Annotated in this window: 105 protein-coding genes, 1 tRNA gene and 1 pseudogene (2 of these 107 running past the window's edge); 55 read left to right on the forward strand and 52 right to left on the reverse strand. The window is 70.9% G+C overall.

The genetic code is table 11. The features are described 5' to 3' along the window. The 4 genes from IPK81_14285 to IPK81_14300 all read left to right on the forward strand — a co-directional run. A protein-coding gene (locus IPK81_14285; protein ID QQS10798.1) for a PspA/IM30 family protein crosses the window boundary here: on the forward strand, positions 1-272 show its end. 886 nt of this gene lie to the left of the window's left edge; the window shows 272 of its 1158 coding nt (coding positions 887-1158); its start codon lies off the left edge, out of view; its stop codon occupies positions 270-272. A gap of 19 nt (positions 273-291) precedes the next feature. After that, positions 292-1002 carry a DUF1449 family protein gene (locus tag IPK81_14290; protein ID QQS10799.1) on the forward strand — a complete coding sequence of 237 codons (711 nt, stop codon included), beginning with the start codon at positions 292-294 and terminating at the stop codon, positions 1000-1002. 37 nt (positions 1003-1039) lie between these two features. Further along, complete coding sequence (locus tag IPK81_14295) at positions 1040-2794, forward strand: flotillin family protein (protein QQS10800.1); 1755 nt, start codon at positions 1040-1042, stop codon at positions 2792-2794. A 168-nt stretch (positions 2795-2962) separates the two neighbouring features. Beyond that, a complete protein-coding gene (locus tag IPK81_14300) occupies positions 2963-3802 on the forward strand; it encodes an enoyl-CoA hydratase (protein ID QQS10801.1) in 840 nt (279 codons plus the stop codon). Positions 3803-4124: 322 nt separating this feature from the next. Here IPK81_14300 and IPK81_14305 read toward each other — a convergent pair whose 3' ends face one another. The 3 genes from IPK81_14305 to IPK81_14315 all read right to left on the reverse strand — a co-directional run bounded on the left by IPK81_14305 (position 4125) and on the right by IPK81_14315 (position 6487). Continuing rightward, a complete protein-coding gene (locus IPK81_14305) occupies positions 4125-4481 on the reverse strand; it encodes a DMT family protein (GenBank protein QQS10802.1) in 357 nt (118 codons plus the stop codon). A 226-nt stretch (positions 4482-4707) separates the two neighbouring features. After that, positions 4708-5850, reverse strand: a complete 1143-nt coding sequence (locus tag IPK81_14310; GenBank protein QQS15117.1) for an MFS transporter — start codon at positions 5848-5850, stop codon at positions 4708-4710. 211 nt (positions 5851-6061) lie between these two features. Then, positions 6062-6487, reverse strand: a complete 426-nt coding sequence (locus IPK81_14315; protein QQS10803.1) for a hypothetical protein — start codon at positions 6485-6487, stop codon at positions 6062-6064. A 145-nt stretch (positions 6488-6632) separates the two neighbouring features. Between IPK81_14315 and IPK81_14320 the strand changes: the two genes are divergently transcribed. Continuing rightward, the gene (locus IPK81_14320; GenBank protein ID QQS10804.1) at positions 6633-7475 is read left to right on the forward strand and encodes an LLM class F420-dependent oxidoreductase; all 843 of its coding nucleotides are present in this window, start codon (positions 6633-6635) and stop codon (positions 7473-7475) included. Positions 7476-7486: 11 nt separating this feature from the next. On the opposite strand, the gene IPK81_14325 is transcribed toward IPK81_14320, so the two are convergent. Further along, complete coding sequence (locus IPK81_14325) at positions 7487-8017, reverse strand: hypothetical protein (protein QQS10805.1); 531 nt, start codon at positions 8015-8017, stop codon at positions 7487-7489. 170 nt (positions 8018-8187) lie between these two features. Here IPK81_14325 and IPK81_14330 point away from each other — a divergent pair, with 170 nt between their 5' ends. Next, positions 8188-8670: a hypothetical protein gene (locus IPK81_14330; protein QQS10806.1), complete on the forward strand. Its 483-nt coding sequence runs from the start codon at positions 8188-8190 to the stop codon at positions 8668-8670. A gap of 70 nt (positions 8671-8740) precedes the next feature. Continuing rightward, complete coding sequence (locus IPK81_14335) at positions 8741-9853, forward strand: hypothetical protein (protein QQS10807.1); 1113 nt, start codon at positions 8741-8743, stop codon at positions 9851-9853. 97 nt (positions 9854-9950) lie between these two features. On the opposite strand, the gene IPK81_14340 is transcribed toward IPK81_14335, so the two are convergent. Further along, positions 9951-11051 carry a mandelate racemase gene (locus tag IPK81_14340; protein ID QQS10808.1) on the reverse strand — a complete coding sequence of 367 codons (1101 nt, stop codon included), beginning with the start codon at positions 11049-11051 and terminating at the stop codon, positions 9951-9953. A 98-nt stretch (positions 11052-11149) separates the two neighbouring features. On the opposite strand from IPK81_14340, the gene IPK81_14345 reads away from it, so the two are divergent. Further along, on the forward strand, positions 11150-11821 hold the full coding sequence (locus IPK81_14345) for a TetR/AcrR family transcriptional regulator (GenBank protein QQS10809.1): 672 nt from the start codon (positions 11150-11152) through the stop codon (positions 11819-11821). 207 nt (positions 11822-12028) lie between these two features. Beyond that, positions 12029-13303 carry an MFS transporter gene (locus IPK81_14350; protein QQS10810.1) on the forward strand — a complete coding sequence of 425 codons (1275 nt, stop codon included), beginning with the start codon at positions 12029-12031 and terminating at the stop codon, positions 13301-13303. Here the strand turns inward: IPK81_14350 and IPK81_14355 are convergent. After that, positions 13300-13527, reverse strand: coding sequence for a hypothetical protein (locus tag IPK81_14355; GenBank protein QQS10811.1), 228 nt, complete (start codon positions 13525-13527; stop codon positions 13300-13302). The genes IPK81_14350 and IPK81_14355 overlap by 4 nt on opposite strands. 197 nt (positions 13528-13724) lie before the next feature. Here IPK81_14355 and IPK81_14360 point away from each other — a divergent pair, with 197 nt between their 5' ends. Further along, entirely contained in the window at positions 13725-14594 is an 870-nt protein-coding gene (locus IPK81_14360) for a formate/nitrite transporter family protein (protein ID QQS10812.1), read from the forward strand. 116 nt (positions 14595-14710) lie between these two features. Here IPK81_14360 and IPK81_14365 read toward each other — a convergent pair whose 3' ends face one another. Continuing rightward, positions 14711-15598 carry an acetylxylan esterase gene (locus tag IPK81_14365; GenBank protein QQS10813.1) on the reverse strand — a complete coding sequence of 296 codons (888 nt, stop codon included), beginning with the start codon at positions 15596-15598 and terminating at the stop codon, positions 14711-14713. Positions 15599-16244: 646 nt separating this feature from the next. Here IPK81_14365 and IPK81_14370 point away from each other — a divergent pair. The 3 genes from IPK81_14370 to IPK81_14380 all read left to right on the forward strand — a co-directional run bounded on the left by IPK81_14370 (position 16245) and on the right by IPK81_14380 (position 22387). Continuing rightward, positions 16245-19043: an NAD(P)-binding protein gene (locus IPK81_14370; GenBank protein ID QQS10814.1), complete on the forward strand. Its 2799-nt coding sequence runs from the start codon at positions 16245-16247 to the stop codon at positions 19041-19043. A gap of 158 nt (positions 19044-19201) precedes the next feature. Further along, a complete protein-coding gene (locus IPK81_14375) occupies positions 19202-19765 on the forward strand; it encodes an NUDIX domain-containing protein (GenBank protein ID QQS15118.1) in 564 nt (187 codons plus the stop codon). Positions 19766-19843: 78 nt separating this feature from the next. After that, a complete protein-coding gene (locus tag IPK81_14380) occupies positions 19844-22387 on the forward strand; it encodes a penicillin acylase family protein (protein ID QQS10815.1) in 2544 nt (847 codons plus the stop codon). Positions 22388-23148: 761 nt separating this feature from the next. Here IPK81_14380 and IPK81_14385 read toward each other — a convergent pair. From IPK81_14385 to IPK81_14395, 3 genes are all read right to left on the reverse strand, one after another. Beyond that, complete coding sequence (locus IPK81_14385; GenBank protein QQS10816.1) at positions 23149-24117, reverse strand: 2-hydroxyacid dehydrogenase; 969 nt, start codon at positions 24115-24117, stop codon at positions 23149-23151. 8 nt (positions 24118-24125) lie between these two features. Beyond that, complete coding sequence (locus tag IPK81_14390) at positions 24126-25268, reverse strand: amidohydrolase (GenBank protein ID QQS10817.1); 1143 nt, start codon at positions 25266-25268, stop codon at positions 24126-24128. A 137-nt stretch (positions 25269-25405) separates the two neighbouring features. Then, a complete protein-coding gene (locus IPK81_14395) occupies positions 25406-26095 on the reverse strand; it encodes an alpha/beta hydrolase (GenBank protein ID QQS10818.1) in 690 nt (229 codons plus the stop codon). 170 nt (positions 26096-26265) lie between these two features. Between IPK81_14395 and IPK81_14400 the strand changes: the two are divergent. After that, a pseudogene (locus IPK81_14400) lies at positions 26266-27868 on the forward strand (gamma-glutamyltransferase). Positions 27869-28084: 216 nt separating this feature from the next. Here IPK81_14400 and IPK81_14405 read toward each other — a convergent pair. The 13 genes from IPK81_14405 to IPK81_14465 form a co-directional block, all read right to left on the reverse strand. Then, on the reverse strand, positions 28085-29086 hold the full coding sequence (locus IPK81_14405; GenBank protein QQS15119.1) for an alpha/beta hydrolase: 1002 nt from the start codon (positions 29084-29086) through the stop codon (positions 28085-28087). Between the two features lie 23 nt (positions 29087-29109). Then, entirely contained in the window at positions 29110-30243 is a 1134-nt protein-coding gene (locus IPK81_14410; protein QQS10819.1) for a CoA transferase, read from the reverse strand. 49 nt (positions 30244-30292) lie between these two features. Further along, positions 30293-30637, reverse strand: coding sequence for a Lin0512 family protein (locus IPK81_14415; GenBank protein QQS10820.1), 345 nt, complete (start codon positions 30635-30637; stop codon positions 30293-30295). Positions 30638-30648: 11 nt separating this feature from the next. Beyond that, positions 30649-30990: a Lin0512 family protein gene (locus IPK81_14420; GenBank protein ID QQS10821.1), complete on the reverse strand. Its 342-nt coding sequence runs from the start codon at positions 30988-30990 to the stop codon at positions 30649-30651. 38 nt (positions 30991-31028) lie between these two features. Further along, a complete protein-coding gene (locus tag IPK81_14425) occupies positions 31029-32645 on the reverse strand; it encodes an NAD(P)/FAD-dependent oxidoreductase (GenBank protein ID QQS10822.1) in 1617 nt (538 codons plus the stop codon). A gap of 149 nt (positions 32646-32794) precedes the next feature. Next, positions 32795-34042: an MFS transporter gene (locus tag IPK81_14430; GenBank protein QQS10823.1), complete on the reverse strand. Its 1248-nt coding sequence runs from the start codon at positions 34040-34042 to the stop codon at positions 32795-32797. A 92-nt stretch (positions 34043-34134) separates the two neighbouring features. Next, positions 34135-34992 carry an ABC transporter ATP-binding protein gene (locus IPK81_14435; protein ID QQS10824.1) on the reverse strand — a complete coding sequence of 286 codons (858 nt, stop codon included), beginning with the start codon at positions 34990-34992 and terminating at the stop codon, positions 34135-34137. 70 nt (positions 34993-35062) lie between these two features. Continuing rightward, positions 35063-36355: an ABC transporter substrate-binding protein gene (locus IPK81_14440; protein ID QQS10825.1), complete on the reverse strand. Its 1293-nt coding sequence runs from the start codon at positions 36353-36355 to the stop codon at positions 35063-35065. 29 nt (positions 36356-36384) lie between these two features. Continuing rightward, positions 36385-37473 carry a branched-chain amino acid ABC transporter permease gene (locus IPK81_14445; protein ID QQS10826.1) on the reverse strand — a complete coding sequence of 363 codons (1089 nt, stop codon included), beginning with the start codon at positions 37471-37473 and terminating at the stop codon, positions 36385-36387. 1 nt (position 37474) lies between these two features. Beyond that, positions 37475-38368 carry a branched-chain amino acid ABC transporter permease gene (locus IPK81_14450; GenBank protein ID QQS10827.1) on the reverse strand — a complete coding sequence of 298 codons (894 nt, stop codon included), beginning with the start codon at positions 38366-38368 and terminating at the stop codon, positions 37475-37477. A 46-nt stretch (positions 38369-38414) separates the two neighbouring features. Next, positions 38415-40343, reverse strand: a complete 1929-nt coding sequence (locus IPK81_14455; protein QQS15120.1) for an AMP-binding protein — start codon at positions 40341-40343, stop codon at positions 38415-38417. Then, a complete protein-coding gene (locus tag IPK81_14460; protein ID QQS10828.1) occupies positions 40343-41158 on the reverse strand; it encodes an ABC transporter ATP-binding protein in 816 nt (271 codons plus the stop codon). Before IPK81_14460 ends, IPK81_14455 begins: the two co-directional genes overlap by 1 nt. A 127-nt stretch (positions 41159-41285) precedes the next feature. Continuing rightward, positions 41286-42815 (reverse strand): YdiU family protein, encoded by a 1530-nt coding sequence (locus tag IPK81_14465; protein QQS10829.1) that lies wholly within the window; start codon positions 42813-42815, stop codon positions 41286-41288. Positions 42816-43076: 261 nt separating this feature from the next. Between IPK81_14465 and IPK81_14470 the strand changes: the two genes are divergently transcribed. Further along, positions 43077-43883, forward strand: a complete 807-nt coding sequence (locus IPK81_14470) for a TIGR04255 family protein (protein ID QQS10830.1) — start codon at positions 43077-43079, stop codon at positions 43881-43883. Positions 43884-44549: 666 nt separating this feature from the next. Beyond that, entirely contained in the window at positions 44550-45428 is an 879-nt protein-coding gene (locus IPK81_14475) for a hypothetical protein (protein QQS10831.1), read from the forward strand. 74 nt (positions 45429-45502) lie between these two features. Here IPK81_14475 and IPK81_14480 read toward each other — a convergent pair whose 3' ends face one another. Then, positions 45503-46663 carry a phytanoyl-CoA dioxygenase family protein gene (locus tag IPK81_14480; GenBank protein QQS10832.1) on the reverse strand — a complete coding sequence of 387 codons (1161 nt, stop codon included), beginning with the start codon at positions 46661-46663 and terminating at the stop codon, positions 45503-45505. 152 nt (positions 46664-46815) lie between these two features. On the opposite strand from IPK81_14480, the gene IPK81_14485 reads away from it, so the two are divergent. Beyond that, the gene (locus IPK81_14485; GenBank protein ID QQS10833.1) at positions 46816-48453 is read left to right on the forward strand and encodes a GMC family oxidoreductase N-terminal domain-containing protein; all 1638 of its coding nucleotides are present in this window, start codon (positions 46816-46818) and stop codon (positions 48451-48453) included. A gap of 207 nt (positions 48454-48660) precedes the next feature. On the opposite strand, the gene IPK81_14490 is transcribed toward IPK81_14485, so the two are convergent. From IPK81_14490 to IPK81_14500, 3 genes are all read right to left on the reverse strand, one after another. Continuing rightward, positions 48661-49731 carry an LLM class flavin-dependent oxidoreductase gene (locus tag IPK81_14490; protein QQS10834.1) on the reverse strand — a complete coding sequence of 357 codons (1071 nt, stop codon included), beginning with the start codon at positions 49729-49731 and terminating at the stop codon, positions 48661-48663. Between the two features lie 79 nt (positions 49732-49810). After that, entirely contained in the window at positions 49811-50665 is an 855-nt protein-coding gene (locus IPK81_14495; protein ID QQS10835.1) for a GNAT family N-acetyltransferase, read from the reverse strand. Positions 50666-50788: 123 nt separating this feature from the next. After that, on the reverse strand, positions 50789-52006 hold the full coding sequence (locus IPK81_14500) for a polyhydroxyalkanoate depolymerase (GenBank protein ID QQS10836.1): 1218 nt from the start codon (positions 52004-52006) through the stop codon (positions 50789-50791). 81 nt (positions 52007-52087) lie between these two features. Between IPK81_14500 and IPK81_14505 the strand changes: the two genes are divergently transcribed. Further along, complete coding sequence (locus tag IPK81_14505) at positions 52088-52744, forward strand: glutathione S-transferase family protein (GenBank protein QQS10837.1); 657 nt, start codon at positions 52088-52090, stop codon at positions 52742-52744. Between the two features lie 287 nt (positions 52745-53031). Then, positions 53032-53169 carry a hypothetical protein gene (locus tag IPK81_14510; protein ID QQS10838.1) on the forward strand — a complete coding sequence of 46 codons (138 nt, stop codon included), beginning with the start codon at positions 53032-53034 and terminating at the stop codon, positions 53167-53169. 76 nt (positions 53170-53245) lie between these two features. Here the strand turns inward: IPK81_14510 and IPK81_14515 are convergent, their stop codons facing one another. Continuing rightward, positions 53246-54166 (reverse strand): hypothetical protein, encoded by a 921-nt coding sequence (locus tag IPK81_14515; GenBank protein ID QQS10839.1) that lies wholly within the window; start codon positions 54164-54166, stop codon positions 53246-53248. A 332-nt stretch (positions 54167-54498) separates the two neighbouring features. Between IPK81_14515 and IPK81_14520 the strand changes: the two genes are divergently transcribed. Further along, the gene (locus IPK81_14520) at positions 54499-57885 is read left to right on the forward strand and encodes a TIR domain-containing protein (GenBank protein QQS10840.1); all 3387 of its coding nucleotides are present in this window, start codon (positions 54499-54501) and stop codon (positions 57883-57885) included. Positions 57886-57889: 4 nt separating this feature from the next. On the opposite strand, the gene IPK81_14525 is transcribed toward IPK81_14520, so the two are convergent. Next, positions 57890-58606, reverse strand: a complete 717-nt coding sequence (locus IPK81_14525; GenBank protein ID QQS10841.1) for a class I SAM-dependent methyltransferase — start codon at positions 58604-58606, stop codon at positions 57890-57892. A gap of 186 nt (positions 58607-58792) precedes the next feature. Here IPK81_14525 and IPK81_14530 point away from each other — a divergent pair, with 186 nt between their 5' ends. From IPK81_14530 to IPK81_14545, 4 genes are all read left to right on the forward strand, one after another. After that, on the forward strand, positions 58793-59344 hold the full coding sequence (locus tag IPK81_14530) for a hypothetical protein (protein ID QQS10842.1): 552 nt from the start codon (positions 58793-58795) through the stop codon (positions 59342-59344). A gap of 150 nt (positions 59345-59494) precedes the next feature. Beyond that, complete coding sequence (locus IPK81_14535; protein ID QQS10843.1) at positions 59495-60640, forward strand: hypothetical protein; 1146 nt, start codon at positions 59495-59497, stop codon at positions 60638-60640. Beyond that, positions 60637-61302 carry a hypothetical protein gene (locus IPK81_14540; GenBank protein QQS10844.1) on the forward strand — a complete coding sequence of 222 codons (666 nt, stop codon included), beginning with the start codon at positions 60637-60639 and terminating at the stop codon, positions 61300-61302. The genes IPK81_14535 and IPK81_14540 overlap by 4 nt, the downstream gene beginning before the upstream one ends. Further along, complete coding sequence (locus IPK81_14545) at positions 61299-62030, forward strand: Crp/Fnr family transcriptional regulator (GenBank protein QQS10845.1); 732 nt, start codon at positions 61299-61301, stop codon at positions 62028-62030. The genes IPK81_14540 and IPK81_14545 overlap by 4 nt, the downstream gene beginning before the upstream one ends. A 7-nt stretch (positions 62031-62037) precedes the next feature. Here IPK81_14545 and IPK81_14550 read toward each other — a convergent pair whose 3' ends face one another. The 4 genes from IPK81_14550 to IPK81_14565 form a co-directional block, all read right to left on the reverse strand. After that, positions 62038-62946 (reverse strand): LLM class flavin-dependent oxidoreductase, encoded by a 909-nt coding sequence (locus IPK81_14550; GenBank protein QQS10846.1) that lies wholly within the window; start codon positions 62944-62946, stop codon positions 62038-62040. Between the two features lie 58 nt (positions 62947-63004). Beyond that, positions 63005-63754: an SDR family oxidoreductase gene (locus tag IPK81_14555; GenBank protein ID QQS10847.1), complete on the reverse strand. Its 750-nt coding sequence runs from the start codon at positions 63752-63754 to the stop codon at positions 63005-63007. Positions 63755-63858: 104 nt separating this feature from the next. Next, positions 63859-65478, reverse strand: a complete 1620-nt coding sequence (locus IPK81_14560; protein QQS10848.1) for a hypothetical protein — start codon at positions 65476-65478, stop codon at positions 63859-63861. A gap of 132 nt (positions 65479-65610) precedes the next feature. Further along, a tRNA-Arg gene (locus tag IPK81_14565) sits at positions 65611-65687 on the reverse strand. Between the two features lie 124 nt (positions 65688-65811). Between IPK81_14565 and IPK81_14570 the strand changes: the two genes are divergently transcribed. Together IPK81_14570 and IPK81_14575 are read left to right on the forward strand one after the other, a co-directional pair. Then, a complete protein-coding gene (locus tag IPK81_14570; protein ID QQS10849.1) occupies positions 65812-66462 on the forward strand; it encodes an NAAT family transporter in 651 nt (216 codons plus the stop codon). A 94-nt stretch (positions 66463-66556) separates the two neighbouring features. Further along, positions 66557-67339: an NUDIX domain-containing protein gene (locus tag IPK81_14575; protein QQS10850.1), complete on the forward strand. Its 783-nt coding sequence runs from the start codon at positions 66557-66559 to the stop codon at positions 67337-67339. A 31-nt stretch (positions 67340-67370) separates the two neighbouring features. On the opposite strand, the gene IPK81_14580 is transcribed toward IPK81_14575, so the two are convergent. Further along, entirely contained in the window at positions 67371-69278 is a 1908-nt protein-coding gene (locus tag IPK81_14580; GenBank protein ID QQS15121.1) for a potassium transporter Kup, read from the reverse strand. Between the two features lie 374 nt (positions 69279-69652). On the opposite strand from IPK81_14580, the gene IPK81_14585 reads away from it, so the two are divergent. Then, a complete protein-coding gene (locus tag IPK81_14585; protein ID QQS10851.1) occupies positions 69653-69958 on the forward strand; it encodes a cupin domain-containing protein in 306 nt (101 codons plus the stop codon). 14 nt (positions 69959-69972) lie between these two features. Here IPK81_14585 and IPK81_14590 read toward each other — a convergent pair whose 3' ends face one another. Then, the gene (locus IPK81_14590) at positions 69973-70758 is read right to left on the reverse strand and encodes a hpch/hpai aldolase (GenBank protein ID QQS10852.1); all 786 of its coding nucleotides are present in this window, start codon (positions 70756-70758) and stop codon (positions 69973-69975) included. 71 nt (positions 70759-70829) lie between these two features. Between IPK81_14590 and IPK81_14595 the strand changes: the two genes are divergently transcribed. Together IPK81_14595 and IPK81_14600 are read left to right on the forward strand one after the other, a co-directional pair. Beyond that, entirely contained in the window at positions 70830-71810 is a 981-nt protein-coding gene (locus tag IPK81_14595) for a nitronate monooxygenase (protein ID QQS10853.1), read from the forward strand. A gap of 24 nt (positions 71811-71834) precedes the next feature. Next, positions 71835-72338, forward strand: coding sequence for a tryptophan-rich sensory protein (locus tag IPK81_14600; GenBank protein ID QQS10854.1), 504 nt, complete (start codon positions 71835-71837; stop codon positions 72336-72338). Between the two features lie 15 nt (positions 72339-72353). Here the strand turns inward: IPK81_14600 and IPK81_14605 are convergent, their stop codons facing one another. Continuing rightward, positions 72354-72620 (reverse strand): usg protein, encoded by a 267-nt coding sequence (locus IPK81_14605; protein QQS10855.1) that lies wholly within the window; start codon positions 72618-72620, stop codon positions 72354-72356. 358 nt (positions 72621-72978) lie between these two features. Here IPK81_14605 and IPK81_14610 point away from each other — a divergent pair, with 358 nt between their 5' ends. The 5 genes from IPK81_14610 to IPK81_14630 all read left to right on the forward strand — a co-directional run bounded on the left by IPK81_14610 (position 72979) and on the right by IPK81_14630 (position 79362). Further along, on the forward strand, positions 72979-73293 hold the full coding sequence (locus tag IPK81_14610) for a co-chaperone GroES (protein ID QQS10856.1): 315 nt from the start codon (positions 72979-72981) through the stop codon (positions 73291-73293). A 64-nt stretch (positions 73294-73357) separates the two neighbouring features. Next, on the forward strand, positions 73358-75001 hold the full coding sequence (gene groL, locus IPK81_14615; GenBank protein ID QQS10857.1) for a chaperonin GroEL: 1644 nt from the start codon (positions 73358-73360) through the stop codon (positions 74999-75001). Between the two features lie 163 nt (positions 75002-75164). Continuing rightward, entirely contained in the window at positions 75165-76193 is a 1029-nt protein-coding gene (locus IPK81_14620) for an aspartate-semialdehyde dehydrogenase (GenBank protein QQS10858.1), read from the forward strand. Between the two features lie 170 nt (positions 76194-76363). Further along, positions 76364-77920, forward strand: a complete 1557-nt coding sequence (locus tag IPK81_14625; GenBank protein ID QQS10859.1) for a tetratricopeptide repeat protein — start codon at positions 76364-76366, stop codon at positions 77918-77920. A 5-nt stretch (positions 77921-77925) separates the two neighbouring features. After that, the gene (locus IPK81_14630; GenBank protein ID QQS10860.1) at positions 77926-79362 is read left to right on the forward strand and encodes a glycosyltransferase family protein; all 1437 of its coding nucleotides are present in this window, start codon (positions 77926-77928) and stop codon (positions 79360-79362) included. A 13-nt stretch (positions 79363-79375) separates the two neighbouring features. Here the strand turns inward: IPK81_14630 and IPK81_14635 are convergent, their stop codons facing one another. From IPK81_14635 to IPK81_14670, 8 genes are all read right to left on the reverse strand, one after another. Next, a complete protein-coding gene (locus tag IPK81_14635; protein QQS10861.1) occupies positions 79376-80155 on the reverse strand; it encodes a class I SAM-dependent methyltransferase in 780 nt (259 codons plus the stop codon). A 9-nt stretch (positions 80156-80164) separates the two neighbouring features. Beyond that, positions 80165-81433 carry a glycosyltransferase gene (locus tag IPK81_14640; GenBank protein ID QQS10862.1) on the reverse strand — a complete coding sequence of 423 codons (1269 nt, stop codon included), beginning with the start codon at positions 81431-81433 and terminating at the stop codon, positions 80165-80167. A 67-nt stretch (positions 81434-81500) separates the two neighbouring features. Next, positions 81501-82283: a succinate dehydrogenase iron-sulfur subunit gene (locus tag IPK81_14645; protein ID QQS10863.1), complete on the reverse strand. Its 783-nt coding sequence runs from the start codon at positions 82281-82283 to the stop codon at positions 81501-81503. 28 nt (positions 82284-82311) lie between these two features. Continuing rightward, positions 82312-84162: a succinate dehydrogenase flavoprotein subunit gene (locus IPK81_14650; GenBank protein ID QQS10864.1), complete on the reverse strand. Its 1851-nt coding sequence runs from the start codon at positions 84160-84162 to the stop codon at positions 82312-82314. 4 nt (positions 84163-84166) lie between these two features. Then, a complete protein-coding gene (sdhD, locus tag IPK81_14655) occupies positions 84167-84550 on the reverse strand; it encodes a succinate dehydrogenase, hydrophobic membrane anchor protein (protein QQS10865.1) in 384 nt (127 codons plus the stop codon). 4 nt (positions 84551-84554) lie between these two features. Continuing rightward, positions 84555-84953 (reverse strand): succinate dehydrogenase, cytochrome b556 subunit, encoded by a 399-nt coding sequence (gene sdhC / locus IPK81_14660; GenBank protein QQS10866.1) that lies wholly within the window; start codon positions 84951-84953, stop codon positions 84555-84557. Positions 84954-85125: 172 nt separating this feature from the next. Then, on the reverse strand, positions 85126-85785 hold the full coding sequence (locus tag IPK81_14665) for a glutathione S-transferase family protein (GenBank protein ID QQS10867.1): 660 nt from the start codon (positions 85783-85785) through the stop codon (positions 85126-85128). 105 nt (positions 85786-85890) lie between these two features. Then, positions 85891-86505, reverse strand: coding sequence for a glutathione S-transferase family protein (locus tag IPK81_14670; protein ID QQS10868.1), 615 nt, complete (start codon positions 86503-86505; stop codon positions 85891-85893). A 106-nt stretch (positions 86506-86611) separates the two neighbouring features. Here IPK81_14670 and gcvA point away from each other — a divergent pair, with 106 nt between their 5' ends. Beyond that, positions 86612-87526 (forward strand): transcriptional regulator GcvA, encoded by a 915-nt coding sequence (gcvA, locus tag IPK81_14675; protein ID QQS10869.1) that lies wholly within the window; start codon positions 86612-86614, stop codon positions 87524-87526. Positions 87527-87533: 7 nt separating this feature from the next. Here gcvA and IPK81_14680 read toward each other — a convergent pair whose 3' ends face one another. Continuing rightward, positions 87534-88583 (reverse strand): MaoC family dehydratase, encoded by a 1050-nt coding sequence (locus tag IPK81_14680; protein QQS10870.1) that lies wholly within the window; start codon positions 88581-88583, stop codon positions 87534-87536. 23 nt (positions 88584-88606) lie between these two features. Next, positions 88607-89485 (reverse strand): CoA ester lyase, encoded by an 879-nt coding sequence (locus IPK81_14685; protein QQS10871.1) that lies wholly within the window; start codon positions 89483-89485, stop codon positions 88607-88609. A gap of 90 nt (positions 89486-89575) precedes the next feature. On the opposite strand from IPK81_14685, the gene pdxY reads away from it, so the two are divergent. The 7 genes from pdxY (at position 89576) to IPK81_14720 (ending at position 96053) form a co-directional block, all read left to right on the forward strand. Next, the gene (gene pdxY, locus IPK81_14690; protein ID QQS10872.1) at positions 89576-90445 is read left to right on the forward strand and encodes a pyridoxal kinase PdxY; all 870 of its coding nucleotides are present in this window, start codon (positions 89576-89578) and stop codon (positions 90443-90445) included. Between the two features lie 10 nt (positions 90446-90455). Then, the gene (locus tag IPK81_14695) at positions 90456-91145 is read left to right on the forward strand and encodes a LysE family transporter (GenBank protein QQS10873.1); all 690 of its coding nucleotides are present in this window, start codon (positions 90456-90458) and stop codon (positions 91143-91145) included. 62 nt (positions 91146-91207) lie between these two features. Further along, positions 91208-91597 carry a hypothetical protein gene (locus IPK81_14700; GenBank protein QQS10874.1) on the forward strand — a complete coding sequence of 130 codons (390 nt, stop codon included), beginning with the start codon at positions 91208-91210 and terminating at the stop codon, positions 91595-91597. A 21-nt stretch (positions 91598-91618) separates the two neighbouring features. Next, positions 91619-92269, forward strand: coding sequence for a hypothetical protein (locus IPK81_14705; protein ID QQS10875.1), 651 nt, complete (start codon positions 91619-91621; stop codon positions 92267-92269). A gap of 92 nt (positions 92270-92361) precedes the next feature. Further along, a complete protein-coding gene (locus IPK81_14710; protein ID QQS10876.1) occupies positions 92362-93573 on the forward strand; it encodes a CoA transferase in 1212 nt (403 codons plus the stop codon). A gap of 36 nt (positions 93574-93609) precedes the next feature. Further along, on the forward strand, positions 93610-94836 hold the full coding sequence (locus IPK81_14715) for a CoA transferase (protein QQS10877.1): 1227 nt from the start codon (positions 93610-93612) through the stop codon (positions 94834-94836). A gap of 26 nt (positions 94837-94862) precedes the next feature. Continuing rightward, positions 94863-96053 carry a CoA transferase gene (locus tag IPK81_14720; GenBank protein ID QQS15122.1) on the forward strand — a complete coding sequence of 397 codons (1191 nt, stop codon included), beginning with the start codon at positions 94863-94865 and terminating at the stop codon, positions 96051-96053. 33 nt (positions 96054-96086) lie between these two features. Here IPK81_14720 and IPK81_14725 read toward each other — a convergent pair whose 3' ends face one another. Beyond that, entirely contained in the window at positions 96087-96788 is a 702-nt protein-coding gene (locus IPK81_14725) for a glutathione S-transferase N-terminal domain-containing protein (protein QQS10878.1), read from the reverse strand. Between the two features lie 150 nt (positions 96789-96938). Between IPK81_14725 and IPK81_14730 the strand changes: the two genes are divergently transcribed. The 3 genes from IPK81_14730 to IPK81_14740 all read left to right on the forward strand — a co-directional run bounded on the left by IPK81_14730 (position 96939) and on the right by IPK81_14740 (position 100015). Beyond that, positions 96939-97286 carry a helix-turn-helix transcriptional regulator gene (locus IPK81_14730; GenBank protein QQS10879.1) on the forward strand — a complete coding sequence of 116 codons (348 nt, stop codon included), beginning with the start codon at positions 96939-96941 and terminating at the stop codon, positions 97284-97286. A gap of 53 nt (positions 97287-97339) precedes the next feature. Further along, on the forward strand, positions 97340-98800 hold the full coding sequence (locus IPK81_14735) for an NAD(P)-binding domain-containing protein (protein QQS15123.1): 1461 nt from the start codon (positions 97340-97342) through the stop codon (positions 98798-98800). An 87-nt stretch (positions 98801-98887) separates the two neighbouring features. Beyond that, positions 98888-100015 (forward strand): MFS transporter, encoded by a 1128-nt coding sequence (locus tag IPK81_14740; GenBank protein QQS10880.1) that lies wholly within the window; start codon positions 98888-98890, stop codon positions 100013-100015. Between the two features lie 15 nt (positions 100016-100030). Here IPK81_14740 and IPK81_14745 read toward each other — a convergent pair whose 3' ends face one another. Next, positions 100031-100420 carry a RidA family protein gene (locus IPK81_14745; protein ID QQS10881.1) on the reverse strand — a complete coding sequence of 130 codons (390 nt, stop codon included), beginning with the start codon at positions 100418-100420 and terminating at the stop codon, positions 100031-100033. 14 nt (positions 100421-100434) lie between these two features. After that, positions 100435-101502 (reverse strand): tryptophan--tRNA ligase, encoded by a 1068-nt coding sequence (gene trpS / locus IPK81_14750; protein QQS10882.1) that lies wholly within the window; start codon positions 101500-101502, stop codon positions 100435-100437. Between the two features lie 146 nt (positions 101503-101648). Between trpS and IPK81_14755 the strand changes: the two genes are divergently transcribed. From IPK81_14755 to IPK81_14770, 4 genes are all read left to right on the forward strand, one after another. Next, positions 101649-102665 carry an SPFH domain-containing protein gene (locus IPK81_14755; GenBank protein ID QQS10883.1) on the forward strand — a complete coding sequence of 339 codons (1017 nt, stop codon included), beginning with the start codon at positions 101649-101651 and terminating at the stop codon, positions 102663-102665. Between the two features lie 5 nt (positions 102666-102670). After that, positions 102671-103609 (forward strand): sugar kinase, encoded by a 939-nt coding sequence (locus tag IPK81_14760; protein QQS10884.1) that lies wholly within the window; start codon positions 102671-102673, stop codon positions 103607-103609. Between the two features lie 133 nt (positions 103610-103742). Beyond that, positions 103743-104240 (forward strand): cupin domain-containing protein, encoded by a 498-nt coding sequence (locus IPK81_14765; GenBank protein ID QQS10885.1) that lies wholly within the window; start codon positions 103743-103745, stop codon positions 104238-104240. Between the two features lie 82 nt (positions 104241-104322). Continuing rightward, positions 104323-105507: an MFS transporter gene (locus IPK81_14770; GenBank protein ID QQS10886.1), complete on the forward strand. Its 1185-nt coding sequence runs from the start codon at positions 104323-104325 to the stop codon at positions 105505-105507. Here the strand turns inward: IPK81_14770 and IPK81_14775 are convergent. After that, on the reverse strand, positions 105454-106107 hold the full coding sequence (locus IPK81_14775) for a hypothetical protein (GenBank protein QQS10887.1): 654 nt from the start codon (positions 106105-106107) through the stop codon (positions 105454-105456). The genes IPK81_14770 and IPK81_14775 overlap by 54 nt on opposite strands. Positions 106108-106304: 197 nt before the next feature. On the opposite strand from IPK81_14775, the gene vsr reads away from it, so the two are divergent. From vsr to IPK81_14790, 3 genes are read left to right on the forward strand one after another with little or no spacing between them, the layout of a single operon-like run. Continuing rightward, on the forward strand, positions 106305-106715 hold the full coding sequence (gene vsr, locus IPK81_14780; protein ID QQS10888.1) for a DNA mismatch endonuclease Vsr: 411 nt from the start codon (positions 106305-106307) through the stop codon (positions 106713-106715). A gap of 2 nt (positions 106716-106717) precedes the next feature. Next, positions 106718-107896 carry a DNA cytosine methyltransferase gene (locus IPK81_14785; protein ID QQS15124.1) on the forward strand — a complete coding sequence of 393 codons (1179 nt, stop codon included), beginning with the start codon at positions 106718-106720 and terminating at the stop codon, positions 107894-107896. A gap of 57 nt (positions 107897-107953) precedes the next feature. After that, complete coding sequence (locus tag IPK81_14790; protein QQS10889.1) at positions 107954-108898, forward strand: succinylglutamate desuccinylase/aspartoacylase family protein; 945 nt, start codon at positions 107954-107956, stop codon at positions 108896-108898. Positions 108899-108914: 16 nt separating this feature from the next. Here the strand turns inward: IPK81_14790 and IPK81_14795 are convergent, their stop codons facing one another. Further along, the gene (locus tag IPK81_14795; GenBank protein QQS10890.1) at positions 108915-110510 is read right to left on the reverse strand and encodes a serine hydrolase; all 1596 of its coding nucleotides are present in this window, start codon (positions 110508-110510) and stop codon (positions 108915-108917) included. A 99-nt stretch (positions 110511-110609) separates the two neighbouring features. After that, positions 110610-110936 carry a hypothetical protein gene (locus tag IPK81_14800; GenBank protein ID QQS10891.1) on the reverse strand — a complete coding sequence of 109 codons (327 nt, stop codon included), beginning with the start codon at positions 110934-110936 and terminating at the stop codon, positions 110610-110612. Between the two features lie 235 nt (positions 110937-111171). Here IPK81_14800 and IPK81_14805 point away from each other — a divergent pair, with 235 nt between their 5' ends. The 3 genes from IPK81_14805 to IPK81_14815 all read left to right on the forward strand — a co-directional run. Further along, a complete protein-coding gene (locus IPK81_14805) occupies positions 111172-111729 on the forward strand; it encodes a LemA family protein (GenBank protein QQS10892.1) in 558 nt (185 codons plus the stop codon). A 190-nt stretch (positions 111730-111919) separates the two neighbouring features. Next, complete coding sequence (locus IPK81_14810; GenBank protein ID QQS10893.1) at positions 111920-113095, forward strand: M48 family metallopeptidase; 1176 nt, start codon at positions 111920-111922, stop codon at positions 113093-113095. A gap of 101 nt (positions 113096-113196) precedes the next feature. After that, positions 113197-113392: the start of a GntR family transcriptional regulator gene (locus tag IPK81_14815; GenBank protein QQS10894.1), read on the forward strand. 512 nt of this gene lie beyond the right edge of the window; only the first 196 of its 708 coding nucleotides appear in the window; its start codon is at positions 113197-113199; its stop codon lies off the right edge, out of view.

Consider the following 113392-nt stretch of genomic DNA (forward strand, 5'->3'; position numbering starts at 1 on the left):
GCGCCAGCCGGCGCGAGGCGGAATCGCGGCTGGCCGACATGGCGCGCACCTCCGGCGAGGGCGCGGCGGATCCGGGCGCCGGCGCCGGTGAAACGCGGGTCGGCCGCGCGCTGGACAAGGTCGAGCGCGCCCAGTCGGTGATCGGCCGCATGTCGGGCGTGCCCGCCGATTCCGGCGCCACCGACCACAAGGCGATCGACGAGCTCAACGACCTGGCGCGCCGCGAGGCCGTCGCGGCGCGGCTGGCGCGCTTGAAAGGCGGCGCGTCCTGATGCCAAGGTGGCGGGAGCGATGCTTGATTTCCTCACCCGGCCGGACGTCGAGCCGTTCACGATCGCCGGCATCGCGCTGCTGGCGCTGCTGGCGCTCGAACTGTTCACGCTCCTGATCGGCAAGCCGCTCTCGGCCTTGATCGACCACGCCGTCGGCTACGACGGCCACCATCTCGACGTCGGACACGTCGAGCTCGACCACGCCATCGACCACGCCCATGTCGAGAAGCCGCCGACGATGTTCGGCACCGCGCTCGACTGGATCAACGCCGGACGCGTGCCGATCCTCGTGCTGATCGTGCTGCTGCTGGCGGCCTTCGCGGCCATCGGCTTCACGCTCCAGACCCTGGTCGGCGTCACCGGCCACCTGGTCCCGAAATGGATCGCCGTCGCGCTGGTCGTAGCGCCGGCCGTGGTGTCGACGCGCTGGCTGTCGAAGGGGGTCTCCAAGGTCGTGCCGCGCGACGAGACCTACGCGCTGGGCGGCGGCGATCTCGTGGGCTCGGTCGGCACCGTCACGGTCGGCCCGGTGCGCAAGGGCGTCGTGGCCCGCGCCCGCATCGCCGACCGCCACGGCAACGTGCATTTCCCCCGCGTCGAGCCGGCCGATCCCGAGCACGTGATCCCGGCCGGCGCCTCCGTCCTCGTTGTCGAGGTCCGCGGCGGCGCGCTGGCGGTGGCGCCGGCCGATCCGCGGCTGATCGACGACAAACCCCAGAACGGCGGCTGACGCCGCCGCGTCCGCGGCTCCATCGGAGGTCCGAGAGATGATCGAGACGTTGTTCCAGCTGGCCGTCCCGGCGGTGATCGCCGTCGCCGCCCTGATCACCATCGGTCTGGTGATCGCGCGCCTCTACACCCGCGCCGAGAAGGACCGCGCCTACGTGCGCACCGGCCTTGGCGGCCAGAAGGTCGTGCTCGACGGCGGCTCGATCGTGCTGCCGGTGTTCCAGAGCATCGCCTGGGTGAACCTGCAGACGCTGCGGCTCGAGGTGCGGCGCGACAACGCCGACGCCATGATCACCCGCGACCGCATGCGCGCCGACATCGGCGTCGAGTTCTACGTCCGCGTCAAACCCGACGCCACGTCGATCGCGCTGGCGGCGCAGACCCTGGGCGACCGCACCAACGACGCCGAGCTGCTGCGCGCGCTGATCGAGGCGAAGTTCGTCGACGCGCTGCGCAGCGTCGCCGCCACCATGGCGCTGGCCGAGCTGCAGGAGCAGCGCGCCGTCTTCGTGCAGTCGGTGCAGACCGCCGTGGCCCGCGACCTCGAGCTCAACGGCCTCGAGCTGGAGAGCGCCTCGCTCACCAAGCTCGACCAGACCGACACCAAGTTCTTCAACCCCAACAACGCGTTCGACGCCGAGGGCCTGACGGCGCTGACCAAGATCACCGAGACGCGGCGGCAGGAGCGGAACCTGACGGTCCGCAGCACCGAGGTGACCATCGCGCAGCAGGATCTCGAGGCGCGCCAGCGCACGCTGGAGATCGAGCGGCAGAAGAAGGAGGCCGAGCTCACCCAGCAGCGCGACATCGTCAACAAGACGGCCGAGACCCGCGCCGCCGCCGCGCTGAAGGAGGCCGAGGCGCGCCAGGCCGAGGAGAAGGCGCGCATCGACACCGAGCAGGCGATCGCCCAGCGCACCGCCACCGCCAAGCAGGCGCAGGAGACGACGCGCATCGAGGCCGACCTCGCCATCCGCCAGCGCGAGATCGAGAGCGAGCGCAACGCCGAGACGCTGGCGATCGGCAAGAAGCGCGACATCGAGATCGCCGACCAGGAGCGCGCCATCGCCGTGGCCGACAAGAGCCGGGCCGAGAGCGAGGCCCGCGCCAAGGCCGAGGAGGCGCGCGCGCTGGCGGCGTCGGCCACCGAGAGCGTCGAGACCGCCCGCCAGATCGCCATCGCCGAGCGCCAGCGGCAGGCCGCCGTCATCGACGCCAAGCAGCAGGCCGAGCGCGACGCCGCCAAGGTGACGATCGCCGCCCAGGCCGACCGCGAGGCGGCCGAGAACCGCGCCATCGCCGTGCGCACCGAGGCGCAGGCCGAGGCCGACGCCGCCAAGATCAAGGCCGAGGCCCAGGCGAAGACCTACGACGTCGAGGCCGAGGGCCAGCGCAAGATCAACGAGGCGCGCAACGCTCTGTCGCAGGCCATGGTCGATCTCGAGATCGTCAAGGAGCGGCTGCGCGTGGTGCCGCTGGCGCTGGCCGAGGCCGTCCGCCCGCTGGAGAAGATCGGCGACGTGCGCATCATCGACATGGGCGGCGGCCTGCCCGGACGCGCCGCGGCCGGTGGCGGGACGGGCGGCGGCTCGCCCAGCGACGGCTTGCTCAACGCGCTGCTGGCCTACCGCGCCAACTCGCCGGTGATCGACAAGCTGCTGGTCGAGGCGGGCTTCACCGCCGGCGGCAACCCGGTCGAGGCGCTGGTCGCCGGCGTCACCGATTCCGGCAAGCCCGCCGCGCCGGCCGCCGAGGCCTCGCCGCGCTGGTCGGCGCCCGGCTCGACGCCGTAGCCGCGGCCCGCACCGATCCATCGCGAGAGGCGCCCTATCGGGCGCCTCTTTCGCGTCTCGCGACCCGCGCGCCCGCCGGATGGAAGCCATCGCGTTTCGCCATGGGCGCCCGCGCGGCGCCGCGCTACGGTTCCGCGACGGCCCGGCACGAGGTCGCGGAGGGACGCCATGGACTACAAGACGCTGCTGTGGGAGCGCTTCGATTCGGTGCTGCGCATCACCACGAACCGCCCGCACGCGCTCAACGCGCAGAGCCGGGTGATGCTCGAGGAGCTCGACGCCGCCTTCAAGCGCGCCGCCGACGACGACCAGGTGAAGGTCATCGTCATCGCCGGCGCCGGCAAGCATTTCTCCGCCGGCCACGACCTCGGCAGTCCGGAGGAGATGGAGGACGCGAAGCTCAACCCCGTCGGCCCCGGCTTCGCCGGCGAGTACGAGCGGCTGTCGCACCTCTTCCTCGACATCACCATGCGCTGGCGCGACGTGCCCAAGCCGACCATCGCGCAGGTCCAGGGCTACTGCATCATGGGCGGGCTGATGCTGGCCTCGTCCTGCGATTTGATCATCGCCAGCGAGGACGCGCTGTTCGCCGATCGCGCCATCCGCTGGGGCGGCGCCCACGTGCAGTACTTCTCGATGCCGTGGGATCTGGGCCCGCGCAAGACCAAGGAGTACATCTTCACCGGCGAGTTCTTCACGGCGGCGCAGGCCGAGCGAATGGGCCTGGTCAACCGCGTCGTGCCGCGCGCCTCGCTGGAGAGCGAGACCATGGAGCTGGCGCGGCGCATCGCCGTGCACGACGCGTTCTCGCTGCGCATCGCCAAGAGCTCGGTCAACGACACGCTCGACATCCAGGGCCAGCGCCAGGCGATCGACACCGCCTTCAAGAACTACATGCTGACGATCCCCGGCCGCATCGAGCGCGGCACCTACGGACCGGCGGCGCGCGCCAAGGACCCCAAGGACCGCTTCGCCATCCTCAACAAGAAGCCCGACGCGGCGGAGTAGGGGGCGGCCGCTACTGTCATCCCGAGCGCAGCGAGGGATCCAGGCGCCGCCCCTGGATCCCTCGCTGCGCTCGGGATGACAGAGGGGACGTGCCGAGAGGCATCTCCGCGCTGCGGAGTAGGGCGCGGCACCGACGGACCGGCGGTACGCACCGCGCACCACGCTCCCATCGTCATCCCGAGCGGAGGCGCGAAGCGCCGCAGTCGACGGATCCTCCTGCGACGCTGGATCACGAAAGATCCTTCGACGGCGCGCCTTCGGCGCTTGCTCAGGATGACGACAGGCCGGCGGGAGGAGGGCCTTGGCGCACCGAACGCCGCGCTCACCCCAGCGGGCCCTTGAACACGAAGAACGCGCCCAGCGCGATGAAGCCGAAGCCGACCGCGTGGTTCCACGTCAGCGCCTCCTTGAGGTACAGCACCGAGAACGCCGCGAACACCAGCAGGGTGACGACCTCCTGAATGGTCTTGAGCTCGGCCGCCGAGTAGTGGCCGTGGCCGATGCGGTTGGCCGGCACCGCCAGGCAGTACTCGACGAAGGCGATGCCCCAGCTCGCCAGGACCACGATCCACAGCGGCCGGTCGGTGAACTTCAGGTGCCCGTACCACGCCAGGGTCATGAACACGTTCGACGCCAGCAGCATCACGATCGGCAGGTAGGCGGCGGGGGCGATCTGCATGGGGGGTCCGTCGGGTGGGTGTCTATGTCATCCCGGGCACCGGCGGCCGGCGCGGCGGTCGAAGGATCTTGCCGCCACCGGCGGCGGCGCGGCGACACCCCGATGGCGCGCCAGCCGCGCGCCGACGCTGGCGGGGAGATCGTCGCGGCGCGCGGCGCCGGTCCGCGCGCACCGCCCCGCGGCGCCACGGGATGCCGCGGCGCGAGGGTCGACGCCGACGAAGCGGCTACGCCGCCACCGCCGGCGTCCGGCGGAAGGCGCCGGTGCGCATCAGCAGCCAGGCGACGATGGCGGCGTTGACGAGGTTCCACGCCATGCCGTTGAGGAAGGCCGCCTTGTAGCTGCCGGTCATGTCGAAGATCGCGCCCGAGATCCAGCCGCCGAACGCCATGCCGATCATGGTCGCCATCAGCACGGCGCCGACCCGCGCGCCGGCCTCGCCGGGCGCGAAGTACTCGCGCACGATGATGGCGTAGCTCGGCACGATGCCGCCCTGGAACAGGCCGAACAGCGCCGAGATGATGTACAGCGACCACATGCCGTCGAAGCCGAGATACATCAGCAGGGCGGCGCCCTGCAGCAGCGAGCCGAGGAACAGCGTCGCCAGACCGCCGATGCGGTCGGCCACGAATCCCGAGGCGATACGGCTGATGATGCCGCATGCCAGCATCAGCGACAGCATCTCGGCGCCGCGCGCCACGCCGTAGCCGAGGTCGCCGCAATAGGCGACGATGTGGACCTGCGGCATCGACATGGCCACGCAGCACGCCACGCCCGCGACGCACAGCAGCGCCTGCAGCGCGCCGGGCGAGAGGCCGGGTCCGGTGCGGCCGGCGGCCGGCGCCGGCACCGTGGTCGCCAGCGACAGCGCCGGCCGCGGCCGGCGTAGCGCCAGCATCAGCGGCGGCATCGAGACGAGGCAGAAGATCCCGATGCCGATATGGGTGGCGCGCCAGCCGGCCGTCTCGATGAAGTGCTGCACGATGCTGGGCCAGGTCGCGCCGGCGATGTAGTTGCCCGACGCGCACAGCGCCACGGCGATGCCGCGCCGCTTGTCGAACCAGTACGTGATGTCGGCCAGCAGCGGTCCGAACGTCGCCGAGGCGCCCAGCATGCCGATCAGCACGCCATGCGCCAGCGCGTACATCCACAGGCTGGTCGAGAACCCGGCGGCGATGTAGCCGAGGCCGAGCGCCACGGTGCCCAGCAGCAGCGGCGGCATGATCCCGCGCTTGTCGGCGAAGCGGCCGATCAGCAGCCCGCCGCAGGCGAAGCCGATCATGGTCAGCGTGTAGGGCAGCGACGCGCCGGCGCGCGCGGCGCCGAACTCGGCCTGCACCGTCGGCAGCGCCACCACCACCGACCACATGCCGACGCCGCCGATCGCGCTCAGCGTCACCGCCGCCGCCAGCCGGACCCATGAATAGCCGGTCTCGACCTCGCCCTTGTGCTCCGTCACCGCGTTTCCCCGCCAGCGTTCGTTGCCGCCGAGCCTATCCGAACGGGACTCGCGCCGACAGCGCGGGCTTGTCGCGATTGCGTATCCCAGCCATGCCGCGCGCGGCGCGGGCCGCGCCGGCCTATTTCGGCGCGTGGGACGCGAGCGGTATCGACCACGCGTTGCTCATGCCGTTGAGACCGCGGCGGATCTTGTCGGCGTCGTTCTCGTCGAGACCCTTGCGCGCCTCAGCCAGCGCCTCGCCGCCCCGCTGCACGAGGCCGCGCTGGATGCGGCCGACCAGCGCCCGGTCGGCCGCGCCGATCGCCTCGGCCGCCTTCGCGCCGAGCGCCAGCAACGCCTCGTATGCCGCCAGCAGCTCGACGGTGGGCTTCTCCTGGCGCGACGCGAAGGCGTCGACGGCTCGGTTCACGTCGGGGTGCAGCCTGGTGCCGGCCTCGTGCAGCGCGCGGTACTCGGGATTGGCGAGGCCGGCGTCCTGCGCGCGGGCGGCGCCGGCGGCGAGGATCGGCAGGATCACGGTCAGCGACAGGACGAGGGCGCGCATCGACGGTCTCCATTCTGGCGGCCGCATCGTAGCCGGACCGGCGCCGCCGGCAATCGCCGCGATCCACCACGCGGCGCGGACGGGCGGGACGCCGCGGCCGCCGCGCGCTATCGTCGGCCGCGGAACCATCCGGAGATCAAAAGCGATGCGCGTCGGCGTCTTTTACTTCCCCGTCGAGTACGGGATCGAACCGGGCGAGCTCGGCGCGGCGCTCGAGGCGCGCGGCTTCGAGTCGCTGTTCGTGTGCGAGCACACCCACATCCCGCTCAGCCGGCGCACGCCGTTCCCCGGCGGCGGCGAGCTGCCCAAGCGCTACGCCCACACCCACGATCCGTTCGTGGCGCTGTCCTTCGCGGCGGCGGCGACGAAGCGCCTCACGCTCGGCACCGGCGTCTGCCTGCTGCCGCAGCGCGATCCCATCGTCACCGCCAAGAGCGTCGCCAGCCTCGACCTGCTGTCGGGCGGACGCTTCGAGTTCGGCATCGGCGGCGGCTGGAACGTCGACGAGATGGAGAACCACGGCGCCCGCCATGCCACGCGCTTCAAGCTGATGCGCGAGCGCGTGCTGGCGATGAAGGCGCTGTGGACGCAGGAGGCGGCCGAGTTCCACGGCGAGATGGTGAGTTTCGATCCGGTGTGGTGCTACCCCAAGCCGGCGCGCAAGCCGCATCCGCCGATCCTGCTGGGCGGCGAGACCGACCACACGCTCAAGCGCGTCGTGGAATACTGCGACGGCTGGTTCCCGCGCGCCCGCGGCGGCTTCGACGCGGCGGCGGCGCTCGACCGGCTGCGTCGCGCGGCGGAGGCCGGCAAGCGCGATCCGGCGACGCTCTCGACCTCGGTGTTCGGCGCGCCGCCCGACGCCGCGACGCTGGACTCCTACCGCGCCGCCGGCATCGACCGCGCGCTGCTGGCGGTGCCCGACCTCGACCGCGACGGCATCCTGCGCGCGCTCGACACGATGGCGCCGCTGGCCAGGGCCGCCTAGGCCGGCCGCGCTCAGCGCGGCGCGCGCGTCGGCCTGCGGGTCGCGCCCGAGCTGCCGTTCATCGCGCACGCCCATTCGCCGGCGGTGGTCCGCCAGCACGCGCCGGTGGCGCCGCCGACGTCGGTCTCGCGGCAGTTCAGCGTCGGATCGGCGCCGCCGCGGCCGGCGTCCTTCATCGAGATGCAGGTGGCCCAGGTCCACGACCCGCGCACCGGATGGACCGGCGCGCGCGTGTCGGCGCCGGGCATGGCGACGCTGTTGTACAGCGACGCGAACGGCTGGGCGCCGCCGAGTTCGACCCGCGTCGCCTCCATCAGCCACAACTCGCCGCTGCCGGAATTGACCGTCTCGCGCCGGCAGCGGATCAGCACGGCGGCCTGCTGCGGCGACGGCGGCTGCGCCTGCGTCAGGGATGGACACGCGACCGGATCGCGCGCGCCGTAGGGCGCGCCGGCGCCGGCCTGCGCGGCGGCCGGTGCCGGCGATGCCGCGCCGGCCGCCGCGGCGACGGCGACGGTGGCGAGCGTGGAAAGCGGTCGCATCCAAAATCCTCCGAGGCGCGCGTCGTGGCGCGGCCTGTGTCCGCGACCATGGCACGGATCGGCGGGCCGGGTCGACGAGACGGCGTCGCGCGGATGGTCGACGACCCTCGATGTGATTTCCCCGCGCGGAGCCGCTATCCTGCGTCGGCCCGTCCCATCTGGAGAGAGCCATGATCCGTAGAAGTTTCATCCTCGGCGCCGCCGGCGCCGCCACCCTGTCGGTCCCCGCGCGCGCCGCCGACACGCTCTCCGGCAAGTATCTCGGCAACGGCAAGGAGGCGAAGATGGCCTTCGTCAGCGCCTGGACGCGCGAGCCGTTCTCCGGCAAGGACGCGATCACCATCGTGATGACCGAGAAGGACCACTCCGCCTCGAAGCGGCCGGACTGGGACGCCGATTTCGGCAAGTTCGGCAGCGCGCTGACGATCTCGGTGCACCGGGTCGACGGCCGCGTGTTCGGCTGCCAGGTGGCGCACGACGCGCTCAAGCGCAAGCCGGTGTCGGTGCTGGGCAAGATCAAGACGGTGGATTTCAAGATCACCGGCGACCGCGTCGAGGGCCGCGTCACCTCGGGCGGGCCCGACAAGATGTTCGACGAGACCTACGAGGTCGACCTGGTCTTCGCCGCCGACATCCGCAAGAAGGCGGGCTGACATCGGCGTATCGACCGCGGCGGCGCGCGCCGACGGAGTCGGGGCGCCGCGTTCCCGCACCGGAGGCACGATGACCACACCGCTGCACCGCGCCGCCGCCGTGGCGGCCGTCCTCGCCAGCGCGTCGGCCGCGCCGGCGGCGGCGTTCGACGCGCTGGAGCGCTTCATGCGCGTGGCGCCGCCCATCGACCTCGCCAAGCCCGGCGCGCTGCTCTCGCACATCGACCTGCGCGTCTTCGCCGCGAAGACCGGCGTGCCGCCGGTCGTCGCGGTCAACCCCGGTGGCCTGCCGATGGCGGTCGCCGTCGCGCGCGAACCGGCCGGTGCGCCGCAGTTCGAGGAGCTGTTCGGCGTCAAGCTCGAGGCGATGACGTTCCACACCGAGACCGGCGCGCCGCCGGAGAACCTCCACCACGTCGAGTTCGCGCCCGGCTCCGCGCCGCGCATCGCCGCGGCGCTGGAGAGGCGCGGCTTCGCGCGCGAGACGCTCGGCCGGCACACCGTGTTCGCGAAAGGCGACGACAACGCGGTGGACATCGCCGGGCGCCAGCCCGCGGATCCGTTCGGCGGCCATCTCGGCCTGTCGCAGCGCGTGCTGCCGCGCGACGGCGCGTCGGTCGTCACCCGCGCCTGGCCGACCATGCACGCCGCCATCGCCGCGATCGACGGCAAGCGCGATCCCGCGGTCGTGGCGCTGGCCGCCACCATTCCGCCGCTGCGCGAGGCCGTCGGCAAGGGCGCGGTCGCCGAGCAGGCGGCGCTCTACGGCCTCGCCAGCTTCGCGGGCGCGACCGCCAACCGCGCCGCGCTCGACGCCGTGCTGGCCGGCAAGCGGCCGCCGACGCAGCCCGCGGGACTGACCATGCCGCTGTTCGCGGCGGCGTGGCTGGCGTCCGGCCGCATCGACAAGGACGCGTTCGCCGCGGTCGCCACGCTGCACAGCGACGCCATCGCCGCGCGCGAGGGCAACGCCGCCATCGCGCGCCGGATCGCCGCTTTTTCGACGGGCGAGGGCGCGGCCCCGGTGGTCTCGACCAAGGTCGCCTCGGCCGGCGCCGTCTGGGTCTCGGTCGTGGTCCTGCGCTTCGCCGGCCAGCCGCCGGAGCGCGGCGCCCGCGCCCTGCGGGCGTGGACGCAGGCCATCACCGAACGCGCCTTCACCCCGCTCGATCCGATGAAGTGAGGCCGGCGTTCTCTCCCTCTCCGCCGCGAACGGCGGGAGAGCGCGTGGCCCGCGGCGGGCCGCGCGGCGCGTCCGAAGCGGGGCCTGTGGCGCCGTCTCAGATGTCGTAGGCGAAGCGCCGCACCGCGTCCTCGTTCCACTCAAGCCCGGCGCCGGGACGGTCGGGCACCGTGACGCGTCCCCCGGCGACGGCGAACGGCTCGGCGACGATCGGATCGGCCCAGTCCTGCCACTCCAGCCAGTGCGCGCTCTCCGTCACGCGCAGCAGGTGCGCCGAGAACTCGGGATAGAGATGGCTCGACATCTCGATCCCCGCCGCGCCGGCGATCGCCGCCGCGCGCAGCCAGCCCGTGACGCCGCCGATGCGCATCAGGTCGGGCATCGCGAGGTCGCCGGCGCCGGCCGCCAGCGCCTGCGCCAGCGCGCGGGGTCCGTAGAAATTCTCGCCGAGCTGCACCGGCGTGGCGAGCTCGCGCGTCAGCCGCGCGTGGCCCGCGAGATCGGTGTAGGCGACCGGCTCCTCGAACCAGTACAGCCCCTCGCGGTCGAGCGCGTGGCAGCGCCGCAGCGCATCGCCCAGGGTCAGGCCCTGGTTGAAATCGACCATCAGCTTGACCTCGTCGCCGGCGGCGGCGCGCACGGCGGCGATGGCGGCGAGGTCGTCGGCCAGACGCGCGCGGCCCAGCCGCAGCTTCAGCGCCGTGAAGCCGCCCTCGGCCGCCAGCGCGGCGGCCTCGTCGCGCAGACCGCCCACGTCGGTCAGCCACAGCCCGTTGCTGTTGTAGGCCGGCACCTCGCCGGTGGCGCCGCCGAGGAACGCCGCCAGCGGCATCCCCGTGGCCTTGGCCAGCGCGTCCCACGCCGCCATGTCGAGGCCGGACACCGCGATCATCGACACGCCCTCGTTGCCGACGAGGTTCAGCGATTTCAGCCCGTCGCGGAAATCGTCGATCGGGCGCACCGGCTTGCCGGCGCGCGCCGCCGCCAGATCGCGGATCGCCGGCGCGATGTAGCGGGCGGCGCCCTTGAGATAGGGCTCGAGATAGGCGCGCCCGGTGATGCCCTCCTCGGTCAGCAGGTCGATCAACAGCACCGGCCAGTGGTCGAACAGCCCGACCTTGGACACCACCGGCCGGCGCAGCGGCACGTCCACCGCCCGCACCGTCACCGACCTGAACGTCAGCCCTTCGAACCGCATCGCCGCCTCCCGCCGCTCCCGACAGGACGCGCAGTCGAAACCCGCGGGCGACCGATGTACATTCACTACCGGGTATACTTTGGCGGCGAGGCGTTCCCATGCCCCGGTCCCCGGCGCCGACGCGCCAACGCATCCTCGACGCCGGCTACCGGCTGTTCCGGCGCAAGGGCTTCACGCGCGCCGGCATGGACGAGATCGCGGCGGCGGCGAAGCTCACCAAGCGCACGCTCTACCACCATTTCGACAGCAAGGACGCGCTGCTCGCCGCCGTGCTCGCGGCCCAGCACGAGCTGGCGCTGGCGGCGTTCCGCACCTTCGGCCACGGCCTCGACGGCGCGCCCGACGCCATCGTCGACAAGCTGTTCGCCGATCTCGCGGTGTGGGCCGACACGCCGCGCTGGGCCGGGTCGGGCTTCACGCGCCTCGTGATCGAGCTGGCCGATCTGCGCGGCCATCCCGCGCGCGCCATCGCGCGCCGCCACAAGGCGATGCTCGAGGGCCATCTCGCCGACACGCTGGCGCGCGCCGGCGTCGCGGCGGCGCGCGAGCGCGCGCGTGAGATCTGGCTGCTGTCGGAGGGCGCGATCTCGCTCACCCTCGTCCACGGCGGCCGCGCCCACATCGACGCCGCGGCCCGCGCCGCGAAGCGGCTGCTGGCGGTGGACGCGCCGTCTTCATGTGCCCTCTCCGCCGCGCAGCGGGGGACGGGGAGGGGACCCGCCGCGAAGAGGTGGAACGCCGTATCGGCGAAGCCGATACGACGGGGGTGAGGTGGTCGCCGTACCGGTCGTGATGTCGATGGAGGTGCAACGTGCGTCGAGGCGGGACGCGAGGGACCGCACCACGACCACCTCACCCTCCCACGCCTTCGGCGCGGGCCCCGCCCTCTCCCCCGCTGCGCGGCGGAGAGGGAATGAAGTCGCCGCCTGAGATGGGAGAATCCGCTGGCTTCGTTTCGGCCGCGCTATGATCCCCCGATGAGACCCCCGTTCCTCGCCACGCTGCTGATCCCGCGGCTGCCGTTCCACTATTGCTGGGTCGTGCTGGGCTGCGTGTGCCTGGCGGGGTTCGCGCGGCAGGGGCCGGCCGTGGCGGTGCTGTCGATCTTCGTCACCCCCATGACGAGCGAGCTGGGTTGGTCGCGCACCGAGATCTCCGGCGCCGTCTCGCTTGGCGGCCTGCTGGCGGCGCTGGTCTCGCCGGTGCTCGGCCCGGTGCTCGACCGAAGGGGCGCGCGCCTGGTGCTGACGCTGGCGGTGCTCGGCGTCGGGCTGGCCTGCATGGGCCTGTCGCTGGTCGCCACGCTGCCCGCCTTCTATCTCGGCTTCTGCTTCGCGCGCATGGTCTGGGCCGGGCCCTACGATCTCGGCCTCTACGGCGCGCTCAACGCCTGGTTCGTCTCGCGCCGGGCGCTCGCGAACTCGATCGCCTCGCTGGCCCAGCTCGCGGGTCTGGTGGCGCTGCCGCTGGTGGCGCAGCTCGCCATGCGCGACGGCGGCTGGCGCGCGGCGTGGGTGGCGGTCGGCGCCACGGTGCTGATCGTCGGCCTGCTGCCGGTGTGGCTGCTGATCGTGCGCCGGCCCGAGGATGTCGGCCTGACGCCCGACGGCGCCGCCGCCGCCGACGCGTCGGCCGCCGCGGCCGAGCCGTCCTTCACCCGCGGCGAGGCGATGCGCACGCCGGCCTTCTGGCTGCTGACGCTCTACACCGTGCTGGTCTTCCCCGTGCAGGCCGGCGTCAGCCTGCACCAGGCGCCGCACCTGATCGAGCGCGGGCTCTCGCCCATGGCCGCCGCCGGCGTCGTCGCGGTGTTCTCCTCGCTGTCGGCGCTGGCCGCCTTCGGCCTCGGCTTCCTGCCCAGGCGCTGGCCGGTGCGCCACGCCATGGCCGCCTCGGCCGCCGCGCTGGCCGTCGGCACGTTCGGGCTGCTGGCCGTCCACGACGCCGCCGGCGCCTACCTCGCCGGCGGCTTGTTCGGCGCCGGGATCGGCGGCGTGATGACCCTGCTGCCGCTGGCCTGGGCCGACTATTTCGGCCGCCGCAGCTACGGCGCCATCCGCGGCGTCGCGCTGTCGGCGCAGGTGCTGGCCCAGGCCGCCGGGCCTCTCTTGTCGGGCATCCTGCGCGACGCGACCGGCGACTACACCGCCTCGCTGCTGGTGCTGGGGACGCTGGCGGCGCTCGCTGTCGTCGCGGCTGTCGTGGCGCGGCGCCCCGCGCCGGAGCGTGGCGCCGGTCGGGACCCGTCCTAGTGGAGCCTCGCCACCGCCACCGCCACCGCCACCGCGACCGTCACTGACACCGCCACCGCCACCGCGACCGTCACCGCCACCGCGACCGCGACCGCCACCGCGACCGCGACCGCCACCGCCACTGACACCGCCACCGCCACCGCGACCGTCACCGCGACCGCCACCGCCACCGCGACCGTCACCGCCACCGCGACCGCCGCCGCCACCGCCACCGCGACCGCCACCCGTCGACCGGGTCGACCCCGCCGACGCCGTTGGCGTTCGCGCCGGTCGCGCGGCTGTTGCGGCCGCCGCCCGGATTCCGCACGCTCCGCCGACAGGACGCGGCGCCGCCGCGACGCCGGACCGGCGCCGGAGTCCGCCGGCGCCGCTCCAGACGACGCATTGAAGGTCCGCGCGCGGCGCGGCGGCCGGGGGCTCGATGACCGAAACGCGTGAAGGAACGCCCGGCGAGGCCGGCGGCGCCGACCCGCTTCCGCCGTCGGAGATCGCGCGGGCCTGCGAGGCCGCCGGCGCCGCCAAGGCGGCGCGCGACGCCGTCGCGCTCCTCGTCCTCGGTGTCCTCGCCGGCGCCTTCATCGCGTTCGGCGCGATGTTCATGACCGTGGTCGCGACCGGGGCCGGCGACCTGCCCTGGGGGGTCGGGCGCCTCCTCGCCGGGCTGGTCTTCTCCCTCGGCCTCATCCTGGTGGTCGTGGGCGGCGCCGAGCTGTTCACCGGCGACGCGCTGATGGTCGTGGCCTGCGCCAGCGGGCGGATCGCGCCGGGCGCGCTCCTGCGCGCGTGGTCGCTCGTCTACCTCGGCAACATCGCCGGCGCGGCGGGCACCGCCGCGATGGTGTTCCTCGCCGGGCAGCATGGCTTCGCCGGCGGCGCCGTCGGCGGCACCGCGCTGGCGATCGCGTCGGCCAAGGCGGCCCTGCCGACGGCGCAGCTGTTCGTCCTGGCCGTCCTCTGCAACGTGCTGGTCTGCCTCGCGGTGTGGATGGCGTTCGGCGCGCGGACGGCGGCCGGCAAGGTCGCCGTCATCGTGCCGCCGGTGGCCGCCTTCGTCGCCGCCGGGTTCGAGCACTCCATCGCCAACCTCTACTTCCTGCCCTACGGCCTCGCCATCAAGGCGTGGGCCGCGCCGGAGTTCTGGACGGCGGTCGGCCGCAGCGCCGCCGACTATCCGGCCCTGACCGCCGGCGCCGCGCTCCATAACATCGCCGTGTCGACCGTCGGAAATCTGGTCGGCGGCAGCCTCCTGGTCGGCGTCGTCTACTGGTTCCTGTATCTGCGGCGGCGCTAGGACGGCGGCGCGACGCCGCGCCCTCATGTTCCTCGCCGCCACCGGCGGAGAGGAACGGCGGAACGAAGTTCCGCCGGAGGTGAGGGGGGCGCCTGCCGCGCTCGCGCTCGCGCGGGCTACCGCCGCGCCGCCACCGGCAGGCCCTGCGCCGCCAGATACCGTTCCAACGTGTCGCCCCAGAGTTCCGGCGAATTGATGATCCGGTGGCCGGCGCCGGCCGCGACCGGCTGGTACTCGTGGAAGGAACCCCGCCCGCCGGCGGCCTTGAACGCCTCGAAGTTCCGGCGGCTGTGGGCGAGCGGATAGAACGAGTCCTTGTCGCCGTAGAGCCAGAGCGTCTCGCGCGGGAAGCTCCCGCCGAGCCGGAAGATCCGCTGGTTGATCGCCGCGGCCTGCGCGCATCCCGCGCCCATCCAGCCGCCGACGAAGTTGATCGTCGCGCGCGGGATTTCCGGCCGCCGGCCGCTCCAGGCGATGGCGAGGATGCCGCCGCGCGACTGCCCGCCGACCACGACCTGGCGCCGGTCCACGAACGGCATCGCCAGCACCGCGGTCGTCGCCGCGTCGATGTCCCGCAGCGCCCGCTCGGCGCCCGGCACCGACAGCGTCTCCTCGCACGCGTAGCCCTTGTCGCGCGGCTGGCCGAAGCCCTCGTCGTACAAGCCCTCCGAGCCGCCGCGGCCGCGCCGCGACGGCAGCGCGACGGCCCATCCCCGCGCCGTGAACCACGCGCTCAGCTGTTCGGGATCGTAGGGCCGGCGGAACAACGACGGATCGTCGCCGCGCCCGGTCGAGCCGTGGTGGAAGATCAGGGTCGGAAACGGACCGGCGCCGGCCGGCCGGTGTATCCGCGTGGACAGGCGGACGGACTCGCCGTCGATGACGACGGGGATCATCTCCGTCCGCTGCGTCGGTCCCGAGGGCTGCGCGCGCGCGAGGAGCGGCCACGCCGCCGCGCCGCCAAGCAGCGCCGTGAACGCCCGCCGCTTCAGGGATGTGGTCATCCCGTCACCTCGTCGGAATTGAGGAGGGCCGCAGGATACCACCCCGCGTCGTTCGGCGCATGCGCCTGCGACGGGAATGCTGCGCTGACGGCTGGCTCGTCGGAGCTGCTCGCCGTCCACGACGCCGTCGGCGTCTACCTCGCGGGCCGGTTGTTCGGCGTGGGCATCGGCGGGATCATGACGCTGCTGCCGCTGGCGTCGGCCGATTATTTCGGCCGCCACAGTCACGGCGCCATCCGCGGCGTCGCGCTGTCGGCGCAGGTGCTGGCCCAGGCCGCCGGCCCGCCGCTGTCGGGATCCTGCGCGGCGCGACGGGCGACTACACGCGGTCGCTGCTGGTGCTGGGGACGCTGGCGGCGCTGGCGGTCGTGGCGGCGGTGGTGGCGCGGAGGCCCTACTTGGCTCAATGAGCGAACGCTCGCCATCACGCAAGTTCGACGGACCATTCGCCCGAGCCTTCGTCTTGAGCCAGAAGCGCCTACCTCTCACGTTCGGTCGAGGTGGATGCGGTTGTTGGCATCTTGCATATCACAACCAAAGCAGCCTATGGTTGCAGCCTTAGAAGCGTCTGTGCGTTCATGGTTGCCAGCGGTGACCTTGCGGTCGCCGTGGCATTTTCAAAAACGAGAATGCACGGAGCGCGCGCATGTCCGTTCAACGCGATAAAGCCCACTATGATGGTGTCCGAGCACGGTCGACCGCGCTGCTCACTCAATACCGCCTCCAGCCGACGGATCGATCTACGCGCCCAGATGTGTACATTCTCGGATCTCATGAAACCAATCGAGTGACTGTCGCATCGCAGCAAGTGCGTGCGATCAATCTTGTGAACGCAGTATGGGGGCTCGGCGAAGCTGATGCATTCGATGCGCGCGCGAGCGGCTCGGAGAACGCGCCGCAGGAGTCGAAGTCACTGAAGGGGAAGGATGTCTGGGTAGTCGGCGCCGGCGTCGGCGGCCTGACGACGGCGGCGTGTGCCGCACAGCACGGTGCCAAAGTGACTGTGTTTGACCGAGAGTCTCGCATACTATCGCGATTTCGAGATAGTCGGCGGCTTCTTCACCCACGTCTTTACGAGTGGGGTTCGCCGCAAGACTTCTCGGTGGCGAACAACAGCTACTGGGCGAAGGGAGAAGCCGAGCTTCCGTTGCTAAGCTGGAATGTCGATTCTGCATCCAATGTAGTCGAGAGCATCGAACGTCAATGGGAGGGCTGGCGCACGCTGTTCGAGATCGACGTTAAACTAAGAAGTACGCTCTCTGTCGGCTGTGATGGTGGTTTCTTCCTACACGATCCTGATACGGAACGCCGCGATGTGCCAAAGGAGGCGATTCTTGTTCTAGCGCTGGGCTTCGGAGAAGAGCCTACGCGTAAGTTCCGGTATAGAGGCGCGTGCTACGAAACGGTCGGATACTTTTCCAAGACGGAGCCCGTCGACCAGATCGAAAATATCTCAAATTGCCGCGCTACTGTGTGTGGCAATGGAGATGGGGCGATTACTGACCTTCTTCGACTGCTTGTTTGCGATTTCAGCCAACGTGAACTCGAACGGTGGATTTGCAGCGCCGATCCCGTGGGTAAATTCGAACGAGCGGTTCTTGAGATTGAAGCGGCTCAAGCTGAGCGCCGCCAAAGCGTCCTGTCGAGCGCACAGCGGCGACGCGACGGTAGCCCTGTTATCTCGACGACTATGCGAAATGAGATGAGATCCTCTGAGCGAACAGCCGAGGCATATCTTGATCTGCGCTGCGATGCGCTCGATGATCTGGTTAGGGCGCAAATGCGGCGCGGTAACGATGTTGTTCTGTCCGTTCGCCCAATCTACGGCAGGCCGCCAGTTAGCGCACTTGCGTCTTCGGCGTTCCCGCTGAACAAGTTCCTCCTTGCGTCGATTCTGCGCGTCTGTGCCCAGAACCAGTGCCCGCCGCTTCGCGTTGTCCACGAGACGCGCGCTGTGCCTGACCTCGGGGAGGATCGCTACCTAGTATATCGAGTCGGACCGAAGCACGATAAGGCGACTTCAGTACTCGGGTCTGTGCACCTCCGCAATACGTTCGAAAGGCTCGGGGAGCGCGCGGCGTCCGACATAACTCGCGTTCCGGAATGGACGAGAGCCGGGGAGGTCGATGATCCGGGCCGGCTACGCAGACCAGACTTTGTGGTGCCGGTGGGAGGTGACCCAGTCGACCTTGCGCGGGTATTCGAGAAAATAGGACGATTTGACCTTGTGGCGGACGTGTTCGATTCGACATTTCAGGGCGCACTTTCGGCGTGCGACCCCACCAACGATAAGAAACTGCTAAGAAGGTACTATCTTGGGATGATTCGAGCGGCGGCACTTTTCAACAGCCGGATACTGGTGACAGATGCCCAAGTGTGGGACGGATCGTTCATGGCGTCGCTGCCGGAAATCTATGAATGTCTTTCTTCGCGCGAGCAAGAGACACTGCGTAGTAAGCTTGTCGTAAGGATACGGCAGACTGCTGGTGGCAATAAGGCGCGAGATACCTACGCGAAGCCCGCATACGTCATGTCGTCATTTTCGCCGGAATTGAACGAATCGTTCAGAAGATTCCTTTCAAGTATAGGTGACGTTCAGAACATCAGTATAGATACCGCTCTGCGCCGTTTGTTAGAGAGCGTTGACAATAAACGCCACGAGCAGGAGGTTGATCAGATCATCTGCCGGTGGGGCGCTCTAGACAAGTTTGTGGGAAATGTTGTGAAGTCAGAGATCTGGCCGAACGCCGCTCCGTGGGATGTCGACCTCTGCTACGAAGATCCAGGTCGCGCTTACTGGGAGTCGCGAAATAAGAAGCACCTTCAGGACCTTTTTAGTGTCCGTCCAGATGAAATGAGGGGAGCCCGTAGCCCGATGGTTTTGAAAATGGGGAGTATTCGAGAAGGGCTAACTGATCCGCACGAGATCGCGGCATTTGAGGAAGTTCGCGACTGGTACGAGCGGGCGTACAATAGGATGGTTGCGCGCAGCCAAGGCGCGAGTGCGTACATGAGTCTGTACGCCAAGGCGCAGCCCGGTAGCGGTGCGCAAGCACAGGAGGAAGGAATTCTTTTGGAGAAGCCCCTCAGGATTGAGGCACTAGGTGCGCTTGATTCCGAAAGGTATGCAGAACTCTCTGTCCGTCTTAGTGCCGGTGTGGATAAATGGTACAGGTCGGGACAAGTGGAGTACAAACGGGATATCTTAGAAGAGGTGCAATCCGCTCTAAACACGAACGCGAATGAGGGGCTTGGTTCGTTGGCGGGTCACGCGCACGAACACCTTGCAGACAAGGCGATAGCTGCCGGAACGGTCGAGGGCTTGTTCATTGAGACGGTCAGTCGTCGGGCGGCTGGACCTACCAGCAGATTGGCGGCGAGGGAGCAGAGCGTTTCAACACTACGTGAGCGTGAAGCCGTTACTTCCTATGGAGCGCAGGGATGACGACGCCAATCCCAGAGGCCAATCGTTCGCTTGTGCGGCCGATTGCGACGTCTGACAAAATAAGCAGGGGCTGGACAGTCCATTTGAATGGAACGCTGGTGCCCAACGCAACGCATCTTACGATATCGTCGCCGCGGTTCGGTATTGTCACGTACGGGATGACGCTTGGCGGATACGATGGTTGGAGTTACCGAGAGCCCAACGGCGGCGTGGTGATCGTGCCATTTGTGATGATTCGCGATGAAGTATTTGTCGGTGTCGTAAAACAGTACCGTCACAATATGGGAGGCGCCGTTCTCAACGCGCCGCGTGGATTCGTGGACCCAGGCGAGAGCCCAAACGCCGCTGCCGCTCGAGAGTATCATGAAGAAACTGGGGCGAACGCTGAAGCTGTCGAAGAGCTTCCCGGTGAGGCCGTCAATACAAACAGCGCGTTCGTTGAGACGCCGAAGCGAGGCGACGGCGTTCGCTTCTTCAAGGTTTCCGTTCAAGCCGGAGACGTGGAGTGCATCGATGGCCGGTTTCTGTTGAGTCCGCGGATGGTAAGCCAGTCCGAATCTGCAGTTTCGCATCGATTGGCGGAGCAATTGGAGCGAATGGAGTTTATTCCATGGTATGATGCCGCCCGTGTAGCGGATATGTTCACCGTTGCCGGCGTCGCGCGCCTATTGGCATCTTTGGGGCCAATAGCGGCCGCATCGCATGTGGAGAGGGGCGTCTGACCGGCGGGTTGAAGTAGCATGAGCGTCGACAGTTCAACGACGGCTGGACAGCCGCAGTGTGGAATCTGAGATCGAGTGGTGACGACGACCATTTGGATAGATCCGACCCCCGCCGCCGGCGCGCAGCGCGTCGCCGGCCTGTCCGCCCCCGTCGACATCTTCCGCGACCCCCAGGGCATCCCGCACATCCGCGCCGGCTGCGCGGCCGACGCCTGGTTCGGGCAGGGCTACGCCCACGCGCAGGACCGGTTGTGGCAGATGGACGCCGCGCGCCGCCGCGCGGTCGGGCGCTGGGCGGAGTGGGGCGGGCCCTCGGGCGTCGCCTCCGACGCGCTGGCCCGCCGCCTCGACGTCGCCGGCGCCAGCCGCCGCGACCTCGCGGCGATGGGCGCCGAGGGCCGCGCCATGCTCGACTCCTACGCCGCCGGTGTGAACGCGTTCATCGTGCAGGGCCGCCTGCCCATCGAGTACACGCTGCTGGGCGAGGCGCCGGAGCCGTGGGAGGCGTGGCACTCCATCGCCGCCATGCGCCAGCGCGGATTCCTGATGGGCTCGGTGTGGTTCAAGCTGTGGCGCGCCGCGGCGCTGCGCGCCATCGGGCCGGACCAGCTCTCGAAGCTGCGCTACGACGATGGCGGCGGCGACCTGCTGTGCATCCCGCCCGGAATCGAGGCGGCGCGCTGGATCGCGACGCTCTCCGAACTCGCGCCGGCGCTGGAGGCCGTGGCGGCGCTGGGCGCGGTCGACGCCACCGGTGGCGGCAGCAACAACTGGGCGCTGTCGCCGTCGCGCACCGCGACCGGCCGGCCGATGCTGGCCGGCGATCCGCACCGCGTGCTCGAGATCCCCAACATGTACACGCAGGCCCATGTCGCCTGCGACACCTTCGACGCCATCGGCCTGACCGTGCCCGGCGTGCCGGGCTTCCCGCATTTCGGCCATAACGGCCGCGTCGCGTGGTGCGTGACGCACGCCTTCATGGACATCTACGATCTCTACGTCGAGAAATTCGCGCCCGGCGATCCCGGCCGCTACCTGTTCAAGGGCGAGTGGCTGGCGGCGTCGCGGCGGATCGAGCGCATCGCCGTGCGCGGCGCGGCCGACATCGAGATCGAGGTGTTCGCCACGCGCCACGGCGGCATCATCGCCGGCGATCCCGCCGCCGGCGCGGCGGTGGCGCTGCGCAGCCCGCAGATCGACGAGACCGACACCTCGCTGGACTGCCTGCCCCGGATGCTGCGGGCCGGCACGGTGCGCGAGCTGTTCGACTCGACGCGCGGCTGGGGCCTGCTCGACCACAACCTCGTGGCCGGCGACACCGCGGGCAGCATCGGCCATCTCGTGCGCGCCATCGTGCCCGACCGCGACCGGATCAACGGCTGGCTGCAGGTGCCCGGCTGGACCGGCGCGCATGAGTGGCGCGGCATGGTGCCGTTCGAGCGCATGCCCGTGGTGATCGATCCGCCCGACGGCCGTATCGTGACGGCCAACAACCGCGTCGTGGCCGACACGCATCCAGACTACCTCGCCACCGACTGCCACCCGCCCTACCGCGCCAAGCGCATCGCCGAGCGTCTGGCCGCGCTGGGCGCGGCGACGGTCGACGACATGGCCGCGATCCACATGGACGTCTCGACGCCCAACGGGAGGCTGCTGCGCGACAAGCTGGCGGCGCTGGGGAGTGCCGCGGAAGCGGCGTCGTCCGCGGTCGCGGGTGGCGCGGCTGGCGCGAGCGCCGCCGCGTCGTCATCGATGTCTGCGGCTGGCGCGCGTGTTGCCGCGTCGTCATCGGCGTCCGCGGTTGGTCCGCGTGGCGCGGCGCCGTCATCGGCGTCCACGGCTGATGCGCGTGCTGTGTCGTCCGCGGCCGCGGCCAGGGCGCGCTCGGCGGCGTCGGCACCGGCCGCCGCGTCGTCTTCGTCCGCGGTGCCGGCGTTGTCGCCGGCCGCGGAGGCGCTGCGCGCCCGTGTCGTGGCATGGGACGCGCGCATGGACGCCGCCTCGACCGGCGCCACCGCCTACATCGCGGTGCGCCGGGCGTTGACCATGATCCTGGCGGAACGCGCCGGGCTGGCCGCGACGGCGGCCGATCCGCTGATGGCCGTGGCGCCCGGCGTGGTGGCGGTGAACCAGTTGTGGTGGACCCTGCCGACCCTGCTGCGCGACGACGACGCGGCGCTGCTCAAGGGCTGGAGCTGGGCGCAGGCTTTGGCGGCGGCGCTGGAGCGCGTCGCCGGCGACGACACCTCGGCGCCGTGGGGCGCGGCGCACCGGCCGAAGTTGGTCCATCCGCTGTCGTCGCTGTTCGCCGACTCCGCGGCGCTGCTCGATCCCGTGGGGTTGCCGCAGCAGGGCGACGGCGACTGCGTGCTGGCCAACGGTCTGCTGTGCAGCGCCGGCACCGCGACCGCGTACGGCCCGCTGGCGCGCTACGTGTTCGACGTCGGCGCGTGGGAGAACAGCCGGTGGATCGTGTTCCACGGCGCCTCCGGCCAGCCCGGCAGCCCGCACTACATGGACCAGCACGCCGCCTGGACCGACGGCCGCATGGTGCCGATGCTCTACGACTGGCGGCAGGTCGAGGCGCAGGCGACCGCGCGGCTGACGCTGTCGCCGGGGTAGGGGTCGGAGCGGACGTCGACGTTTTTCCCTTCTCCCCTGTCAGCAGGCACGCCGATCGCCTTTGGCGCGGCGTCGCCACCTCACCCACCTCTCCCCCGATGGGGGAGCGGAATAAGACGCTTGAGAAGAGCGATAGCGGCCGCGTCCGCACGCTCCTGTTCCTCTCCCCCATCGGGGGAGAGCAGCCGCGTCCGCACGCTCATGTTCCTCTCCCCCATCGGGGGAGAGCAGCCGCGTCCGCACGTTCATGTTCCTCTCCCCCATCGGGGGAGAGGTTAGCTGACGGGGTCGCGTGTCGCCGCGCAACGAAAGGGACCACGGACGCCCGCCCTCGGACACACCCACACTGTCATCCCGAGCGCCAGCGAGGGATCTAGGCACAGTCCCTGGATCCCTCGCTGGCGCTCGGGATGACAGTAGGAGTCGGGGCGAGCGTGGGAGTCGGGCTGACCGTGCGAGTCGAGGTGACCGTGGGAGTCGGGGTGACAGCGGCGTTCGCGGCGCGGGTCCGAATCGTTCCCGAAATCGCGGTCGAGGCGTCCATCCGCCTCACGAATTCGCCCTCAGACCCCGCTTTTGTATATTGTATGCAAAATACAATATACAAACCGCGATTCAGGCCCCCCGTCATCCGTGAAAATCGATCCGATGCCGATAAAGCGCGGACTCGAAATGTCCCCGCGCCCCGCGCGCACCGCGCCAGAACGCGTCCCCGCGAACGCAGATCCGCGCCGCGCCGCGGCGGGCGGAGCCACCGTGGATCAGTCCGCCAGCTCCGGCGCGACCCACAACGGCGGCTCGCCACGGGCCACCCGCTGGACGTTGTCGAAGGCGTTGCGCAGGCGCGCCTCGTTGCTCTCCCAGGTCGGGCCGGCGAGGTGCGCGGTGAGGATCACGTTGTCGAGCGTGAACAGCGGATTGTCGGGCGACGGCGGCTCCTGCTCGAGCACGTCGAGCCCGGCGCCGAACAGCGCGCCCTTGGCCAGCGCGGCGTGCAGCGCCGTCTCGTCGATCACCGGTCCGCGGCTGGTGTTGATCAGGATCGCCGACGGCTTCATCAGCGCCAGCTCGTCGGCGCCGATCAATTTCTCCGTGCTGGCGTTGAGCGGCACGTGCAGCGAGACGATGTCCGATCCGCGGAGGATCTCCGGCAGGAGGCGGAAGCGCACCTCCAGCGAATCCTCCGCGTCCTCCGGCAGCCGCGCGATGTCGTAGTAGTGCACGCGCATGCCGAAGGCCTGCGCCAGCCGCGCCGTCTTCTTGCCGATCGTGCCCAGCCCGACGATGCCCAGCGTGCGGCCGCGCAGCTCGTGCACGCGCGGCACGTCGTTGCCGCGCCAGCGTCCGCCCGACACGTTGGCGTGCTGGCGCGTGAGACGGCGCGACACCGCCAGCATCAGCAGCAGCGCGTGCTCCGACACCGCGACCGAGTTGGCGCCGCCGTTGTTGGACATCGGCACGCCGGCGGCGCGCGCGGCGCCGATGTCGGCGCGGTCGTAGCCGGCGCTGAGCAGCTGGATGAGCTTGAGTCTCGGCGCCGCCTTGAACAGCGCCTCGTTGACCAGCATGTCGGCGAAGCCGACGAGGTACTCGGCCTCGCCGATGGCGGCGCGGAACTCGGCGCTGCCGCCGGCGGCCGGCACCAGCTCGAAGCCCTTCGGCAGGATGTCGCGCGCGGTGCCGTGGCTCTCCGACGGCGCGACGAGGACGATGCGCGGTGCCTTTGCCATCGTTGCGCTCACGCCGCGTCGAGCTGGTAGAGCTTGGCGGCGTTGTCGCGCACGACCTTGCGCCGCGTCGCCGCCGGCAGATGGCCGAGCTCGCGCGCCAGGAACTCCTGCGAATCCGGCCAGATGCCGTCGGGATGCGGGAAATCCGAGCCCCACATCACGTTGTCCTCGCCCAGCTCGTCGAGCAGCCGGATGCCGATGCGGTCGGTCTGGTACGTCGCGTAGCACTGCCGCCGCCAGTAGTCGCTGGGCTTCATCTTGAGGTCGAGGTCCTTGAACTGGTCCTCCCATTCGAGGTCCATGTGGTCGAGCACGTAGGGGATCCAACCCAGCCCGGCCTCGCCGATCACCACCTTCAGATTCGGCCAGCGCTCCAGCGCGCCGCTGAAGATGAACGCCATCAGCATCGTCGACATGTGCATCTGGAAGCCGGTGATGTGCGTCGCGGCGGCGCGGCGCTGCACGAACTTCTCGCGCTTGGCGACGTCGGGCGAGCGGCCGCCGATGGTGTGGAAATGCACCGGCAGCCCGGTCTCGTGCGCGACCTTCCACAGCGGCTCCCAGAAGGGATCCCACAGCGGCGTGAGGTCGGGCCGGTTGGCGACGTCGAGGCCGCGCACGCCGCGGGCCGCCGCGCGCTTCACTTCGGCGACGGCGGCGTCCATGTCGTGGCCGGGGATGTTGGCCAGGCCGATCAGCCGGTCGGGATGGGATCTGCAGAAATCGTGGAGCCAGTCGTTGTAGATCTGGAGCATCACGACGGCGGCCTCGGAGTCGTTCAGCCGCATGCTCGAGCCGAGGATGCCGTAGAGCACCTCCGCCTGCACGCCGTCGCGGTCCTGGTCCTTCAGCCGCAGCTCCGGCTCGGTCAGGCGGCGGATGCCCTTCTTGCCGTCGTCGTAGAGCCCGGTCGCCGCCATGCGGTCGGAGCGGTGGATGACGCCCGGCTCGTAGGGGCGGCCGGCCGACCCCATGCCGTTCATCAGGCCGAACTGCGCGCCGTTGGCGCTGACCCAGCGCTTGCCGTCGGGCGCGTCGACGACGTGCGGCATGCGGTCCTTGAACGCCGCCGGTGCGTTGGCGGTGAACAAATCCGGCGGCAGCCAGATCAGATCGACATGGCCGTCGGCCGAGATGACGTCGTACTTCACGGGCGTCCTCCGTCGCTTTCTCGCGATGCGTTCGTTGCCGGAAACCGTGTCACCGGCGCCACCGCCGGTCAATCGCCGCCGCCCGCGCGCCGCGCATGGCGGCGGCGCCCCGTCCGCATCGGCGGCGGATCGCGGCGCTACGCCTCGACGATGAGCTTCGCCAGAGCGTCGGGTTCGCTCAGCATCGGATAGTGGCCGGTCTCGAGCTCGGCCCAGCGCGCGCCGAGCTTCGTCGCGGCGCGGCGCTGGTGCGCCTCCGGCGGATTCGGACTGCCGGCGCAGCGGACCACCGTCGCGCGCCACGGCAGCGACCAGAACGACGGCAGCGAGACGGGCGCGTACATCGTGGCGATGGGGTGCTGCGTCGCGCGCTCGACCGCCCAGGCGCGCGTGGCGGGATCGAGCTCGGCGAACAGCCGCGTCTCGAGGTCGTGGCGCGTCGGGCCGGTGGCGAGCGCCGTGTCGACGGCGGTCGGTCGCTTGACGATGTCCGGCAGCTTCTCGCCGTCGAGCAGCGCCAGCGCGTCGGCGAAGACCAGCCGCGCGATCCGATCGCGCGCCCGCTCGGCCAGCGCGCACATCACCATGCCGCCGGTGCTGGTGCCGACCAGCACGACGTCGCGGAGATCCTCGTGGAACATCAGCGAGGCCAGCTCGTCGGCCTGCGACTCCGTCGTGATGCCGGCGCGCAGCTGGTGGGCGCGCTCGGCGCAGCCGTCGAGCGTCGGCGCCAGCGCGTGGTTGCCGTCGGCGCGCAGACGCGCCGCCACGCGGGTCCAGATCCAGCCACCCTGGTAGGCGCCGTGGATGAGCATGATGGTCGCCATGTCGACGCTCCCGTGAGGCGCGGGCGCATCCGGCCGCGCGCGGTGTCAGTTTCAGCCGCCGATACTGGCACGCGGCCGCGTCGCGGGCGCGGCCGAATCGCGTCGTCCTCGCTTGCCGCGCCGCGCCGGGCGTCGGAGGATCGCCGCGCAACCACGCGCGGAGAACTCGCATGCACGGCAACCGGCCGACCGTCTCGTCTCTGAACGGCGTCGTCGCCGCGGCGCATCCGCTGGCGGCGCAGGCCGGCGCGCGGCTGCTGAACGAGGGCGGCAACGCCTTCGACGCCGCCGTCGCGACGGCGGCGGCGCTGAACGTCGTCGAGCCCTACATGTCCGGCCTCGCCGGCATGGGCGTGGCGACCTGCTACGTCGCCGCCGAGAAGCGCGTGCGGGCGCTCGACTTCGTCACCGCCATCCCCGAGAACCTGCCGGTCGAGCGCTTCCGCGTCCGCGAGGACCTGCTGCGCGGCGCGCTGGCGGTCGGCGCTCCCGGCAATTTCGCGGGCTGGAGCGAGAATGTCGCGCGCCCACGGCCGCAAATCGATGCGCGAGGCGCTGGCGCCGGCGATCGCGCTGGCGCGCGGCGGCTTCCCGCTGATCGAGTTCAACGTCGACGAGATCAACGGCGTCAGCGCGGAGCTGCGCGGCCACGCCGCGCTCTACGACGCGTGGGCGCGCAACTACACCGCCGGCACCGGCGGCGCGACGCCCGGCGCGATCCTCAAGCAGCCCGACCTCGCGGCGACGCTGGAATCGCTGGCGGAGTCCGGCGCCACGCTGCTGCACGGCGGCGCGCTGGGACGCGCCGTGGTGGCGCATCTCCACAGCCTCGGTGGCTGCCTCACGCTCGGTGATCTGGAGCGCGTGCGGCCGGTGTGGCAGGAGCCGCTGGTCGCGTCCTACCGCGGCCTCGCGATCCACGTGCCGCCGCCGTCATGCGAGGCGTTCCAGTACCTGCTGACCCTGCGCATCCTCGAGGGCTTCGACATCGCCGCGATGGAGCGGAACGGGGTCGCCTATCTCGACCTGGTGTGGCGCGCCATCCGTCTCGCCGCCGGCGTGCGCATCGCCGACAACAATCCGACACCGGAGCGGCTGGCGCACATGCTGTCGGACGGGCATGTCGAGACGCTGCGCGCGCGCGTGCGCGACGGCGTGCCGGTGGTCGGCCCGACCGAGCAATGGACGGAGACGCCGGGCGCCGCCGCCGCCGAGGGCCACACGACCTCGTTCTCGATCGCCGACCGCGATGGCAACGTCGTCTGTCTGACGCAGAGCCTCGGCAGCGTGTTCGGCTCCGGCGTCGTGGTGCCGGGCACGGGCGTGTGCCTCAACAATTTCCTCTACTGGGCCGACGTCAATCCGCGCAGCCCGAACCGCTCGAAGCCCGGCGGTCCGCTGCCGGTCTGCGTGGCGCCGAGCGTGGCGCTGCGCGACGGCCGGCCGGTGCTGGCGCTGGGCACGCCGGGCAGCTACGGCATCCTCCAGACGCAGGTGCAGGCGCTGCTCCAGCACGTCGATTTCGGCCTGCCGCTGCAGGCCGCGATCGAGGCGCCGCGGGCGCGGTTGATGGACGGCGTCGAGGTCGTGGCGGAGGGGCGCTTCGCGCCGGCCGTGCTGGCGACGCTGGGCGGCCGCGGACACGCCGTCGAGACGCTGCCGGGCTGGACCATGAAGGTCGGCGGCATGCAGGGCGTGGCGATCGATCCCGCCACCGGCGCGATGACCGGCGCCGCCGATCCCCGCCGCGACGGCTACGTCGTGGCGGTGTGAGGTGCGGCCGGTCCGACATTGTGCGTCCGTCGCGCGACGAGGTCCCTCGCTCCGTTCAGGATGACGGGACTTGGCGCACGTGACCGTCCTTTGTCATCCCGAGCGTAGCGAGGGATCTTTCCGCCGCGCCAAGATCCCTCGCTACGCTCGGGATGACAGAGGACGGTCCCGTCGTCCTGAGCGGAGCGAAGGACGTCGACTCCGCTACCCCGGCCGCTACGGCCACACGCCGGGCACGCGGGTGGCGAGCCAGTGGACGAGGGCGGCGTTGACCTCGCGCGGCCTCTCCTGCGCCATCCAGTGGCCGCTATCGACGACCACCTCCGTCAGATCGCGGCAATGGGCGCGCATCGGCCCGGCCATCGGCGAGTCGACCGTCTCGCAGACGTAGTCGTAGCGCGCGCCGAGGAACAGGACGGGCATGTCGAGGCGGCCGCCGTTGACGGCGCGCGCCGCGTAGGCGGCGTTGGCGGCGTGGTTCACGTACCACGAGTCGGGACCGAAGAAGCCGTTGCGCGCCAGCGCCGCGGCGTAGGCGCGGAGGTCCTCCTCGCTGACCAGATCGGCGTCGCGCGGCACGTCGGGCGCCTTGCCGGCGCCGCCGAACCAGCCGCCGTCGCGCCGTGTCGTGGCGGTGCGCGCGGGCTTGCCGCGGCCGTCGGGCGATCCCTTGCGGAACAACGCTTTCGCGGTGAGGTAGGGATCGGCGTCGAACGCCGCCGTCGCCTTGGCGAAGCTCTCCTCGTAGAAGCGCATGTAGTCCCACTGGCCGGCGGGGAAGCGGTCGACCGGATAGACGTTGCGGTCGACCAAGCCGATCGCCACGTCGAGGCCGAGGTCGAGCGTGCGGTAGGGAACGCACAGGCTGGCGACGGCGTGGCAGCGCCCGGGGTGGTGGCTGGCGATGTTCCACACCACCGGGCTGCCCCAGTCGTGGCCGACCCAGACCGCCTTCTCGACGCCGAGCGAGTCGAGAAGATCGATCATGTCGGCGACGATGTTCTCCTGGGCGTAGTCGGCGTGCGCGCCGTACACGTCCGAGCGGCCGTAGCCGCGCATGTCCGGCGCGACGGCGCGGAAGCCGAGGCCGGCGAGGCAGGGCAGCTGGTGCCGCCAGCTGATCGAGAGCTCGGGCCAGCCGTGCACGAACACCACCAGCGGCCCGTCGGCCGGACCGGCCGAGAGATGGAAGGTGCGGTGGCGCGGCGTGATCGCCATGTGCTCGGTGATCGACACGGCGGTCAGCCCTTGGCGCCGAAGATCTCGTCGTTGTGCTCGCCCAGCTTCGGCGAGTCGCGCCGCGGCACCGGCCGCTGGCGGTCGAACGAGATCGGCAGGCCGGCCACGGGCATGCCGCTGCCGGGCAGCTCGCGCATCATGTCCATCGCCGCGAGCTGCTCGCTGGACGCCAGCTCGGCGATGTCGTTGACCGGCGCGCACGGCACGCCGGCGGCGCCGAGCGCCGCCATCCACGCGTCGCGCGTGCGCGTGCGCAGCAGCTCGGCGATCATCGGCAGCAGTTCCAGCTTGTTGACGACGCGCTTGCGGCCGTCGTCGAAGCGCGGATCGCGCGCCCATTCCGGGCGGCCTACCGCCTCGGCGAACTTCACGAACAGACGGTCGTTGCCGCAGGCGACGCAGAGCGGCCGGTCGGCGGTGTCGAAGGTCTGGTAGGGCACGATGATCGGACTGCCGGTGCCGTGGCGCACCGGCAGGTTGCCGGTCAGCTTGTAGCCGGTCAGCGAGCCGCCGACCCAGCTCACGGCGGTCTCGAACAGCGATGTGTCGATGACGCAGCCCTTGCCGGTGGCCTGGCGGCCCTGCAACGCCGCCAGCGCGCCGATCACGCACCACATGCCGGTGGCGGCGTCGTTGATCGCGGGCGCGCAGAAGGTCGGCGGATCCTCCGGCCGGCCGGTCAACGTCATCACCGCGCCGAAGGCCTGCAGCAGCGGATCGAAGCCCGGCGCCATGCGCAGCGGCCCCTTGTAGCCGAAGGCCCAGATCGAGCAGTAGATCAGCCGCGGGTTGACCGCCATCAGCGCGTCGGGCCCGATCCCGAGCTCGTCGACGATTCCCGGCCGCAGGTTCTGGATCAGGATGTCGGCGTCGCTCGCCAGCGCCTTCAGCTTCGCGACGTCGGCCGCGGACTTGATGTCGAGCGTGACCGAGCGCTTGCCGCGGTTGTTGGCGTGGAACATCACGCTGTCGCCATCGACGAAGGGCGGCCCCCACAGCCGCGCATCGTCGCCGCCATCGGGCTTCTCGACCTTGATCACGTCGGCGCCCATGTCTGCGAGGATCGCGCCGGCCAGCGGCCCGGCGTAGGCCTGTCCGACCTCGATCACCTTGATTCCCGCGAGCGGCCCGGTCATGCGGCGTTTCCCCTTGTCGTGTCGTTCGTGCCCAGGGCCGCGGCGCGGCCTAGGGCAGATCCAGGCTGACGATGACCGCGGCGCTGGCGATCACCGCGACGTCGCCGATCTCCTCGTCGGGCACGTCGAGCCCGCCCTTCACCACCCTCACCGTCACCTGGCCGTGCGGCAGGCTGGCCTTCACGGCGGCGGCGTCGACCTTCGACGGGTCCTGCACGCCGATCACGACCTCGACCCACATCGACTTCTTCGGATCGATCCGCAGCGTGCGCAGCATCGTCAGCGAGCTGTGGTGGATGGCGTCCTGCACGGCGCGCAGCGCGGCCTTGGTGTAGTCGCCGCCGTGCAGGTCGTTGCCGGTGCCCATCTCGAGGATGACGCGCTTCGCGGCCATGGCGCGTCCCCCTAGGCGACGTCGAGGCGGACGACCGCCGCGGCGTTGGCGATCACCGTCGAATCGGTGCCGGCCTCGTTGGCGATCTCGAGACCGCCCTCCACCACGGTCACCGTGCCGGTGCCGTGCGGCAGCACGGCGAGCACGGCGGCCTTGTCGACCAGATCGGGTCTCGGCACGCCGATGGTGACGTCGACGCGCATCGAATCGACCGGCACGCCCAGCGCGTGGGTGATCGTGAGCGAGTTGTGCCACAGCGCGTCCCGCAGCGCGCGCACGGCGGCCTTCGTGTGGTCGGCGCCGCGGATGTCCGTGCCCATCCCGATCTCGAGCGCCATGCGTCTATAGGCCATCGCTGGTTCCTTCCGGGGGATCGGCGGCGCGCGTCCGCTCAGGCGAGCGCGAAGCCCTCGTAGCCGTTCCGCACCACGGCCTCGCACTTCTGCACGTAGGCGGGGAAGCCGCCGATATACGGCATGAACACGCGCGGCTTGCCGGGCACGTTGGCGCCGAGATACCACGAGCTGCAGGACGAACGCAGCGTGTTGCCCGCCACCTCGAGGTTGTGCGCCACCCACTCGTCCTCGGCCGCCGGTTCGGACTCGATGCGTTTCAGCCCTCGCGCGCGCATGTGCTCGACGCAGTCGGCGATCCAGTCGACGTGCTGCTCGATCGACGGGAGCATGTTGGTGAACACCGACGGGCTGCCCGGACCGGTGACCGTGAACAGGTTCGGGAACCCGGCGACCGACAATCCCAGATAGGAGCGGGGACCCGCGGCCCATTTGTCGCGCAGGGAAAGTCCGCCGACGCCCTTGAAGTCGATGCGCAGCAGCGAGCCCGTCATGGCGTCGAAGCCGGTCGCGAACACCACGGCGTCGACCTCGTACTCGACGCCGGCGACCTTCGGCCCCTTGGCGGTGAAGCCCTCGATCGGCGCGCCGCTGACGTCGACCAGCGTGACGTTGGGACGGTTGAACGTGGCGTAGTAGCCGGTGTCGACGCACAGCCGCTTGCAGCCGATCACGTTGGTCGGCGACAGCAGCTCGGCGGTCTTCGGATCGCGGACGATCTCGCGGATCTTGCCGCGCACGAACTCCGCGGCCGTGGCGTTCGAGTCGGCGTTGAGCAGGAGGTCGCCGAACGATGCCATGAACGGGATGCCGCCATAGGCCCATTTGGCCTCGTAGCGCCGCCGCCGCTCCTCGGGATCGGCGTCCAGCGCCGAGGCGGGGTTGAACTCGAGGTCGATGCCCGCCGGCATCTGCCGGGCGCGGGCCCGCATGCCGGCGTAGTCGGCTTTGACCCGCGCCTTGAACGCCGGATCGAGCGGCGCGTTGTGCGCCGGCACGGTGTAGTTGGGCGTGCGCTGGAAGACGTGGAGATGCTTCGCTTGCGCGGCGATCAGCGGGATGGACTGGATCGCCGACGAGCCGGTGCCGATCACCGCCACGCGCTTGCCGGTGAAATCGACGTCCTCGTGCGGCCAGTGGCCGGTGTGGTACTGCGCGCCCTTGAAATCCTCGAGGCCGTCGAAATTCGGCTTGTTGGCCGAGGACAGGCATCCCGTCGCCGCGATCACGTAGGTCGCCGTCACGCGGTCGCCGGTGTCGGTCTCCACCGTCCACTTGCCGGTCGCGTCGTCGAACGCCGCCGCCGTCACGCGGGTCTCGAACTGGATGTCGCGGCGCAGGTCGAAGCGGTCGGCCACGTGGTTGGCGTAGCGCATGATCTCGGGTTGGGTGGCGTAGCGCTCGCTCCAGTCCCATTCCTGCTGCAGCTCGGGCGAGAACTGGTAGGAGTACTGCATGCTCTCGACGTCGCAGCGCGCGCCGGGATAGCGGTTCCAGTACCAGGTGCCGCCGACCCCGTCGCCGGCCTCGTAGACGCGCGCCGTGAAGCCGGCGCGGCGCAGCCGGTAAAGCATGTAGAGGCCCGCGAATCCCGCGCCGATCACCACCGCGTCGTAGGCGCCGCCCTTGGCCGCGCCGTTCCCCGAACCCGACATGTCGCTCCACCGTCCATTCCGCGCGCGAGGGCGCGCACCGATCCGGCGCGAGGTTAGAGCGCCGCCGCGGCGAGGGCCAGACCGCGCGGCGCGGGGTATGGCTGCGATGCGGCCGCCGCGGTGGCCGTCCGCGGCCGCCGCGCTGGCCGTCAGCGGCCGTTGGCTGTGGCGTCGACGCGCCACAGCGCGTGGCGCCAGCGCAGCGCGATGACCAGGGTGAAGGCGAGACCGATGGCGCAGTAGGCGGTCGCGGTGGCGGAGAAGCCGAAGCGCTGGATCAGCGGTCCGGCCGCCAGCAGGCCCAGCGGATAGCCGTAGACCGCGAGCATGCGCACGCCCATGACGCGCCCGCGCATCGCCGGCGGCACGACGCGCAGCAGCATGACGGCCATCGGCACCATGCTGAGGCTCTGCACGAGGCCGGCCGCCAGCAGGGTGGCGCAGCCCGCCAGCGGCCCGCCGGCGTGCGCGAAGGCGATGGTCGCGGCGAACCACAGCGCGGTCGACACCAGCATGACCCGCGCCGGCCGGATCGTGGCGCCGCGCACGCTGAGCGCGACCGAGCCGAGCAGGGCGCCGGTGGCGAAGCTGGCCACCAGCCAGCCCAGCCCGGTCTGGTCGAGGTGGTAGACGTCCTTGGCGACGTGCGCGAGCAGCGCGCCGGTCAGCGGGAACGCCGTCAGGTTGACGAGGAAGGCGAGGTACATCGCCGCCCGCAGCGGCGGCGTCGCCCAGATGTAGGCGAGGCCGTCGCGCAGGTCGCGCAGCGGCGAGACGCGCGGCGCGGCGGCCGGCGCGCGCGCCGCGCCGCCGGCGACGCCGAGGGTCAGCGCCAGGCTGAGCGCGTAGAAGGCGCAGATCGCGATGTAGGCCGGGCCCATGCCCATGGTCGCGACCAGGCCGGCGCCGGCCAGCGCGCCGGCGACGCGGGCGGAGTCCATCGTCGTGCGCGAGACGCCCATGGCGCGCATCAGCAGGTCGGGCGGCATGGTCTCGCCGACCAGCACGTTGCGCATCAGCAGGTCCGACGGCCGCACCGTGCCGGCCAGCAGCGCGACCACGAACACCGTGACCGGCGTGGCGGCGCCGCTGATGAACAGGACCGCCAGCGTGGCGGCGAGCGCCAGATAGGCCGCGCGCATCAGGCACAGCAGGTTGCGGTGGCCGATGCGGTCGCCGGCGACGCCGAACATCGGCGCCGCCAGGGTGCCCAGGAACTGCAGCGAGCCGAACACCGCGAGCACGACGACCGAGCCGGTCTCGACCAGCATGTACCAGCCGAGGATCAGCGTCTCCATCTCGAACGCCCACGACGTCGCGAGATCGGCCGGCCACTGGAAGCGGAAGCTGCGCACGCCGAACGGCGCCAGCGCGGGCACGCGCGACGTCACGCCCATCCGTCGACGCTCCCGCGCGCCATGCGTTCCCCCGTTGGCGCGCTAGGAGCCCGGGCCCCCGGCGCGCGGCGGGATCATACACCGCGGCATGGTCACAGCCAGCGCTTGCGCCGGCGGAACGATTTGAGGTTCTTGAAGCTCTTGCGCGCCTCGCCGCCGCCGCCGAGGTAGAACTCCTTGACGTCCTCGTTCTCGGCGAGCGACGCGCGCGGCCCGTCGAGCACGATCTTGCCGGACTCCATGATGTAGCCGTAGTCGGCCACCTTGAGCGCCATGTTGGCGTTCTGCTCGACCAGCAGCATGGTGATGCCGAGGTCGCGGTTGAGCCGCTCGATGATCTCGAACACCTCGCGCACCAGCAGCGGCGCCAGCCCCATGCTGGGCTCGTCCAGCAGCATCATGCGCGGCCGCGCCATCAGCGCGCGCCCGATCGCCAGCATCTGCTGCTCGCCGCCGGAGAGGTAGCCGGCCAGCCCGGTGCGCTCCTTCAGCCGCGGGAAATACGAGTAGACGCGGTCGATGTCGTCGCCGACCTCGTTGTCGCTCCGGGTGTGGGCGCCGACGCGGAGGTTCTCGATCACGGTCATGTCGCTGATGATGCGGCGGCCCTCCATCACCTGGAAGACGCCGCCGCGCACGATCCGCTCGGGGTCGCGGTGGGCGATGCTGGCGCCGTCGAAGCGGATGTCGCCCGACACCACCTCGCCGCGCTCCGACTTGAGCAGGCCCGAGATCGACTTCAGCGTCGTCGACTTGCCGGCGCCGTTGGGGCCGAGCAGCGTGACGATGCCGCCCCTGGGCACGCGCAGGCTGACGCCGCGCAGCACCAGCACGACGTCGTCGTAGACGACCTCGATGTTCTCGACCTCGAGCAGCGCCGGCGCGTCCACGGCCGCCGCCGCGCGGTCGCCGGCCGCGGCCGTGGGAGTCGTGGTGGTCGCTTCGGTCATGGGGCGGCGGCTCCGGCGGGAGGCCGGAGGGGGCGCGGCGGCCGCGCCCCCTCCGTCGTGCGGTGGAGGGCTAGTAGCCCAGCCACTCCGGCTTGCGCGGCACCTTGATGTCCGCGACCTTCTCCATCTTGATCACGCCCTTGGCGAGCAGGTCGGTGTACTCGCCCTGGTCGGTGTCGCCGGTGACGCGGCCGCGCATCAGCCCGACGGTGTCGACGCTGCGGTGGTCGGTCGCCGTCCAGGTCACGGGCGGGCACATGCCCTCCGTCTTCGCCGGCACGAAGTCCTTCATGCCCTCGAGCGCGGCCTTGATGCCCTCGCCGTTCAGCTTCCCCGCCTTGTCGGCGATGCGCATCGCCTCGGCGAGGTAGAGGACCTGGCAGGCGCCGCGGACGTAGGGCAGGGCGCGGTGGGCCTTGCCGGTCGGATCGGACATGTTCGAGATGGCGCGGAACGTCGCCATGCCCGGCACGTTGGCGCCCCACGCCTCCTGTCCGACGACCCAGACGATGCCGTCCGCCGCCTTGCCCGAGGCCTTGAGGCCGGGCTCGTCCATGCCCCAGATGTTGGCCATGAACTGCACGTTGACGCCGACGGTGGCGCAGGAGCGCAGCAGCGCGATGTTGGCGCCCGTCGTGTTGGCCATGAAGGCGTAGTTGGCGCCCGACGACTGCAGCGCCAGGCACTGCGCCTTGAAGTCGCCGCCCGCCAGCGCGTACTGGATCGACGGCACGACGTCGAAGCCCAGCTCCTTGGCCAGCGACTCGCCGGCTTCCTTGGGCGCCAGCGGATAGGGGTGGTTGTCGCCGAGATGGATGTATTTCGGCTTGCCGGCGCCGCCCTTGCGCTTCCAGTCCTCGGCCGCCCAGATCAGCAGCGCGCGGGCGCCGTCGGAGTACGACGCGGCGCCGAAGAAGTTGTAGGGCGCGGGCTTGATCTTGCCCTCCTTCGCCTTGGCGCTCACGCCGGCCGGATCGGTGAGGTGCCCCGACAGCGAGAGCGAGAAGTAGGGGATCTTGTCCTGGGCGATGAAGCCCACCATCGCCTCGGTGTCGTTGGTGCCGTAGCCCTGGATCGCGACGGCGCCCTCGTCCTTCCACTTCTTGTAGAGCTGGATCGAGCGCTGCGTCTGGTAGCCGTAGTCGACGGTCTCGACGTCGATCATCTTGCCGTTGATGCCGCCGTTGGCGTTGATCCAGGCGAAGGCGTCGACCTTGCCGGGACCGGAGATCTTGCCGACGCTCGACGTGGCGCCGGTGTAGTCGACGAGATTGCCGACCTTGATCTTCTGCTGGGCGAGCGCCGGTCCGGCCAGCAGCGCGCCGGCGGCGACGGACGTCAGGATCGCGCGTTTGAACGTCATGGCATTCCTCCTGCTTTGGTTGGTACGCTTCAGTACGAGAACGGGTAGAGCTTCCAGTACGCCTTGATCTTGCGCCAGCGGGCGGCGAGGCCCTCGGGCTCGAATATCAGGAACAGCACGATGGCGAGCCCGATCGCCATCTCCTTCAGGTAGGCGAGGCCCTCGTTGAAGCCGGCGCTCTGGCCGATCCCCAGGCCCTGCACGATCCGGACGACGCCCTGCATGAACTCGGGCAGGAACAGGATGAAGACGGTGCCCATCAGGCTGCCCATCACCGAGCCGAGGCCGCCGATGATGACCATCGCCAGGAAGTTGATCGACAGCAGCAGGTCGAACGCCTCGGCCGACACGAAGCTGGTGTAGTGCGCCATCAGCGCGCCGCCGATCCCGGCGTAGAACGACGAGATGCCGAACGCCAGGATGCGGTAGTACGTGAGGTTGATCCCCATGATCTCGGCGGACAGGTAGTGGTCGCGCAGCGCCACCATGGCGCGGCCGTCGCGCGTGCGCATCAGGTTGGCCGCGAACACGTACATCGCCACGAGGTAGAACAGCACCACGTAGTAGTAGCTGCGGTCGCCCGACAGCGTGAGGCCGAACAGCGAGAACGGCGGGGCGTTGGCGCCCGAGGCGCCGCCGGTGAACCACGCCGCGCGGCTGAAGAAATCCTGCAGGACGAACTGCGACGCCAGCGTCGCGATCGCGAGGTAGAGCCCCTTCAGACGGCCCGCCGGCAGGCCGACGACCACCCCGAGCAGCGCCGTCGCCAGCCCGGCCAGCGGGATGCTCAACGCCACCGGCACGCCGTGGCGGCCCGAGAGGTAGGCCGACATGAAGGCGCCGAAGCCGAAGAACGCGGAGTGGCCGAGCGAGATCTGCCCGGTGAATCCGACGAGGATGTTCAGGCCCAGCGCGGCGATGCCGTAGTAGGCGATCTGGATGACCAGCGCGAGCCAGTACGAGGAGACCAGCGACTTGCCGCCGAACTGCATCGGCAGGACGCACAGCGCCAGCAGCGCCACGGCGCAGGCGATCGCCGAGCCGCGGGTCGGGAAGATCGTGCGGTCGGCCTGGTAGGTGGTGCGGAAGTCGCCCGCGGGGCGCATCGAGCCGGCCATCTCACACCCGCTCGATGTTCTTGGTGCCGAACAGCCCGTAGGGCTTGATCAGCAGGATGATCAGCATGGCGTAGAACGGCGCGACGGTGATCAGGTTGCCGAAGCCGAGGTACTCGGCGTCGAGGAACTGCGCCAGCCCCTCCAGCAGACCGATGATCAGGCCGCCGAGCACGGCGCCGACGATCGATTCGAGGCCGCCGACGATCACCGCCGGGAACACCTTGACGCCGACCGTCGCGACCGACGCCGACACGCCCGACACCAGCCCGACCACCACGCCGGCCAGCGCCGAGACCACCGCCGAGATCGCCCACGACAGCGCGAAAACGCGCTTGACCGACACGCCCATGCTCTGCGCGACCTGCTGGTCGAACGCCGTCGCGCGCATCGCCAGGCCCATCTTCGAGAATTTGAAGAAGTAGGCGAAGCCGACCATGATGACGACCGATATGCCGAGGCTCATCAGGTAGGCCGTCTCGACGTTGAGGCCGAGCACCTTCACCGTGCTGGTGTCGAACACCGGCGGGAACGGCTGGGTGAAGACGCCGAACACCCACCGCAGCAGCGCCTGGAAGAAGATCGACAGCCAGATCGTCACCATCACGATCGAGATCACCGGCTCGCCGATCAGCGGCCGCAGCACGATCACCTGAACCGCCACGCCGAGCAGCGCCATGAAGACGAGGCAGACGGGGAAGCCGGCCCAGAACGGCAGCTTGAACTCGGCCACCAGCCACCAGCACACCCAGGCGCCGATCAGCACGAACTCGCCCTGCGCGAAGTTCACGACCTGGCTGGCCTTGTAGATCAGCACGAAGCACATCGCGACGACGCCGTAGAGCGCGCCGACGATCAGGCCGTTGACGACGAGCTGCACCAGGAGCTGGGTGTTCATCGGCGGCCGTCGGCTGGCAGGGCGGTCATGGCGGCTCCCGTCGCGCTCAGGCCGACCGCGCCGCCGCCGCGTCGCCGGGCGAGGCGACGGGCAGGGTGGTGCGCACGCGCTGGCGCGAGCCGTCCTGGAAGGTGATCTCGGTGTCGATGCGGACGTCGGCCGCGCCGGAGTAGATCGCCTCGATGATGTCGGCGTACTTCTCCGCGATGACGCCGCGGCGCACCTTGCGGGTGCGCGTCAGCTCGCCGTCGTCGGCGTCGAGCTCCTTGTAGAGCAGCACGAACTTGCGCAGCCTCTGGGCCGGCGGCAGCGAGGCGTTGACGCGCTCGATCTCGCCGGCGATCAGGCCGTAGACCTCCGGCCGGCCGGCGAGGTCCGAGTAGGTCGTGAACGACATCCGGTTCTGCTCGGCCCACTTCGACACGATGGCGAAGCGGATGCAGACGATGGCGGCGGGATGCTCGCGGCGGTCGCCGAGGATCACGGCCTCGCTGATGTAGGGCGAGAATTTCAGCTTGTTCTCGATGAACTGAGGCGAGAAGCGCTCGCCGCCGGCTGTGGTCGCGAGGTCGCGCATGCGGTCGATGACCACGAGCTGTCCCGACGGCTTGAAGTAGCCGGCGTCGCCGGTGTGCATCCAGCCGTCGCGCAGGTCGGCGCGCGTCGCCTCCTCGTTCCGGTAGTAGCCCGAGAACATGTAGGGGTGCGCGCTGACGATCTCGCCGACGCCGTTGGGGTCGGGGTTGTCGATCCGGATCTTGTACTCCTCGCCGAGCCCGGTGCCGACGGCGTCGAAGTCGACCTGGCCGCCGGGCCGCTGCGTGCAGTAGATGCCGGCCAGCTCGGTCTGGCCGTAGAGCTGCAGCATCGGCAGGCCCATGGCCATGAAGAACTTGAAGGTGTCGGGCCCCATCGCCGCGCCGCCGGTGCTGGCGAAGCGCAGGCGGGTGAAACCGAGCCGGTCGCGCAGCGCTCTGAGCACGACGCCCTGCGCCAGCGCGCTGACGCGGCCGCCCTCGACGCCCTTCAGCGCCATGTCGAGGCCCCACTGGAACATGCGGCGCTTGAACGGCGAGGCGTCGATGATGCGCGCCCGCACGTCGGCGGCGATCTGCTCCCACACGCGCGGCGCCAGGAACATGAAGGTCGGCGCGATCTCGCGCAGATCGGCCATCACCGTGTCGGGATTCTCGACGAAGTTGACCTTGTGGCGGCAGACCAGCGGCTGGTAGAGGCCCTGGAACTGCTCGCCGATCCACGCCATCGGCAGCAGCGAGACGTACTCGTCGTCGGGCCCCAGCCCGAACAGGTCGCAGTAGATGGCGACGTGGCGGATGAAGCGGCCCGACGCGATGCTCACGAGCTTCGGGTGCGACGTGGTGCCCGAGGTCGAGCACAGGATCGCCTGGTCCTCGCCCGATGTCGCGTCGACCAGCGAGTCCCACAGCCCGGGCTCGGCGGCGGCCGTCGCGCGCGCCCTCTCCAGCAGCGAGTCGCGCGCCACCAGCCGCGGATCGTCGTACTTGCGCATGCCGCGGGCGTCGCAATAGACGATCCAGCGCACCGACGGCGCGTCGGAGGCGGCGCGCAGGATCTTGTCGACCTGCTCCTCGTTCTCCGCGACCACGACCTTGGCGGCGGCGAAGTCCACGAGGTAGCCGATCTCCGATTCCAGCGCCTCCTGGTAGAGACCCATGGTCAGCGCGCGCACCGCGTGCGCGCCGACCGCGGCGGCGATCCAGTCCGGCCGCGAGTCGCCCACGATGGCGACGACGTCGTCCTTGCCGACGCCGAGCCCGCGCAGGGCCAGCGCCCAGAGCTTGGCGCGGTCGTGGAAATCGGCCCAGGTGTACGACTTCCACAGGCCGAGGTCCTTCTCGCGCAGCGCCGTGTCGGCGCCGTGCGTCCGCGCGTTGTGGCGCAGCAGCCTCGGCAGCGTGTCGTGGGTCTCGACGTGGGCGAACCGGGCCGGGATCACGCGGCCGCCTCCGCCACCGCGGCGCCGTGGTCCTCGCCGAGATAGGCGCGCCGGACCTCGTCGCTGGCCTTGATCTGGTCGGGATCGCCCTCGGCGATCTTGCGGCCGAAATCGAGCACCATCACGCGGTGCGAGAGATCCATGACCACGCCCATGTCGTGCTCGATCATCACGACCGTGATGCCCCACTCCTCGTTGAGGTCGACGATGAAGCGGGCCATGTCCTCCTTCTCCTCGAGGTTCATGCCGGCCATCGGCTCGTCGAGCAGCAGCAGCTCGGGCTTCAGCGCCACGGCGCGCGCCAGCTCGACCCGCTTGCGCAGGCCGTAGGCCAGGGTGCCGGCGGCCTCGTTGCGGATCGCCTGGATGTCGAGGAAGTCGATGATCTCCTCGACGGCGGCGCGGTGCTCGGCCTCCTCCTGGCGCGCGCCGCCGATCCAGTAGGCCATGCCGCGCAGGAAGCCGGCCTTCATCAGGTGGTGGCGGCCGACCGTGATGTTGTCGAGCACCGACATGCCGTTGAACAGCGCGAGGTTCTGGAAGGTGCGCCCGATGCCGAGGTCGGCGCGCTTGTTCGGGCTCATGCGCGTGATGTCGCGGCCCTTGTGCAGGATGCGCCCGGAGGTCGGCTGGTAGCGGCCGGAGATGCAGTTCAGCGTCGAGGTCTTGCCGGCGCCGTTCGGCCCGATGATCGAGAACAGCTCGCCCTCGCGCACGGCGCAGCTCACGTCGGACATGGCGCGCACGCCGCCGAACCGCAGGCTCACGTCGTCGAGTTCGAGGATCGGCGCGCGATCCGCGTCGTCACCCATGGGCGCTGCTCCCTGTCGCGCCAGCCTGTCTTGGCGGTCCTTGTCACCCGCGAGGGTGCGGACCTTTGCATATCAGGTATGGCCGATCGAGCGCCTAGTCAATCGGGTTCATCGCGGCGGACGGCCGTCAGGTGCCGCAGAAGGTTCGGAGCACGCGTTCATCGGGCAAGGGCGGCTCGGTGTAGGCGGCGAATTCCGGCCGCTCCTCGAAGGGCCGCGCCAGCACCTCCATCAGCGTGTCGAACGGCGCCAGATCGCCGCGCTCGGCGGCGGACAGCGCCGCCTCGACACGATGGTTGCGCGGGATATAGGCGGGGTTGACCGCGCGCATCGCGTCGCGGCGCGCGGCGCCGTCCGTGGGCTCGCGCGCCAGCCGCGTCCGCCAATCCACCGCCCAGGCGTCGAAGGCGGCGGGGTCCGTGAACAGGTCGCGCAGGCCGGCGTCGGCCGCCGGGTCGGCGGCGGCGTCGCACAGGCGGCGGAAGGTCAAGGTGAAGTCGGCCTGGTTGGCGGCCATCGCGTCGAACAGCGCCTGCGTCAGCGCGGCGTCGCCGTCCTCGGCCGTCGTCAGTCCCAGCTTGGCGCGCAGGGCCGCGACCAACGCCGTCGAATACAACGGACCGAACGTCTTCAGCGACTCGTTGGCACGCGCCAGCGCCGCCTCGGTGTCGTCGTCGAACAGCGGCAACAGGGTCTCCGCCAGCCGCGCCATGTTCCAGGCCGCGATGCCGGGCTGGTTGGCGTAGGCGTAGCGGCCGCCCTCGTCGATCGAGCTGAACACGGTGGCGGGATCGTAGGCATCCATGAAGGCGCACGGCCCGTAGTCGATCGTCTCGCCGCTGATCGTCGTGTTGTCGGTGTTCATCACGCCGTGGATGAAGCCGATCGACATCCACTTCGCGACCAGCGCCGCCTGACGCGCCACGACGCGTTCGTAGAACGCCGGGTACGGGTTCGCCAACGCCGCGACGTCGGGGTAGTGGCGGGTGATGGCGTGGTCGGCCAGCCATCTCACGGCCTCGCCGTCGCGGCGCGCGGCGAAGAACTGGAACGTGCCGACGCGGAGGTGGCTGGACGCCACCCGCGTCAACACCGCGCCGGGCAGCGCCGTCTCGCGGTAGACCGGCTCGCCGGTGGTCACGGCGGCCAAGGTGCGCGTGGTCGGCACGCCCAGCGCCGCCATGGCCTCGCTGACGATGTATTCGCGCAGCACCGGGCCCAGCGCGGCGCGTCCGTCGCCGCGGCGCGAGAACGGCGTCGGGCCGGAGCCTTTGAGCTGGATGTCGCGCCGGGCGCCGGCGCGGTCGACCACCTCGCCCAGCAGGATGGCGCGTCCGTCGCCGAGCTGCGGCGTGAAATTGCCGAACTGATGGCCGGCGTAGGCCTGGGCCAGCGGTTCCGAGCCGTCGGCGATCCGGTTGCCGGCCAGAATCTCGACGCCCGCCGGCGTCGCCAGCGCGTCGGGATCGACCCCCAGCTCCAGCGCCAGAGGCCGGTTGACGCGGATCAGCGCCGGCGCCGCGACCGGCGTCGGGGCCAGCCGGGCGTGGAAGCGCGCCGGCAGCCGGGCGTAGCTGTTGTCGAACGGGAATGACGGCACGACGGCGGCCGCGGCCGGCCGCGTCGCCGCGAAAGGAATGCCCGTGTCGTTTGCCATGGCCGTCCAGCGCTGAGATCAGTTTGTAGATCGTTTGATTTACCACGACGAACAAGGGCGAGATCACTCGCTCGTGTGCTGCTTGGACTCTAACGACAACATCGGAGTTTGCAGATCTCGCGCAGACGAGGTCAAATAACATGGCAGCGGCGTGGATTGAGCGTTCATATAATTTGCATAGTAAATGCAAAAATAGGATGGCTTGAAATAGCCCACTTCACACTGTACTTCACAAGTATTGCTAGAGAGCTCGGGGAAAAAATGACAGAAGCGCTCGCACCGCTGACCGGGCCGTCGCCAACCGAAGTGCACTTGCCTCGCGCGCCGCTCGTGCGCGTCATCGCGCAGGTGCGTTTCGAGCCCATCTTGGCGATCCGCCTTGCTGATCGCGTTGCTACATTCCAAGAGATTGTCCGCGGGAAATATCCATTCCTTAAAGAAGACCGCGTTCATCAGGTGGAGGTGGCGCTTGGTCCCGCCGTTCCGCCGCAGATCAAGGAAGCGATCCTGTGGCGATTCTCAGACCAAGAGGAGCAGGTCACCTGGAGAGTTAGCTTGGGTGTCGATTTCGTCGCCTTAGAAACTACCGCCTACGAGAGTCGTGACAATTTCCTCCAACGTCTTCGTGAAATCGTTGACGGTGTTGAAGCGGTATTCAAGCCACAAGAGGTTCGACGGTTTGGACTGCGATATATTGATCGCCTGACTGGAGACGCCATGTTGCGGGCTAGCGATCTCATACGCGCCGAAGTTTTGGGGATTGCACAAGGACGGATCGGTGGAGCGGCAAGGCATATCCTCACGGAGACGATACTGGATGCTGAGGAAGGTGTAATCCAAGCGCGATGGGGGCGCCTTCCACCCAAGGCGACGATCGATCCAAATGCAATTGAGCCGATCGATGAGCCAAGTTGGCTTTTAGATCTCGACATGTCAACGCGGTCTAAGCAAAGCTTCGATGGCGACGGTATTTCGAAAACGGCGACGGCGTTTGCGGAGCGCATCTACACCGTGTTTCGGTGGATGGTCACTACGGAATTTCTCCGCTTCTATGGAGGCAAGCCGTGAGTATGTTGGCACCATCCATCGGCAATGGGACGTCGACGTCAGGCTTCGGCGCAATGATACGAGTCAGCGCGCTCAACGCTGCAATTTTCGTCGGGGCGTCCCTCTTTGCCGACGCAACCGGAAATTCGTACCCATCTCACTATCCAAATGAGGCGACCGCAGCCGAGCCGCAGGGTAAAGTGGCCCCATCTGAGCCCCAGTCAACATCTGAAGCAGTACTTGAAATTCGGCGCATCTCTGGCCTGACTTGGGAAGAGATCGCTTCGATCTTCGGCGTTACGCGACGAAGCCTACATCACTGGGCCAGCGGCAAGATCCTATCTGCTTCGAATGAAAGGCGTGTCCGGCAGGTCCTTAGAGTTGTGAAAAACGTAAATCGGAGTGACTCAGCTCAAACGCGCACTCTACTACTTGACGATACGTACGCGGGCGTGTCGATCGTAGACTTAATGAGGAGCGATGCAATATCAAGCGCAATTGAACGAGTCGGCCCAAGTTTGGTTTCTTTTGCCAATACGCCGCGAACGCCTCTTTCGCGCGAGGCGCTGTTGTCACGTCGCTTGCCGAGCCTATCCGAATCCCTCGACATTGATCAGGCGCGTCCCGCGCTTGCTGCAAATGCGCGTCCAGCGCGCGTGACCCGCGTTCCGACAAAGAGTTGAGGTAATGGCTGAATCTGTGGAGGCAGATGAGACTGACGTAGATCGCGCACTTCAGGTGTGGCGCCAAGGTGACGTGACGTTGTCACCGAATATCGGCTTCGTCCATTGGGCGAATATCGTGCATCCCCTTGCGTATGCATCGAAGCAAGCCGTGGCACAGAGGAATAGCGATGACGATTTTCCGGACGGTCATATGCTTGTCGAAGATTCCGCAATTGAAGGATTCGTCATTCTCAGCCAGACTTGCGATATCGTGCGAGCGAGCAATGATCGTCACTATGTCGAAGTTGCGCCGCTGATACGCGTGTCACCAGAGTTTCTCGATGAGGTGCGCCGCGTTCGCCGGCCGGCTTTCGTATACATCCCTGCTACGGCTGCGGAACGGCTTATTGCCGACCTAGACCGCACTATGACCGTCGAGAAGAGCGTAGTAGCCACCTGGAAGCGAACGCCGGGATGGGCGACAGATGCGGAGTCACGTAGCATCGCTCAAGCGCTATCGCGGCAGCGCGCGCGATTCGCATTTCCTGATGATTTCAATGCTGCCTTAGCGCCCTTAGCATCGCGATTTCGTGCCAAGCACAACAAGGCAAGCTCCGAAGGGGCCTATATGCGCGCACTGTCGGAGATTCGTGTTCGGGCAGCGCCTTCTTGGGACGACCCGATCGTTCAGTTGACGGTGTGGTTTGTCAAAGACGAGGCCTCAACTCCTGACATAGTGGATTGGTCGGGCGTCATCGACAAGTGGGTTGAGTTAATAGGTCAATCCGGGCGTTTTCGTGTTGAAAGCGCAATTGCCGTTCGCCTTGAGGATATGACCGCGCGCGACTACGTAGATAGCGATCGCTTGGATCTTGACCATCTATCGATTGGGAGGCCGTAGCGTCGGCTACCGCCAATGACATTTGCCGGATGGCGCGTTACTTCAACCAACGGCGACGCACTGGCCAGCCGCCCTCAGATGCTCAGGTCGAGCAGGTTGTAGTCCCTGATCCCGGCTTTGGCGGCGGCGTCCCAGCGATGGACCTCGCCGGCGTCGGCGTGCGGCTTGTAGACGTAGGGCGTCTCGTCGGGGAAGCGTTGGCGGCGCGCGTCGATGCCGTAGCCGATCAGGCGCGCGCGCTCGCTGATGCGCGCCTCGTCATAGGTCGCGGCCGCGTTGTGGATGCCGGCGCCGGTGACGCCGAGCACGGAACGCCGGCGGTGGAAGCCGAAATTCACCGTCACGCGCCAGTCCGGGCTGGTGTTGGCGAACGAGCCGTGCACGGACTGGCGGTTGGTTATGGCGATGTCGCCGGGCGCGCAGACGATCGGCACGGCGTCGGGCAGCCGCTCGGTGCCGGCCGCCGCCACCATCGCCTTGATGTCGGCCCGGCCGGTCTTGTGCGAGCCCGGCACCACCCAGACGCCGTTGGCGGGCGTGCAGCCGTAGAGCTGGGCCATGAAATTGAAGCCGTGCGAGCCCTGGTCCCAGTCAGGCTTGTCCCAGTGGGTCACGCCGTCCTGGTGCCACGCCACCGACGCGCCGCGGCCCGGCTCCTTGATGAACAGCGCCTCGTTGAACGGCACGAAATCCTCGCCGTTCACGGCGGCGGCGACCGCCAGCATGTGGGGGTGCCCGTAGACGCGCAGGGCCGCCTCGGAGAACTGCAGCGAGCCCAGGATCAGGTAGACGATCTCCTTGGGCGCGTCGGCGGCGGCCTTCGGCTCGAACATCTTCACCGGATGGCGGCCCATCGCCAGCTTGGTGCCGCCGAACGGATCGCCCAGCGGCTTCGACCACTGCAGCGTCGGCGCCTGGCAGTCGGCGGCCAGCGCCGGCCGGCCCTTGGCGTCGACGGCGGCGCCGCGCTCGACCGGCAGGCGGTCCAGGATGTCGCGCAGGTCGGCCTCGATGTCGGCCAGCTCGTCGCGCTTCAGCACGCCCTCGAAGATGTAGAAGCCGCAGCGCCAGTAGGCCGCGAGGATGTCGGGATGCAGCTTCCCGTCGTCGGTGAAGCGGACGGGCCCGCGGTTGCCCAGCGCGCGGGCGCGGTCCTCGCCCTCGCGCAGGTAGGCGCGCATCGCCGCCTCCTCGGAGCCGTAGTCGACGTCGATCTTCCGGGCCGGCTGGTTCATGGCGTCCTCCGCCACCGGCCCCGCGCGCGGCGCCGGCGTTCTCGCGAGCCTAGACCCGGCGACCGGCGGCCGGCAATGCGGCCGGCGACGATCCGGATTGCCGGCGGGCCACCGGGCGCGCTAAGCCGGCATCATCGGGAGGATGCGGCGGAATGGACAGTTTCGACTACGTGGTCGTCGGCGCCGGCTCGGCCGGCAGCGTGCTCGCGGCCCGGCTGAGCGAGGATTCCGGCGTCACGGTCTGCGTGCTGGAGGCCGGTCCGTCCGACTGGAACCCGATGATCCACATCCCGGCCGGGTTCATGTACACGCTGGTCAATCCCAGCGTGAACTGGCTCTACACCTCGGAGCCCAGCGAATGGACCGGCGGCCGCCGAATCGCGGCGCCGCGCGGCAAGACGCTGGGCGGCTCCAGCTCGATCAACGGCCACATCTACAACCGCGGCCAGCGCATGGATTTCGACGGCTGGGCGCAGCGCGGCAACCGCGGCTGGGGCTACGCCGACGTGCTGCCGTACTTCCGGCGCAGCGAGGGCCGCGTCGGCGCCGCCGACGACACCTTCCGAGGCCGCGACGGGCAGCTGCCGATCACCGATCTCGACTGGCGCGACCCGCTGTGCGAGGCGTTCATCGAGGGCGCGGTCCAGCAGGGCATCCCGCGCAACACCGACTACAACGGCGCCACCCAGGCCGGCGTCAGCTACGTGCAGCGCATCGTCAGGAACGGCCGCCGCGTCAGCGCCGCGCGCGGCTTCCTGAAGCCGGCGATGCGGCGGCCCAACCTCGAGGTCCGCACGCGCGCGCACGCCACGGGGATCGTTCTCGACGGCAAGCGCGCGACGGGCGTGCGCTACCGCAAGGGCGGCCGCGGCGGCCCCGAGGTCGAGGTGCGCGCGCGCAAGGAGGTGATCCTGTGCGGCGGCACGGTGAACTCGCCGCAGCTGCTGCAGGTGTCCGGCATCGGCCCGGCGCCGCTGCTCCAGTCGCTCGGCATCGACGTCAGGCACGCGCTGGCCGGCGTCGGCGAGAACCTGCGCGACCACTACGCGCCGCGCTTCGTGGCGCGCGTCAAGAACGCGCGCAGCATCAACGAGCGCTCGCACGGGCTGAGCCTGGTGGGCGAGGTGCTGAAGTACGCGGTCGCGCGCAAGGGCATCCTCGCGCTCAACCCGACCCTGGTCTACGTGTTCTGGAAATCCGACGAGCGGGTCGACAACTACGACCTGCAGCTCACCTTCACGCCCGCCAGCTACAAGGAGGGCGTGCAGTCGAAGCTCGACGACCTGCCGGGCATGACGATCGCCTCGTGGCAGCAGCGGCCCGACAGCGTCGGCTACATCCGCGCGAAATCCGCCGATCCGTTCGACCACCCCGTCATCCAGCCGAACTACCTCGCCGAGGAGAGCGACCGCCGCGTGCTGCTGGCCGGCATGAAGCTGGCGCGCCGCCTGCTCGCGTCCGACGCGCTGGCGCCGTACTACGACCACGAGGTGTTCCCCGGCAAGGACGTCCAGTCCGACGCCGGGCTGATGGAGGCCGCCAAGCAGCGCGGCACCACCACGTTCCATCTGATGGGCACCTGCCGCATGGCGCCCGACGCCGATCCGAGCGGCGTCGTCGACGACCAGCTCCGCGTGCGTGGCCTCGCGGGCTTGCGCGTGGTCGACGCCTCGATCATGCCGACCATGCCGTCGGCCAACCTCAACGCGTCGGTGTTGATGATCGCCGAGAAGGCCGCCGACATGATCCTCGGCAAGCCGGCGCTCGAGGCGGTGCGGCTGGCGGATTGAGAACGCGACGCGGGCGCCGTCGCGCGGCGCGCGTTCGCGCGCTCTTGTCGCTTTCGTCATTCCGAGCGCGGCGAGGAATCCTTCGGCGGCGGAAGGATTCCTCGCCGCGCTCGGAATGACGGAGGGGCTCCGGGATGACGGAGAGGGTGTCCGGAATGACGGAGGGGCGTCCGGGACGATGGGCGCGTGTCGATCGCCCGGCCGCCGCTACACGAACGCCTTGCGGATGCGGGCCCAGTCGGCCAGCGCCTCCTCCTGGCCGGGCACGAGCTGGATCGTGAACTGGGTGTAGCCGGCGCCGCGCAGCGCGTCGATGCGCCGCTTGATCTCAGCCTCCGTCGCGGTGAACGAGGTGGCGCGGATCAGGTCGGCGGTGACGAACGGCCGCTCCTCCGGCTTCACGAACATCAGATGACCGCGGTGGTTGCGCAGCCAGGGCGCGTCGGCCGGCTCGAAGGTCCGCGCCAGCGCGACGTAGCCGTCGATCTCCTCGCGCGCCTTGGTCGGCATGGCGGTGCCCGGCGCCAGGCCGGAGATCGCCTCGTCGGCGGCGCGGTGCAGCATGACGGCGGCGCGCGGCCCGGCCTGGAGCATCGCGCGCTCGGAATCGGCGGGTTCGCCCTCCTCCAGCACGCAGCCCAGCGCGAAGGCCGTCGCCGACAGGTCGCTCTCCGGATGGCCGGCCGCGAGCCACGCCGCCCGCATCGCCTCGACCTCGCGGATGCCGGTCTCGACGTTGCCGACGAAATCGATCCAGCCCGCCGCCAGCCGCGCCGTCAGCGCCCGCGTGCGCGGCCCGAACGCCGAGAGGTGCAGCGGGATGGGATCGCGCGTGTTGAACAGGTCGAGCTCCGGATTGAGGAAGCGGATCCTGCGGCGCTCGCCCTCCATCTCGAAATCGACGATGTCGCCGCGCAGCAGCCCGTAGACCTGCGCGATGTAGGTCTCCATCGCCTTCATCTTCATCGCGCCGAAGCCCATCGCGCGGCGCGCCGTGAAGCCGGTGCCGACGCCGAAGTCGATCCGTCCCGGCGCCAGCTTGTTGAGCGACGCCAGCGCGTTGGCGGCGACCGGCGCGATGCGGTTCGACGGCACCAGCACGCCGGTGCCCAGCCGGATGCGGCGCGTGTTGACCGCCGCCGCGCCCATGGCGACGAAGCAGTCGGCGCTCAGCATCTGCGTGTCGTAGAACCACGCGTGGGTGAAGCCGAGCTCCTCGGCCCGCTTCGCCAGCGTCCACGAATCGGCCGACGTCGGCAGCGCGATTCCGAAATCCATGGATCCCTCCCGTGTGTCGGCGTGTCCGTCCGTCCGGCGATACTAGCGCGGGCCGCGCGGCGCGGTCACGGCGCGGCGATCAGCCCAGTTCGAAGCTGGTGACGCCGTAGAGCCCGTCGAGGTCGATCGCGGGCGTGGCGCCGGTGTACATCCGCGCGGTCTCGAAGGACGGCGCCATGCCCAGCGATTCCGCCAGCGCCACGGCGCGCCGGTTCGGCTCGGGCACGTCCAGCGCGACGGCCCCGGCGCCCACGCGCGCGCGCAACGTCGCGACGATGGCCGCCGCCAGATCGGGATCGTCGGCGAACAGCGGCCCGATCTTGAAGCCGGTCCGGCACGGCCGGATCGCGCCCAGCGCCACGATGTCCCCATCGCGCAGCGCGGCGACGGCGGCATGGCCGGGCGCGGACAGCCACGCCGCGAGGAAACCGTCGCGGGGCGCCGCGAAGAAGCGCCGGTCGTAGGCCGCGAGGCGGTCGAACGGCACCTCGCGGGCGTCGATGATCGTCACATCGCGGGGCGCGGAAGCCGCCGCCGCCGGCGCCGCCGTATCGAAGCGGATGTTGCGCCACGCCAGCCGGAATCCCGATTTGCGGTAGTTGTCCTGCTGCGCCGGCACGCCGTCGAGGCCGACGTTGCGGCCGGCGAGGCGGGCCATGCCGGCGTTCCACAGCGCGATCCCGTGGCCCTGGCCCCGCGCCGCCGGGATCGTGATGTAGAAGCCGAGGAAGCCGACCTCATCGCCGTAGCGCACCACCGAGACGCAGCCGACGGGGACGCCGTCGAGAACGCCGACGATGAAGCCCGCGGGATCGGCGAGCTGGAACAGGGCGGCGTCACCGAGCCCTGGATTCCAGCCCTCGGCGGCGGCCCAGTCGAGCGCCCGCGCCAGATCGGCGGCGGACATGACGCGGATGTCGAGGCGCGGCTGCATCGCGCGAGGCTAGGGCGGTTCCCGCGCCGGCGCCACCGCCGGCGTCATCTTCATCTCCATCTTCCCTTCTCCCCGGAGGACGCGGGAGAAGGGAGGACGGTCCGCGGACCGCCGGACGCCGAGTCAGTCGTTGGCGAGGATGACGTTGCGGAGGATCGGGTAGATCTGGCCGGCCCAGCGCTTGCCGGCGAAGACGCCGTAATGGCCGACGCCGGCCTGCATGTAGTGCTTCTTGCGGTAGGGCCGCAGGCCCGAGCAGAGGTCGTGCGCCGCCACCGTCTGGCCGATCGAGCAGATGTCGTCGCGCTCGCCCTCGACGGTGAACAGCGCCGTGCGGCGGATGGCGCGCGGCTCGACCTTGTTGCCCTGCCAGACCAGCGCGCCGGTCGCGAGGTCGTACTCCTGGAATACGCGCTTCACCGTCTCCAGGTAGAACTCCGCCGTCAGGTCGAGGACGGCGAAGTACTCGTCGTAGAAATCCTTGGTCGCCTTCGCCTTTTCGTGCTCGCCCTTGGCCAGGTGCCCGAACAGATCGACATGCGCCTTGATGTGGCGGTCGAGATTCATGCTCATAAAAGCGCCAAGCTGCACGAATCCGGGATAGACCCGCCGCATCGCGCCGGCGTAGCGCAGCGGCACCGACGAGATCAGGTTGCGCTCGAACCATTCGATCGGCTTCGACGTCGCCAGCTCGTTCACCTTGGTCGGGTTGACTCGGGCGTCGATCGGGCCGGCCATCAAGGTCATGCTGGCGGGCTGCGCCACGTGGTCGTCCTGGGCCATGACCGCGACCGCCGCCAAGGTCTGCACGCAGGGCTGGCAGACCGCGACGACATGCGCGCCCGGACCGAGGGCTTCCAGGAACCGGATCACGTAGCCGACATACTCGTCGAAGCCGAAACGGCCGTGCCACAGCCCGACGTCGCGGGCGTTGGTCCAGTCCGTGATGTAGACGTCGTGGTCCGGCAGCAGCACCTCGACGGTGTTGCGGAGCAACGTCGCGAAATGGCCCGACAGCGGCGCGACGACCAGCACGCGGGGCTGCTCGATGTCGATGTCCTTGGCGAAGCGCAGCAGCGTGCCGAACGGCATCGTGTGCGTCGCCTCCTCGGTGACGGCGACCTCGCGGTTGCCGATTTTGGTCGAGGCGATCCCGAAGGACGGCCGGTGGTGGGTCAGGCCGGCCCGGCCGAGCAGTTCGTAGCCCGCCGCCAGCGCGGAACCCCCGAAACCGCGCAACGCCTCGTGGCGGGTCTGGGCCAGGGCCGTCGCCGAATGCCGCGCCCAGGTGCGGACGGGATACATGAAGTCGCTTTGGGCCTGATAGGCGGCGTAGAGCATGGGCTTTCGGCTCGCTTATTGCATCGCGGCGCGAAGCAGCATCCAAAGCAAATCCCGCCACCGGGGGGAGGGGACAGGACCATGGCCGAAGCCTCGCTGACGATCTCAAGCAAGAACTATTCCTCTTGGTCCTTGCGGGGTTGGTTGTTGTGCCGACTGGCGGAATTGCCGTTCACGGAGAAGATGCTGCCGACCGACGACCCGTCGACCCGGGCCGAGTTGCTGTTGCTGTCGCCGTCATTCCTGGTGCCGGCGTTGGAGCATGGCGACGTCAAGGTGTGGGACACACTGGCGATCGGCGAGTATCTCCACGAAACCTACCCGCAGGCGGGATTGCTGCCGGCCGACAAGGTGGCCCGGGCGCATTGCCGGGCGGTGTGCGGCGAGATGCACTCCGGCTTCGCGAACATGCGCTCGGCGCTGCCGATGAACCTCAAGATGAAGCGCCCCGGCTTCAAAGTGTGGGCGGGTGCCCAGGCCGACATCGACCGGATCGTGGCGATCTGGAAGGACTGCCTCGCCCGCTATGGCGGGCCGTTTCTGTTCGGCCCCCGGCCGACCATGGCCGACGCGATGTACGCGCCGGTCTGCGCCCGCTTCATCACCTACGACGTCCGCCTCGAGCCGCCGGCGGCCGCCTACTGCGCCACGATCTCCGCCATGCCGGCGATGCAGGAATGGTACGCCGCCGCCCGCGCCGAGCCCGAGGAGATGGAGGAGCTCGACGTCGAGTTCTGATCGGCGTTCGATTGGAGCGTGGACGCTTTCTCCCTCCGTCATCCCGAGCGCAGCGAGGGATCTTCGCGCCGCCTCAAGATCCCTCGCTGCGCTCGGGATGACGGAGCGGATAGGCGGCCCCACCGCTCCGAACTGTATCCTCGACTGAACGTGACGACCGCCGGGATCGCGTGCCGCCGCCCGTTGGACCTCTGAAGCGCTTCATACCTTGCGGTCCGCGCCGGGCATACAACGGCGGCCATCAGCACGGCGGTGGTCGCCGGAGCGGACCGAAAAGGGAGAACGTCATGAGGAAGTTCACGCTCGCGCTTCTGCTCGCCGCCGGCATCGGCTCGGTCGGCGTCGCGGTCGCCGCCTCCTTCTCGCCGGCCGAGGCGGCCTGCCACAACTACCGCACCAGCCGCTTCCACACCGGCGTCTGCTAAGCCCCACCCCGGAGCCGACAACAGCCCCGCCGCCCCGCCGCGGCGGGGCCTTCTCGTTCAGGAGTCCGCTCGGCGATCAACGCGGCGGGTTGACGAAGCAGCGGTAGTAGGTGGGCTGGCGCAGGCGCTTCTGGGCGCAGGCCTCGACCCGCAGCAGATCGGACAGCCGCTCGTAGTGCATGTAGGTGCCGATGGCGTAGCGGTTGCCGCCGGGGTAGTGGCCGAGGCGGCCGATCCTGCCCTTCGCCGCGGGATCCGAATCGATGATCGCCTCGCGCAGCGCCTCGCCCTGGATGAAGTTCTCCGGCAATTGGTCGAACGGACCGTCGAGGTAGGTGTTGAGGCGCACGTTCCTGGCGAACGCGCCGATGAGGATCTTCCGGTCGAACCTGTGGTCGCGATAGAAGGCGAAGCCGGTGCGGCGGCCGACGAGGATGCGCGGCGCGCCTTTCAGGGCGTCGAAGCGCTCGATGACGCCCGCGGTCTCGTCGAGCACGTAGTGGAACGTCTTGGCGGCGCGGTTGTAGAGCAGGAAGAAGCGCAGCGCCGACTCGTCGAAGATCGGCCCGATGAAGACATCGCGCGCGTCCATCGCCGCCGCCGGCGGCCGGACGGCGGAGAGGTCGTTGAGCTCGAACACGACGCGCCTGCCGCCATGGGTGACGGCGTAGGCGAGGGGCGCCAGCCTCTCGACGGCGAAGCCCGCGGCGGCGTCCAGCTCGAGATAGCGCTCGGGACCGTCCGGCTTCCATTCCGCCGCCTCCTCGTAGTAGGCGAAATGGATCCTGCCCTTGTCGCGGTCGAGCGGATCGAGCCGGAAATTGCCGGCGTAGGCGACGCCCCCGTGGGTGAACCGGAAATAGTAGTAGTTCTCGGTCGGATAGACCTCGACCCTCTCCTTGAGCGCGGCGAACACGAACGACGCGACCTCCTTCGGCTTGTCGATCGCCAGCGCGTGCGTCCGCCGCAGCTCGTCGGTGAGCTCCTCCACCGTCACCAACCGAGGCGCCGCCGCTTCCTGGGCATCGGACGGCCGCGCGGACCCGATCGCGCAAAGCAAACACCCGAGGATCACGCCGGCGGCGCGTCGGCGGCGGCGCGGGGAGCGGGCCGCCGTGGCGGCGATGGGTTCGCGTTGATCAGGCATGTCGACGTGCGATCCCCCCTCGCGAGGCCGCGACTCCGCGCCGTACCGTGGAGACGCCGGGTCGATCCACCGGATGATACTACACGCGCCGGCGCGCGCCGCGGCCGCGCTTGCCTCGACCGGCCCGTGAAGCTACCGTCCACGCACGGGCAGCGTCGGCGTCGGCCGGCAGCGACGGGGGCATGGACGCCAGCGCGGCGGACGGCGACGCCAAACGCCTTTTCCTCAGCTATGGACGGCGCGATGCCGCTGACTTCGCGCGGCGGCTGCACCGCGACCTGACGGACGCCGGCTACCAGGTCTTTCTCGACACCTCCGATCTCCAGGCCGGCCAGCGCTGGGAGGCCGAGATCGAACGCGCGCTCGACGCCGCCCACGCGCTGGTCGCGATCCTCAGTCCGCACGCGGTGCGCCGCGCCGGCCCGGACGGCGGCGCCGACAGCGTCTGCCTCAACGAGATCGCCCGCGCCCGCGAGGCGCTGAAGCCGATCATCCCGGTGATGGTCGAGCGCTGCGATCCGCCGCTGACCTTGAACCGCCAACACCACGTCGATTTCATCGGCTGGCGCGAGTCGCGCGAACGCTACGACGGGCAGCTCGCGCGGCTGCTGGCCGACATCGCCGCCGCGCTCGACGGCGTCCGCGCCCCGGCGGATCCGGCGCTGCGGCCGTGGGATTTCACCGCCACGATCACCGAGAAGACGCGGCACTTCCACGGCCGTCATTGGCTGTTCGAGGAGGTCGAGACCTGGCGGACGACGACGTCGGAGGCCGCGCTGCTGATCGTCGGCGATCCCGGCCTCGGCAAGTCGACCTTCATGGCCGAGATGGCGCGCCGCGATCCCGGCGGCCGGGTTCTGGGCTGGCACTTCTGCCAGGCGGAGACGCCGGCCACGATCGAGGGCGGCCGCTTTGTGCGCAACGTCGTCGGCCAGCTGGCGCTCCGCCTGCCCGCCTACGCCGCCGCGCTGCGCGCGCCCGACGTCGCGGAGATGCTGCGTCCCGGCGCCTGCGACGCCGATCCGGCGAGCGCGCTTGAGATCGCGCTGGTCGACCGGCTGGCGGCGATCGAGCCTCCGGACGGCGACCGCTACCTGCTGATCGACGGGCTCGACGAGGCCATCGTGCCGGCGGCCCGCAGCCCGACCATCGTCGACCTGCTGGCGCCGCGGCTGGACCGGTTGCCGCCGTGGTTGCGCGTCGTCGCCACCAGCCGCCGCGACGCCGCCGTGCTCGACCGTCTCGGCGGGCCGCGCACGCGCCGCATCGAGGCGCGCGACGCCCGCAACCTCGACGACATCGGCGGCTACATCGGTCGACGGCTGGAGTCCGGTCCGCTGGCGGATGAGCTGGCGCGCCAGGGCGCCGACGCGGGCGCCGTCGCAGAGGCGCTGCGCCGGCGCAGCGACGGCAGCTTCCTCTACGCGCGCCAGGCGCTGGAGGCGATCGCCCGCGAACAGCTCGACCTCGCCGATCTTGAGGCGCTGCCGCTGGGCCTGGGCGGGCTCTATTCGCGCTTCTTCACGCGTTCCTGGCCGAACGAAACCGCCTACGCGCCGACGCGGCGCGCGCTGGAGACGATGCTGGCCGCGCGTGAACCTCTGGGCGAGGCGCGGATCGCGGCCATCGCCGGGCTGCAGGGCGGCCGTCAACTCCGCGCGGTGATGGATTCGCTGACCGGCTATCTTGCGCGCGGCGGGGACGGCGTGGCGCTGTACCACAAGTCGCTGGCCGACTGGCTGACCGACCGCGCGATGTGCGACGGCCGCTACGCCATCGACCGCGCCGCCGGCGTGGAGCGGCTCCTCGCGCACTGCCGGCAGTGGCGCGACTCCGACGACGCGTATCCGGTGCGGCACCTACCGGCGCATCTCGCCGAGGCCGGCCATGTCGACGAGCTGCGCGCGCTGCTGACCGCCGGCGATTTCGCGTCGGTCAAGCGCGAACGCATCGGCGATCCGTTCCAGGTCGCGGCCGATTTCGGACTTCTGGCGACAGCCCTGATCGCCCAGGGACGCGATGCGGATCTGCCGCCGCTGCTGGCGACAGCCGACGCGGCGCGGCGCGACGCGATGGTCGCGGCGCTGGAGCATGCCGGCGTCGCCAAGGCGCGTCTGGCCGACATCGCGCGGCGGACCGATCGATGGAGCCGGCCGGGCCGCTGGTCGTCGGCCGGCCGCGCATCGGGCATGGCGGCGATCAACGGTCGATTGGCGGCGTTGCGTCTGGCGGGCGCCGCCGGCGCCGACGATCTCGCGGTCGACGCCGCCGCCGATCCCGACGCCGCCGTGCGTCTGCTGGCCGTCCCCTATCTCTACCGCCTGTGGCACGAGGACCGCGGGCAGGGCACGCGGGCGATCGACCGGCTGCGCGAGCGCGTCGTCGGCGCCATGGGCCTGCCGCGCGGCGACGCGCTGGACGGATTCGGCGGCGTGTCGCTGGCCATCCTCAGCCGGCATTTCGACGATCCCGACGCCATGCTGTGGCTGCGGTCGCAGTGGCGCACGCTGGTGCGCGACTTCCTGCGGTCGCCGATGATGCGGATCGTCGGGCGCGGCTGGGTCGTCTCGACGCTGACGCGCGGGCTGGCGCTGCTGATGGCGCGCCAGCCCGACTACCAGCCCCTCAATCTCAAGGAGCTGGCGGCGATGTACCGCCTGCCCTCCGGCGCGCGCCGCGCGGCGCTGACCGTCGTCGACCATCTGGAACGGCCGGACCGCGGCTATCGCGGCGTCGTCGACGCCCTGCGCGACGCCGAGGCGCCGTTCGACGTCCATCTCATGCTGGCGGCGGAGCGCACGCTGGTGTTCCACGCCGCCGGCGATCCCGCCGGCGTGCTCGACGCCCTGGAGGAGATCCACCGCGGCGGGCCGGCGTGGTTCCAGCAGTCCGTGCTCTACGCCGGCTTCCATCTGCTGAAGCGCGCGGCCGTGGTCGAGCCGGAGTGGGTCGACCGCTACCTCGCGATGACGCGTCAGACCATCGAGTCGACGCGCGGCACGCTGGTCACCGCCGCCGGCCGCTACCAGCTCATCCCGCACATGGCGTGGGCCGAGGTGGTGCTGGCGCGCCACCGGCCGGGCGCGCCGCCGCGGTCGTTGCCGCTGATCTTCGCCGACGCGATGCGGCTGGACGACATGGACTACGCCGCGCGCGCGATCGCCGCCGCCCAGGTGCTGAGCTACGCCTACCGCCTCGACCGGGTGGCGCTGGAGTCGCTGCGCCCGGTGGTCGAGGCCGACGATCCCCGGCTGCGCGACAAGCTGGTCGAGACGCTGGCCAACATCCGGTTCAACGCCCAGCGCCAGGTCGACGAATTCCTCGCCGGGCACCAGCGCGGCGATCTGGCGCGCCGCGTCGAGGCGGCGGCGCCGACCGTGAAGGCGGCCGACTTCCCGACCTGGATGGACGAGTTCTTCAACCACCTGCTGGTCGATTCGGACGCGTTCCGCCGCGAGGTCGTGGTGGCGTTCCGCCGGGCCGCGGAGATGCGCGACGCGCCGCAGCTTCTGCGCTGGGTGCTGATCTGGGTCATGCACCTGATCGCCGACGGCCCCACGCCGCGTTAACCGACTACGCCACCCGGCAGACGAACGCGGTGTGCGGGACGGCAGCGAAACTGGCCCGCGGGAAGACGCGGCTGAACGGGATCTCGGCCTCGATCGTGAAGCCCTGGCGCGCGAGCACGGCGCGCCATTCGCCGGGGCCGCGGTAGTGGTGCGGCTCGTCGGCCGCTTCGACGTTCAGACGCCGGTCGGACGCCTCGACGATGCGCCACTCCGCGTCGGTCGCCGGCGTGTCCTCCAGCAGCAGGAAGGCGCCACCGGGCCGCAGCACACGGCGCGCCTCGTCCAGTAGCCGCCACTGCTCGTCGTAGGGGACGTGGTGCAGCACGAACGCCATCCACGCCACGTCGAAGGCGCCCGCTGCGAAGGGCAGGCGGCGGCCATCGGCGCCGAGGAACCGCCAACGTCCGGCCGCCGAGCGGTCCAGCCGGCGCCGCAGCCGGTCGGCCGGCATCCACACGGGGTCGACGCCGACGCAGCGCCGGCGCGGCGCGTCCGCCAGCAGCGCCTCGGCCAGATGGCCGAGGCCGGCGCCGATATCGAGGCAGCGCGCGTCGGCCGGCAGCCGGCCGTCGAGGCCGGTCTTGGCGACGATGTCGGCGGCGCGGCGGCGCAGGACGGCGTCGAGGCAGCGTCCGCGCACCACCCGCCGCAGCAGCCAGGGCGGCAGCGCGGTCGGCGGCCGGGTGGTCGCCGGGGCGCCGAGATCGAGGTCGATGCTCATTCCAGGTCTCCGTGGCGGTGGCGGCGGGGAGGGTGCCGGGTCCGCTTTCCATGGCCGCCATTCTGCCGCGCGGACCCGTCGCGGGCGGTGAAGCGCTTCATAGGGCGGAGGGGGGTCGCGGCCGTATCCATGGGTCAACGCAGCCGAGGGGGCCGCGTCCACAGACCCGGAACGGGGAGGCCAGAAATGTCCAGCTTCATCAAGCTCCGCGCGATCTTCACCGTCGGCGCCGCCGTCGCGGCCGTGACGCTCACCGGCGCGGCGGCCAACGCCGCCACGTTCCACCTCGGCGACCTGCGCGGCGCCCGCGCCGACGGATCGCGCGAGGTCGTGCTCGCCGCCGCCGGCGACGCCGAGCGCGCCCGCGCCGAGGCGCAGCGCCGCCAGGCCGATCAACAGCGCCAGATGGCTGTGCAGCAGCAGCAGCGCGCCAACGCCGAGCGCCAGCAGGCGGTCCAGCAGCGTCAGATGGCGATGCAGCAGCGCCAGGTCGCGATGCAGCAGCAGCAGCGCTCGAACGCCGAGCGCCAGCAGGCCGTGCAGCAGCGCCAGATGGCGATGCAGCAGCAGCAGCGCGCCAACGTCGCGCGCCAGCAGGCCGTCCAGCAGCGCCAGCAGGCGGTGCAGCAGCAGCAGCGTGCGAACGCCGAGCGCGCCAACGCCGACTCCCAGCGCCGCCAGCTCGAGGCGCAGCGTCGCCAGGCTGAGCAGCAGCGCCAGCAGCAGCGCCGCCGCTAGCCACGCCGCGGCCGAAAGCGCCCGTGCCGCCCGGTACGGGCGATTTCAATTCCCTACCGGACGCGACCGCTGCCACGTTGATGGCGGTCCGGTGGCCGAATATGCTGGCGCGGTCGCCGCCGGCCGGGGCCCGGGCGGCACGGGGGCCGCATGACGGAGCCGATCGACGAGGTCCGGACGCTCGAGGCCGCCGGTCTGTTCCTGTCGGCGTACGACCGCGCCATGGCGGCGCTGGCCGCCGGCGCCGACGACGACCGGTTGCGGCACCGCGCGGTGCTCGCGCTGGCCCGCGGTGGCGCCACGCGCCCGGCCTTGGCGCTGTTCCGCCAGTTCGGATTGCGCGGCCACGCCGAGACGGACATCGCCGCGCTCGAGGGACGGCTGCTCAAGGACCTGGCGCTGCGCGCAGGGCCGGCGCGCATCCAGCCGCTGGCCGCCCGCGCCGCCGCCGCCTACACACGGGTCTGGCGCCGCGACCCCGCCGCGCCCTATCCGGCGATCAACGCCGCCTCGATGAGCCTGCTGGCCGGCGACCGCCACGGCGCGCTGGAGATCGCCCGCCGAGTGCGTCTGCTGCAGCGGGACGACGGCGGCTACTGGGCGGCGGCGACGATGGCGGAGGCCAGCGTGCTGCTGGGCGACGCCGACACCGCGCGCCGCCACCTCGAGGTCGCGCAGGCGCGCGCCGGCGACGACTTCGCCGCGCGGGCGACGACCCGCCGCCAGCTCCGGCTGGTCGCCGCCATCATGGGCATCGATCCGCGGATCATCGACACGCTGCGCGTGCCGAAGACGATCCACTATTGCGGCCACATGCCCGAGGCCGCGCCGGCGCCCGACGCGGCGCGCCACGAGCTGGCGCTGGTGGCGCGCATCGACCGCGCGCTCGCCGAGCTGGACGTCTCGTTCGCGTACGGGGCGCTGGCCGCGGGCGCCGACATCCTGTTCGTCGAGGCGCTGCTGCGCCGGGGAGTGCGGCCGACCGTCGTGCTGCCGTTCGACCGCGAGACGTTCGTGCGCGAATCGGTGCTGCCCTATGGCGCCGCCTGGGTCGCGCGCTTCGAGCGCTGCGTCGCGAAGTGCGACGTGCCCGAGCCGGAGGGCGGGCGCTACCGCCACGACGAGCTCGATTTCGGCCACGGCAGCCGCCGCGCCATGGGCCTGGCCCGCCTGCACGCGCGCCGGATCGACGGCGCGGTCGCGCAGGTCGCGGCGTGGGACGGCGTCGCCAGCGCCTGGGAGGCCGGCACCGCGTCGGACGTGGCGCGCTGGGCGCGGCCGGCGGCCGGACGATGAACCTCGGTTGCGGCTGGCGCCGGCCGGCCGCGCCCGCGCCGTCGGCGCCCGACCCGCTGCGGCGGCGGTGGATGGGCGTCCTGTTCGGCGACCTGCCGCGGTTCAGCACGCTCGACGACGACGGCCTCGGGCGCTTCTACCGCGGGCCGCTGGCCGAGATGGGCCGGGTGGTCGACCACCACGCGCCGCGCTACCGCAACGCCTGGGGCGACGCCGTGCAGCTCGCGTTCGATTCGTCGCGGCAGGCGGCGGCCTGCGCGCTCGGGCTACGCCAGACGGTGACGGCGCAATCGCTGACCGCCGCCGGCCTGCCGCCGGCGCTGGTGCCGCGGCTGGCGCTCGACCACGGGCCGGTGCTGGCGGTCGCCGACGCCGTGCAGCGCGCCCACAAATTCGCCGGCCGCGTCATGACCCGCGCCGCGCGCATCGAACCGGTCACGCCGCCCGGCCAGATCTACGCCACCGAGGCGTTCGCCTGCGAGGTGGCGCTCGACCCCGGCGCCGTCTGCGACTGCGACTACGCCGGCCGCGTGCCGACGGCGAAGGATTTCGGCGTGCTGCCGCTCTACGCCGTGCACCCGCCGCGCCTGTCGTCGGCCGAGATCGAGGCCGCGCTGCGCGCGCCGGACGCCGCGCCGCCCGCCGCCGGAGCCGCGCCATGAGCGACGACGGCGCGGATCTCGCCACGGCGCTCGGCGCCTTCCCGGTGTTCGCCGGTCTGCCGGCGGCGGCGCTGCGCAAGCTGGCGGCCGGCGCGGTCACCCAGCGCTGCGACGACGGCGCGGCGATCTTCGCGCTGGGCGAGCCCGCCGACACGGTGTTCGCGGTGCTGGGCGGCGACGGGCGCGTCCGGGTCGACGTGCCCGACGCCGCCAGCAAGCGGCTGATGGTCGAGGTGTTCCGCGAGCGCGACATCTTCGGCGAGATGGGCGTGATCGACGGCGGCGCGCGCAGCGCCGACGCCACGGCCGACGGCGTCGTGCGCATCGCCCGCATCCGGGGAGCGCAGTTCCTCGACGTGATGGAGACGAGCCCGGTCCTCGGCGCCAACCTCGTGCGGCTGCTGAGCCGGCGGCTGCGGCGCACCTTCGGGCTGTTCCAGGACGCGATCTTCGAGCCGCTGGAGGTGCGGCTGGCGCGCCAGATCCTCTATCTCGCCGCCGTCGGCGCGCGCCGGACGGACGGGAAGCTGCGGATCGCCGGCCGCTTCCGGCAGGGCGACCTCGCCGACCTGCTGGGCACGACCACGCGCAGCATCATCACCATCCTCAACGACTGGCGCGCGCGCAAGCTGGTCGACTACGACGCGCAGCGCGGGTTCGTGACGGTCCTCGACGAGCCGCGCTTCCGCGCCATCGTCGACCACGCCGGGGTCGCCGACACGCGGTGAGGCGCGATCAGGCGAACGCCGCGAAGATCTCCTCTATCGCCTTCATCTGGTTGCCGGCGGCCGAGGACGGCACGAGGATCGGCGTGCGCACGCCGGCGGCGCGCCACGCCGCCACGCCGTCGCGTACCTTCGCCACCGGTCCGAACAGCGTGTTGTCGGCCAGCCATTTGTCGGTGAGGTACCTCGGCACGTCGTCGCGTCGGCCCTCGGCGATCGCCTTCTCGATGGCGTCCATCTCCTCGACGTAGCCCGCCTCCTTCCAGTAGTTCCGGTAGTTCGGCAGGAAGGCGTAGTTGCTCAGGGTGCGCCGGTTGACCGCCTTGGCGGCCTCGACGTCGTCGCTGACGCAGGTCGGGATCATGTCGCCGATGAAGAAGCCGGGGTCGCTCCGCTTGGCCGCCGGCAGCGCCGCCAGCGACTCGCCCATGTGCGACAACGAGGCGTTGGCGAACACCACGCCCTCCGCCATCTCGCCCGACAGCGCCACCATGCGCTTGCGCAGCGCCGCGACGATGATCGGCGGCAGCGGTCCGAACGCGGTCTCTGCGCGGAACTTCTCGATGAAGGCGCGGGTGTCGGCCAGCGGCTTGCCCGGCGTCACGCCCATCCTGACGTGCGACGGGCCGTGCGCGATGCCGATCCCCATCCGGAACCGGCCGCCCGAGACCTCGTGCATCATCGCCGCGCTCTGCGCGAAATCGACCATGGTGCGCTGGTAGATCGGCGCGATCGCCGTGCCGAACGTCACCGTGGACGTGTTCCACGCCAGAGCCTCGCACATCGACATGTTGCCGACCGGACTGGGAACGTAGATGCCGTCGAACCCGCGCCGCTCCGCCTCCTGGCACAGCTCGATGGTGCGCCGGCGGCGGCCGGGCATGGCGATCAGGCACAGGGCGGGAAGCGGTTCGGCCATCGCGGGGTTTCCTTCTCGGTGACGGCCGTCTCGGCCGGTGGGACGGCGGCGGCGCCGCTCAGTGGAACGTGCGGCCGGAATCGATGACCAAGGTCTGGCCGGTCATGGTGTTGGTGCGGCACATCGTGACCACCTGGTCGGCGACGTCGTCCTTGTCGGCGGCCTTGCCGAGCAGCGAGGCGCTGGCGGCCTTCTCGATCTGCTCCGGCCGCAGGTTCGACGTCGCGCGGGTGCCCTCGAGCAGGCCGGGCGCGACGCAGTTCACCAGCACCTCCGGCGCCAGCGCCACGGCCATGCATTTGGTGAGGTGGATCAGGCCGGCCTTCGAGACGGCGTAGGGGATCGACGATCCTTGCGGGCCGAGCCCGGCGACCGAGGAGATGTTGACGATCCGTCCGCCGCCGCCGCGCTTCATCACCGGCGCGACGGCCTTGGTGGTGAGCATCGGCCCGGTGAGGTTGATGTCGATGATCTTGGTCCATTCCTCGTAGGTCATGGCGTCGAGGTCGGTGAACGGGATCGAGATGTTATACGCGGCGTCGTTGATCAGGATGTCGAGCCGGCCGAAGCGTTTGACGACGTCGTCGACCATCGCGGCGACCTGGTCGCGCTTCGTGACGTCGCACGCGAAGGCGGCGGCGGCCACCTGGTGGCGCTCGAGATCGCGCGCGACCTCCGCGGCCTGTTCGGCGCTGCGGGCGTAGACGACGGCGATGTGGCAGCCCTGCGCCGCCAGCGCGTGGCAGATGCGCTGGCCGAGCCCGCCATTGCCGCCGGTGACGACGGCGACCTTGCCTTTGAGGTCCATGTGCCTTCCCCGCTGTCGGGCCCGCCGGATACGGCGGCGCGACGATATCGCAATGTCGCGGCCCGCCAAAGCGCGGTCGCGCGGATCTCCGGGAGGTCGGCGCGTCAGCGCCGCTTCGGCGCGTGGAACTCGTAGGGCGGGTAGTCCTTGGTGATGTCCGAGACGACCTCGATCACCGCCGGCGCGTTGGCCGCCAGCGCCTCCTTGAGCGCGCCGCGCAGCCCGTCGGAATCCTCGACGCGCCATGCCGCGACGCCGAAGGCGCGGGCGTACGCGACGAAGTCGGGATTGGCGAGCAGCGAGCCGGAGTGCCGGCCCTCGTACAGCCGCTGCTGGTCGCGCAGCACGTTGCCGTATGAGTTGTTGTTGACCACCACTGTGACGAGGTTGATGCCGAACTGCACGGCGGTGGCGAGATCGGAGCCGCCGAACAGGAAGCCGCCGTCGCCGGTGATCGAGACCACGGCGCGATCGGGGTTGGCGACCTTGACGCCCAGCGCGGTGGGGAAGCCGTAGCCCAGCGTGCCGGAGAACCCCGAGGTGATCAGCGTCCGCGGCCGGTGCACCGGGTAGCCGTACCAGGCGATGTACGCGACCTGCGTCACCTCGTCGACGACGATGCCATCGTCGGGCAGCGCGTCGCGGATCGCTTCGACCATCGAATATTGCGGCTGCGCCTTCTGGATCGCGGCCAACGCCACGGCCTTCGCCTCGGTCACGGCGGCGCGGCGTCCGGGGTCGTCGCGGCGCGCGACGGCGTCACGCAGCGCGCGGGCGCCGTCGGCCGAGTCCGCCACGATCGCCACGTCGACCGGCAAGCGGCGGTGCTCGGCGGGATCGATGTCGATGCGCGCGACCTTCAGCCCGGCCGGCGCCGGCGCCCAGCGCGCGATCGGCACGTCGAGCCTCGTGCCGATGCCGATCAGCAGATCGGTGGTGTCCCAGAGATGGAAGCCGCCGACCGTGTTCAACGACAGCGGATGGCGGGAGTCGACGACGCCCTTGCCGGTGCGGAACGACACGACAGGCGCGCCGATACGCTCGGCCAGCGCCAGCACCTCGGGGCCGGCGTCGGCCGCGCCGCCGCCGACCCAGATCATCGGCGCCTTGGCGCCGTCGACCAGCTTGGCCAGCGCCGCGATCTTCTCGGGATCGGGAACCGGGTTGGCACGCCGGCCCAGCGGCTCCAGCGGCGTGACGTCGGCGCTGGCCGAGAACATGTCCCACGGCATCTCGACGGCGACCGGACCGGGACGGCCCGACAGCATCGCCTGGAAGGCGCGCGCCATGACCTGCGGCGCCTCGGTCGGATGCTCGATGCGCTCCGCGAACTTCAGCAGCGTCTTCAGCGTCGCGAGCTGGTCGGGCATCTCGTGGAGCTGGCCGCGGCCGCGGCCGATCATGGCGCTCGGCACCTGGCCGGTGATGCACATGACCGGCGCGTTCACGCCCCAGGCCGTGGTCAGCGCGCCCATGGTGTTCATCACGCCGGGGCCGGGCACGACCGTGAAGGCCGACGGCCGGCCGGTCGACAGCGCGTAGCCCAGCGCCATGTAGGCCGTGGTCTGCTCGTGCCGCGCGTTGACGACGCGCAGCCGGTTGGCGTTGCGCGCGAAGGCGTCGAACAGCCCGTACATCTGCACGCCGGGCAGGCCGAATATCGTGTCGATCCCGTGGCGCAGGATGGAATCGACGATGGCGTCTCCGCCGGTCATGCGAGGCATTGGCGTTTCCCGTGTGGATCTGGATGGTCGATCCTGACACGAATCGCCGGACGGCGGCGCGGATTTGCGGAGGGTCGTTCACGGAACCGCTGCGAGCGATTTCGGAACGCGTCGAAGCGACGATGGAGGCGCTGGCGTCCCCGAGAGGATTCGAACCTCCGACCTCCGGTTTAGGAAACCGCTGCTCTATCCGGCTGAGCTACGGGGACGTGGCGACGGCGCCGACGCGGCCCTTATATCAAGCCGCCGGCCGCGAATGAAGCGGGGCCTCGTTGTGGCGGTCCCGTCGCGGCGGTACCCTGCCGGGAACGAGGTGCGGGGAGGGGATCGGCGATGGCGGCCTGGAGCGAATACTCGCGCTTCGTCATCGCGCTGTTCTCGATCCTGACGCCGTTCGCCGCCATCCCCATCTTCCTCGACCTGACCCGCGACATGCAGCCGGCGGGCCGCGCGAAGGTCCTGCGCGCGGCCGTGGCGACGGTGTTCACGGTGCTGGTCGGCGCCGCCCTGGGCGGCGACCTGCTGCTGCGGCTGCTCGGCACCAGCCTCGATTCGTTCCGCGTCGGCGGCGGCATCGTGCTGCTGCTGATGGCGCTGTCGATGCTCAGCGCCCAGGTCAGCGGCGTCCAGCGCACCCAGGAGGAGGCCGACGAGGCCGGCCACCGCGCCGCCATCGGCGTGGTGCCGCTGGGCCTGCCGCTGCTGGCCGGCCCGGGATCGATCAGCGCCGTGGTGATCGAGATGCAGCGCGTCGGCGCCGGCGGCTTCAGCGTCTGGGTCCACGGTGCGCTGGTGATCCTGTGCATCGCCGTCGTCTGCGCCATCGTCTGGGTCGGCCTGGCGCTGGCCGAGCCGATGGGGCGGCGCCTTGGCCGCACCGGCCTGAACGTGCTCAACCGCCTGTTCGGGCTGCTGCTGGCGGCGATCGCCATCGAGACCTTCGCCGCCGGGCTGCGCGGCCTGCTGCCCGGTCTGGCGCGTTGACGCAGCGTTGCGTCCGGCGCTGGTGTGCCGGCGGGCGGCGCCGGCGTATCCTGCGGGCGACCACGCCGAGACCGCCCCGAGGGAGAGACTGGACATGGCGAAGATCGCCACCGCCGCCGAGGTCCTGGACAAGGACGCGCCGAAACTGAAGGTCGGCCAGGAGCGGCCGGTCGACAAGACCTACGAGGGCGACAAGCATCCCGCGATGAAGCCGCGCGACGCGGCGACCCTGATCATCGTGCGCAAGCCCCGGGCCGCCGACGGCATGCCGGAGGTGCTGCTGGGCTGCCGCGACGCCGGCCACGCCTTCATGCCCAACCGTTACGTATTCCCGGGCGGCCGCGTCGACAAGGTCGACGCGCGGGTGCCCGTGGCGACGCCGTTGCGGCCGGAGGTCGACGAGCGCCTGCGTCGCGCCGCCAGCGCCCAGAAGGCCCGCGCGTTGGCGAACGCGGCCATCCGGGAGACCTGGGAGGAGACCGGGCTGATCGTCGGCGACAGGTGGGACGGTGAGGCGCCGGCGGACCTCGACGAGGGCTGGCACGGATTCTTCGCGAACAAATTCGCGCCGGCGCTGCACCACCTCGACTACATCGCCCGCGCCGTCACGCCGCCCGGACGTCCGCGCCGCTTCAACGCGCGCTTCTTCATGACCGACGCCGATGTCCTGCAGGGCGAGCTCAAGGACAGCAGCGAGCTGGGCGACATCCGCTGGGTGCGCCTCGACGAGGCCCAGAAGCTGCCGCTGCCGACAATCACCGGCATCATCCTCGGCGAGGTCGGACGGCTGATCAAGGAGCCGCCGGCCAAGGACGTGCAGCGCCGGATCCCGCTGTTCAAGACCGTCCACCGCAAGCACATGCTGCTCGAGGAGTGAGTGCGCGGCCGCCGGCCGTCGCCGCGCGGCCTCAGACCTCGACCTGGCCGCCGAGCTCGACCGCGCGGCCGGGCGGGATGCGGAAGAACACCTTGCTGGCCAGCGCCGTGGTCGACAGGAAGATGAACAGCGCCTGCCGCCACGCGCCCAGCGGCGAGCGCGCCGCCGGCACCAGCGTCTCGCGCCCGAGGAAGAACGAGGTCTGCATCTCGTCGTAGGGCAGCCCGTGCGCCTTGCAGCTGGTCAACGCCGTCGGCACGTCCGGCCGCTCCATGAACCCGTAGCGCGCCACCACGGCGTGGAAGCCCTTGCCCAGCCGGCGCACCTCGATGCGCTTGTCGCGCGCCACCCTCGGCACGTCGACGGTCAGCACCTGCAGCAGGATGATGCGCTCGTGCAGCACCTTGTTGTGCTTGAGGTTGTGCAGCAGCGCCAGCGGCACGGTGTCGATGTCGCCGGTCATGAACACGGCGGTGCCGGTGACGCGGGTCGGAATGCCGCGCATCGTCGACAGGAACAAATCGACCGGCAGCGCGTCGCCGTGCAGCTTCTCGTAGACCAGCGCCCGGCCGCGGCGCCACGTCGAGATCACGAACCAGGCGAACAGCGCCATGGCGAGCGGGAACCAGCCGCCGTCGGGGATCTTGATGGCGTTGGCGGCGAGGAAGGCGACGTCGATCAGGCCGAGCGCCGCGAACACGCCGAACGCCGCCCAGCGGTTCCACTTCCAGATCGAGACGGCGACGATGGCGGCCAGCACCGCGTCGATGGTCATGGCGCCGGTCACCGCGATGCCGTAGGCGCCGGCCAGGTTGCTCGAGGATCCGAAACCGATCACCAGCGCGATGACGCCGGCCATCAGCAGCCAGTTGACGCGCGGCACGTAGATCTGCCCGATCTCCGTCTCCGACGTGTGCTGGATCTGCATGCGCGGCAGCAGGCCGAGCTGGATCGCCTGCTGGGTCAGCGAGAAGACGCCGGAGATGACGGCCTGCGAGGCGATGATCGCGGCCATCGTGGCCAGCGCGATCATCGGGATCAGCGCCCAGCCCGGCGCCATCTCGTAGAATAGGTGCTCCAGCGCCGTGGGCTCGCGCAGCAGCAGCGCTGCCTGGCCGAAATAGTTGAGCATCAGCGCCGGCAGCACCAGGCCGAACCACGCCAGCCGGATCGGCCGGCGGCCGAAATGGCCCATATCGGCGTACAGCGCCTCGCCGCCGGTCACCGCCAGCACGATCGCGCCCAGGGCGACGAAGGTCTGCCAGCCGAGCGAGCCGATCAGCGCCACGCCGTACATCGGGTTGATCGCGGCCAGCACGCCCGGCGTCTGCGCGATCTGCCAGGCCCCCAGCGCGGCCAGCGTGGCGAACCACACCAGCATGATCGGGCCGAATAGGCGGCCGACCCGGCCGGTGCCGCGCGACTGGATGACGAACAGCCCGCCGAGGATGACGACCGCGATCGGCACGACATAGGTCTGGAGGCCGGGCTGCACGAAATCGATGCCCTCGATCGCGCCCAGCACCGAAATCGCCGGCGTGATCAGCCCGTCGCCGAAGAACAGCGCGAGGCCGAGGATCGACGCCAGCAGGATCAGCGCGCGGCCCTTGGCCGCGCCCGGCGGCAGCGCGTTCGACGCCAGCCGCGCCAGGGCGAGCACGCCGCCCTCGCCTTTGTTGTCGGCGCGCAGGATCAGCACGACGTATTTCACGGTGACGGTCAGCAGCAGCGCCCACAGCGCCAGCGACACGACGCCCAGGACGTGCGCGGGCTCGCGCACCGACAGGCCGCTGGAATGCGCGAACGCCTCGCGCATGGTGTAGAGCGGGCTGGTGCCGATGTCGCCGTAAACCACCCCCAGCGCCCCGAGCATCAGGGCACGGAGCGCGTCCTTGTGTCGGTGGTCGGCGGCGCTGTCGGGATTGTGCTCGGGCAGCATCGCGTCGCGGGTCGACACGCCCGGCGCGCCCGGCGCCATCGCGGCGCGCGGGTCGTCGACCAGCGGATCCGGCGCCACGGGCGAGTCCGTGGCCGGACGCTCGCCGGCGACCGGCGCCGTGGCTCCGTTCGCCGCGTCCGATGCGTCGCGGGGGGCGCCGTCGAGGGTCGTCATTCGCACTCGGATCTTCGACCGAAGGACCGGATCATCCACCCGCCCCCGGCGGATCGCAATGACCCGCCGATGGCGGCCGGCGCGGGGTCATGCTCCCGGGGCGCCGCCGAGTCAAGGCGTCGAACCGACGCCGCCGGACGCCGGTCCGCACCGCGATAGCCCCGTGCTAGCGTCGCGGCCCGACATCCACGAGGCCCGCCATGGAACGAACCGAGGACCGAGACCGCCCGATGGCCGTCCCGACGCGCCAGCTCGAGACCGACCGCGCCATCGTCACGATGTGGCGGTTCGCGCCCGGCGCGCACACCGGCTGGCACCGGCACGGCCACGACTACGTGGTCGTGCCGACGACCTCCGGCAGCCTGGCGATCTGGAACGGGACCGTGCTGGTCGAGGCGGCGATGACCGCCGGGGCGTCGTACTGCCGCGCCGCCGGCGTCGAGCACGACGTGATCAACCCGGGCCCCGGCGAGTTCGCGTTCGTGGAGATCGAGTTCAAGCCCTGACGGGGCCGGTCCCGTCAGGACCGGCAGGCCGCGCGCAGATCGGAGACGCCGCGCGACAGCGCGGTCTGGAACAGCCCGACATCGTGCGAGATCGACAGGAAATCGAAACCCTGCGCGTGCAGAGCGGCGCATTCCTCGACCGTCGCGGCGAGGCGCCCCGCCGATTTTCCATGGCGCCGGCAGGCCGCCAGGGTCAGGTCGACGGCGCGGCGGAAATCGGGGTGCTCGAAGCGGCCGGGGATGCCGAGGCTGACCGACAGGTCGAAATGCCCGACCCACAGCACGTCGACGCCGTCCATCGCGGCCATCGCGTCGGCGGCCTCCGCGCCGCTACCGTTCTCGATCTGCAGCATCACGATGGTGCGCGCGTTGTGGGCGGCGAAATGCTCCGGCAGCGGGGTCGACGGCGGCGTGAAGCGGTCGTGCGCGAAGCCCATGGCGACGCCGCGCTTGCCGTCGGGATGGTACTTCGCGACGTCGAGCACGTGGCGCGCCTCCTCGGCCGAGCGCACCATGGGCACCATGATGCCGTCGGCGCCGGCGTCGAGGACGCGCGAGATGTCCTCGCGCCGCTGCGAGGGCACGCGCACGACGACCGGCAGAGCCGCGGCGCGCATCGAGGCGACCGCGGCGCGCACCGTGTCGAAGCCGAAGCCGCTGTGCTCCATGTCGAGCACGGCGTAGTCGGCGCCGGCCGCCTTCACGATCTGGCCGACCCCCGGCGTCGCGAACTCGAAGATGAACGTGCCGATCTTCGGCGCCGCCGTGCCGACATGCGCGCGCAATCCAGTGTCTGCCATCGATCCCTCCCTCTTGCCGGACGCTAGCGCCCGCTCTAGGGCTGGGGCAAGCGCCGGCCCGTGGAGGCAGCATGTCGATTCCGGACGATCTCGCCCGACGTCTCACCCTGCCGCTGATCGCGGCGCCGATGTTCCTCGTGTCCGGCGTCGATCTCGTCGCGGCGGCGTGCGCGGCCGGCGTCGTCGGCTCCTTCCCGACCGTCAACTGCCGCTCGGTCGAGGAGCTCGACGCCTGGATGTCGGAGATGCGGCGGCGGATCGCCGAGGCGGAGGGTGAGTCCGGACGCGCCGCCGCGCCGATCTGCCCCAACCTGCTGGTGCATCCCTCCAACACGCGGCGCGACGCCGACGTCGCGGCGCTGGCGCGCCACCGCGTCGAGCTGGTCATCGCCAGCGTCGGCAATCCAAAGCCGGTGGTCGCGCCGCTGCGCGACATCGGCTGCAAGGTGTTCGCCGACGTCGCCTCGTTGCGCCACGTCGAGAAATGCCTGGAGGCCGGCGTCGACGGGCTGATCCTGCTGACCGCCGGCGCCGGCGGCCAGACCGGCCAGGCCAATCCCTTCGCCTTCGCGCGCGCCGCGCGCGCGATGTTCGACGGCCCCATCGTGCTGGCCGGCGGCGTGTCCGACGGCCACGCGCTCTACGCCGCGCGCGCCCTGGGCTGCGACCTCGCCTACATGGGCACGCGGTTCATCGCCACGCGCGAGAGCATGGCGAAGCCGGCCTACAAGGAGATGCTGGTGTCGTCGCGGCTCGACGACGTGCTGCTGAGCCGCGCCTTCACCGGACTGGAGACCAACATGCTGCGGCCGTCGATCGTGGCGGCCGGGCTCGATCCCGACGCGCTGCCGGCGCGCGGCGCCATCGATGTCGCCAAGGACATCGACCGCGGCGCGCGCGAGAGGGCCGAGGCGTCCGGCGCGCGGCGTTGGACCGATATCTGGAGCGCCGGGCATTCGGTGTCCGGCGTCACGGACGTGCCGTCGGTCGCGCAGCTCGTCGCCCGCACGCGGGACGAGTACGACGCCGCGCGCGCCGCGGCGTCGCGCTGATCTCCGGCGGCGGGAGGGATCGGCATGCCTTCGAATCGGACCCCTGCGCCCGCGTCCCGGTCCTGGGGCGCGCTCGCGCTGTGCCTCATAGCCGTCGCGCTGGTCGCGGGCCTCGGCGCGCGATTCTCGCCGGCGGTCGATCCCGCCTGGTACGCCGCGCTTCGCAAACCCGGCTTCAATCCGCCGGCGTGGCTGTTCGCGCCGGTATGGACGACGCTCTACGCGATGATGGCGGTGTCGTGCTGGCTGGCGTGGCGCGCCGCGGCCGGGCCGGTGGCGCGATACCGCGTCGCGGCGCTATGGACGCTGCAACTGGCGTTGAACGCCGTCTGGACGCCGCTGTTCTTCGGCCTCCAGCGCGTCGATCTCGCGCTGGCGGACATCGTCGCGCTCGATCTCGCCGTCGTGGCGACGATCATCGCGTTCCAGCGCGTCTCACGCGTGGCCGCTTGGCTGCTCGCGCCCTATCTCGCCTGGATCAGCTTCGCGACCGCCCTGACGGCGGCGATCTGGCGGCTCAATCCCTGACGACGGCGGCGATTGTCAGTGCAGATGCAGCAAGGCGTCGGCGTGGCGCAGATCGGCTGGTTGGATCAGCCCCGCGTTCGCGACGCGGACGCGGTGCAGCTTGCCGTCGAGATTGCGCTCCCAGAACTCCAGGAATCGGTTCAGGACGGGGAAGCGCGGCGCGATATCCAGATCCTGCCAGACGAAGGTTTGAAGCACGTGCCGGTGGTCCGGCATCCAGTAGAGGATCTCGGCCGTGGTCAGCCGGTAGTCTCTGAGCTGCTTCTCGAATGCGATCGACATGAGCCAAGCTCCATCATCAGTGCATCCGAGGGAAGGGTCTCATGCGTCATCCAAAAATTCAAATATTATCCATATATATCAATTCATTAGCAGCCTATGGACATGATTGCTGCCACAAAATGTAGTGTGGCGCAAATGACACGCGGCGACATTCCTAGTGGCCGGTCCTCCTATTTCAGCACAATGCTAAGTGACGGAAATATAACGAAAATCCATTTTGATGTTGTCCCTTGACTCCGCGCGGCCGGAACCCTAAATCCCCGGCGCGCGTTGGCACTCGTTTGAGCAGAGTGCTAACAGTCGCCTCGAATGCCGTCCCGTTCCGGGGCTGTCGAACGACAATCTGAGGAGGATATTCATGCAGTTTCGTCCGCTGCACGACCGCGTCGTGGTGAAGCGCGTCGCGGAGGAGGAGAAGAGCAAGGGCGGGATCATCATCCCGGACACCGCCAAGGAGAAGCCGATGGAAGGCGAGATCGTCGCCGTCGGTCCGGGCGCCCGCGACGACAAGGGCGTGCTCGTCGCGCTCGACGTCAAGGTCGGCGACCGCGTCCTGTTCGGCAAGTGGTCCGGCACCGAGGTGAAGCTCGACGGCGTCGATCTCCTGATCATGAAGGAGAGCGACATCATGGGCATCCTCGAGGCCACCAAGGCCGTGCGCAAGGCCGCCTGATCCGCCGCGCGCCACGCCGGCGCGCCCGTTCAAAATCCAGAGATTTCCCGAAAGGTAGAAGACCATGGCTGCTAAAGACGTGAAATTCGGCGGCGACGCCCGCGACCGCATGCTGCGCGGCGTCGACATCCTCGCGAACGCGGTGAAGGTGACGCTCGGTCCGAAGGGCCGCAACGTCGTGATCGACAAGTCGTTCGGCGCGCCGCGCATCACCAAGGACGGCGTCACCGTCGCCAAGGAGATCGAGCTCGCCGACAAGTTTGAGAACATGGGCGCGCAGATGGTGCGCGAGGTCGCGAGCAAGACCAACGACGTGGCCGGCGACGGCACCACGACGGCGACCGTCCTGGCCCAGTCGATCGTCCGCGAGGGCGCCAAGCTGGTCGCCGCCGGCATGAACCCGATGGACCTCAAGCGCGGCCTCGACCTGGCCGTGACTGCGGCCGTCGAGGACATCAAGAGCCGCGCCAAGAAGATCACCACCTCCGACGAGGTGGCGCAGGTCGGCACGATCTCGGCCAACGGCGAGGTCTCGATCGGCAAGATGATCGCCGAGGCGATGAAGAAGGTCGGCAACGAGGGCGTCATCACGGTCGAGGAGGCCAAGAGCCTCGAGACCGAGCTCGACGTCGTCGAGGGCATGCAGTTCGACCGCGGCTACCTGTCGCCGTACTTCATCACCAACGCCGACAAGATGACCACGGAGCTCGAGAGCCCGTTCATCCTGCTGTTCGAGAAGAAGCTGTCGGGCCTGCAGGCGATGCTGCCGGTGCTCGAGGCGGTCGTGCAGTCGACCAAGCCGCTGCTGATCATCGCCGAGGACGTCGAGGGCGAGGCGCTCGCCACGCTCGTCGTCAACAAGCTGCGCGGCGGCCTCAAGGTCGCGGCCGTCAAGGCGCCGGGCTTCGGCGACCGCCGCAAGGCGATGCTCGAGGACATGGCGATCCTGACCGGCGGCCAGCTGATCAGCGACGACCTCGGCATCAAGCTCGAGAACGTCACGCTCGACATGCTCGGCAAGGCCAAGCGGGTTCTCATCCAGAAGGAGAACACGACGATCATCGACGGCGCCGGCAAGAAGGCGGACATCCAGGCGCGCTGCGGCCAGATCAAGGCGCAGATCGAGGAGACGACCTCGGACTACGACAAGGAGAAGCTCCAGGAGCGTCTCGCCAAGCTGGCCGGCGGCGTCGCCGTCATCAAGGTCGGCGGCTCGACCGAGGTCGAGGTCAAGGAGCGCAAGGACCGCGTCGACGACGCGATGCACGCGACCCGCGCCGCGGTCGAGGAAGGCGTCGTCGCCGGTGGCGGCTCGGCCCTTCTCTACGCCGTCCGCGCGCTGGACAAGCTGAAGGCGGCCAACCCCGACCAGAAGGCGGGCATCGACATCATCCGCCGCGCGCTGCAGGCGCCGGTGCGGCAGATCGTCGACAACGCCGGCCATGACGGCTCGGTGGTGGTCGGCAAGCTGCTGGAGTCGAAGGACACCAACTTCGGCTTCGACGCCCAGAAGGGCGAGTACGTGAACATGATCAAGGCCGGCATCATCGATCCGACCAAGGTCGTGCGCACCGCGCTCCAGGACGCCGCCTCGGTGGCCGGCCTGCTGATCACGACCGAGGCGATGATCGCCGACCGGCCGGAGAAGAAGGCCCCGCCGATGCCGGGCGGCGGCATGGGCGGCATGGGCGGCGACATGGACTTCTAGTCCGCCGTCCGGTCCCGCAAGGATCGAACGCGAAGGCCGGGGAGCGATCCCCGGCCTTTTCGTTTGCCGACCGCGCGGCTGGACGGCCGGCGGCGGTTGAAGTATTTATGGGCGCAACGCGGGCCGCTCCAGCCGGTCCGCGGTTCTATTTGGAGAAAGGGCTATGGGGTACAAGGTCGCCGTCGTCGGCGCGACCGGCAATGTCGGGCGCGAATTCCTGTCGATTCTCGCGGAGCGCGGTTTCCCGGTGGACGATCTCGTCCCCCTGGCCTCGTCGCGCTCGGTCGGTCAGGAGGTCTCGTTCGGCGAGAAGACGATCCTCAAAGTCCGCGACCTCGAGAAATTCGACTTCAAAGGCATCGACATCGTGCTGTCGTCGCCCGGCGCCAAGGTGTCGGCGGTCCACAGTCCGCGCGCGGCCAAGGCCGGCGCCGTGGTGATCGACAACACGTCGCATTTCCGCATGGATCCCGACGTCCCGCTGGTCGTGCCCGAGGTCAATCCGCGGGCGATCTCCGGTTGGACGCGCAAGGGCATCATCGCCAACCCGAACTGCTCGACCATCCAGATGGTTGTGGCGCTCAAGCCGCTGCACGACGCCGCCACGATCCGGCGCGTGGTGGTGTCGACCTACCAGTCGACCTCCGGCGCCGGCAAGGACGGCATGGACGAGCTGTTCAACCAGACCAAAGGCGTGTTCGTGAACGACGGCATCGTGCCGCAGAAGTTCACGAAGCAGATCGCGTTCAACGTGATCCCGCACATCGACGTGTTCATGGACGACGGCTACACCAAGGAAGAGTGGAAGATGGCCGCCGAGACCAAGAAGATCCTCGATCCGAAGATCAGGATCACGGCGACCTGCGTGCGCGTGCCGGTGTTCGTCGGCCACTCGGAAGCGGTGAATCTCGAGTTCGAACGTCCGCTGGACGCGACCGAGGCGCGGGCGATCCTGTCGAAATCGCGCGGCGTCGTCGTGCTCGACCGCCGCGAGGACGGCGGCTATGTCACGCCGGTCGAGATCGCCGGCGAGGATCCGGTGTACGTCAGCCGCATCCGCGACGACGAGACGATCGAGAACGGCCTGAACCTCTGGATCGTCAGCGACAACCTGCGCAAGGGCGCGGCGCTCAACGCCGTGCAGATCGCCGAGGAGATGGTGAAGGGCCACCATCTCAAGGCCGCCGCCTAGCGGGTCCGGAGATCGTCCGGACCAGCCCCCGGCGTCCCGCGCCGGGGGCTTTTTCATGGCCGGAGCGATCGGCCCCGCCAAGCCCTTGAAATCACCCGCAAAGATTCCCGTATATTAAGTTAAGAAAATGGTATAAATAATTGAATTAGAAAGATTTTGAGTCAGGATCAATGAGCGACGACTTCGAGTGGCTGCCGCGGGGTGTGGCGCCGGTTTCGATGACGCCCGTCGCGCCGGCGTCACCGTCTCCGCCGTCGGTCGTGGCCGCGACGCCGTCCACGCCGATCACGATCCGCCCGACCGCCGGTGGCGGCAAGCCGCGCGTGACCGTGGACGACCTTCGCCGCTGGATGCGCGACGCCTTCGACAAGCAGCAGAAGGACGACCTCGACGGCGCCATCCTCGACTACCGGCGGGTGCTCGCCGTCCAGCCCGGCAACCGCGCGGCGTGGGGCAATCTCGGCGTCGTCTACCGCAAGGCCAAGCGGCCGGAGATGGCGGTCGCCTGCTACGTGCGCGCGCTCGACGGCGACGAGGGCAACGCCGGCGTCGTGGGCAATCTCGGCAACGCCTACAAGGACCTCGAGCGCTACGACGAGGCGCTGGAGTGCCATCGCCGCGCCATCGCGCTCGATCCCAAGGCGATCGGCCTGCTGCACAACTACGGCGTGGCGCTGTCGGAGGCCGGCAAGGCGGCCGAGGCCAAGGCGGTGTTCGACCGCGTCATCGCCAGCGAGCCGGACCACACCGACGCGCACTGGGACCGCGGCATCGCCTCGCTGCGCATGGGGCACTTCACGCGCGAGGCGTGGGACGACTACGACTGGCGCTGGAAACTGCAGGAGCTGGCCAACTACAAGCCGCCGACGCGCGCGCCGGTGTGGCGCGGCGAGCCGCTCGAGGGCCGCACGCTCATGGTCTATTCCGAGCAGGGCTTCGGCGACACGCTGTTCGCGCTGCGCTACCTGCCGCGCCTGAAGGGGATCGACGGCAAGGTCGTCCTGCGCTGCCAGCCCGATCTGATGCGCCTGGTCGGCGAGGTCGGTGGCTACGACGAGCTGTCCTCGGCGCGCGAGGCGCCGCCGCCGCACGATCTGGCGATCCCGATCATGAGCCTGATCGGGCGCTACACGAAGTCGATCGACGAGATTCCGCCGCCGCCGAAGCTGACGATCCCCGCCGGCGCCGGCGCCAAGGCGCGCCCGCGGCTGGCGTTGGCCGGCGACCGCTTCAAGGTCGGCATCGTGTGGTCGGGCAGCGTGACGTTCCGCGGCAACTCCAAGCGCGCCGTCGGCCTCGAGCGGTTCCTGACCTTCGCCGGCGTGCCCGGCGTGCAGCTCTTCAGCCTCCAGAAGGGGCCGCCCTACGAGGAGTACCGCCAGCAGGCGCCGCATCCGCTCGTGGTCGACCTCGGCTCGGCGTTCGACGATTTCGCCGACACCGCCGCGATCATCCGCGAGCTCGACCTGGTGCTGATGACCGATTCGTCGGTCGCCCATCTCGCGGGCTCGCTCGGCGCCCCGATCTGGGATCTCGTCAACTACAACACGTACTGGATCTACTTCCAGGACCGCGACGATTGTCCCTGGTACCCGTCGATGCGGCTGTTCCGCCAGCGGGCGGCGGGCGACTGGGACGAGCTCTTCGACCGCGTGCGGGGCGAGCTGGCGCGGCATGTGACCGAGGTGCGGCGCGCGTCGGGCGCCGCGGAACGGAACGCGCGGTGAGGGACGTGACCGGATTCGGCGACGATGGCGGCGACGGCGCGCGGGGCGCGCCGGCCGGCGATCTGCGCCAGTTGTTCCAGAGCGAGGACGAGAGCTTCCACCAGCAGATGCGGCTGGCGGCGGCGGCGCACCGCGCCGGGCGGCTCGACGAGGCGATCGGCGGCTACCTGCGCCTGCTGACCGCGCGGCCCTACCACGCCGAGCTGCACAACAACCTCGGCGTCGCGCTGCGCCTGATCGGCAAGCTCGACGCCGCCGTGTCGCACCACCGCGTGTCTCTGGCGCTCGACGCCGAGAACGCCGCGCTGCAGTCCAACCTCGGCAACGCCCTGCGCGCCGCCAACCAGCTCGACGAGGCGGTCCGCCACCATTTCCGCGCCGTCACGCTGCGGCCGGACTACGCCGAGGGCTTCTTCAACCTCGGCCTCTGCCTGCGCGACCTCGGCCGCATCGACGAGGCGCTGGGCTGCCTGACGCGGGCGCTGGCGCTGGCGCCGGAGAACGGCCGCGCCCGCGTCGAGATCGCCGTCGCGCGGCTGATGCGCGGCGAGTTCGCGCGCGGCTTCGCCGACTACGAGTGGCGCAAGCGCCTCGACGACGTGCCGCCGCCGGAGTTCCGCCAGCCGGCGTGGGACGGCGGCGACATCGCCGGCCGCCGCGTGCTGCTGTATCCCGAGCAGGGCCTGTCGGACGCTTTGATGTTCGTGCGCTACGCGCGCGACCTGAAGCGGCGCGGCGCCACTGTGCTGGTGCTGTGCCAGGCGCTGCTCAAGGAGCTGCTGCTGCGGCTCGACTACGTCGACACCGTCGTGGCCGAGGGCGAACCGCTGCCTGAGTTCGACCTGCACGCCTCGCTGCTGTCGTTGCCGCATCTCTGCGGCGTCGACGTCCCGGCCGCCGCCGCCGAGGAGCCTTATCTGCGCGCGCCCGACGAGCCGCGGGTCAAGCTCGGCCGCCTGCCGCGGGCGCGTCTGCGGATCGGCATCTACTGGGCGGCGATGCCCGGCCAGCAGATGGACCGCCAGCGTTCGGCGCCGTTCGCGCGCTTCGCCGGGCTGGCCGGCGATCCGGAGATGCTTTTCTTCAGCCTCCAGGGCGGCGCGGCGCAGAAGGACATCCAGCAGGCCGGCGCCAACGGTCTGGTGCACGACGTCGGCCGCGGCATCTTCGACTTCGCCGAGGCGGCCACGGCGCTGGCGCAGCTCGATCTGCTGATCACCGTCGACGCGCCGATCGCCCATCTCGCCGGCGGCATGGGCATGCCGACCTGGCTGCTGCTGCCGAACGTGGCGGACTGGCGCTGGATGCACGGCCGCGACACCAGCCCGTGGTATCCGACGTTGCGGCTGTTCCGGCAAAGCGTCCCGGGCGAGTGGAGCGACGTGTTCGAGCGCGTGCGCGTCGAGCTCGAGGCGCTGAAGGCCGTCGCCCCGGCGGAGTGACGCCGCCGGCGGGTCATCCCACGGGGGTCGCCACGCAGTACAGCACCTGGTACGCCGTGTCGGGACGGTCGGCGGGGATCGGCACCGGCGCGACGTAGGGCGCCTCGTCGCCGCGCAGCTCCGCCGGCATCGGCGCGAGCTTGCCGAACACCAGACGGCGCAACCGTTCCTTGCCGGCCATCGTGCCGGGCATCAGCCCCAGCTTGCCGGCGAGGGCCTTGACCGGCGCCAGCGCGCGACGCCGCAGGCCGGCTTCAGCGACGGGCGCGCCGCCTAGAAAGGTCATGTTGAATCCCGCCGCCGCGAACAACGCCGCCAGCTCCGGCGGGTCGTGGTAGGCGACGCTGTGCGGGCTGGGCGTGAAGCCGAGCAAGCTTTTGTTCGCCGTGCACAGAAGGACCTCGCCGCCGGGCCGCAGCACGCGGCGCGATTCCGCGACGAAGCGCTGAGGCGCGGCGAGGTAGTAGAGCGCCTCGAACATCACGACCACGTCGAACGAGGCGTCGGCGAACGGCAGCTCCTGCGCGTCGCAGCGTCGCAGCTGAACGCGGTCGCCGTAATGGCCGCGCGCGACGGAGAGGATCGTCTCGTCGATGTCGCCCGCGACGACCGAGCGCGCGCGGGCAAGGAACATGCCCAGGCCGGCGCCGGCGCCGCAGGCGACGTCGAGCACGTCCTTGCCGGCGCACCGGCCGGCGGCCCAGACGTAGCGCTGCACCAGACGCTCAAGTTGCGCCCGGCTGATCGGCGCGGCCGGTAGCTCGGTGACGTCGGTGAAATCGGGAGCGATCATCGCCCGATCCTACGCGCCGCCGCGTCTGGCGCGCGCCAGGCGTTCGACATGGTCGATCATGCGGCCGTACACCGTCTCGGCGCGCAGCCGCGCGTCGAACACGGCGCGGGCGGCCGACCGGCGCGCGGCGAGCCGTTCCGGATCGTCGCCCAGCGCGACCAGCGCGCGCGCGAGATCGGCGGCGTCGGACTCGGCGTAGCGTTCGCCGCAGCCCGTCTCCTCGATCAGCGCGCCGGCGACGCCGCCGAGGCTGGCGACCACCGGCAGCCCGGCCGAGAGGTACTCGGCGAACTTGTTGGGCAGGGTCGCCGACAGGTCCGGCCGGCTGGCGTAGGGCAGCAGCCCGACATCGGCGCGCTCCATCAGCGCATGGATCCCTGCGCCGTCGACCCAACCCGGCGTCACGACATTGGGCAGCGCCGCCGTCATCGCGCGCAGCGCCGGCTCGCTGGGTCCGGCGCCGCAGAGCACGAAGAGTATCCGTCCGCGCGCCGCCGCCGGCAGCGCCGCCGCCGCGCGCGCGACCACCTCGACGTTGGCGCGCGCGCTGATGTTGCCGAAGAAGCAGCAGACGAGTCGGCCGTCGCGCGGACCCAGCATGCGATCCCAGCGGCCGCGCGCCGCGTCGAGCGCGTCGGCCGGATAGTCGGGCGCGGGATAGGCCATCGGATAGGCGGTGTCGTCGGGCCCGCGGCGGCGCGCCGCGATCGCCAGCGCGCGGTCGATCAACGGATCGCTGGCGCCGAACACCGCGTCTACGGCGCGCAACGCGGCGGCCGCCTGGCGGTAGAACGGCGCGGCGGCGACGCGCGCCAGCGGCCGCAGCGGCGCCGGCGCCCACTCGACCCAGACGTCGGGCCACAGGTCGCGGATGTCGGCGACCACGGCGGCGCCGCGCGCGTGGCCGACCGCGGCGGCGTCGCGCACCAGCTCGATCAGGGGATAGGACACGAGGATCGCGTCCGGCGGCGCCTCGCCGGCGGCGACGCGGCGGAACTCGGCGGCGACGTCGCGGTTCGAAAGGATGCGCTGGAGGCCGACGTTGCGCGCGTAGAGGCGGCCGTCGAGACACCACGCCGCCAGCCGCGGCTCCAACTCCAGCCGGGTCGAGCGCTCGAATCGGCGGCGGCGGGCGGTGTGGTCGACGTTGGCGTTCCACCACACGACGTCGTGGCCACGCGCCGCCATCATGCGCGCCACCACGCCGCTGCGCAGCAGCCGGGGCGCGCCGGGATCGGTCGGCATCGGCTCGGCGTTGGTGACGACCCAGATCCGCATCGCGCTGGTGGTATCCGTTTCGGCCGGACCCGCGCGCCGCGACGGATGCGGGGCTACGCGGCGGGCGTCAGCCCGCGCGCTGGAGCATCATGCGCTTGATGTCGGCGATCGCCTTGGCCGGGTTGAGACCCTTGGGGCAGGTCTTGGTGCAGTTCATGATCGTGTGGCAGCGGTACAGCCGGAACGGATCCTCGAGCTGGTCGAGCCGCTCGCCGATCGCCTCGTCGCGCGAATCGACGATCCAGCGGTAGGCCTGCAGCAGCACGGCCGGGCCGAGGTAGCGGTCGCCGTTCCACCAGTAGCTGGGGCAGCTCGTCGTGCACGAGAAGCACAGGATGCATTCCCACAGCCCGTCGAGCCTGGCGCGCTCCTCCGGCGACTGCAGCCGCTCGCGCTCCGGCGGCGGGGAGTCCGTCTTGAGCCACGGCTCGACCGACGCGAGCTGCGCGTAGGGGACCGACAGGTCGGGCACCAGGTCCTTGACCACCGGCATGTGCGGCAGCGGGTTGATCCTGACGTCGCCCTTCACCTCGTCGATGAACTTGGTGCAGGCCAGCGTGTTTGTGCCGTCGATGTTCATCGCGCACGAGCCGCACACGCCCTCGCGGCAGGAGCGGCGGAAGGTCAGCGTGCTGTCGATCTCGTTCTTGATCTTGATCAGCGCGTCCAGGACCATCGGCCCGCAGGCGTCCATGTCGACCTCGTAGGTGTCGACGCGCGGATTCTTGTCGTCGTCCGGGCTCCAGCGGTAGACCTTGAACGCCTTGACGTTCTTCGCCTCGGCGGGCGCCTTGTAGACGTCGCCGTCCGGGCGGACCTTCGAGTTGGCGGGCAGGACGAGTTCGACCATCAGACTTACTCCGGAGCCTTCGCGGCGCTCAGTACACGCGCGCCTTGGGCGGGAACGACTGGACCTCGTTGGTCATGGGCTGCAGCTTGACCGGCCGGTAGTCGATCCTCGTGCCGCCCTTCTCGTCCACCCAGATGATGGAGTGCTTGAGCCAGTTGACGTCGTCGCGCTCGGCGTAGTCCTCGCGCGCGTGCGCGCCCCGGCTCTCCTTGCGGTTCACCGCCGAGCGGATCGTCGCCTGGGCCTGGCCCAGCAGGTTCTCGAACTCCAGCGTCTCGACCAGGTCGGAGTTCCAGATCATCGAGCGGTCCTTGACGCGGATGTCGTCGCGGCCGCCGTAGACCGCGTCGATCTTGACGCAGCCCTCCTCCATCGTCTGCTGCGTGCGGAACACGGCGCAGTCGTTCTGCATGGCGCGCTGCATGCTGGCGCGCAGCTCGGCGGTGGCGGTGCCGCCCTTGGCGTGGCGCAGCCGGTCGAGCCGCGCGATCGCCTCGTGGCCGGCGTCGGCCGGCAGCGTCTTGTGCGCGGCGCCCGGCGTCATCGTCTTCTCGACGCGGTTGGCGGCGGCGCGGCCGAAGACCACGAGGTCGAGCAGCGAGTTCGAGCCCAGGCGGTTGGCGCCGTGCACCGACACGCAGGCCGCCTCGCCGATCGCCATCAGGCCGGGCACCGGCACGTCGGGATCGTCGCCGCGCTTGGTGACGACCTCGCAGTGCACGTTGGTCGGGATGCCGCCCATGTTGTAGTGCACCGTCGGCTGCACCGGGATCGGCTGCTTGGTGACGTCGACCCCGGCGAAGATGCGCGCCGTCTCGGCGATGCCGGGCAGGCGCTCGTGGATCACCTTGGGATCGAGATGGGTGATGTCGAGCAGGACGTGGTCCTTGTTCGGTCCGACGCCGCGGCCCTCGCGCACCTCCAGCGTCATCGAGCGGCTGACCACGTCGCGCGACGCCAGGTCCTTGGCGGTCGGCGCGTAGCGTTCCATGAAGCGCTCGCCGCTGGCGTTGCGCAGGATGCCGCCTTCGCCGCGCACGCCCTCGGTGATCAGGCAGCCGGCGCCGTAGATGCCGGTCGGATGGAACTGGATGAACTCCATGTCCTGCAGCGGCACGCCGGCGCGCAGCGCCATGGCGCTGCCGTCGCCGGTGCAGGTGTGCGCCGACGTCGCCGACTGGTAGGCGCGGCCGTAGCCGCCGGTCGCCAGCACCACCATGTGGGCGCGGAAGCGGTGGATCGTGCCGTCGTCGAGGTTCCACGCCATGACGCCGCGGCAGACGCCCTCGTCCATGATCAGGTCGAGCGCGAAGTACTCGATGAAGAACTCGGCGTGGTTGCGCAGCGACTGCTGGTAGAGCGTGTGCAGGATGGCGTGGCCGGTGCGGTCGGCGGCGGCGCAGGTGCGCTGCGCGATGCCCTTGCCGAACTCCGTCGTCATGCCGCCGAACGGCCGCTGGTAGATCTTGCCCTCGGGCGTGCGGCTGAACGGCACGCCGTAGTGCTCGAGCTCGATGATCGCGGGCACCGCCTCGCGCACCATGTACTCGATCGCGTCCTGGTCGCCGAGCCAGTCCGACCCCTTGACGGTGTCGTACATGTGCCAGCGCCAGTCGTCCTGGCCCATGTTGCCGAGCGCCGCCGAGATGCCGCCCTGCGCCGCCACCGTGTGGCTGCGGGTCGGGAACACCTTGGTGATGCAGGCCGTCTTGAAGCCCTTGTTGGCCATGCCGAACGTGGCGCGCAGACCCGCGCCGCCGGCGCCGACCACGACGACGTCGTAGACGTGGTCGACCACGTCGTAGGCGCGGCCGCCGATGTTGACGGCGCCCGGCTTGCCGTCGCCCTTGCCCTTGCCGGAATCCTGGTCGAGCGGCATGGCGTCAGCCTCCGAACGCGATCTTGAAGATGGCGACCACGGCCGCCACGGCGAGCAGCGCCGCCGCGAATTTCACCACGAGGATCATCGCGATCTTCGCGCCCTCGGCGTGGATGTAGTCCTCGATCACGACCCGCAGGCCGAGCGCGCCGTGCCACAGGCCGGCGGCCACCGTCAGGATCAGCATGACCATGGTGACCGGCGAGGCTATCCAGGCGCGCGCCTCGGCCTGGCCGGCGGGCGCGTGGAGCGTCAGCGAGACGGCGAGCCAGACGACCAGCAGGACCAGCGCGACGGCGGTGACGCGCTGCATCCACCAGTGGTGCGTGCCGCTCCTGGCGGAGCCGAGGCCGCGGACGCGGGCGACGGGGGGACGGAGATCGGCCATGGCGCTACCTCATCGTCCCGGCGACGAGCCAGCACCCGACCGAGCACACGAGCGTGGCGGCGAGCACCAGCCAGCCGCTGCGCTCGGCGTCCTTGATCTCGAAGCCGTGACCGGCGTCCCAGAACAGGTGCCGGATGCCGTTGAACAGGTGGTAGAACAGGCACACCGTCCAGCCGAACAGGCAGATCTTGCCGATGATCGAGCCGTTGATCGCCGCGACGCGCTCGTACCAGCCGCCGCGCGACGCCGCCGCGCAGATCCAGACGACGAGCCAGACCAGACCGGCCGACAGCGCGACGCCGGCGATTCGGTGGCTGATCGAGAGCACCGACGTCATCTGCATCTTGTAGACCTGCAGATGCGGCGACAGGGGCCGGCTCACGGGCCGGTTCGCGGAACTCATGCCATACCCCGGAAAACGACGGTGCCGGACGCGGTGCGGACGGGCGTCCGCCGTCTGTCCGGCCGATGAACCGCAGTTTAGCCGCCGGTCCGGTCAAGTCAATGAATCGTGCGCGCCAGTGCGTTTCGTCGCGCAACGGATGGCGCGACGTCGTATCGAACGCGCGGACGATCTACGCCGGCTCGGCGTCGCGCTTGGCCCACATCGCCTTGAACGCCGGCCGCGCCTGGCAGGCCGCCAGCCACGCCTTCACCCGCGGCGCGGCGTCGAACAGCTCCGACGCCGCCGACGCGTAGCGCACGACCTCCGCGACATTGATGTCGGCCACCGTGAAGCGGCCGCCGACGAGGAAGCCGGTCGCGGCCAGCGCCTGGTCGAGCACCGCGAAGGGCCCGCGCAACGCCTCGACGGCGGCGTCGGCGATCTTCCGGTCGGGTTCGCCGGACGGCGGCCTGGCGGCACGGTGGTAGACGATGAGGATCGCCTGCGGCTCGACCTCCGTCGCGGCCCAAAGCGTCCACATCGCCATCTGCCCGTCCTCGGCCGCCGTCGCCGCTGCCAGCGGGCCGCCGTGCTTGCGCGCGAGGTAAAGGTTGATCGCCAGTGATTCGTGCAGCACCAGCCCGTCGTCGTCGATCGACGGGATGTGCCCGTTGGGATTGACCTTGAGGAACGCCGGCGACTTCGAGTGGAGCGGCGCGTCGACTGCGCCGGGATCGGCCAGACGGTAGTGCTGGATCACCGGCACGTGGCGGAACGGCACGCCCAGCTCGTCGGCCAGCCAGATGTTGCGCGAGGCGCGCGAGCGATAGACGCCGTAGATCGTCAGCATGGATCGTTCTCCGTCGAGGTCGGTGCGCCGCGGCGTGTCGCACGCGCGGGCGCCGAGTTCAACCGGTCCGCCGCGGCCGTTGCGGAACGCAACGCTATGCCGCGCTCACGCGTGCGCCGGCGTCAGCATGGCGACGTGGCCCGGCTGCGCCGCCACGCGCGCCAGCCAGCCGCGCACGGACGGGAACGGCGCGAGATCGATGCCCGCCTCGTCGGCGCGGTGGGTGTAGGCGTAGAGCGCGATGTCGGCGATCGAGTAGCCGGCGCCGGCGAAGAACGGACTCGCCGCCAGCCAGGCCTCCATCACGCCAAGCGCGTCGCGGCCCTGCTTCTGACGCTGCGGCAGCTCGGCGCGGCGCGGATGGTCGGCCGGCAGGTGGCGCAGGATGAAGCGCGGCGTGGCGACGTAGGGCTCGTGGCTGTACTGCTCGAAGAACATCCACTGCAGGGCGCGGGCGCGGCCGATCCGGTCGGCGGGAACGAACGGCGTGCCTTCCGCGAGATACCACAGGATCGCGTTCGACTCCGCGAGGCAGGCGCCGTCCTCGAGCTCCAGGGTCGGGATGCGGCCGTTGGGGTTGCGCGCGAGGAACGCCGGCGTGCGCGTCTCGCCCTTCATGATGTCGACCTCGACCAGCGCGTAGCGGATTCCGAGCTGCGCCAGCAGCAGGCGCGCCTTGTAGCCGTTGCCGGAATCGGCGTAGTCGTGGAGGGTCAGCATCGGATTCTCCGGGGCTCGTCGGTCGGCCGAGACAATCGTCGAGTTTAAATCCGGCTGCAAATAGGAACTCCTTTCGTCGAGGCCCGGAAATTCCTATGCTCGTGAGATGCCACGCCGCCTTCCACCCCTCAACGCGCTGCGCGCCTTCGAGGCCGCCGCCCGCCACGGCGGCATCGCCCGGGCCGCCGACGAGCTCGGCGTCTCGCCATCGGCGGTCAGCGAGCAGGTGCGCCTGCTCGAGCTGCGGCTGGGCGCGCCGCTGTTCCGCCGCCGCGCCCGGGGCGTGACGCTGACGCCCGAGGGCGCGGCGCTGCTGCCGGGATTGTCGGAGGGCTTCGACCGGTTGGCCTCGGCCAGCGAGGGCGTCGGCGACCGGCGCCGGCGCGGCCGCGTCTCGGTGAGCCTGCTGCCGTCGCTCGCCGCGGCGTGGCTGGTGCCGCGGCTGCGCGATCTGCGCGCCGAGCTGCCGACCATCGACCTGCACGTCAAGGCGCAGCGCCATATCGTCGATTTCGCGCGCGAGGACGTCGACATCGCGATCCGCTTCGGCGCCGGTCCGCACCGCGACCTGTGGAGCGCGCCGCTGATGGGCGAGATCGTGTTCCCGGTGTGCAGTCACGCGCTGGCGCACGGGCCGCGCCCGCCGCACACAATGGCCGATCTGCGGCGCTTCACCTTGCTGCACGACGTCGACGCCTTTCCCCGCCAGCCGTGGATGAGCTGGCCGGCGTGGTTCGCGCGCGCCGGGCTGGCGGAGCGCGACGCCGGCGCCGGCCTGTTCTTCGACGATTCGATGGTCATCCTCGCGGCGGCGATCGACGGCCAGGGCGTGGCGCTGGGCCGCGGTCCGATGGTGCGCGATCATCTGGCGCGCGGACGGCTGGTGCGTCCGTTCGAGGCGGAGTGGACGGCGGAATGGCGCTACTGGATCGTGGCGCCCCCGGCGCATCTCCGGCGTCCGGCGGTGCGCGCCGTGGTCGACTGGCTGGTGGTGCGCGCCGGCGTCGAGCCCGGCGGCTGACCGGCGGTCAGCGCGGCATCAGCGCCCAGTAGTCGAGATCGAGCACCACCGACGGATCGGTCCGGCCGTCCGCGCCCTTGTCGGGGAAGGCGGCGGCCGGCGCGTTCTTGACGGCGAGCGTGCGCAGGCGCAACGCGCCGACGTCGCCGCGGCCGGGGATCTCGGCCTTCTCCTTCACCTCCGACCACGCGTAGATCGTGTCGCCGGCGAGCGTCGGATTGGTGTGGCTGCCGGCGTTGATGGCGGCGATCTTGAAGGCGTTGGCGAGACCGTTGAACGACAGCGCGCGCGCCATCGAGATCACGTGGCCGCCATAGATCAGCCGGCGGCCGAAGCGCGTCGACGCGGCCAGAAGCTGGTCGAAATGCACCTTGGCGGTGTTCTGGTAGAGGCGCGTGGCGATCATGTGCTCGGCCTCCTCGATGGTCATGCCGTCGACGTGGTCGATGCGCTCGCCGGCCGCGTAGTCGCCCCAGCGGTGCGGCGCGCCCGCGAGCGCCGCGTCGTAGGCGCGCAGGTCCAGACCGTCGGGCAGCGCGAGATCGGCCGCCGCGACGGCGGGCGCCAGCTTCGGCACGTCCGGCGGCGCCACGACGGCCCCCTTGTCGCGCTTGCGCACCATCACCCAGCGCACGTAGTCGAGGACGGCGGCGCCGTCCTGGTTGCGGCCGGTCGAGCGCACGTAGACCACGCCGCTCTCGCGGTTGGCGTTCTCGCGCAGGCCGATCACCGTGGAGCGCGTCGACAGCGTGTCGCCGGGATGGACCGGCGCGAGGAAACGGCACTCGGCGTAGCCGAGATTGGCGACGGCGTTGAGCGAGACGTCCGGCACCGTCTTGCCGAACACGATGTGGAACACCAGCAGATCGTCGACCGGCGCGCGCGCCAGGCCGGCGGCGCGCGCGAATTCGTCCGACGACTGCATCGCGAAGCGCGTGCCGTAGAGCGCGGTGTAGAGCGAGACGTCGCCCGTCGTGACCGTGCGCGGCGTGGCGTGCGCCAACTCCTGCCCGATCCGGAAATCCTCGAAGAAGTTGCCGGTGTTGGTCTTGGTCATCGCCCGCGCCCCGTCGACCGCCGTCAGCCGGCGGCGAGCTCCTCGATCGCCGCCGCCAGCGCCAGCGCGCGCTGCGCCTGCTCGACGTGCAGGTTCTCGATCATGCGGCCGTCGACCGTGACGACGCCCTTGCCGGCGGCGCGCGCGGTCTCGAAGGCGGTCACGATCTTGCCGGCCATGGCCAGCTCGGCGGCCGTCGGCGCGAACGCCTCGTTGCACGGCTCGACCTGGCTGGGATGGATCAGCGTCTTGCCGTCGAAACCCATCTCGACGCCCTGGACGCAGACCGCGCGGAAGCCCTCGGAATCCTGGATGTCGTTGTAGACGCCGTCGAGGATGGCGATCCCGTAGGCGCGGGCGGCCAGCATGCCGATGCCCAGCGCCGTCACCATCGGCAGGCGCATCGGCGTGTGGCGGGCGCGCAGGTCCTTCACCAGGTCGTTGGTGCCCATCACGATCAGGGCGAGCCGCGGCGAGGCCGAGACGATCTCCTCGGCGTGGAGGAAGCCCTTGGGCGTCTCCATCATGCCCCATACGGCCATGTCCGGCGGCGCGCCGGCCTCGTCGAGCAGCTCGACGACGGCGGTGACGTCGGCGGCGCACTCCAGCTTCGGCACCAGCACGGCGTCGGCGCCCGAGGTGGCGGCGGCGAGCACGTCCTCGCGACCCCACGGGGTGGTCAGGCCGTTGGCGCGGATCACGATCTCCCGCTTGCCGTAGGATTTGCTCGCGGCCGCCGCCACGACGTTGGCGCGGGCGGCCTCCTTGGCGTCGGGCGCCACGGCGTCCTCGAGGTCGAAGATCAGCGCGTCGGCCGGCAGGGTGCGCGCCTTCTCCAGCGCGCGGGTGTTGGCGCCCGGCATGTACAGGACGCTGCGCCGCGGACGGACGGTCTGGGTCATGTCGGAAATCCTCTCCCCCCCGAAAGCGCGGCGGACTATATATCGAACGACCGGCGGGACAACCGTCGCGATGGCCGACCAGTCCGGGCGATGCGAATCCTGTCGATCCAGTCCCACGTCGCCTACGGCTATGTCGGCAACCGTGCCGCCGTTTTCCCGTTGCAACGACTGGGCCACGAGGTCTGGGCGGTCAACACGGTCGATTTCTCCAACCACACCGGCTACGGCGCGTGGCGCGGACGCGTCGCGGGCGCCGACCAGGTGCGCGAGGTCGTCGAGGGCGTGCGCGAACGCGGGGTGTTTCCCGGCTGCGACGCCGTGCTCACCGGCTACCTCGGGGACGCGGCGCTGGGCGCCGTCGCCATGGACGCGGCCCGCGCGGTGCGCGCCGCCAATCCCGCCGCGGTGTGGTGCTGCGACCCGGTGATCGGCGACGTCGAATCCGGCGTCTTCGTGCGGCCCGGAATCGCCGAGTTTTTCCGCGATGTGGCCATTCCGGCGGCGGACATCGTCACGCCGAACCATTTCGAGCTGGAATTGCTGACCGGCCGCACGGTCGCGACCCTGGCCGACGCCGTCGACGCCGCCCGCACGTTGCTGGGCGTCGGCGCGGCCGGCCACCATCCGCGCGTCACGCTGGTCACCAGCCTGCGCCGAGCCGCCGCCGCGGCGGACACGATCGAGATGCTGGCGGTGACGGAACGGGCGGCGTGGACGGTCGCCACGCCGCTGCTGGCGTTCGATCCCGCGCCCAACGGCACCGGCGACGCGGTCGCGGCGCTGTTCCTGGCGCGCTGGCTGGAGACGCGCGACCCCGGCGCCGCGCTGGGGTTCGCCGCCTCGGCGATCTTCGCCGTGCTCGCCGCCACGGTGGCGGCGGGCGGCCGCGAGCTTCGGCTGGTCGAGGCGCAGGACGCGATGGTGGCGCCGCCGCGCCGCTTCGACGCCGTCCCGGTCTGAGGCGCCGCGCGTGCCGCCGATCGACATCGCCCCGCTGTTCCTCGTCATCGAAGGCTCGATCATCGGATTCCTGATCGCGCTGCCGATCGGGCCGGCGGGAATCCTCTGCATCCAGCGAACGATCACCGCCGGCACCATCGCCGGCTACGTGACGGGCGTCGGCGCGGCGATCGGCGACGCGGTGTTCGGCGGCGTGGCGGCGTTCGGCCTGAGCTTCGTGGCCGAGTTCATCTCGCGCTACGAGAGCTGGATCCGGGGCGTCGGCGGCGCGATCCTCGTCTGGCTGGGCTGGTCCTACTTCCGCCACCGCCCGCGCAACATCGGCGATCCCGTCGCCGCCGACACGGCGCATCCCTACGTCACCTACGCCCGCTACCTCAGCTCCAGCTTCTTCATCACGATCTTCAATCCGATCACCGTGATGGCGTTCGGCGCGGTGTTCGCCGGCCGCGGGCTGAGCAACGTCGGCGGCGACGCCACCTCCGCGACGGCGCTGATCGCCGGCGTCTTCGCCGGCGCGCTGGCGTGGTGGGCCTGCCTCTGCCTGATCGCGTGGATGGCGCGGGTCTGGTTCGAGGGCGGCGGCCTGTTGTGGTTGAACCGCGTCTCGGGCGCGGCGCTGGGCGGCTTCGGGCTTCTGGGCGTGATCTCGATCCTGCCTGTGGACTGGAGGGCGTTGCGCGCGCTCGCCGGAATGTGACGGTGCGCGGGCGTCGCGTCCGACGTAAGGTCCGGTCCGTGCGAAGCGGGCGGGAGCGGGACATGGCCACGATTCTGACGGACCAGGGCGAGCACGATGTCGCGGCGCGCGACGGGTTGTGGGTCGGCGGCGCCGACGCCGAGCGCGCGCTCGGCTGGACGCTGAAGCCCGAGGGCATGTGCCGCGGCGACGTGTGCGTGCCGTTGCTCGCCGCCGAGACGCGCGACGGCCGCGTCGACCTCGCGGCGTTCTGGCGCCGGCTCGGCCATCCCGTGGTCCGCGCCGAATCGGGCGACGTCTGGTCGCTGGGCACCGGCGCGGCGACGCGGCGGGAGTCCTTGGAGGGCCTCGCCGCGCCGGATTTCACGCTGGCCGGTCTCGACGGCGCGCCGCGGTCGCTGTCGGAGCTGCGCGGCCGCAAGGTGTTCCTCACCACATGGGCCAGTTGGTGAGGCTGCAGGTTCGACTTGCCCGTGTGGCAGACACTCTTCGCCGGTCTCAAGGATAGGAATTTCATGGTCGTGGCGGTCGCCGAGGAGACCCGCGGCGCCGAGCACGCGCGTCAGTGGATCGAGGCCGCGAAGCCGGACTACTGGTGCCTCGTCGACCCCGACCACCGCGTCGCGGACCTTTACGGCATGACCAACGTGCCGCAGGCGGTGTGGATCGACGAGACGGGCCGCGTCGTGCGGCCGGCGGAGACGGCGGGGTCGACCGACCATTTCCGCCGCATGGATCTTGCCACCAGGACGATGACGCCGGAGGACCAGGCCGCCCGCAGCGCGGCGCGCGAGGCCTATCTCGAGGCGGTGCGGCAGTGGGTTCTGACCGGCCGCCACGCGCTCGCCGCGCCGGCGGCGCGGGACCACCTGCCTCCGGTCACCGACGATATCGCGCGCGCGCACGCGCTGTTCCGGCTCGGCACCTGGCTGCGCCGGAACGGGCGTGCGGAGGAGGGCGACCGGCATCTGTCGGAGGCCAGCCGCCTGCACCCGGAATCGTGGAACATCTGGCGCCAGGCCGCCGATCTCGACGCCGTCGGCAAGGCGTCCGGTCCGGAGTTCTGGGCGAGGGTCAAGGCGCTGGGCGACAAGCCCTACTACCCGCCGCCCGATCTGGGGTGAGGCGCGCACGGCCGCGTTGCGCCGGTCAAGGTTGACCGTGGGGCGGCCGCTCCGCGATGCTCCCGGCCGAAACAAGAAGCGCCGGAGGAATCGTGGCCGACGAGGCACTGCCGCTCAGCGGAATGCGCGTGCTCGACATCAGCAGCTTCATCGCCGCCCCGGCGGCCGCCGCGGTGCTGGCCGACTGGGGCGCCGACGTGATCAAGGTCGAGGCGCCGGAGGGCGACCCCAACCGTCTGATGGTGCGCGATTCGCCGAGCTATCCGAAGAGCCCGGTCAATTACGCTTGGCACCTCGACAGCCGCAACAAACGCTCGATCTCGCTTGATCTCAAACAACCCGCCGCGCGCGCGGCGCTCGACCGGCTGATCGAGAGATCCGACATCCTGATCATCAACTTCCCGCCGCCGGTGCGCGACCGCCTGCGCCTGCGCTACGAGGATGTCAAAGCCGTCAACCCGCGCATGATCTACGCGTCGCTCACGGGCTACGGCGAAACCGGGCCCGACCGCGACCGGCCCGGTTTCGACGCGACGGCGTATTTCGCGCGCTCCGGCCTGTTCGACGCGCAGCGCTACGAGGGCGGTCCGCCGGGCACGGCGGTGCCGGCCCAGGGCGACCGGGCCACGGCCATGGGTCTGGTGTCGTCCATCCTGATGGCGGTCATCCACCGCATGAAGACGGGCGAGGGCAGCTGGGTCGGCACGTCGTTGCTCGGCAACGGCCTGTGGTCGTGCGGGATCGTGGCGCAGGCGGCGCTGGTCGGCGCGTTCCTCGCGCCGCGGCCGCCGCGCGACCGGCCGCGCAGCGCGCTGGGCAACCTCTACCGCACGAAGGACGACCGCTGGCTGCAGCTCACGATCGTGCGCGAGGAGAAGCTGTGGCCGCCGTTCTGCAAGGCGCTGGAGATGCCGGAGCTGGAGCACGATCCGCGCTTCGCCACGCGCGACGCCCGCCGCTCGCGGACGCCGGAACTCGCCGCGATGCTGTCGGAGGCGTTCGAGCGCCGCGATTACGCCTACTGGCGCGACACGCTGGCGGCGCACGACATCACCTTCGGCGTCATCAGCCGGCCGCAGGACATCCCCGACGACGAGCAGGCCGTCCACAGCGGCGCCATCGTGCCGGCCGACAATCCCGAGATGCCGCGCACGATCGCCAATCCGATGCGCCTTGATTTCGCGACGCCGCGCACCGCCGGACCGGGGCCGGCGCTGGGCCAGCACACCGACGAGCTGCTGCGCGAAGCCGGTCTCGCCGACGCCGACATCGCCGCGCTGCGCGCCAGCCGCGCGGTCATCTGACGCCATCCGGGCCGCGCGAGCCGCAAGGGAACGACCATGTCCGACGCCGCGCCGCCGACCGAGGACCTGCCGCTGGCCGGCCTGACCGTGCTCGACGTCAGCAGCTTCATCGCCGCGCCGGCCGCCGCCGTGGCGCTGGGCGATTTCGGCGCCGACGTCATCAAGGTCGAACCGCCGGGCGCCGGCGATCCGCACCGCGCGAGCTGGCTGAATCCCGGCTATCCGCGCGCGCCGGTCAACTTCACGTGGCAGCTCGACGCGCGCAACAAGCGGTCGGTGGCGCTCGACCTCAAGGCCCCGGCGGGCCGCGCCGCGCTCGACCGGTTGATCGCCAAGGCCGACGTGCTGATCACGAATTTTCCGCCGCGCGTGCGCGCGCGGCTGCGGCTGGACTGGGCCGACGTCGAGCCGGTCAATCCGCGGCTGATCCACTGCGCGCTGACCGGCTACGGCGAGTCCGGCCCCGACCGCGACCGGCCGGGCTTCGACGTCACCGCCTTCTTCGCGCGCTCCGGCATCCTCGACGCGCTGCGCTACGAGGACGCGCCGCCGGGCTTCTCGCTCCCGGCCCAGGGCGACCGCTGCACGGCGATGACGCTGGTGGCCGCCGTGATGATCGCGCTCTACCGCCGCGAGCGCACCGGGAAGGGCGGCGCGGTCGGCACCTCGCTCTACGCCAACGGCGTGTGGTCCAACGGCACCCTGGCGCAGGCCGCGCTGCTCGGCGCCATCCAGCCGCCGCGTCCGCCGCGTGAGAAGGCCCGGTCGGTGATGGTGCAGCAATACCGCGCCGGCGACGGCCGCTGGTTCCTGCTGGCGGCCAATCCCGAGGACAAGCACTGGAGCAATCTGTGCAAGGCGCTGGGCCGGCCCGAGTTCGAGACCGACCCGCGCTTCGCGGTCAGGGACGCGCGCCGCGCCAACACGGCCGCGCTGCTGGCCGCGTTCGAGGCGGTGTTCGCGACGCGGGACTGGCCGCATTGGGAGCGCGCGCTGGGCGCGGTGAACGTGCCGTGCGAGGTGATCGGCCGGGTCATCGACATCGTCGAGGACCCGCAGGCGCGTCACGCCGGCATCGTCGCGCCGACCACCAACCCCGAGATTCCGGCGACGGTGAACAACCCCGTCCGCCTGGGTTTCGCCGAGCCGCGACTCGCCGGCGCGCCGCCATCCGTCGGCCAGCACACCGACGAGATCCTGCGCTTCGCCGGCTACGACGACGACGAGATCGCGGCGCTGCGCCGCGACGGCGCCGCCGCGTGACCGCGCCCGCCGCCGGCGCCACGCCGCTGCTCGCCGGCCTGCGCGTCCTCGACATCGCCTCGTTCATCGCCGCGCCGGCGACCGCCACGGTGCTGGGCGATTTCGGCGCCGACGTCGTCAAGGTCGAGCCGCCGGACGGCGACCCGCACCGTTTGATGTCGACCGGCACCGGCATGCCGGTCAGCGACGTGAACTATTGCTGGGAGCTGGATTCGCGCAACAAGCGCTCGATCGCGCTCGACCTGAAGAATCCCGCCGGACGCGCCGCGCTCGACCGGTTGATCGCCAGCGCCGACGTGCTGATCACCAACTATCCGCCGCCGGCGCGCGAGCGCCTGCGGCTGCGCTACGCCGACGTGGCTCCGCTCAACGCTCGGCTGGTCTACGCCTCGCTCAGCGGCTACGGCGAGGAGGGACCGGACCGCGACCGGCCGGGCTACGACGTCACGACCTATTTCGCGCGCTCCGGCATCGTCGAGACGATGCGCCGCGCCGATCTGCCGCCGAGCCTGACGCTGCCGGCGCAGGGCGACCATCCCTCGGCCATGACCCTGTTCGGCGCCATCATGATGGCGCTGTACGCGCGCGAACGGTCCGGCGTCGGCGGCGAGGTCGCGACCAGCCTGCTGCACAACGGCGTGTGGTCCAACGGTCTACTGGCGCAGGCGGCGTTGCTCGGCGCCTACCCCGAGCCGCGCCGCGGCCGGGAATTCGCGCGCAACGCGCTGGCCAACGTCTACCAGGCGCGAGACGGCCGTTGGCTGTCGTTGGTGATCGTGCGCGAGGACAAGCTGTGGGGGCCGCTGTGCCGCGCGGTCGGCCTGCCGGCGCTGGAAGGCGATCCGCGCTTCGCGACCAAGGCCGCGCGCGCCGCCCATCCACGCGAGCTGATGGCCTTGCTCGACGCGGCCTTCGCGGCGCGCGATCTCGACGACTGGCGCCGCGCCCTGACCGCGGCGGACATCACTTTCGGCACTTTCGCGCGCCTGCAGGACCTGCCCGACGATCCGCAGCTCGCGGCCAGCGGCGTCGTGGTCGAGACCGGGCGCGCCGATCTGCCGCGCACCATCCCCAATCCGATCCGCGCCGCCATGGCGCCGCAGGTGCCGGCCGGCCCGGCGCCGGCGCTGGGCGCCGACACCGACGCCGTGCTGCGCGACGCCGGCTTCGACGCCGCCGAGATCGCTGAGCTGCGGCGCTGCGGCGCGGCGCGCTGAGCGCCGCGCCGCGCTGAGCGCCGCGCCGCCGCCTCAACGGACCACGGCCGCGGTCTGGCCGAACAGGATGCGGCGTTCCTCCTCGGTGCGGACCCCGCCGGCGTTGGGGTTGTACCTGGCCGTCAGCGCGTAGGCGCGCTGCGTCGCCGGCCGCGCCTTGATCGCCTCGAACCAGCGCTTGAGATGCGGGAAATCCCCGAGCTTCTGGCCTTGCCGCTCGTGTGGCACGATCCACGGATAGCTCGCCATGTCGGCGATGGAGTACTCGCCGGCGACGAACGGCCGGTCGGCGAGGCGCTTGTTGAGCACGCCATAGAGCCGGTTTGTCTCGTTGACGTAGCGGTCGATGGCGTAGGGGATCTTCTCCGGCGCGTAGGCGTTGAAATGGTGGTTCTGGCCGGCCATCGGCCCCAGCCCGCCCATCTGCCAGAACAACCACTGCAGGACATCGGCCCGGCCGTGGACGTCGGAGGGGATGAACCTGCCCAGCTTCTCGGCGAGGTACAGCAGCATCGCGCCCGATTCGAACAGCGACACCGGCGCGCCGCCGCCCTTGGGCTCGTGGTCGACCATCGCCGGGATGCGGTTGTTCGGCGCGACCCTCAGGAAGTCGGGCTGGAACTGCTCGCCTTTGCCGATGTTGACGGGGATCACCTTGTAGGGCGTCCCCGTCTCCTCGAGGAGCATCGTGACCTTGTGGCCGTTCGGCGTGGTCCAGTAGTAGAGGTCGATCATCGTCGTTCTCCAAGCGTGTCGGCGGCCGGGTCGCCGCGGCGCCAGCGACGGTAGCGCCGGCCCCCGGTCCCACAAAGCCATCGCATGTCCCGGTTGACATATCGATGCGAATCGATATATCGAGAATTATCGATGTATCGAGGATGATCGATGGACCATTCCGAAGCCGAGGCCGTCGACCTGGTGTTCCGGGCGCTGGCCGATCCAGTGCGCCGCCGGATCGTCGAGATCCTGCGCCGGCCGCCGGCGTCGTGCTGCGACACCGACGGCAGCGTGTGCGGCTGCGATCTGGAGGCGCCGCTCGACCTCTCGCAGGCGACCGTCAGCCACCACATGAAGTGCCTCGCGCTGGCCGGGCTGGTCAGCGGCGAGAAGCGCGGCCGCTGGGTCCATTGGAAGCTGCGGCCGGAACGCTTCCGCCTGGCCGGCGCCTGGCTCGCGGCGTTCGACGCGGCGCCGGCGCGCGCCAACCCGCCGCCGCGGCGTCGCGCGGCGTGACCACCGGCTCCGGCCGGATTCGAAGGACGATGGAGAACGACATGGATGGATCGATGGTGGTGGCCGATACGACGCTGCCGGTGGCGGTGATCGGCGCGGGACCCGTCGGACTGGCGATGGCGGCGCATCTGGTGGCGCGCGGTCAGCGGGTCGTGGTGCTGGAGGCGTCGGACGGCGTCGCCGCGCATATCGGCGACTTCGCCCATGTCCGGCTGTTCTCGCCGTGGCGCTACAACGTCGACGCCGCCGCCCGGGCGCTGCTGGAGCGCCGCGGCTGGACGATGCCCGACCCGGAGGCGCTACCCACGGGCGGCGACCTGCGCGACCGCTACCTGGCGCCGCTGGCCGCCACGCCGGAGATCGCCGCGGCCCTCCGGCTCGGCCATCGCGTGGTGTCGGTGTCGCGACACGCCATCGACAAGGTCAAGACCGCCGGACGCGACGCCGCGCCGTTCACGCTGCGCGTCGCGCGCGCCGATGGCGCCGGGATCGACATCCAGGCGCGGGCGGTGGTCGACGCCTCGGGCACGTGGAGCCACCCCAACCCGATGGGCGCCGGCGGCGTGCCCGCGCTCGGAGAGACTGCGGCCGCCGACCGCGTGCGCTACGGCATTCCCGACGTGCTGGGGCGTGAACGCGCGCGCTACGCCGGCCGTCGCGTCCTCGTGGTCGGCGCCGGTCATTCCGCCGCCAACGCGTTGCTCGACCTCGCCGCGCTGGCGCGCGAGGCGCCGGGAACCGAGATCGTGTGGGCGGTCCGCGCCGAGGGCGACCTGGCGCGGCTCTACGGTGGCGGCGACGCCGACGCGCTGGCCGCGCGCGGCGCGCTGGGCACGGGCTTGCGCGCGTTGGTCGAAAGCGGCGCGGTGACGCTCCGGACCGGCTTCCGCGTGGCCGAGTTGCGCCGCGCCTCGAACCGGGTCGACGTCGTCGGTGCGGACGGCGTCGTCATTCCGGGAGTAGACGAGATCGTCGTCGCGACCGGGCAGCGGCCGGACCTCGAGATCACCCGCGAGCTGCGCCTGCGCCTCGACCCGGCGCTGGAGTGCGTCGAGGCGCTGGGGCCGCTGATCGATCCCAACATCCACAGCTGCGGCACCGTGCGGCCGCACGGCGCGCGCCAGCTGGCGCATCCCGAGACGGGGTTCTTCACCGTCGGCGTGAAGAGCTACGGCCGCGCGCCGACCTTCCTGCTGGCTACCGGCTACGAACAGGCGCGCTCGGTTGCGGCGGCCCTGGCCGGCGACTGGATCGCGGCCGACCGCGTCGAACTCGACCTGCCGGCGACCGGCGTGTGCAGCTCTACGCCCGCGACGGGCGCTACGAGGCCTGCGGTCGGCACGCCGGTGGCGACGGGCTGTTGCGGTCCATCGGCGCCGGCGATCGCGCCCATGTCGGAAAGGGTCGCGGCGGCGGGCGCCTGCTGCGGTCCGGCCGCGGCGTCGATCAAACCGGCGGCGGCGCCGGCGCTGGCCATCGCCGGCTCGGGGTGCGGCGGCAAGGCGAGGGGCTGACGCCGCCCGTCCGCTTGTCGTCCCCGACGGCGGCCGCGCCCGGCGCGGATCGACAACCGCGCCCGCGTGGGCGAACATGACGGAACGATGACAGCCGCCTCCGCGCCACACCGCGCCCCGCCTGTCGGCGTCATCGCTCCGTCGCTGGTGCTGTCGATGGCGATGATGGGCGACACGCTGCTCTACGCCGTGCTGCCGCTCTACGCCGCCGAGTTCGGCGTCAGCCTGTTCGTGGTCGGGGTGTTGCTGTCGCTGAACCGCTGGGTGCGGCTGGTCGCCAACTCGGTGGTCGCGGCGTTCGGCGAGCGGGTCGGGCCGCGCCGGCTGATGATCGCGGCCGCCGCGACGGCGACGCTCTCGACGCTGGGCTACGTGGTCGCGCCGCGCGAGGAGTTCCTGATGGCGGCGCGCGTGCTGTGGGGCCTGTCCTTCGCGGCGCTCAACCTGTCGCTTCTGGCCTACGCCGTCAGCGACCGCGCCAACGCGGGCAAACGCCTCGGTGCGGGCCGCGCGGCGATCGGCCTGTTCCAGGGCGGCGCGCTGGTTGGCGGCGCGCTGCTGGTGGCGCCGCTGGGGCCGCGCGACGTCTTCCTCGTGATGGCCGCGTTCGGCGCCGCCGCCATGGTGGTGTCGTGGCGCCTGCCGACGCTGCGGATGGACGAGCCGAAGCGCGACGGATTCCGCCTGCCGCTGCCCGGCCGCCTCGAGATCTGGGGTTTCTCGCTCGGCGTCGTGGTCGACGGCATCTTCCTCGTGACGTTGTCGTTGCTGTTCAAGGACGCGCCGCTGCCCTTCGCGCCCGTGGTGGTGGCCGGCGCGCTGCTGGCGACGCGCTGGGCGATGGAGGTCGTGACCGCGCCGATCGGCGGCGCGCTCGCCGACCGCTACGGCGCGCGGCCGCTGGCGATCATCACCGGGATCGCGCTGGTCGGCGGACTGATCGCCATCGCGCTCGGCCACAGCCTGCCCGGCGCGGCGCTGGTCGTGGTCACGCGCGGCATCTACAACACGCTGCTGCCCGTGATGATCGCGGAACGCCCCAGCGGCGGCACCATGTCGAGCCAGGCCAGGTACTCGACGTGGCGCGATTTCGGCGCCGCCGTCGGACCGATGGTGGCCGGCGCCCTGTTCGCCGCCGTGCCGACCGGGACGCTCTACGGCGCCTGCGCGGCGTCGCTCGGCGTCGCGCTGTGGTGGTGCGTGGCGCGCCGCTGACCGGCGCCGCCGGCCTCAGGGCTCCTTGCGCGCCTGGAGCGCCACGCAGGCGAAGCCGACGCGCGCCTCGGTCGGCACGCCGAAGCGGACGGTGTGACGCGCGGGCAGGCCACCGGGGAAGTGCCGCACGTACTCCTCGTTGCAGGAATCGTAATCGGCCGGATCGGTGATCAGCATGGTCATCTGGACCACCGCCTCGAGCGAGGAGCCGGCCTCCGCGAGCACGCCGGCCACCACCGCCAGCGCGTTGCGCACCTCCTCCTGCGGCGTGGCCCCGCGATGCACGCCGTTGCCGGGGTCGTGCGGTGCCGTGCGGCCCGACACGAACACGAAGCCGTTGGCGATCGTCGCGCCGCTGAACGGCCGCTTCGACTCCACGCCGCGCTTGTCGACGAACCCGATCACGCCGGCCTCCCGCGTCACGGCTTGAGGAAACCGACGATGCGGTAGACCTCGTCGAGGATCGGCCGCGCCAGCGCATCGGCCTTGCCCGCGCCGGCGCGCAGCACGGAGTCGACGTGGCCGGGATCCTTCATCAGCCGCTGCATCTCCGCGCCGATCGGCCCCAGCTTGGCGACCGCGAGCTCGGTCAGCGCCGTCTTGAACGCCGAGAACTGCCGGCCGGCGAACTCCGCCAGCACCGCGTCGCGCTCGCGCCCGTCGAGCGCGGCGTAGATGCCCAGCAGGTTGTCGGCCTCCGGCCGCTTGTCGGCCTCGGCGGCGGTCTCCGGCATCGGCAGGGGATCGGTCTTGGCCTTGCGGATCTTCTGGGCGATGGCGTCGGAGTCGTCGGTCAGGTTGATGCGGCTGTAGTCCGACGGGTCGGACTTGCTCATCTTCTTGGTGCCGTCGCGCAGGCTCATGACGCGCGTGGCGGCGCCGAAGATCAGCGGCTCCGTGATCGGGAAGAAGCCGGGCGCGCCGAAATCGTTGTTGAACTTGATGGCGATGTCGCGCGTCAGCTCGAGGTGCTGCTTCTGGTCCTCGCCCACCGGCACGTGCGTGGCCTTGTAGGCGAGGATGTCGGCCGCCATCAGGTTCGGGTAGGCGTACAGCCCGGTCGAGACGTTCTCGCGATCCTTCCCGGCCTTCTCCTTGAACTGCGTCATGCGGTTCAGCCAGCCCAGCCGCGCGACGCAGTTGAACACCCAGGCGAGCTGGGCGTGCGCCGGCACCATCGACTGGTTGAAGACGATGTTGCGCGCGCCGTCGAGGCCGGCTGCCAGGAACGCGGCGGCGATCTCGCGCGTCTGGTTGGCGAGCTGCCTCGGATCCTGCGGCACGGTGATGGCGTGCAGGTCGACCACGCAGTAGATGCAGTCGTAGTCGTTCTGCAGGCTGACGAAGTTGCGGATGGCGCCGAGGTAGTTGCCGAGGTGCAGGTTGCCGGTGGGCTGGACGCCCGAGAAGATCCGGCCCTTCAATCCGCGCGCGGCGTAGGGCGCGATGTGCGGATTCTCGGCGGCGGGGGTGGCGGCGTCGGGCATGGATGTGGACTCCCGGAGACGGTCGAGGGGCGCGGGGTTTGGACCTCCGCGCGCCGCGCCGGTGGAGGGCGGCGGCGGGCCGGGTTATAGCAGAGCGGGCGTCCGCGCCAACCGTCCCGCTCCCCGCCTCGATCCCGGAGTGCCAGATGTTCGGAATCCGCTTCCTCAAGGCCGATCCCACGCAGCACGTGCTGCATTTCAAGGGCGGCAAGGTGGTGCGCGAGGGCGCCGGGCTGTCGTTCTACTACTACGCGCCGACCAGCGGCATCGCCCTGGTCCCGACCGCCAGCGCCGACGATCCGTTCATGTTCACCGAGACGACGTCGGACTTCCAGGAGGTCTCCGTCCAGGGCCAGGTGTCCTACCGCGTGGCCGATCCGCGGCGGCTGGCCGAGATGATGAACTTCTCGCTCGACGCGCGGGGCCAGTACGCCTCGGAGGATCCGCGCAAGCTCTCCCAGCGCGTGCTCGACCAGGTGCTCGTGCTGATGCGCACGCAGATCCAGGCGCTGCCGCTCAAGGAAGCGCTCGGCGCCGGCGACGGGCTGGGACGCCGCGTCGCCGAGACGCTGGCGGCCAGCCCGGTGGTCGCGGCGCTCGGTCTCGAGGTCCTCGGCCTGTCGGTGATCGCGGTGCGGCCGAAGCCGGAGACGGCGCGCGCGCTCGAGGCGGAGGCGCGCGAGGCGCTGCTGCGGCGCGCCGACGACGCCACGTACGCGCGCCGCAACGCCGCCGTCGAGCAGGAGCGCGTCATCAAGGAGAACGAGCTCAGCACCGAGATCGCCGTCGAGAACAAGCGCCGCCAGGTGCGCGAGGCGCAGATGGACGCCGAGCGCTCGGTGCGCGCCCGCCAGCAGCAGATCGAGCGCGAGGCGATGGAGGGACGCATCGCGCTGGAGGAGCGCAACAAGGCGCTGATGGCGCTGGCGAGCGAGAACGCCCGCGTCGACGCCGACGCCAAGGCCTACGGGCTGGCGGCGGCGATGAAGGCGTTCGCCGGCGTCGATCCGGCCACGGTGCAGGCGCTGGCCACGACCGGCATGCAGCCCGACCAGCTCATCGCGCTGGCCTTCCGCGGTCTGGCCGACAACGCCACGCGCATCGGCGAGCTCAACATCTCGCCCGACCTGCTGCGCGAGGTCATGAAGCGCGGCAAGGGCTGAGCGCCGTGCCTCCGCTGACCGAGCGGCGGCTGGTCGTCGTCACCCGGCCGACGCGGCTCGAGGAGCTGCTGGTCCGCCACAACACCCGAGGCCAGGCGAAGTTCCACGTCGAGAGCCGGGGCGGCGCCTTCGGCGACTACCTCGACGAGCACGACCGCTACCACGCGGCGCTGGTCCGCGCCGAGACGGCGCTGCGGGAGCTGGGACGGGTCCACCGGCTGGCGCGCGCCCACGTGCCCAGCTACCTGTTCGGTCCGGACGACGTGGTGGTCGCGGTCGGCCAGGACGGGCTGGTCGCCAACGTCCTGAAATACCTCGACGGGCAGGCGGTGCTCGGCGTCAATCCGGACCCTGCGCGCTGGGACGGCGTTCTGCTGCCGTTCACGGCCGCCGACGTCGCCGCCGCCGCGCGCGACCATCTCGCCGCGCGCCGGCCTCTGCGCGAGATCGCGATGGCGCGCGCGGCGCTCAACGACGGCCAGGAGCTGCACGCCGTCAACGACCTGTTCATCGGACCGCGCAGCCACACCTCGGCGCGCTACGTGCTGCGCGCGGCCGGCGGCGAGGAGCGCCAGTCCTCCAGCGGCGTGATCGTCTCGACCGGGCTGGGTTCGACCGGCTGGCTGCGCAGCCTCCACGCCCAATGGGCCGGCATGGGCGCGGCGCTCACCGGCGCGGCGGCCGGCGGGCCCGATGACTGCCGCTTCGCGTGGGAGGCGCGCGAGCTGCGCTTCTGCGTGCGCGAGCCGTTCCCCAGCCGCAGCTCCGGCGCCACGCTGGTCTACGGGCGCGTCGAGGAGTCGGGCCCGCTGCGCATCGAGTCGCTGATGCCGGAGAACGGCGTCATCTTCAGCGACGGCATCGAGGCCGACCATCTGGCGTTCAACAGCGGCGCCATCGCCACGATCGGCGTCGCCGCGCGCCGCGGACTGCTGGTGGTCTGACGCCGGCGGCGACGCGCCGCGTATCGAATCGACAGCGAACCGGCATTTCAGCCCGCGGCGCCGATCTCCGACGATGCGATCCACGGCCCGGATGATCCGGTCCGGGGACATCGACCTCGCTGGAGACCTCGCCATGACCAACACCACCGTCCATCCGCGCCGGGCGCGCGGCGCCTTCGCGTCGGCCGCCGGGATCGCCGTCGGCCTGTTCGCGCTCTCGGGCGCCGCCAACGCCGGGCAGTGCCCGGCCGACAAGCGCGGCGTCGACGTCACCAAGCCGGTCGCGCACGCCGCCAAGGGCGTCACCGACACGGTGCTGACGTCGATCGACCTCGCCAAGGAGACCAACGTGAAGGCCGACGGCCGCATGTTCCGCCTGCGCCGCCTCGTCGTGCAGCCCGGCGGCATCGTGCCTTGGCACAGCCATGGCGACCGTCCGGCGATCATTTACGTCGTCGAGGGCGAGATCGTGGAGTACGCCAGCAACTGCGCCGTCGGCATCCTGCACAAGGCGGGCGAGTCGACGCCGGAGCTGAAGGGCACCGCGCATTGGTGGCGCAACATGGGGGCCAAGCCCGCCGTGCTGCTGTCGGCCGATCTGCTCGCCGACCCGCACGACAAGCACATGTGAGCCGGACCGCGTCGCGCCGGACCGCCGGCCGCGACGCCGACGCTCCACCGGCGCCGCGCGCGTCCTTGAAACGGAGTCGAGCATGTCGACGGTCGCGGCCGCCTCCGCGCGCGGCGTCGCGCGCGCCTTCGTCATCGGCCTGACGGCGTTCCTGACCGTCGTCGATCTTTTCGCCACGCAGGCGCTGCTGCCGTCGCTGGCGCGCGTCTACGGCGTCTCGCCGGGCGCGATGGGCCTGGCCGTCAACGCCTGCACCCTGGGCATGGCCGTGGCCGGCCTCGGCGTCGCGCTGGCCGGCGCGCGGATCGACCGCCGCCGCGGCATCCTGGTCAGCCTGGTGGTCCTCGCGGTCCCCACCAGCCTGCTGTCGGTCGCGCCCGATATCGCCACCTTCGCGGCGCTGCGCGTCTGGCAGGGCCTGTGCATGGCCGCCGCTTTCACGCTCACGCTGTCCCATCTCGGCGAGCACGGCGACGCGCGCGACACGGCCGGCGCCTTCGCCGCCTACATCACCGGCAACGTCGCCAGCAACCTGTTCGGCCGGCTGTTCGCCGCGGGGCTGGCCGACCATTTCGGCCTGGCCGCGAACTTCCACGTGTTCGCCGCGCTCAACCTGCTGGGCGCGGTCCTCGTCCACTTCACGATCGACCGCGCGCCGCCGATGCCGCGGGGCGCCGCCAGCGGCGCCGCCGCGGGCGCGGCGTGGCTGGCGCATCTGCGGAATCCGGAACTGCGCGCCACCTTCGCGATCGGCTTCCTGATCCTGTTCGCGTTCATCGGCACGTTCACCTACGTCAACTTCACGCTCGTGCGCGCGCCGTTCGGCGTGTCGATGATGGGGCTCGGCTTCGTCTACCTCGTCTTCGCGCCGGCCATCGCCACCACGCCGGTCGCCGGACGCGCCGCCGCGCGCCTCGGCGCTCCGGCGGCGCTGGTCGCCGGCTTCGCCGCGGCCGGCGCCGGGCTGGCGCTGCTGCTGCTGCCGTGGCTGGCGGCGGCGCTCGCCGGCCTCGTGCTGGTCGGCATCGGCACGTTCTTCGCGCAGGCCGTCGCCACCGGCCATGTCGGGCGCGTCGCGACGGCGGACCGCGGCGCGGCCAGCGGCGTCTACCTCGCCAGCTACTTCCTCGGCGGCCTCGTCGGCAGCTTCGCGCTGGGCCGGGTGTTCGACGGCTATGGGTGGACCGCCTGCGTCGCGGCGATCGGCGCCGCGCTACTGCTTGCCGCTATCCTGTCGGCGCGCCTGCGGGGATCTCCCCCGACCTGATGTCGCCGCGCGCGCCGGCGCCCCGGACACGTCGAGGATCGCATCCATCGCCGCCACCAGCGCGTCGCGGTCGGCGAAGGCGCGCCAGGCGTCGGGCGTCTCGAAGGAACGCGCGTAGCCCGCTTGATCGGCCAGCACGGCGGCGAGATCGGGGAAGCGCGCGGCCTCGCCGTCGCGGCCGTCTTCGAGGGCGGCGCGGGCCTGGATGCGCCGCAGCGTCGCGGCCGGATCGGGCGCGATCCACAGCAGGTGGCGGGTCCACGCCCCCGGCCGCGCCAGCGCCGTCAGCACGTCCATCAGCGGCCCGTTGAACCAGTCCTGCGACAGGATCGCGCCTTCGACCACGAGGTCGCCATCCATCCCGGCCAGCTCCGGATGGCGCTCCCGCGCGCAGTGCGCCAACAGCTCCTCCAGCCGCATCGTCGCGGGATCCTCCGGCCAGGCCTGCCAGTTGAAGCGCTCCGCCTCGCGGATGAACGGGAACGCCAACGCCACGGCGGCCTGCTGGATGTCGTCGACATGGACGTGGAAGGCGCGGCCGGTCAGCGCCAGCGCGGCGGAGGTCTTGCCCGTGCCGGTGGCGCCGGCGATCAGGATCATGCGCCGCGCCGGCGCGGCGCGGGAGCGGGGCATGGCGGCGGGGCGGGATCGTCCTGTTTTCACGCGCGTGCGAGAATGCGGCTCGGGGCGCCGGACCGCAAGCCGGGGCCCCGATCCATCCACGACGCGCGGACGGCGCTGTGTCGCGCGCCGCGCCGATGTCCTAGATTCGGGGCTCCGCCCCGCCACCACCAGCCATGACCGATACCGTCTCGAAAGCCCGCCGCAGCGAGATCATGCGGGCCATCAAGGGCCGCGACACCGGCCCCGAGATGGCCGTGCGCCGGCTCGTGCATGGCATGGGCTACCGTTACGGCCTGCACTGCCGCGACCTGCCGGGCTCGCCCGACCTGGTGTTCCGGTCGCGCGGCAAGGTGATCTTCGTCCATGGCTGCTTCTGGCACGCCCACCACTGCGACGCCGGTCGCCGCGTGCCCAAGACGCGCACGGCGTTCTGGACGAGCAAGATCGCCGCCAACCGGGCGCGAGATATCCGCAACCGGCGCGATTTGCGGAAGCGGGAGTGGGGGGCGATGGTGGTGTGGGAGTGCGAAATCAAGGCGCTCGACCGTCTGGCGCGGCGACTCCGGAGGTTTCTGGAAGCGTGACGATGCGATCGGTCGAGCTCTTCGCCGGCGCCGGTGGCATGGCGATCGGCGTGTCACGGGCCGGCTTCCAGCCGGTCGCCGTGATCGAGCGCGATCCCTACGCCTGCGACACGATCCGCGAGAACCAGGCCGCCGGGCTGCCGCCGATGGCGCATTGGCCGTTGACGCAGGGCGACGTGCGCGATGTCGACTACGGCGCGCTCGGCCGTGTGGACCTCGTCTCCGGCGGTCCCCCCTGCCAGCCGTTCTCGCTGGGCGGCAAGCACCGCGGCCGGCTCGACGCCCGCGACATGTTCCCGGAGGCCGTGCGCGCGATCCGCGGGCTGCGCCCGAAGGCGTTCATCTTCGAGAACGTGCGAGGCCTGACGCGGGCGGCGTTCCGGAATTACTTCGAGTACGTCCGCCTGCAGCTCGCCTTCCCGCATCTCGTCGCGAAGGCAGACGAGGGATGGATCGACCATCTCGGCCGCCTCGAGCGACAGGCGACCCGTGGACGGGGCGGCGACGCGCGCTACCGCGTAGTGGCGCGCGTGCTCGACGCCGCCGACCACGGCGTGCCGCAACGCCGCCACCGCGTGTTCCTCGTCGGCTTCCGCGCCGATCTCGATATCGAATGGTCGTTCCCCGAGGCGACGCACGGCGCCGACGCGCTGCTGCGCGACAAATTCAGGACCGGCGCGTACTGGGAGCGCCACCGGGTCGCGCGACGCCACCGGCCGGCGCCGACTGCCGCCGAGCGCGCCCGGCTCGACAAGGCCGCGGACACGCGCGGCCCGGAGCGGCCGTGGCGCACCGTGCGCGACGCCCTGGCCGGCCTTCCCGATCCCGAGCGGGCGCCGGCGGCGGCGGCGCGGATCGCGAACCACGGCTTCAATCCCGGCGCGCGCGCCTATGCGGGCCACACGGGCAGCCCGCTCGACGCGCCCGCGAAAGCGTTGAAAGCCGGCGACCATGGCGTTCCCGGCGGCGAGAACATGCTGGTGCGCGACGACGGTTCGCTGCGCTACTTCAGCGTCCGCGAGAGCGCGCGTCTCCAGGCGTTCCCCGACGAATTCCGCTTCCACGGCTCGTGGTCCGAGACCATGCGTCAGCTCGGCAACGCGGTCCCGGTCACGCTGGCGGAGACCGTCGCCCGCGGCGTGATGGCGCGTCTGGCGTCGCACGGCGCGCCGAGCGCGTGACGTGCCGCCGCGCGCCGACTAGCCTGTTTCCGTCCTTCGCCTCCGGAGCCTCCACGCATGACCGACGCGCCCATCGAGTTCGCGTTCCCCGACATCTCGCGCTGGCGCGACTCGACGGCGGGCGCGCCGTTCGTGCACGTGTTCGACTCCGGGGCGCCGGGTCCGGTGGTGATGCTGAACGCGCTGACGCACGGCAACGAGGTGTCCGGCGCCATCGTGGTCGACGCGCTGCTGGCCGCCGGTTTGCGGCCCCGCCGCGGCGCGCTGATCCTGAGCTTCGCCAACGTGGACGCGTATTTCTCGTTCACGCCGGACGCGCCGTTCCGCTCGCGCATGGTCGACGAGGATTTCAACCGCGTGTGGGGCCGCCTCGACGGTCCGCCCGACACGGTGGAGATGCGCCGCGCCAAGGCGCTGGAGCCGTTCGTGGCGCGCGCCGACCTGCTGCTCGACCTGCACTCGATGCACGACGATTGCGTGCCGTTGATGCTGTCGGGTCCGCTCGACAAGGGCGTCGCGCTGGCCCGCGCCGTCGGCGCGCCGGTCGACATCATCCGCGACGCGGGCCATCCCTCGGGCCGGCGCATGCGCGACTACGGCGGCTTCGGCGATGTGGCCAGCGCGAAGAACGCGCTGCTGATCGAGACCGGCCAGCACTGGCGCGCCTCCTCGGTGGTCGTGGCCAAGGACGTGGCGGCGCGGTTCCTCGCGCTGAGCGGCGTGGTCGACCCGGCTGACCTTCCGGCCGGCTGGCGCCAACCCGATCCGCCGGCGCAACGCGTCGTCGAGGTGACCGACGCCGTCGCCACGAAAGGCGGCGATTTCCGCTTCGTCCGCCCGTTCGCCGGCCAGGAGGTGGTCGCGAAGGCGGGCACCCTGCTGGGCCACGACGGCGGCACGCCGGTGCATACGCCCTACGACGACTGCGTGCTGGTGATGCCGTCCAACCACAACGTCAAAGCCGGCGTCACCGTCGTCCGCCTCGGCCGCATCGTCGCGTGAGACGGCGCGCCGCGCGCTACACGCGGTCGAAGGGCAGGTTCTTGATGCGGCCGGTCGAGACCAGCAGGCCGGTCGGCTTGCCGGCGGCGTCGCGCACGATGCGGGCGTGCTGGACCACGTTGAGCCAGGTGCCCGGCGTCTCGATCTCGATCAGATCGCCCGCCAATCCGCGCACTGGCCATGCGGCGCCGGTGAAGAGCGGGCCGGCGACCAGCGCCACCACCGCGTCGCCACGGCGCTCGAACGTCCAGGTCGCGCCGACGTCGGCCGAGCGGTAGGCGCCCGCGAGATCGGCCGGCACCGCGTCGCGCGCCGCGACCTTGGCGAAGCGCCGCACGCGTCCGGCGCCGAGGTCGACGTCGATCGCGCCGTCCCCCGCCTTGATGGCGAAATCGAAACTGCCGCGCTCGGCCGCAAGCCAGCCGTCGCCGCGGTTCGCCAAGGTGAACGGAATGCCGTTCTGCGTGACCACCGCCTCGCCATCGCGCCACGCGAGCTCGAAGGCCGAGATCTCCTCGACGCTGGCGTAGAGCCCGGCGGCGGCGCGGATCGCGGCCTCGTCGACCGGCGCCGGCGGCGGCGCAAGTCGCGAATCGCCGCGCAGCGTCTCGGCGGCGACGGCGCGCGCCAGCTTCGCCGGATCGGACGATCCCAGATTCACGATCACGACCACCGTCAGCCCGGCGTCGGGGATCCGCAGGAACTCCGTGCGGTAGCCCGGCCACAACCCGCCATGGTCGATGGTGTCGAAGCCGCGCCACGTCGAGGCCTCGACGCCGCGGCGGTAGCGGTTGGGCAGCCCGCCGGTGAAGTTCGCGGACGCGGTCAGGCGCGTGGCGAGGTCGCGTGGCGCCAGCGCCGGGCGGTCGTAGTTGCGGCTCCAGATCAGCAGATCCTCGACCGTCGAGGTCAGGCCGCCCTCGCCGCCCTGCGGATAGGCGTGGCCGGCGCGCCGCGGCGCGCCGTCTGGACCGGCGACGTACCCGGTGGCCAGGTCGGGGATCGGCGTGTCGATCGACGGCACCAGCGCCGTGCGCGTCATGCCCAGCGGCTTGAACACGCGCTCCGCCAGGAAGGCGCCCAGCGGCGCGCCCGCGATCCGCTCGACGATGCGGCCGAGCAGCAGGAAGTTGGTGTTGCTGTAGAGGAAGCGCGAACCGGGTTCGAAATTGAGGTGGTGGCAGCGCGCCACGGCGGCGTCGAGATCCTCCGGCCGCACCGGCTTGTCGAGATTCGATCCGCCCAGCCGCGTCAGCTCGAGGAAGTCCGGCCAGCCGCTGCAGTTGCGCATCATCTGGTCGATGGTGATCGGCAGCGCGGGCAGTTCCGGCAGATAGCGGTGCGGCGGCGCGTCGAGCGCCAACCGGCCCTCGCTCTCCAGCATCAGGGCCGCCGTCACGGTGAACTGCTTGCTGACCGACGCGATGCGGAAGCGGGTGCGCGGCGTGACCGGCACGGCGTGCTCGACGCTGGCCAGCCCGTAGCCGCGCGTCAGCACGATGTCGCCGTCGCGCATGATCCCGACCACGGCGCCGGGCGTGGCGGGGCCGGCGACCTTCGCGAAGATCGCGTCGATCCGGCGTTCGAGGGCGAACTGGTCGATCCCGGTCATGGCGTCGCGTCCTCGCGTCGGGGGCCAACGAAAAAGCGCGGCGTCAAGCGCCGCGCGTCGGTCGATGGAGGGTCGGCGGCCTTCCGGCCGCCGCGCGCCTCATTTCTGCTGGGCGGCGCACTTCGCCTTGCACTGCGCGACCATCGCGTCGACGCTGGCCTTGTAGCGCTCCGGGAAGTAGTCGTACTCGTCCTTGGTGCAGTCCTTGACCCGGTAGGTCGGCACGCCCGACGCCGAGATGAAGCGCACCGGCTCCGGCGCGCAGGCGTTCTGGGTGGACGGCAGATCGTAGCCTGGCGCCGTCGTCGGCGTCGCGGTCGCCGCCGGCGCGGCGCCGGCCGGGGCCGACGCTGTCGACCCGGAGGTGCCGCTGGTGCAGCCGGTGAGAAGGGCGACAAGCGCCATGGAGGAGAGAAGAATTTTCATTGTCGTGCTCCGGATGCGCGACCGTAAATGGATGAAATCAATGATGTTTCACTGCCAAGGCCGATAATTACGCTGTTATCCACCGTCGCGTAAAGGGATATTTGCAGCGCGATCACCACAGCTCCGCGCGGCGGGCCGCGCCGGCGGCGTGACATGGCTGTATTTTCGCGTCCGGAGACCGCATTCTACGTGGACGGCATCGCGCCGCCACGGCGGCGCAACTCTGGAGGTATCGATGGGAACGGGCGGCTGGATCATCCTCGGCGTCATCGTCGCGGTCGTCGGCTGGGTGATCATCACCTACAACGGACTCGTCTCGGCGCGTAACCAGAGCCAGAACGCCTGGAGCCAGATCGACGTCCAGCTCAAACGGCGGCACGACCTGATCCCCAACCTCGTGAACGTCGTGAAGGACGCGATGGGCTACGAGCAGGAGACGCTCAAGGCGGTGATCGAGGCCCGCAACAAGGCGGTGTCGGCGTCGGGGCCGGCCGAGGCGAGCGTGGCCGAGGCGGCGCTGTCGCAGGCGACGTCCAAGCTGTTCGCGCTGGTCGAGAATTATCCGACGCTGCGCGCCAACGAAAACATCATGCAGCTCCAGGAGGAGCTGACGGCGACCGAGAACAAGATCTCGTTCGCGCGCCAGTTCTACAACGACAGCGTCATGGGCATGAACAACTCCGTCCAGGCGTTCCCCGGCAACCTCATCGCCAACAATTTCGGCTTCCGCACCGGCACGTTCTTCGAGATGCCGGAGACCGAGAAGGCGGTGCCGCAGGTGAAGCTGCGCTGACCGCCTCCGTCGCGGCCGCTCCGGCGGCCCGGCGACCGGTGGAGACCCGTCGATGAGCGATCCGCGCGCACCGCCGCCAGGTGGACCCGGACCTTGGGGCGTCCAGGGCTTGCCCGGTGGCGCGCCGGCGCCTTCGGCTTTCTCCGGCGGCACCGGTCCCGCGGCGCCGCCGGGCGCGCCGATTCCCGGCGTGCCGATCCCGGGTGTGCCCATCCCCGGAATTCCGATTCCCGGACTGCCGGGCGCCGGCCCGTGGGGACAGCAGCCGCCCGGCCAGCCCGGCGCCGGGTCCGACGCCGGTCCGTGGGGCGCGCAGGGCCTGCCCGGCGGCGCGCCGCAGAACGACCGCAGCGCCGATCCGTCTTGGGACGCGCCGACGCGTCCGATCGTCGACCTGCCGCCGATCGGGGCGACCGACTTCATCCGCGCCCAGCGCGCCAACCGCCGCGCCACGCGGGTGCTGCTGCTGGTCCTCACGCTGCTTGCGGCGGCGCTGGGCTATCTCGCCGGCTGGACCATGGAGGCGACCGGCGGATCGGCGCCACGCGGCCAAGGCATCTGGTTCGTGAGCGCGGGCGGGATCGTGTTCGCGCTCGGCATGGTGGCGGTGTCGCTGATCTGGAGCGCCGTCTCGCTGAGCTGGGGCTCGCGCATGGTGCTGTCGATGGCCGGCGGCCGCGAGGTGACGCGCGACGAGGAGCGGCGTCTGTTCAACGTCGTCGAGGAGATGCGCATCGCCTCGGGCCTGCCGATGCCGAAGGTGTTCGTCATCGAGGAGGAGGCGCTGAACGCCTTCGCCACCGGCTCGTCGCCTGACCGCGCCGCCGTCGCGGTCACCCGCGGGCTGTTGCAGCGCCTCAACCGCGAGGAGCTGCAGGGCGTGATCGGCCACGAGATGGCGCATATCGCGAACATGGACACGCGCTACATGACCGTCGTCGGCGTCACGGTCGGCCTGATCGCGCTGGTCAGCGAGATGATCCTGCGGACGCTTAACTGGGGTGGCCGCCGGTCCGGCCGGCGCGAGAACAACGGCGCCGCGATCCTGCTGGTGGTCGTGCTGGTCGTGGTGGCGCTGCTGGCCCCACTGGCGGCGCGGATGGTGCAGTTCGCCGTCTCGCGCCAGCGCGAGTACCTGGCCGACGCCACCTCGGTGCGGTTCACGCGCAATCCCACCGGCCTGATCTCGGCGCTGCGCCAGCTCACCGCCGAGGCGCGGCCGTTCTCCGGCGTCAGCGGCGCCACGCAGCACCTGTTCATCGTCAATCCGCTGCGCCAGTTCAGCAGCAAGGCCTCGGCCCTGATGGCGACCCATCCCGCCACCGAGGACCGGATCGACCGTTTGACCCGATTGGGACAACGCTGATGGCCGCCACAGTTCATCCAATTCATTGAATTAGAACGAGGATTTGGTGATCGCCGGCTGGACTCGCCTTCGCCCGTCGCTTTCTGTATACAGAATACAACATGCTCGTCGAGCGCCTCCATTCGTCGCCGGAACTGGCCGCGCAGGTCCATGACTCGCTGCTGGAGGCGATCTGCGCCGGCCGACTGGCGCCGGGCGAACGGATCACCCAGGAGGGTCTCGCCGAGACGTTCGGCGTCTCGCGCCAGCCGGTGCTTCAGGCGCTGATGCTGCTGCGCCGCGCCGGCTTCATCGTCG

The sequence above is a fragment of the Rhodospirillales bacterium genome, from assembly GCA_016699855.1.
GTDB lineage: Bacteria > Pseudomonadota > Alphaproteobacteria > Reyranellales > Reyranellaceae.

What these genes read in the sequence shown, in the direction of transcription:
- IPK81_14290 (QQS10799.1), top strand. Translation starts at nt 292, where the DNA reads ATGCTTGATTTCCTCACCCGGCCGGACGTCGAGCCGTTCACGATCGCC.
- IPK81_14295 (QQS10800.1), top strand. Translation starts at nt 1,040, where the DNA reads ATGATCGAGACGTTGTTCCAGCTGGCCGTCCCGGCGGTGATCGCCGTC.
- IPK81_14300 (QQS10801.1), top strand. Translation starts at nt 2,963, where the DNA reads ATGGACTACAAGACGCTGCTGTGGGAGCGCTTCGATTCGGTGCTGCGC.
- IPK81_14305 (QQS10802.1), bottom strand. Translation starts at nt 4,481, where the DNA reads ATGCAGATCGCCCCCGCCGCCTACCTGCCGATCGTGATGCTGCTGGCG.
- IPK81_14310 (QQS15117.1), bottom strand. Translation starts at nt 5,850, where the DNA reads ATGTGGTCGGTGGTGGTGGCGCTGCCGACGGTGCAGGCCGAGTTCGGC.
- IPK81_14315 (QQS10803.1), bottom strand. Translation starts at nt 6,487, where the DNA reads ATGCGCGCCCTCGTCCTGTCGCTGACCGTGATCCTGCCGATCCTCGCC.
- IPK81_14320 (QQS10804.1), top strand. Translation starts at nt 6,633, where the DNA reads ATGCGCGTCGGCGTCTTTTACTTCCCCGTCGAGTACGGGATCGAACCG.
- IPK81_14325 (QQS10805.1), bottom strand. Translation starts at nt 8,017, where the DNA reads ATGCGACCGCTTTCCACGCTCGCCACCGTCGCCGTCGCCGCGGCGGCC.
- IPK81_14330 (QQS10806.1), top strand. Translation starts at nt 8,188, where the DNA reads ATGATCCGTAGAAGTTTCATCCTCGGCGCCGCCGGCGCCGCCACCCTG.
- IPK81_14335 (QQS10807.1), top strand. Translation starts at nt 8,741, where the DNA reads ATGACCACACCGCTGCACCGCGCCGCCGCCGTGGCGGCCGTCCTCGCC.
- IPK81_14340 (QQS10808.1), bottom strand. Translation starts at nt 11,051, where the DNA reads ATGCGGTTCGAAGGGCTGACGTTCAGGTCGGTGACGGTGCGGGCGGTG.
- IPK81_14345 (QQS10809.1), top strand. Translation starts at nt 11,150, where the DNA reads ATGCCCCGGTCCCCGGCGCCGACGCGCCAACGCATCCTCGACGCCGGC.
- IPK81_14350 (QQS10810.1), top strand. Translation starts at nt 12,029, where the DNA reads ATGAGACCCCCGTTCCTCGCCACGCTGCTGATCCCGCGGCTGCCGTTC.
- IPK81_14360 (QQS10812.1), top strand. Translation starts at nt 13,725, where the DNA reads ATGACCGAAACGCGTGAAGGAACGCCCGGCGAGGCCGGCGGCGCCGAC.
- IPK81_14365 (QQS10813.1), bottom strand. Translation starts at nt 15,598, where the DNA reads ATGACCACATCCCTGAAGCGGCGGGCGTTCACGGCGCTGCTTGGCGGC.
- IPK81_14370 (QQS10814.1), top strand. Translation starts at nt 16,245, where the DNA reads ATGTCCGTTCAACGCGATAAAGCCCACTATGATGGTGTCCGAGCACGG.
- IPK81_14375 (QQS15118.1), top strand. Translation starts at nt 19,202, where the DNA reads ATGACGCTTGGCGGATACGATGGTTGGAGTTACCGAGAGCCCAACGGC.
- IPK81_14385 (QQS10816.1), bottom strand. Translation starts at nt 24,117, where the DNA reads ATGGCAAAGGCACCGCGCATCGTCCTCGTCGCGCCGTCGGAGAGCCAC.
- IPK81_14395 (QQS10818.1), bottom strand. Translation starts at nt 26,095, where the DNA reads ATGGCGACCATCATGCTCATCCACGGCGCCTACCAGGGTGGCTGGATC.
- IPK81_14405 (QQS15119.1), bottom strand. Translation starts at nt 29,086, where the DNA reads ATGGCGATCACGCCGCGCCACCGCACCTTCCATCTCTCGGCCGGTCCG.
- IPK81_14410 (QQS10819.1), bottom strand. Translation starts at nt 30,243, where the DNA reads ATGACCGGGCCGCTCGCGGGAATCAAGGTGATCGAGGTCGGACAGGCC.
- IPK81_14415 (QQS10820.1), bottom strand. Translation starts at nt 30,637, where the DNA reads ATGGCCGCGAAGCGCGTCATCCTCGAGATGGGCACCGGCAACGACCTG.
- IPK81_14420 (QQS10821.1), bottom strand. Translation starts at nt 30,990, where the DNA reads ATGGCCTATAGACGCATGGCGCTCGAGATCGGGATGGGCACGGACATC.
- IPK81_14425 (QQS10822.1), bottom strand. Translation starts at nt 32,645, where the DNA reads ATGTCGGGTTCGGGGAACGGCGCGGCCAAGGGCGGCGCCTACGACGCG.
- IPK81_14430 (QQS10823.1), bottom strand. Translation starts at nt 34,042, where the DNA reads ATGGGCGTGACGTCGCGCGTGCCCGCGCTGGCGCCGTTCGGCGTGCGC.
- IPK81_14435 (QQS10824.1), bottom strand. Translation starts at nt 34,992, where the DNA reads ATGACCGAAGCGACCACCACGACTCCCACGGCCGCGGCCGGCGACCGC.
- IPK81_14440 (QQS10825.1), bottom strand. Translation starts at nt 36,355, where the DNA reads ATGACGTTCAAACGCGCGATCCTGACGTCCGTCGCCGCCGGCGCGCTG.
- IPK81_14445 (QQS10826.1), bottom strand. Translation starts at nt 37,473, where the DNA reads ATGGCCGGCTCGATGCGCCCCGCGGGCGACTTCCGCACCACCTACCAG.
- IPK81_14450 (QQS10827.1), bottom strand. Translation starts at nt 38,368, where the DNA reads ATGAACACCCAGCTCCTGGTGCAGCTCGTCGTCAACGGCCTGATCGTC.
- IPK81_14460 (QQS10828.1), bottom strand. Translation starts at nt 41,158, where the DNA reads ATGGGTGACGACGCGGATCGCGCGCCGATCCTCGAACTCGACGACGTG.
- IPK81_14465 (QQS10829.1), bottom strand. Translation starts at nt 42,815, where the DNA reads ATGGCAAACGACACGGGCATTCCTTTCGCGGCGACGCGGCCGGCCGCG.
- IPK81_14470 (QQS10830.1), top strand. Translation starts at nt 43,077, where the DNA reads ATGACAGAAGCGCTCGCACCGCTGACCGGGCCGTCGCCAACCGAAGTG.
- IPK81_14475 (QQS10831.1), top strand. Translation starts at nt 44,550, where the DNA reads ATGGCTGAATCTGTGGAGGCAGATGAGACTGACGTAGATCGCGCACTT.
- IPK81_14480 (QQS10832.1), bottom strand. Translation starts at nt 46,663, where the DNA reads ATGAACCAGCCGGCCCGGAAGATCGACGTCGACTACGGCTCCGAGGAG.
- IPK81_14485 (QQS10833.1), top strand. Translation starts at nt 46,816, where the DNA reads ATGGACAGTTTCGACTACGTGGTCGTCGGCGCCGGCTCGGCCGGCAGC.
- IPK81_14490 (QQS10834.1), bottom strand. Translation starts at nt 49,731, where the DNA reads ATGGATTTCGGAATCGCGCTGCCGACGTCGGCCGATTCGTGGACGCTG.
- IPK81_14495 (QQS10835.1), bottom strand. Translation starts at nt 50,665, where the DNA reads ATGCAGCCGCGCCTCGACATCCGCGTCATGTCCGCCGCCGATCTGGCG.
- IPK81_14500 (QQS10836.1), bottom strand. Translation starts at nt 52,006, where the DNA reads ATGCTCTACGCCGCCTATCAGGCCCAAAGCGACTTCATGTATCCCGTC.
- IPK81_14505 (QQS10837.1), top strand. Translation starts at nt 52,088, where the DNA reads ATGGCCGAAGCCTCGCTGACGATCTCAAGCAAGAACTATTCCTCTTGG.
- IPK81_14510 (QQS10838.1), top strand. Translation starts at nt 53,032, where the DNA reads ATGAGGAAGTTCACGCTCGCGCTTCTGCTCGCCGCCGGCATCGGCTCG.
- IPK81_14520 (QQS10840.1), top strand. Translation starts at nt 54,499, where the DNA reads ATGGACGCCAGCGCGGCGGACGGCGACGCCAAACGCCTTTTCCTCAGC.
- IPK81_14525 (QQS10841.1), bottom strand. Translation starts at nt 58,606, where the DNA reads ATGAGCATCGACCTCGATCTCGGCGCCCCGGCGACCACCCGGCCGCCG.
- IPK81_14530 (QQS10842.1), top strand. Translation starts at nt 58,793, where the DNA reads ATGTCCAGCTTCATCAAGCTCCGCGCGATCTTCACCGTCGGCGCCGCC.
- IPK81_14535 (QQS10843.1), top strand. Translation starts at nt 59,495, where the DNA reads ATGACGGAGCCGATCGACGAGGTCCGGACGCTCGAGGCCGCCGGTCTG.
- IPK81_14540 (QQS10844.1), top strand. Translation starts at nt 60,637, where the DNA reads ATGAACCTCGGTTGCGGCTGGCGCCGGCCGGCCGCGCCCGCGCCGTCG.
- IPK81_14545 (QQS10845.1), top strand. Translation starts at nt 61,299, where the DNA reads ATGAGCGACGACGGCGCGGATCTCGCCACGGCGCTCGGCGCCTTCCCG.
- IPK81_14550 (QQS10846.1), bottom strand. Translation starts at nt 62,946, where the DNA reads ATGGCCGAACCGCTTCCCGCCCTGTGCCTGATCGCCATGCCCGGCCGC.
- IPK81_14555 (QQS10847.1), bottom strand. Translation starts at nt 63,754, where the DNA reads ATGGACCTCAAAGGCAAGGTCGCCGTCGTCACCGGCGGCAATGGCGGG.
- IPK81_14560 (QQS10848.1), bottom strand. Translation starts at nt 65,478, where the DNA reads ATGCCTCGCATGACCGGCGGAGACGCCATCGTCGATTCCATCCTGCGC.
- IPK81_14570 (QQS10849.1), top strand. Translation starts at nt 65,812, where the DNA reads ATGGCGGCCTGGAGCGAATACTCGCGCTTCGTCATCGCGCTGTTCTCG.
- IPK81_14575 (QQS10850.1), top strand. Translation starts at nt 66,557, where the DNA reads ATGGCGAAGATCGCCACCGCCGCCGAGGTCCTGGACAAGGACGCGCCG.
- IPK81_14580 (QQS15121.1), bottom strand. Translation starts at nt 69,278, where the DNA reads ATGCTGCCCGAGCACAATCCCGACAGCGCCGCCGACCACCGACACAAG.
- IPK81_14585 (QQS10851.1), top strand. Translation starts at nt 69,653, where the DNA reads ATGGAACGAACCGAGGACCGAGACCGCCCGATGGCCGTCCCGACGCGC.
- IPK81_14590 (QQS10852.1), bottom strand. Translation starts at nt 70,758, where the DNA reads ATGGCAGACACTGGATTGCGCGCGCATGTCGGCACGGCGGCGCCGAAG.
- IPK81_14595 (QQS10853.1), top strand. Translation starts at nt 70,830, where the DNA reads ATGTCGATTCCGGACGATCTCGCCCGACGTCTCACCCTGCCGCTGATC.
- IPK81_14600 (QQS10854.1), top strand. Translation starts at nt 71,835, where the DNA reads ATGCCTTCGAATCGGACCCCTGCGCCCGCGTCCCGGTCCTGGGGCGCG.
- IPK81_14605 (QQS10855.1), bottom strand. Translation starts at nt 72,620, where the DNA reads ATGTCGATCGCATTCGAGAAGCAGCTCAGAGACTACCGGCTGACCACG.
- IPK81_14610 (QQS10856.1), top strand. Translation starts at nt 72,979, where the DNA reads ATGCAGTTTCGTCCGCTGCACGACCGCGTCGTGGTGAAGCGCGTCGCG.
- groL (QQS10857.1), top strand. Translation starts at nt 73,358, where the DNA reads ATGGCTGCTAAAGACGTGAAATTCGGCGGCGACGCCCGCGACCGCATG.
- IPK81_14620 (QQS10858.1), top strand. Translation starts at nt 75,165, where the DNA reads ATGGGGTACAAGGTCGCCGTCGTCGGCGCGACCGGCAATGTCGGGCGC.
- IPK81_14625 (QQS10859.1), top strand. Translation starts at nt 76,364, where the DNA reads ATGAGCGACGACTTCGAGTGGCTGCCGCGGGGTGTGGCGCCGGTTTCG.
- IPK81_14635 (QQS10861.1), bottom strand. Translation starts at nt 80,155, where the DNA reads ATGATCGCTCCCGATTTCACCGACGTCACCGAGCTACCGGCCGCGCCG.
- IPK81_14640 (QQS10862.1), bottom strand. Translation starts at nt 81,433, where the DNA reads ATGCGGATCTGGGTCGTCACCAACGCCGAGCCGATGCCGACCGATCCC.
- IPK81_14645 (QQS10863.1), bottom strand. Translation starts at nt 82,283, where the DNA reads ATGGTCGAACTCGTCCTGCCCGCCAACTCGAAGGTCCGCCCGGACGGC.
- IPK81_14650 (QQS10864.1), bottom strand. Translation starts at nt 84,162, where the DNA reads ATGCCGCTCGACCAGGATTCCGGCAAGGGCAAGGGCGACGGCAAGCCG.
- sdhD (QQS10865.1), bottom strand. Translation starts at nt 84,550, where the DNA reads ATGGCCGATCTCCGTCCCCCCGTCGCCCGCGTCCGCGGCCTCGGCTCC.
- sdhC (QQS10866.1), bottom strand. Translation starts at nt 84,953, where the DNA reads ATGAGTTCCGCGAACCGGCCCGTGAGCCGGCCCCTGTCGCCGCATCTG.
- IPK81_14665 (QQS10867.1), bottom strand. Translation starts at nt 85,785, where the DNA reads ATGCTGACGATCTACGGCGTCTATCGCTCGCGCGCCTCGCGCAACATC.
- IPK81_14670 (QQS10868.1), bottom strand. Translation starts at nt 86,505, where the DNA reads ATGCTGACCCTCCACGACTACGCCGATTCCGGCAACGGCTACAAGGCG.
- gcvA (QQS10869.1), top strand. Translation starts at nt 86,612, where the DNA reads ATGCCACGCCGCCTTCCACCCCTCAACGCGCTGCGCGCCTTCGAGGCC.
- IPK81_14680 (QQS10870.1), bottom strand. Translation starts at nt 88,583, where the DNA reads ATGACCAAGACCAACACCGGCAACTTCTTCGAGGATTTCCGGATCGGG.
- IPK81_14685 (QQS10871.1), bottom strand. Translation starts at nt 89,485, where the DNA reads ATGACCCAGACCGTCCGTCCGCGGCGCAGCGTCCTGTACATGCCGGGC.
- pdxY (QQS10872.1), top strand. Translation starts at nt 89,576, where the DNA reads ATGCGAATCCTGTCGATCCAGTCCCACGTCGCCTACGGCTATGTCGGC.
- IPK81_14700 (QQS10874.1), top strand. Translation starts at nt 91,208, where the DNA reads ATGGCCACGATTCTGACGGACCAGGGCGAGCACGATGTCGCGGCGCGC.
- IPK81_14715 (QQS10877.1), top strand. Translation starts at nt 93,610, where the DNA reads ATGTCCGACGCCGCGCCGCCGACCGAGGACCTGCCGCTGGCCGGCCTG.
- IPK81_14725 (QQS10878.1), bottom strand. Translation starts at nt 96,788, where the DNA reads ATGATCGACCTCTACTACTGGACCACGCCGAACGGCCACAAGGTCACG.
- IPK81_14730 (QQS10879.1), top strand. Translation starts at nt 96,939, where the DNA reads ATGGACCATTCCGAAGCCGAGGCCGTCGACCTGGTGTTCCGGGCGCTG.
- IPK81_14735 (QQS15123.1), top strand. Translation starts at nt 97,340, where the DNA reads ATGGTGGTGGCCGATACGACGCTGCCGGTGGCGGTGATCGGCGCGGGA.
- IPK81_14740 (QQS10880.1), top strand. Translation starts at nt 98,888, where the DNA reads ATGACAGCCGCCTCCGCGCCACACCGCGCCCCGCCTGTCGGCGTCATC.
- trpS (QQS10882.1), bottom strand. Translation starts at nt 101,502, where the DNA reads ATGCCCGACGCCGCCACCCCCGCCGCCGAGAATCCGCACATCGCGCCC.
- IPK81_14755 (QQS10883.1), top strand. Translation starts at nt 101,649, where the DNA reads ATGTTCGGAATCCGCTTCCTCAAGGCCGATCCCACGCAGCACGTGCTG.
- IPK81_14765 (QQS10885.1), top strand. Translation starts at nt 103,743, where the DNA reads ATGACCAACACCACCGTCCATCCGCGCCGGGCGCGCGGCGCCTTCGCG.
- IPK81_14770 (QQS10886.1), top strand. Translation starts at nt 104,323, where the DNA reads ATGTCGACGGTCGCGGCCGCCTCCGCGCGCGGCGTCGCGCGCGCCTTC.
- IPK81_14775 (QQS10887.1), bottom strand. Translation starts at nt 106,107, where the DNA reads ATGATCCTGATCGCCGGCGCCACCGGCACGGGCAAGACCTCCGCCGCG.
- vsr (QQS10888.1), top strand. Translation starts at nt 106,305, where the DNA reads ATGACCGATACCGTCTCGAAAGCCCGCCGCAGCGAGATCATGCGGGCC.
- IPK81_14785 (QQS15124.1), top strand. Translation starts at nt 106,718, where the DNA reads ATGCGATCGGTCGAGCTCTTCGCCGGCGCCGGTGGCATGGCGATCGGC.
- IPK81_14790 (QQS10889.1), top strand. Translation starts at nt 107,954, where the DNA reads ATGACCGACGCGCCCATCGAGTTCGCGTTCCCCGACATCTCGCGCTGG.
- IPK81_14795 (QQS10890.1), bottom strand. Translation starts at nt 110,510, where the DNA reads ATGACCGGGATCGACCAGTTCGCCCTCGAACGCCGGATCGACGCGATC.
- IPK81_14800 (QQS10891.1), bottom strand. Translation starts at nt 110,936, where the DNA reads ATGAAAATTCTTCTCTCCTCCATGGCGCTTGTCGCCCTTCTCACCGGC.
- IPK81_14805 (QQS10892.1), top strand. Translation starts at nt 111,172, where the DNA reads ATGGGAACGGGCGGCTGGATCATCCTCGGCGTCATCGTCGCGGTCGTC.